Genomic DNA, 84906 nt, shown 5'->3' on the forward strand with positions numbered 1-84906 from the left:
GAAACCGCAAGCCTTGCCCCCCTGATCTTGCTAGCAGAAGATAACCAAGCCAATATCAGTACAGTTTCTAGCTACCTCGGTGCTAAGGGCTATCGCATTCTGTTAGCAACAAATGGTCAAGAAGCAATCGACCTGGCCACAACTCACCAGCCTGACTTGATTTTGATGGATATCCAAATGTCGGGAATGGACGGTCTAGAGGCAATGAGACAGATTCGCCTCAATCCTAACTTGATTGATATTCCCATCCTTGCGTTGACGGCGTTAGCGATGACGGGCGATCGCGATCGCTGTTTAGAAGCAGGAGCCAACGAGTACCTAACTAAACCCGTGAAACTCAAGCAACTGGCCACCACGATTCAACAGCTTTTAGTTGCAACAAAGGCTAACAAATGAATATGCCCTCTATTTTAGTAGTTGACGATCAACCCAATAACTTTGATGTGATTGAAACCCTCTTAAGTAAGCAAAATTATCTGCTGCACTACTCTGCCAGTGGTCAAGAGGCGATCGCATCCCTCAACTTATTTCAGCCAGATGTGATTTTGCTAGACCTAATGATGCCGGGAATGGATGGGATAGAAGTTTGCCAGCAAATTAAAGCTATGCCGCAATGGCAGCCAGTTCCGATCATCATGGTGACGGCTCTCACCGCCAAAGAAGACCTGGCTCGCTGCCTAAAATCAGGTGCAGACGACTTCATTAGTAAACCCGTCAATGCTGTCGAATTGCGGGCACGCATTCATTCAATGCTGAGGATTAAGCAACAGTACGACAACATCCAAACTTTAGCGAATATCCAAGTAAGTACCATCAAAGTCTTGGAAAGCACACTCAATGAACTGCGCGGCAACTTGGTTTCTAGTTTACCCCATGAACTCAATACACCACTAAATGGCATTGTCGGAACCATCAGCCTACTGATCGAAGATATTGACAACATGGATTCTGCCGAAATCCGTGAACTTTTAGGCATGGCAGATCAATCCGTCCGTCGCCTAGAAAAATTAACCAAACAATTCTTGATCTATTTAGAACTAGAGTTATCAACACACCAGCAGCAAAACATCGAACCTCAGTCAACTCACTTTTCAATGGCAGCGATTGAAGCGGCTTTGCAATCTCATACTCAAAGTGTTGATCGCAGCAACGATTTCATCTTTGCAATTGAAGAGGCTGATGTGTCAATATCGGATCGATATCTAGGGATTATCCTCCATGAATTAGTTAGTAATGCGCTCAAATTCTCCCAGACTGGGACAGCAATTAAGATCAGTAGTCAGGTGGTAGCAGGAATGCTAAATGTCTCCGTCCATGATTTCGGACGGGGCATGACAGAAGAACAGATATCTAAAATCGGTGCTTTCATGCAGTTTGAACGCAAAACCTACGAACAGCAGGGCACAGGCATGGGCTTAAAGCTTGTCCAAAAAATCGTTGAACGTTGTGGTGGGCAGTTCTCAATCTCAAGTGTCTATCAGCAGGAAACAACGGTACATATTGGAATGGCACGCTTAAAAAGCCGAAACACCTGTGATTTAAGCAGTTTGCAATTGCTAACATAATTCATACCGGGGTTTATTTCAGTATTAAAACGGAAACAACATAAATTCACTTTCTGAAATTCCGCAATTGCCACCAAGACAATTGTAAAAACACAGTGTAGCCTTTAACTAGAAAAACAGTATCAGGTAGTTCCTAGACAAAATGCCAACTATTGTCACTAAACTTTTATAATATTTTGTTGTTCTTATGGCTCCAAAACACACCAAAATTCAATTTCCCCTTTGGCAGTATCTCAACCAGCCTTTATTTAGTCACGATACTAAATTAGTATGGAATCCCCAACGCTTTGCATTGATCTGGCATCTTCAACTTCTAGAACGCTGCTGGAGTAAAGAATGTGATGCCAAAGGCTCTCAACAGCATTAGATATCTCAAAAGCTGCTGCACTCAACTAAAAGCTGGCAAACTAAGCTTCGTCTACAGACCGGGGCTTTTTGCCGTCAAGTAAAGCACTGACAGTCATATCTCCCATGACATTAATCGCAGTGCGGCAGCGATCCAAAAACCAGTCTACAGTAACTAGCAAAGCGATGTACTGGGTAGGTAAGCCTACAGAAGTAAACACCAGTGTCATCGTTACCAGTCCAGCATTAGGAATATTCGCCGCACCTACGGATGCAAAAATCGAGGTAAGGATGACAATTAACTGCTGTGTCAGACTTAGATGTTGCCCAATTAGTTGGGAAATATACAACGCAGACATTGCTTCATAGAGGGCAGTACCATCATTATTGAAATTTGCCCCTACTAATGCCCCCAAGGCAGCAGAAGATTCCCTTAAACCGACTTTTGTTTGCAAAACCTCAAAGGTTACGGGCATTGCCGCCGCAGAAGAAGAAGTTGAGAAAGCTGTCAAAAAAGCATCAGAACCGCCAGCAAGGAATTTTAGCGGGTGTACCCAAGAGCCAAATTTTACTCTGATCAGGTAGTAGCACGCTTGTAATGCCAGTGCTAACAGCACCGCCAGGATAAATGCACCCAAAGATTTAAATGGTGCAAAGCCCTGCATAGCAATAGTTTTAGCTACAATCCCAAAGACTGCCAAAGGCACTAACGCAATTACCCAGTTGAGGATGCGGACTACCGCCTCAAATAGAATCCCGATGATATCCTCTATCGGCTGGTATGCGTTCTTACCTTTGGCAATTTGTTCAGATTTTAATGCCCGCAGGACGATGCCAAAACTCAGGGCAATCACAATTAGTTGGATGACATTATTATCAACTAATGGCTTCAGGACAGCTTCCGGTACAGCATCTTTGAGTATTCCCCAAGGGTCAAGACTCTGAGGAGCTATTTCTGTACTTGTTGAGGTGGGTACATTGCCCCAAGTCCCCGGATGCAGCACATTTGCTACCAAAAGCCCGACTAAAATAGCTACGGTGGTGTTGGTTAAAAGTAGCACTGCCAGCCGCCGTCCGGCTGTACCAGGGATGTCGGTAGTCATCAAAGTATGCAGCACCGCTACCAGAATCAGGGGTGTAGCCAAGGCGCGGAGAGCTTTTAACACCAATTCAGCTGGAATTGCTAAATTGTTAATTAAGACGGCATTGCTGGGATTAGGATTCCCCGCACCAAGGGCAATTCCGACGCTGATTGCGGCTACTAAGGCGATGACAATTTGTAACGTGAGAGGGATACGCTGCCACCAAGGGCTAGCTTTGGTTGCAGGCGAAGTAGTGTTCTCTGTTTGACTCATGCTAAATGCTGGTAACTAATGTAACTATTAAAACTTCACTTTCGGAAGTGAAAATTTCGCAAACAAGTTAATCTAAGACTCCGTTGCTTTGCAAAATCTAGCTCGAAAGGGTATACCACAAGGTAAGCCCCTAATCAGCTGATTAGCATTGAAACTGTATACTATCAGTAGCTCTAATGCTTGCGGTAGCTGTATTTGTTTATTTTGAATTTTGAATTGCTTATGTCCTTTGTCCCTTTACATATTCACAGTGACTACAGTCTACTTGATGGGGCTAGTCAGCTACCAGAGTTGGTGGATCAAGCGATCGCACTGGGGATGAAAGCGATCGCCCTTACCGATCATGGTGTCATGTATGGCGCAGTTGAATTGATCAAAATCTGCCGTAGTCATAATATTAAGGCGATTATCGGCAATGAAATGTATATCATTAACGGCGATATTGAGAAACAAGAACGCCGCCCAAAATATCATCAAGTCGTTTTAGCTAAAAATACCAAAGGTTACAAAAATTTAGTCAAATTAACTACAATTTCTCACCTTAAAGGTGTTCAAGGCAAAGGAATTTTTTCTCGTCCTTGTATTAATAAAGATTTACTAAAACAATATCATGAAGGCTTGATTGTCACCAGTGCTTGCTTGGGTGGAGAAATTCCCCAAGCGATTCTCAGTAATAGACCAGATGCAGCCCGGAAAGTTGCCCAATGGTATAAAGATGTATTTGGTGATGATTATTATCTAGAAATTCAAGACCACGGTTCCCAAGAAGACCGAATTGTGAATGTTGAAATCGTCAAAATTGCGCGGGAGCTAGGTATTAAAATTGTTGCCACTAATGATTCGCATTTTATATCTTGTTTTGACGTTGAAGCCCACGATGCGTTGCTATGTATTCAAACTGGCAAATTAATTGTTGAAGATAAGCGGATGCGTTATAGCGGCACAGAGTATCTCAAATCTGGTGAGGAGATGCAGCAGCTATTTCGTGACCATTTACCGGATGATGTGATTGCAGATGCGATCGCCACTACTGAAGAAGTCTCTGATAAAGTCGAGCCTTACCATATTATGGGTGAGCCTCAGATTCCTACACCCCCGATTCCCTCCGGTCATACTGCTGACACTTACGCCGAAGATGTTGCATGGAGTGGACTTTTAGAACGATTAAATCGCAAATCTCGTCATGAAGTCGATTCCGTCTATAAAGAAAGATTGGAATACGAACTGAAAATGATTCAGCAGATGGGTTTTTCCAAATACTTTCTAGTTGTCTGGGACTACATCAAATTTGCTAGAGATAATAACATTCCTGTGGGGCCCGGTCGGGGTTCGGCGGCTGGTTCATTAGTTGCTTATGCAATGCGAATTACTAATATTGACCCTGTGCATCATGGGTTACTATTTGAACGTTTTCTGAACCCAGAACGTAAATCCATGCCTGATATTGATACAGATTTCTGTATTGAACAACGAGATAAAGTTATTGAATATGTCACTGAAAAATATGGTGCAGATAGAGTTGCCCAAATTATTACTTTTAACCGCCTAACTTCTAAAGCCGTTTTAAAAGATGTCGCCAGAGTATTAAACATTCCCTATGGGGAAGCTGACAAAATGGCGAAATTAATTCCTGTAGTGCGGGGGAAACCAACGAAACTCAAGGTGATGATTTCTAATGAAACCCCAGAACCAGAGTTTAAAAATAAATATGATAAAGAACCTCATGTTCGCCATTGGCTTGATATGGCAATGCGAATTGAAGGAACTAATAAAACCTTTGGTGTTCATGCAGCAGGTGTGGTAATTTCTGCCGATCCACTTGATGAAATTGTGCCGCTACAGAAGAATAATGACGGTTCCGTGATTACCCAGTATTTCATGGAAGACCTGGAATCAATGGGTTTGTTAAAAATGGATTTTCTGGGTTTACGGAACCTGACGCTGATTCAAAGAACCGTTGATTTAATTCAAGAAACTAAAGGATATCGAATTGATCCTGATGAAATTCCCCGCCAGGAAAGAAAAGCCCAGAAGATATTAGCGAAAGGTGAACATAGCACTCTACCAAAAGATGTCCAAAAAACTTATGAATTACTAGAAGCAGGCGAGTTAGAAGGGATATTTCAATTAGAATCTTCTGGGATGCGTCAGATAGTGCGAGATTTGAAGCCTTCTAATATAGAAGATATTTCTTCGATTTTGGCACTTTATCGACCGGGGCCATTAGATGCGGGACTGATTCCGAAATTTATTAACCGCAAACACGGGCGAGAAAAGATTGATTATCAGCACGCCATTCTAGAACCAATATTAGACGAAACTTATGGAATTATGGTCTATCAAGAGCAAATCATGAAAATTGCTCAGGATATGGCTGGATATTCTTTAGGACAAGCTGACTTGCTGCGTCGGGCGATGGGTAAAAAGAAAGTTTCTGAGATGCAAAAGCAGCGAGAAAAATTCGTGGATGGTGCAGCTAAAAATGGCGTTCAGAAAAAAGTTGCGGATGAATTATTTGAGCAAATGTTGAAGTTTGCTGAATATTGTTTAAGCTATGATACGGAAATATTGACAGTAGAATATGGATTGTTGCCGATTGGGAAAATTGTAGAAAAACGCATTGAATGTACTGTGTACAGCGTTGATAATAATGGAAATATTTACACGCAACCTGTGGCACAGTGGCACGATCGCGGACAACAAGAGGTGTTTGAGTATTGTTTGGAAGATGGTTCAATAATTCGGGCAACAAAAGACCATAAATTTATGACTGTTGATGGTCAAATGTTGCCAATTGATGAAATATTTGAACGGGAATTGGATTTGATGCGGGTTGAGGGTTTGCCGGAATGACAAATGACAGGGGCGATCGCTTAAGCGTTTTGCGAGAATTTGAGGCATTTGGGCGGAGTGTAGAAATTTGGCGATCGCGAAGAAAATAAGGTAGTCAGGAACGCTGACTTAGAACTCTATACCAGTGAATTGGTTGCGGAGTGCAACCCAATGACACATTGATTTTCTTTTTTATACCTATAGGCTAGAAGCATGGGGCTAGATTTAGTGAGATGATCAAAGCAGCTCATGTTTTTAATTACGAATTACGAATTACGAATTACGAATTATTTTAAGTTGTTATATGAAGATATTGGTGCTGAATGCCGGATCGAGCAGCCAAAAGAGTTGTCTGTATGAGATTGCAGATAATGCTCTCCCCACCCAAGCAGCCCAACCCATTTGGGAAGGGAAAATTAACTGGACTCAAGATCAGGGTGTGGCAGAAATTGAAGTAAAAACTGGTACGGGTGCAACACTGCAAGAATCAATCTCTGGTGATTCCCCACAAGCACACTTCACTTATATGCTCCATACACTTAGTGAAGGTGATACCAAGGTAATTGATCAGTTGTCAGAAATTGATGTGGTGGGACATCGGATAGTACATGGTGGAGAGGATTATCGAGATAGTGTGGTAATTACGGAGGATGTTAAAAAGGCGATCGCTCGTCTATCTAACCTAGCTCCAGCACATAATCCAGCCGCTTTGTCAGGCATAGAAGCGATTGAAAAAATCTTAAAAAATGTCACTCAAATAGCAGTATTTGATACCGGATTTCATGCCACCCTACCGGATGCAGCAGCAATCTATCCCGGCCCCTATGAGTGGGTGGAAGAAGGTATCCGTCGCTATGGGTTTCATGGTATCAGTCACCAATACTGTTCTGGTCGTGCTGCCCAAATTCTCGGTCAAGATGTTCCCCCTGAGCGCTTAATTACCTGTCATCTAGGCAATGGCTGCTCTTTGGCAGCGATTAAAAATGGCCGCAGTATTGATACCACTATGGGATTCACGCCTGTCGAAGGATTGATGATGGGCAGTCGTTCTGGTTCAGTTGATCCGGGGATTCTGATTTATCTGTTGCGATACTGCAATTACTCGGTCGAAAAGTTGGATCATATATTAAATAAAGCTTCTGGGTTAAAGGGAATTTCGGGTGTATCTAGCGATATGCGTGAGGTGAGAGAAGCGAGCGCTCAAGGTAATTCCCGCGCTCAACTGGCGTGGGATATCTACGTACATCGCCTACGTTCTGGTATCGGTGCAATGCTTACCAGTTTGGGCGGATTAGATGCTTTAGTGTTCACAGCAGGCGTAGGTGAACATTCTGCGGAAATTCGCCAAGCCGCCTGTGAAGCCTTTGGTTTTTTGGGATTAAAAATAGACCTTGAAAAAAATCAGCAGCAGCCTGTGGATGAGGATATTGCCACACCCGATTCAGCAGTACGTGTCTTAGTTATTCATACTCAAGAAGATTGGGCGATCGCCGGGCAATGTTGGCAGTTATTAAAAAAGAGCTATAAATAGTCATAAAGACAGAAACCCAATACGGTTCGGATAAGGTTTTTTAATGACACGTCTTAGTTCGCAAAGACGCGATAAATCGCCGTCTTTACAATAATCAGTCCTTTGTAGAGACGGCGATTTATCGCGTCTCTTGCCTTAACCGAACCGTATTGGACAGGAACCGACGGATGATAAGTCTCCAAACTCGCGGCCCGATAAAACTTAAAATGCACTCTGCAAGTTTTGGGGCGATAAGTGACAAAAGTGGCAATAATAAAGCAATAACATGACTAAAGCCACTAGTAGCAACAACAACAACGCTAGGGATGAGAGAAATAAGCGTCCATATCAACCTATTTATAAATTTAGAGTTGATGGAAGTACGCCTTTGAAGTTGATTAACAAGTGCATGGCGGATAGTAGCAAATAATACAGTTAACCCTAACCAAGCAAATATTAATAGCATCCAATTTGCTGGATAGAGATTAGAAACTAAAAAACCAGCAGGAAAGAGAGAAGCTATTTCCCAAACTAACAGATTTAGATTAGTCCGAAGATAGTTTAGTATTTGTTCAATCAGCCAATAATGCACATAAACAATATTTAAACACTCAGGATTTTGGATAAAATCACTCCTGATTTTGTGAATTATGTCGCCATAATATAAGATATTGCTTTGTAAAACAATATCTTGTTCTTTCCAAAAATATAAAGCTGATGTATCTTCTATATAATAAAAATTAAAAGTAAGCCCATGCTGTAACGTCGATTTTTTTTGTAATAATTTAGTTGATAATAATTTGATAAAATTTACTATAAAAGTATTGTCAAAAAATTTAAAGTTCTTTTTATTAATTACTAATTTATTGTATTGCACAGTATTATTACTAAAGCAAATGTTATCGCTAAAGCAGTTGTAGTACCAAAGATAAGCTAGTAATTTTGGCGGAATGTACAGAGAGCAGCCTATTTTTTGCGCTTGCTCAATTTGTTTTAAAACTGCCTTATTTAGATAAAAAGTATAGTGTCCTGGCTCAACCTTAATTTCAAGTTCAATAGGAGTGCCTTGAGGGATTTGCAGAAAGAAAGATAGTTGAACATCAACTGGAGGATCTGTGTGTGTTTTATAAGCGTTCATTTCGGGATAATTTTGCAATATTTTGTACAATATTAATCAAAAAATTTAGTGTTCCACGCCACTGTTTTTCTCCAGCAATTATCCCTTCATTATGTATTTTTATGATTAAATCTCTATCACCTTCAGGTAATTCAAATAGGTTTTTATGGTAACGACTGATAATATCCCCATCTAACTGCATAACAGTTTGAGCATAAATAACATCAATATCTACGCTGGTAATGTTGCCACCATCAAGTGCAGCTTTAAGTTCAGACATTTTCCGCAGTGTACGAATAAATTTATCATTATTCAAAAGTTCTTCAATCTCTTGCCACCTTTGCCGCAAATTATTTTGATTATTATCTTCTTTATCTGCAACAGGAGCTGGAGCAGGCAATATTGGTTGAGCTAGCTTTATGTATGCGGGATCATCTTGAACAATATTTGATTTATGTTCCACCTGATATTTAAGACGCTCCTGATATTGTATTATCCTGGGGTCTGGCTGATTAGTCTTAGTACTTTTTTCAAGGAGAATGTAAAAATATTCTCTTTCAATTTGTGAAAATAGACTTGTATAACGCTTGCGTAGCTGTTGAGCTTGAGTTTTTTCTGGTTCTGTTAAATTGTCTGGATTTGGAATTCCTTTGGCATCAAAGTAGTCTTTGTCATTTATTGAATAAATCTCTTCATATGCTTGCCAAGCATTAAACTTTGAGCCAGTAATTTGCTCCACAACCATCGTATTCACTTCTAAAGCTGTAATATCATCGACTAATCCATGTACAGATGAGACTAGTTTCTGTAGCAAATCTGTGGCTTGTTCTTGAATTTTATTAGACATAGTAATAATTTCCTTAATTTCTTTAAAGCAAATTAGCCTATAGGTTTCGACAGGTTCCTATGCTCTAGGTATTTCAGTATGACTATTAATAAATAACGACTACTATGGACGGGATGGCGATTGTTGTGAAGTTTTACGAGATTTCATAATTTCTAGAAAAAATCCATACAACTTCTGTAAACTTTCTATATTTTTTTGCATAATCTCCCGACTCTCTTTGACTTGACTTAGATGAAAGTCGCGAAGTTCTGTATATGATCCACTACCAACAAATTGACTACCAACTTCATTGTTTATATCACCATCAATTAGATTTATTATGGTATACATTCGATTACCTGGTTTAGCAATTTGTTCCGATTGTAGTTCTTCCAACTGAGTAGAGGAGTCTGGAACCCAAGTGGTGATTTCTAACTCGACAACTTCAACTATTGCTGTTTTAATAGCATCAATAACGTCATCAATATTGAATCCTTCCCCCTTAGCATTCAGCTTATTAACTTTTCTTTTAAATTCACTACTTGGCTTGCTAAGTTGACTATTGTTTTCCCCATTTTCGCTAGCTTGACCATTGCTTTCTGTGTTTTCGTTAACAATATTATTCACCATGACATTTTTGGGGTTAGAGTATAAACAAAATACAATTATAGGTTATGTCAAAACTTTCAATGCTTTTACTTAATAAAAGTAACTGAAGTTAAAAAAACTTAATAACTTAAGAAGTTTTTTATAAATAATCTCAAAGCCAAATTTATCTTAGACAAAGAATAATACCATTTTATATTTTGGAGCCACTGCGTTGCCGTAAGTCCAGCACTGCGTTAGGGGTTCCTTCCGTTGTCCGAAGTGGCATGATTCGGAAAGAATTATTTAATTAGCTTTTGCGCGCTTCGTTACAATAAGTATAAATTAGACCCTAATTTTACACAAAGACGCCTAAAGTATATCTCAGAGCCAAAACAGTATGCATGTATAAAAAATGCTAATTAATTCAATCAGTTTCTTTTAGCCAACCTGTTTTATATTTGACCTAGTAAGGCGTAAACGCGCAAGCGATCGCCGACTTTTTCCATATTACTATGTATACAATGATATAACTATGCGGATAAAGACAAGAAAAATATGTTGTTATCTCGTCAACCTTTTGCTACACCATTAGTAGCTTGTGTATGTATATTAGGAGTTGGCTTGATTCAATTTCCCCAATTGCAAAAACTTATAAATAGCAAACAATCTGCCTCTTTAGAAACTCTAGAAAAAGAAATAAAATCTGAAAATCTCCGTCTTAATTTTCTCCAAAAAATGCCTAGTTTTGGTTATGACAACTTCATCGCAGATTTGGTATATCTCAATTTTTCACAATATTTTGGAGATGATGAAGTTCGGGATAAAACAGGTTATAGTTTAAGTCCAGAATATTTTGAAGTCATTCTAGAACGTGATCCGCGATTTTTACCAGCGTATCGGAGTCTTTCTATCAGTACTTCATTGTATGCTGCCATGCCAGAACGCGCGATCGCATTATCAGAGAAAGGCTTAAAATCACTATCTCCCTCGCTTCCCGAAAAGTCTTATTACGTGTGGCGTTATAAAGGAACTGATGAGTTATTATTTTTAGGCAATGCTCAAGCTGCCCAACAATCTTTTGCAACGGCGGCAAACTGGGCTAGTAACTTTTCAGATGCAGAGAGTCAGCTTATCGCTAATAGTTCCCAAAGAACTGCTAAATTTTTGAGTCAAAATCCTCACAGTAAATATGCTCAGATTTCTAGTTGGGGAATGGTTTTAAATTATCAAGTTGATGAGAGAACTCGGAAACGAGCAATTAGGCAAATCGAAGCTTTGGGAGGAAAAGTAATTACAACTCCTGAAGGTACTCATAAAATTATATTTCCCCCAAAGGATTAAATGATATTCATATAGCGGTTCTCATCTGCATGAACTACATAACCTCACCCCCAACCCCTCTCCTTGCTAAGGAGAGGGGAGATAAAGCACAGCTTTATTGGAGTGAGGTTAAGCTGTACCTGACTCTGATGAGGAAACGCTATAGCATTTTGCTGCAAGATAAAGAAACTTTTACGAAATTGCGATCTTCTCGATAAGTTGAGAAAGTAATATGAGTACGCAGAATATTTTCAGGAGCAATATTAATGTCAATACAATTAGGAGAATCTGATTTTCAAATATTAAAGTGTTTTCCTGTTATGTCCCAGTTGCGCCTTCACCTTGAGCAGGCTAAGTTTATAGAACAAGTTCGATATCAAATGAAAGAAGGATATCAACTTGCATTCTTGGAAGTAGAGGAGCAAGCTGTGGCAGTGGCTGGATTTCGCATTTATACGTGTTTAGCGTTGGGAAAGTTTTTATACATTGATGACTTAGTTGTTGATGAGTTAAAGCGATCGCATAGCTATGGTAAACAGTTATTGCAGTGGCTAATTGAATATGCAAGAAATCATGGCTGTGAACACCTGAGTCTTGATTCTGGTGTTCAGCGATTTGCAGCTCACAGGTTTTATCTCATGCAGCGCATGAATATTACAAGTCATCACTTTTCAATAGAGTTGTAGCGACAAGCAATCTGGTTGTGAAAAATGACATTTTTTGGTATAACGGCAAATTAATTCACTCCCAAACTTTAGAATTAGACATTAATGATCCGGGGTTACTTTATGGAGCGACTGTTTTTACAACCTTGCGGGTTTATGAGAACTCGCTAGATAGTAATTTAACCAATTGGCTCTCACACTGCGATCGCCTACTTTTCTCAGTACAATCTTTTGGTTGGCAGCAACCCGATTGGAACCGTGTGCGTCAAGGTGCCCAAATTCTCTTGGCACACTTCCCGGTTCTCAGAATTACCCTTTTTCCTGATGGACGGGAATGGATAACTGGCAGATTCTTACCACAAAATTTGACAGAAAAACAAAATAATGGTGTTGTATGTGCCGTTGCTAGTTCGGAATTTTATCGCTCTCTCCCCTCTCATAAAACTGGAAACTATTTGAGTGCTTGGCTGGCAAGAACTAGCTTGGATGCTGAAGAAGCAATATTAGTCGATGCTCAAGGAAATTGGCTAGAAACCAGTACAGGCAACCTTTGGGGATGGTGTAACGGCAGTTGGTACACGCCGCCAAAAAAGGCAGGAATTTTGCCGGGAATTTTGCGATCGCAACTTGTAAACTGGTTGCAAAACCACCAGCAGCCAGTGCGGCAAGAAACTTGGAGCGTCGAGTTAGTCCAGAGATTTGAAGCGATCGCTTACACTAATAGTGTGGTAGAAATTATTCCGATTCATACCGTTCATCAGCCCACAGGGTCGCTACAATATAATCCCTACCATCCTAGTTTTCAGCAAATCAGGGAGCTTTTCTAGCATGAAAGCTACGCCACTTTGTTACACTTAAGATAAGTTAACATAATTCTTAATAATGACCTCTCCGAACAGAGACGCTACGCGACCGCGCGAAAAATACAGGAGGATAGACCTTAGTGAATAAAAGATGGAGAAATGCAGGGCTGTACGCGCTGCTGTTTATTGTCGTCATTGCGCTGGGAACAGCATTTTTTGACAAACAACCCCAAAGCAGAGAGACATGGCGATATAGTCGCTTTATTCAAGAAGTTCAAAAAGGCGGAGTAGAAAAAGTCAGTTTGAGTGCAGATCGCTCTACAGCACTGGTTACACCCAAATATGACCCAAATAAACGGATTGTGACCTTAGTCAACGATCCAGACCTAATCAATACTCTGACTTCAAAAGGCGTTGATATTTCTGTTTTGCCCCAAACCGATGAAGGATTTTGGTTTAAGGCACTAAGCAGCTTATTCTTCCCTGTATTGCTTTTGGTTGGCTTATTCTTCTTGCTACGCCGCGCTCAAAGTGGCCCAGGTAGCCAAGCGATGAACTTTGGCAAATCCAAAGCCAGAGTGCAAATGGAACCACAAACTCAGGTAACATTTGGCGATGTCGCTGGTATTGACCAAGCCAAGTTGGAATTAAACGAAGTCGTAGACTTTCTGAAAAACGCCGATCGCTTTACCGCCGTTGGTGCAAAAATTCCTAAAGGTGTGCTGTTAGTTGGCCCTCCTGGTACAGGTAAAACCCTCCTAGCTCGTGCCGTAGCAGGTGAAGCAGGTGTACCCTTCTTCTCAATCTCCGGTTCGGAATTTGTGGAAATGTTCGTAGGTGTGGGTGCATCCCGCGTCCGCGATTTATTTGAACAAGCTAAGACCAATGCTCCTTGTATCGTCTTCATCGATGAAATTGACGCCGTAGGTCGTCAACGGGGTGCAGGTTTAGGTGGTGGTAACGATGAGCGGGAACAAACCCTCAACCAGTTGCTCACAGAAATGGACGGCTTTGAAGGCAACACTGGCATCATCATTATTGCCGCTACCAACCGTCCTGATGTCCTAGATGCAGCGCTATTGCGTCCTGGTCGCTTTGACCGTCAAGTTGTGGTAGACCGTCCCGACTATGCCGGACGCAGCGAAATCCTCAAGGTACATGCCCGTGGCAAAACCTTGGCGAAAGATGTGGACTTGGATAAAATCGCCCGTCGTACCCCTGGATTTACTGGCGCAGATTTATCCAACCTGTTGAATGAAGCCGCAATTCTGGCAGCACGCCGGAATTTGACTGAAATTTCGATGGATGAAATTAACGACGCAATTGATCGCGTATTAGCTGGCCCAGAGAAGAAAGACCGGGTAATGAGCGAAAAGCGCAAAACCTTGGTAGCTTATCACGAAGCTGGTCACGCCTTGGTTGGTGCCTTGATGCCAGACTACGATCCTGTGCAGAAGATTAGCATCATTCCTCGCGGTCGCGCAGGTGGTTTAACTTGGTTTACCCCCAGCGAAGATCGGATGGACACTGGTTTGTACAGCCGCGCTTATCTGGAAAATCAGATGGCTGTGGCTTTGGGTGGTCGCATCGCTGAAGAATTAATCTTTGGTGAAGAAGAAGTAACCACTGGTGCTTCCAACGACTTACAACAAGTAGCACGGGTTGCGCGTCAAATGATCACCAGATTTGGGATGAGCGATCGCTTGGGCCCAGTCGCCCTTGGTCGCCAGCAAGGTAACATGTTCCTTGGACGGGATATCATGTCAGAGCGTGATTTCTCTGAAGAAACCGCCGCCGCCATTGATGAAGAAGTCCGTAAACTTGTGGATGTAGCCTATACACGCGCTAAAGAAGTGTTGGTGCGTAACCGCCACATTTTAGAGCAGATAGCGCAAATGTTGGTTGATAAAGAAACGGTAGACGCTGAAGAATTGCAAGAAATTCTATCGAATAACGATGTGACAACCGCCGCGTTTGCCTAATTTAATCAGTAGTTAGGAGTTAAGAACAATTCCTAACTCCTAAGTTTTAAAATTCGGGGTAATTCTGGGATTTTCCAGAGTTACCCCAATTTTTTTAAGTTCCTTGTCAAAAGCCAATACCCTTGGGTTAGGGCCAAAAACCTTAAACTGCGTAGGTTGGGGAGCCACTGCAACAGGTGTGGTTTCCCGACGAGCTTTGCAAGTGGCGTTTGAGGAACCAAACCCAACAAAGCTATTTTTCACAAAGCCAAGCGTATTGTGTCAAAAGCCCGGCCATGATGACCGGGCTTTTAATCTGAAATGGGGTTATATTCCCCGAAGGTTTGTTATAGAGTTTCAGTATAAATCCGTAGCCTGATAGAGACTACCACCTCAGCGTGACCAATTCCGGAAAATTAGAAAAATTTTTGTAGAACTATTGGAATGTGGCGAGTCGGTTACTCGAAATTAGGAAACTCCTTGCCATGCCCCGTAGCACTTGGATTACCTCCTCTAGGCGCAGCAGATATCGAACAACATAATCACCAGCCACCAGTTCACGGACATTCTCAACCTCCGAAAGGGGACGCGCGATCGGGGTCTCTTCGATCATCTGCTGTTTGTGCTCCTGAATATACTGGCGTAGGGCATCGTTGATTATCCAGCCCCTAAAATGCTGAAGGCGGGTAGCGGTGGTGTCAAGTTTCTCTTGCCATCATCCAGCCGAAAACTTGTGGTACTCATAACTACTCCTCAAATAATACACATTGCTACAATGTATTTTTAGAAAGTAACTGATGATTCATCAACGTACTCAACCAGTCGCCGATCTTAAACTTTAGATGTCGGTTTCAAAAATAGCCAAGCCACAAAGAACGTAGCTGCTGTGAATAGTTGCGTCAAATCCAAAGCAGATAGATAACCATCCGCAAATGAAGCAATACTGCGATCAGTAATGCCAAATACCCAAGATGACAGCCCAAACAGCCAAATCCCATTCTTGAGATTCCCGACGAATTGCTTAGAGTCTGATGGTTCTTGGTCTTTCATGATCTACTGTTCCGTTGGTGAAGAATTTGGTGATTGATGCGAAATACCTGTCATTAGGAATTTTTTCGGACTCCTGACGCTGAATTTACACTTCCTATTAATAATATTAATAAATATTTCAGCTACTTGACTTAATAAACCAAAGGTACATCTCCTAATGTTGACATTCCTCCTTTGGTTTTGTCACCTTGATAGACGGCAAGGCGTTGAGTGATCAGCATTACAGCGTCGGGTTTGAATGCTGAGATTACATAATCTTTAAATAACTATATAAATATTTATTTATAAAATTAAAAAATACTCTATAGGATAGATGCGTCTCAGAAAATGACTCATATTGAAATTACGTGGATAGATCGCAGTGGCGCACAGATGTGCGCCACTGCGCTATGAGCTAGATTTCTGGGTCAACCAAGCGGGTAGTGGGACGACTCTGATACAAATCTTGAACTACTTGGCCAGCAGAAACTACAGCGACAAGGGCAATGACTGCAACAGGTAACAAACCTTTGCCTAAGATGGCGATCGCTAGCAACACAACTGCACCCCCAAGTCGATACTGGGAACGGATTTTGCAATAACGGATCACCCCAAATCTGTGGAGAATGCTGACAGATAGAGAGCATAATGCTACTGAACCACAGATGAGCGATCGCTGGGAATCGGGTAGTGGTAAAGTTGGCTGACTCAATAAAATTTGTTCTACGCCGACTCCAGCAGCAGCAATCCCAATCACTAGCGGTAAATGGGTGTAAAGCCAGAGATTGACAACACCAATTTTTCCATGTGTTCGCGCCATCACAATCGGTGTGCCACCCAGATTATCAAAATAGACCCACCACCAGCTAAAGGCGATAATTAGACCAAACACGCCAGAAATCACAGTTAAAGTATCCCATTTCTGCTCAGAAACACCATTGACCACTGCAATGATTGCTTCCCCCAAAACAATAATGGTAAATAGCCCGAAACGTTCCGGTAAGTGGGAGGCGTGGGGGAGTAACCCGATCTGAAACTTACGTCCTATTAAGGGTGTGGCAAAGTCAATAATGATTCCCACTGTCCAAAATCCGAACCGCCAAGGAATGGGTATAGATGCTGATATTAACCAGAAGAAGGCTGCGATCGCAAAACCAATAGCATAGCGAGTGGTCAAAGGACGCGCTGAAGGAATATAGATTCCAGCACGGACGTACTCTATTACAAGCACAACCCGACCGAGAGCATAGGAAATGGCAAAACCAGGGGAACTCTCACCCAAACCGTGGTGGATATTAATAGCCATTGCTGCTGCTGTCAGCATTTGTATACCAATCAGCAGTCGATGTCCGACATCATCGCTGTCAAAGCGGTTGGCGTAGAATGTAGTGCCAATCCATGACCACCAAACTGGTATAAATAGAACTACAAACCCAAACAATCCTGATAGAGAGATATCTTCGTTGAGATTGTGGGCGAGTTGAGAAACTGCAACTACAAAAACCAAATCATAAAAAAGTTCTAGCCAAGTGGCGCGTCGTTCTTCTTCAGTGTCTTCACCAATGCGTAACCTTGGCGGTTGGAGAAAATTTGCCATAGTGCTAAAATTGCGAATCGCTAATTGTTTTTTACCATTAGCTGCGATCAATTAGCGAGTACCTAGATACTTGTGCATAAATTGTTAAAAAACTGCTGATAATATTAAATTGGGAGTCGTTAATCCTGCCGACCTCGAAAAAGCGATCGCAATTGCCTCGACAAAGTATGGTCTTGAATTTATTGTCGAAAATGTTTTAGTTTTTCCGTTCGCAGAAGTGGAGTTAAATATTGAATTTGTAAATAATCCTGATTGCGATCTAAAATTGTGGCGATCGCAGAAGATGATATAGTCACTGTACAGATTTTAAAGCGGGCGATGGGACTCGAACCCACGACGTTCACCATGGGAAGGTGACATTCTACCACTGAATTACACCCGCGAATTGCTGCCATAAACTTAGGGCTAAAATGAAGCATAGCACTATTTACAGCTGTTTTCAATTGGCTAGAACATAGACTGTTTTGGCAACTGCTGATGCATGAGTCATCTGGCTGTTCAGATTGGGATATCTTTTTAGCTAGCTGATGACGGCACTTACTACCATATTTAACTAAAGAACAATGTCCTCACCGCGCTCCGTGAAGCGAACCTCTTTAATATTCCATTGGGCATTACTTGTTAGGGTTTTGCGGAGACTGCCAAACAGAGCAAACTGTTCACAACTAGAAAGAGAAGCTATTTGCCGCTTTGACTCAGGAGATATTCGCAAATCAACTGTCGCAATGCCATTTTTGATGTTGACACGATACCCAGACAAGCTAAAGTCGCTTGTATCTCGTTTTTCTAAAATTTTACTCACTACATTTGTCACTGGTTTCTCGGCTGGTACTGAAACCTTTTCTGGAATTAGTTCTTGACATTGAGTATCACTCGTGTATATTGTAACGTTGGTAGTTTTGCTAGTGATAGCTTTAGGAGTTGATGAGGAAGGCGTATTTTCTTTAGGAGATTCTTGATAAGGAGATTTTTCTCTCAACTGAGCTACGCTAGGATTTTGGCTGGGAGTCTGAGACGATACGCTATTCGTCGGTGTTGTGTTGGGGGATGGCGTTCCACTGTCAATATTACGAGCCGTGGGGTTAGAACTGCAACTGCTGAGGCTGACAATCATTGTCACAAAAATAAGGGGTAAAAAATATATCTTGGTTGTGTTCATAATTTTGCTAATAAGTGATATTGCTGCTATCAACTTCCGTGTCGCTGGTATCAATTCCGCATAAATTTCTGAATATTGAGCCAGTCTATAAAGTGTCAACCCGAAATCTGCTAAAGTCGAAGGTTGTACTATAGACCGAAATTACAACATCTGCGCTTCAAGGAGCGATGTCTGACGACAAGCCCTACGGGTGACGCTCCTACGTCGCTACCGCTTCGCTAACGGGGGTGACGCTCGTTCGCCCTTGGCGTCTCCCCTTGGGAGAAGACTCGCTAACGCTTCGCTATCGCAAGACGCTCGGTCGCCCAAGGCGCGTGCCGTAGGCAAGACTCGTTCGCGAAGCGTCTCGTAGAGAAGAGGCTCCGCTAACGACCGGAACCGCCTTCGCCTCCGGTCTCGTAGAGAAGACTGCGACCCCCTCACCGCTTTGCGTCTACGCCAATCCCAAAAAGCTTGCACATCTTCTTATTAAACTAGAGACTCGCCAAGTATAACGGCATGTGTACCAGTTTCAGCTACAAAGAATAAATCAGCAGGTGTATACAAGCCAGACTCACTGACAACGATAATCCCCAAGCTTTGCAGTTGAATTCGCCTAGCCGCCAGTAGTTGCCCAGTTGCGCTAGTCAGATTAGTATCTATTGGTGAACGTATACACGTATTTATTTACAGAAGCTACTTCATCAAACTCAGATTTTATTAAAATTTCATATACTTTTTGCTTTACTTAGTTAAATATGCGAATTAAGAGTTGATTTTCCCTAAATCAGCTTTTTGAAAAAGTTCAGTAAGATTCCTCTTTTAGTAACAAGTTAAATCTAACTAAAATATTAATAGTTGTGCTGGCTTAGTTGATGAAAAAACGTCAATTATTCCAGGTGTATCTATTTGCCATCTCCCGATAAGACCGATTCAGTAGTCTTAAAATAACCGCTCTCTTTTTAAGAAAGAGAAGTTTAGCTTCCCCTTGCCTTATAGGAAAGGTGATTGGGGGAGGTTCGGTTGTTGTTAGCGAATTAATGTACTAAACGCTAGTAGTCTATTCATTTAGAAATCGCTGTGGTCAGTTTTTATTCGACACAGCGTCATGATTTATCTTGGGAAATTGCGGTTTTATTTTGAACGGTTTTATTCCTAACTGAGAACCAACCAACTTCTTTAAGCTTTGAAGATTTATCAACCCATTTTACCAATACCCATGCAACAATATATTTCTCATTTGCTCATACTAGTAGTAGGAACAAGCTCGACTTTCATCGTTACTCCATCTCAAGCGGAAACTCCGGTAAAAACCAACAGTCAAAATACTGATAATATTAGTTCCATATCTTCAAATTCACCTTCTGCTATCCAATTGAGTGATTTTGCCAATTCTACTAATAGCAAACCATCTATTCTCTCTGAAGTAGCTAATAACTCTTCTGCTGCTAATGCCAATATAACTGCAACTAAGCCTCAGCCAAGGATTCCTATATCCAGCAGAATTTTTCCCACACCTTCGATGCGGCAATAATTAGCGGCTCAACATTTAGTTTACTTGCTTGGGCTGATAGGAATCTGCATTAGTACATGATATACAACATTACCTAATGAAAATACTACTCCAAGCAGAGAGAACAATTAGAATCTCTCTTCTTGAGGTGGGACGAATATCATCTATAGCGGTTCTGATTTTTATGCAATATACTTTGACCTCTCTCCTTTTAGGAGAGAGGCTTTGAGTGTTACTCCCCAACGCTACAAGTGTTGGGGCTGTTTTTGTTAGGTCTATATTGGACTCAACAGAGAACCACTATATATATGAGACATAGCCTAATTTGCTTTATGCTTGCAGCTGACAGAGCAGTAAACCAAACCATTGATTTGCATCTGTCCACACATGAAGAGGTAATAAACCCTGTGCGGTGAGTTGCTGCTTGATAGTCTTAAGGTCAAATTTGCGAGAAATTTCGGTGAGGATAGTCTCACCTAGCGCAAAATTAACCTTGAGGTTAAGAGCGCGTAATTCTACAATTTGCGATCGCACGCTGCGTAAATGCATTTCTATTTGATGCTCACTTTCATTGTAAAACGCCCAGTGTTCAAACTGCGTGGTGTCGAAATTCCCCTCAAACTGCTGATTTAAATGCTCCAGCATATTGAGGTTAAATGCTGCTGTCACTCCTTGGCTGTCGTTATAAGCTGGTTCCAAAATCTGTTTCGGCTTTCGTAAATCTATCCCCAGCAAGAAATACTCACCTACTTGTAGGGCTTCTGTAATTTGAGAGAAGAACACATCACACTCATCAGGTCTAAGATTACCTAAAGTGCTACCAATAAAACAAATCATCCGACTGGGTAATTGCGTCGGTAGGAGTTGTGCAAGAGCTAATTCATAAGTTCCCGCTAGTGCATAAACTTGCAGTAAAGGATAATCTTCTAATAACTGCTTGGCGCTACTTTCCAACATACCTCCAGACACATCAATTGGTAGGTAGTGCAAGGGATAGCCTAGATTTTGGTAGGCATCTAGTAGAATGCGGGTTTTGCTAGAACTGCCACTACCAAGTTCTACCAATTCACAAGCGCCAGTTATCTTGGCAATTTCACTAGCAAACTGCTGTAAAATCGTTGTTTCTGTGCGTGTGAGGTAATATTCTGGTAAATCACAGATTTGCTCAAACAGATCAGAACCACGGTCATCATAAAAGTAACAGGGGGGTAGAGATTTAGGTGTTTGAGTCAATCCCTTAACCACATCACTTCCAGCACTAGGTGCAACTATTTGAGTTGCTCCTACCAAACGCTCTATCTGCAAGCGTTTTTCAACGCTGTTTTGAGAAGTAACATTGCTGTTAGCAGCTTTAGATATCGACATTAAACCTCCATTTGCTTGGCGTAATAGGCTATCTTTGATGGCAGAACTTTACCCCAATCAGTGAAACACATAGTCATAGCTAATAAAATCATGCCTGAGCAATATTGCTCAAGCTTTAGTGCTATTTGTAGGCATTTCCCCATTAAAATGACAGCAAGTAAGCGCTTAAGTACTATTGCTAACCTCTTTCACAGTAGATTTGCTCAATTTGGATCTCACAGTCTGCTCCCACACTAATGATGCTATTTTCTGGGCAAGCAATCCAATTACCTATAAATAGAGGTTCAGACGCAATAATTACAGATTTTGCGAAAGTCGGATTATTTCGTATGCAGTTAGGACTTACGCAAGAGTTACGGAATAACGTAGACGCGGAGCGGCTTGCCATAGGCTACCACAGAGGCGCAGAGAAGCCAGTGCGTTGGGCGGGTTCCCCGACTTGAAGCAACTGGCGCGACACAGAGAAATAGGAGTTTGAGAGATATTTTGCATAAGTCCTACCAGTAAAGAGATGCAGGCGGTCAGACAATGGTAGCAAAACGAGAAGCTATCAGGCGATGTCCGTCACTAAAAACTACCTTGACTGAGGCTTCTACTTGATAGCGTTTTGCCATCTCTAAAAGCGTTAATAATGTGCTGCGTAAAGCGTACTCTGGAGGTCGGAGTTTGTTAATTTCACCTTGTGAAAATAAAAACGCAAAAATGTGTTGCGAGTCAGTATTGCCATTAATTTTTTCATAAAAATTTTGGGTTAAAGTGCTGCGGATTTTTCTGTGTAATGTTTTGCGAAAATAATAATTTTACATAATCCATTAAAGATCAAATTAAATTTTCGTTACATACTTATAAATTTTCCCACACACCTGCTTAGTTTATGTAGAAACTAAGAATAAAGTATGTTGTATTTACCGTAAAAATACCCAATAAAGCCCTTTCGTAATATTCAGTTAAAACACCAATGACAAATTATGTACCTGTTTTCTATCCTGAAGTTGTAATAAATCGAACAAATGTTCACACACTTGTTGCAGATACCAAGTTGCCTTCTGTATCGGGTTTTCCCAACTGCTAATTCGCTGATGTCTCAAGGTAATGCCCAACTACCCGTTATAAATTTTCCCGCCCACCTACTTATGGAGTATGAAGTATGAAAGTAAAAAGTTTGAGCGATGTCAAAATAGAGATTACAGATAAAGGAAGAGGAGTCTTTGCCAACCGGAATTTCCGTGAAGGTGAGAAGGTAGTGATTGGACACCGAGTCCAGAACCTACCAGAAAGAACTAATCACTCCTTCCAAATAGACATTGATTTACATATAGAACTAGATGAACCAGGACGACTAATCAATCACTCTTGTAGTCCAAATACGGGAATTCGGAATAATGAATTTGGAGCATATGATTTTGTCGCCTTGATAGATATAAATGAAGGAAGTGAAATTACATGGGATTATGAAACAACAGAATACATTTCTATTGCTATTCCAGAATGTTGTTGTGGCGCTTCTAACTGTAGAGTTAAAACATTAGGATTTAAGTTTCGTTCTACTCAACTCAGGAAAAAGTATGGTATTTTTATTGCTGATTACTTAAAAGACTTCAGCATTTAGAGATAATCTAAGTTAATGATTTTTAAGGTGATATTAATGACTTCTTCCTATCCCATCCATCGCTAGCCACCTATAACAAGCTGAGAGAGACGCTAAATGAGGCTGGCATGACAGATGAACTTGATCAATACCCGATAATTCCCAATTAACCCCGTAGCGTCTCTTGTGACGACGGGGTTTTTGATTGGTGGCCTTTTGCGATCGCAGCTGATAACAGCATAGTTCCAATAATAACTACTCAAGTTTTATACCTAATATCTCTTCTAATGTGGTGCGAAAAACTCCATAATCTCGTTGCAAGTCTTTAATTCCAGTGACATCTGTAACTGCAAATTTGAGATTTTTTGGTGTAGTTATTCCCATCTGATCGGAGCTATTATTAGTATAATTTACTCCTGTTGTGCAACCAGCAGCAAACAGTAGCGAATACCAAATAAAGTTGCGCCGTTTCATAGGTCTGAATCATATTACAAATGTAAAATTTTTTAGCTGTTATTTAGTAATATCTCTATGCAGTTTATTGTTTTTTTGTATTGATGGCTTCTGTAAGATTACGGATATAAGTTTTATGAATTCCACAATCCTGTTTGTGGGAAAATATTCTTGTTGCTTAATTATTACTTTTTATACTTAATTTCCCCTTTCCCTTCTGAAAAAAGAGGGAATTGAGCTTCCAACAAATGGAGTTAGGAGTCAAGAGTTTTTAAGCAATGGACTCAAAAATACGGTAGGGCATACCGAAATCAACGCTTCTGGACAGAACGACCTCTGTAATGGTGGGGAAACTCCTCTAAATAAGTTGGCTGGTTGAAAGAAGAATCCCACACCTTTAAGGTGTGGGAGTGTCAAAACTTCAAATTCCAAGCAGCAAAAGCTAAAGCACCCCAACCAGCAAGAAAGGCTGCACCGCCTAGTGGCGCGATCGCTCCGAAGGATTTAATACCAGTTAAGCTAAGGGCGTACAAGCTTCCTGAGAAAATAGCAATGCCAATGATAAACAGCCATCCACTGGCTACGAGAGTGGGTTGAGGGAATTCGCTGCGACTAATTAGGAGTGCTACGAGAAAAAGTGCTAGCGCATGATACATTTGGTAACGAGCGCCAGTTTCAAAAATTTCTAGCGATCGCTTACTAATTTGTTCCCGCAAGGCATGGGTAGCAAAAGCACCAGCAGCAACTGACAAACCGCCTAAAATGGCAGCTACGCTCAAAAAAATTTGCGTCATTAGACCTAGCTGTAACTTGGTGTGGAATTTAACAGGCGATTAGATATCAATTAGACATCAAAATGATATGATACAGCCCCTTCTTCGTTCACCTTAAAGTTTGCATTGAATTCTTTAGCTTTTTGATCTAAATATTGTCTGGCGTTGGCTGCGGGTAGTTGTGACTGCATTGCAAAGCCTAAAACAGTTACGCGCCCCTGATTCTCTTGTAGCATCTCATAAAAAATTGATTGCAGGCGATCGCTAACTTGTTGATTAAGCGCTTTTTTCTCCTGTCGGCTTTGACGATACAATCCCAATGCTAACCATGTACCCAGTGTTAGGGTAGGAACGCCAAAAATTAGACCACCTACAGCACTATTATCTTCTTCATAAGTAGCATTTGGTGCGGTAAAAGTCTCCGCATCTTGCACTGGCATGTATACTTTACGTGCAGCAAATTTTTCCAATGTCGCTGTTGCTGATAGCGTTAAAAACATGAATCCGAGTGTCAGTAGCCAACCGGCAGCCAATTTTTCCGCAGTTTTCATAGTTCCACTTTAGATTTACACTTTGCTAGCGATTTTAACCTGACTTTCGCAAAGGTTCCAATATATCAATCTACTCCCAGCGACAGTTTTTTAGCTTTTGCATTAGACTTTTTTGCCTACCTTGCTTGAAGAAGCAGGGTTATTAATCGCGTCCAACGTACCCAGCAATCATGTAATATTTTAATATACTTACTTTCTTATAAAAATTCGGCGTTACACAATTTTAGGGTGGTTGTGAGACGGTAATTTTGCGTGCCCAATAATTAAAAGATGGGTAAGCGCACATTTTACAAAACCATCAATATCACCATCCTGCAAATATACAAAACTAAAAATTAAACGTCAAATACCGTACAACGTACAACTAGGGAAATCCGAATGTATCCAAACTCACAAAATCCTTTCGTTGTTGGAACTCCCATTGCACCAGAAAGATTTGTAGGGAGAAACTCCCTCATAGCAACAGCCTTTGATCTGATCCATACTCGCAGTCACTTGGCAGTATGGGGCGGATTGGGAACAGGGAAAACTTCCTTTTTAGCAAAATTGGCTAGCCCTGAGACTTGGATAGAGCAAGGATTAGATCCATCGATAGCAGTGATAGTCCGCTTTAGTTGTGAGGAAATTGAGCCTTTTACTCCCTCTGGCTTTTGGATAAAAGTACTCAGCTTACTGAAAGATAGTCTGCACACTGAACCAGAATTACAAGATCAGATTAAAACTGTTTTGGTAGAGAGTCGAGCATCTAGAGACAGCCTACGTCAATTCTTAGGGCAACTTGGGCAAAGAAAAAAATTTTTGGTGCTGCTAGTAGATGACTATGATGCAGCTGTTTTTCAAAACCAGGAATACTCTGAAGAAAATATGCAACTGTTCTTGAGTGAATGCCGTAACTTGGCTATTTACTCGGTGGAAGAAAAACGAAATCTTTCAATCATTGTAACTTCTAAAAAACGCCTCAATGACCTTAGCCCACCCCTCAATATTAACCAATCTCCCTGGTATAACCATTATTTATTTAAACAAATTAAACCATTTGACAAGACGGAAATTGAGCAACTACTGCAACCATTTAATAAACCAATCACAGCAGAATTACGGCAAGCAATAGAAGAAATTGCTGGAGGACATCCATATCTACTACAAATTGCCAGTTTTCTGTTATATCAAAATCTACGTAATGACAGGCCACCTCAGATAGAAGAATTTGTTCGGGAATTTGAAAGCAGTACTAAACAATTTTTTGATAATACTTGGCAAAGGTGTGACGACAAAGAGCGGAATTTATTGATGTTAATGGCTCTGGCAAAATTGAGAGGTCGTCTACATGAAAGAAGACGATATGACTTAAAAGATGTTGACCTGATTTTTACCCAAAGCGAAAGAAATTTGACTAACCTAGAGGAGCAGGGGGTGATTAAACGTGCAGCCAATAACGTGAATATTCCTTATCTTTTTACTTCATCACTGATGGAGGAGTGGGTAATTCAAGAGATTTGGAATTCTGATGAAGATTCCTTGAGAAACAGACAGAGAGAATTTCTCAATCTCATGAGTCATCAACAAACTGAGAACATGAGAAACGCTATTGTTTGGGTGGGAAATCATAAAAGTGATGTCCTCTCAGCCCTGAAATTTGTTTATCCTATAATAGATAAAATTCTGAAGTTTTTTGTTGTTTAGTGGAAGTAATGGCTGAAAAAAGAAATAAATGATATGGCATATAACACCAGAAACCCTTACATTATAGGCCCTCCGATTGAAAATAAAGACCAGCTTTTCGGGCGAGCAATTCTCTTAAGAACCATAGCAGATAGTTTACAACAGAATGCAAAATTTATTCTATTACACGGTCAAAGACGTATAGGCAAATCTTCTGTCCTCAAAAATATTCCCCTTTTTATATCTCAAGATGAATTTTTATTTGTGCATTGTGATCTGCAAGAACACGGTTCTTCAAGTCTAGGTGAAATTCTGTATGCGATCGCTAGTGCTATTTGTGAACACCTTAACGTAGACAGGAGTATACTGAATTCTCTGCAACCGAGAGATTTAGACAATAATCCCAGAATTTTTGCCCGGAGATTGCTACCGACGGTTTTGGACTCACTGGGCAATAAAAATCTGGTCTTATTGTTAGATGAGTTTGATGTTGTTACGCAAACTAATACAGAAACAGCTTTTGCATTCTTACGCTTTTTAGAAAATTTAGTCAGGCAATATGAAGAATTATTTCTCATTGCAGTAGTTGGGCGATACCTAGATTCTATGCCAAATTTGGTGCAATCATTTAGAGGTGGAATATATCAAGAAATAGGTTTACTTGATTACGAAAGTACTAAACAACAGATTACTCAACCTGCTGAAAATATTTTGCTATATCAACAAAAAACTATAGAAGAAATTCTGAAATTTTCCGCAGGACATCCCTATTATACCCAAGCCTTATGCCATGCAATTTTCAATCAAGCAAGGGATGAAAGTTGTTGGACGGTTATACCAGCCTGTGTAAGTGATGTTGTAAACCAAGCAATTGAACAAACTGAAGCCGGATTAGCTAGTATTTGGGTTGGGCTGAGTATCTCAGAAAAAGTGGTGATTTTAGCAGTCGCCGAGGCTCAAAAACAAAATACCTTAGAAAACCCTTTCAAGCTACTTGAAGCCTATGGACTGGTGCTAACAGATCCTTTGAAAGAAGCGATCCAACTCTTAATTAGTAAAGGTTTTTTGGATAGTAACCCCATTAAGGTGAAAGTAGAATTATTTCGTCTTTGGCTATTACAACGTCATCAATTACGCGATGAAGTTAGGACTTTGGAGACACTGGAGGAAGAAAATGTTGAGCAGCTATTGCCTGTAGCCCGTAATTGTTGGGGGGCAGATAGACATGAGAATGCATTAAATATTTACGAACAGGTTCTAAAGCTAAATCCTAATCACTTCAGCACTGTAGTGGAGTTAGCAGAAAAATACTTGTACCTAGCAAACTTTGATAAAGCTTTACAACTTTACGAGCGAGCTTACAAACTAGATCCAGTAAGCCATCAACAAAAAATTATACAGGTGTTAAATCAATATGGACATTTGTTGCTCACCCAAGAAAATTACGAAAGAGCAAAGCAGCAGTACAAAAGAATTTTAACGATTGATCCCGTAAATAGTTTAGCGAAACAGGATCTAGCAAGCATAAAAACTCTTCAAGATAAGAAAAATAATATTAGCACTAATAAACAAAAGCAAATTGTGAGGTTCCCAATACCACTCCTGATCCTAGTGTTGATTGGTATTGCTGGGAGTCTATTTGCTGGTGTTAAGTTATTTAATAGTTGCCCACCAATTTTCTGTAGAAATATTATTTTGCCTAGTCCAAGCAATAGTAACACTATAATTAGTAGGGGCGATCGCACTTTATTTCGCGACATCCAAAATAGCGATCGTGACAAAGGTATTGACAGCTTTAAAAATGGTAATTACACACAAGCTGAAAATTACTTTAAAAAAGCTTTCTCCGACAATAATCATCCTGACCCTGAAGTATTAATTTACCAAAACAATGCACTTGCCCGTCAAAATGGTAATCCTTTAACTTTGGCAGTTGTAGTACCAGCAACAAACGCAACAAACTCTGCTCAAGAAATGTTACGTGGCATAGCACAGGCACAAAATCAGTTTAACAAAAAAAACGGATTAAACGGTCGATTGCTAGAGATTGTAATTGCTGATGATAAGAACGACGAGGATACAGCAAAACTAGTAGCAGATGAATTAGTACATGATAAATCATTATTAGGAGTTATAGGGCATGGTTCTAGTAACGTTACTGATGTAGCCTTGCCGATATACACAAAAGCCAATTTAGCAGTAATCTCATCCACTAGCAGCAGTACAGAGTTTCAAAGCTCAGTTGTTTTTTTTAGAACCGTAAATTCAAATAAGGTGACTGGTGAAAACTTAGCTGAATATGCCTGGAAACTAAACTTAAAGAAAATAGCAATTTTTTGTAACCTTGGTGATCCATATAGTGGAACCATGAGAGAAGAGTTTAGGGTTAAATATGAAAAGTTAGGTGGTGAAATAGTGGGTGGTGGGCAATGTATTAACTTAAGCCAAGACCTTAATGTAGATAAGGAGGTTCAAAAGATTATTTTGGCTCCAAATCCAGCACAAGCGATCGCATTATTTCCAGATACGCGTCATCTCGAACTTGCTGGTGAAATTGCTAAAGTTCACAAAGAATTAATAGATAGCTTGCAACAAAACAGACCTAATATTCAAAGACTCAAGTTATTAGGAGGTGATGTTCTCTATAACGACACATTCTTGAAGAAATATAGTGATGCTTTAGAAGATTTAGTTTTATCTGTACCTTGGTTTCGCGAAGCAGAAAAATCCAAGGACTTTGCACAAACAGCTGAGAAACAATGGGGCGGTGATATTAGTTGGCGCACTGCAACCAGCTTTGACGCTACTAAGGCTTTTATTGAGTCTTTCAGACTATCCTTGAACTCCTCAAATCTATCTCAGGAAACAGTTTTAGCAAATTTACCGCAAGTCCACGTTTCATCAAATGACACCTCTGGAGAAGAGCTTATGTTTGACGAAAAGAGAGAAGTGAAAAGAGAAGAAATACTGATTATGGTTCACAATGGAAAGTTTATTGTTATACCAAAGCAAAATTAGGGAAAACTTAATAAAGTAACATGAACCAGTCAACTACTATAAGCCATAATGGAGATTATGGGTAAAAACGAAAGGAAAATTTTCCTCATTTTGTTGCGCTGTAACAGCTTACGGGGATCTAGCTAAAAATCACAGGCTGCCCAGTAAACCTATCGCAGATATTATTTATGATACCATTACAGTCTCAAAGAAATCCTTATATCATCGGTCGTCCCATTGGTGAACCAAATTTGTTTTTTGGACGACAAGAGCAATTAACGTTTATTGAGGAAAATCTAAGACGAGGCGAGAAAGTCATATTACTGCACGGACAACGACGTATTGGTATGTCATCCTTGCTGCATAATATTCCTCAACTCGTCAAACTGGATAAGTTTGCTTTTGTTACCTTTGATTTAGAGTATCATAGTCAAGAAAAACTTGAGTATCTATTAGAGAACTTAGCAGAAAATATTGTCGAACAATTGAGTTTAGATTTAGAGGTAGAAGTACCAACAGTCAAACAGATACAAGAACAAAAAGATATTTTTTGCAATAAGTTTTTACCTCAGGTTTATGAAAAATTAAACGAGAGTAATTTAGTACTGTTGTTAGATGAATTTGATGCTTTAAATAATAATTATATAGGTGCAACAATTGAATCGTTATTCAAGCAATTAAGAAATGTTATTTCTAAAAACCAAAGATTATTTGTGATTATATTTGCTGGGAGAAAATCAGCAGATATATCAAATTTACTAAAAATATTTCAGGATGTACCCATTGCAGAAGTTGGGCTACTAGATGAGGAGAGTGTTAAGCAGTTGATTATCCAACCTGCTGCGGATTCTTTGAAATACGAACCAAACGCCATAAAAGCAATCACTGACTTATCAGCAGGACATCCATATTTTATTCAAGTTTTATGTTTCGCGGTTTTCAGTAGAGCGCGGGAACTAGAAAAATGGAAAGTTACTGAAGAAGATGTAGAAATTATTGTAGATAAAGCTATTGAACTTGCCGAAGCTGGCTTTGCATGGTACTGGGAGGCTTTATCTGTACCAGAGAAAGTAGTTTTTTCTGCGGTTGCTGAGGCGCAAAAGATAGCTGTTGAAAAAAAAGACCAAAAACTACAAAAAGACCCATTGCTGGTGCTTAAAAGCCATGATGTTTTGCCAAGAGATTTGCTGGAAAAATTAACTAGAGAACTAGCATTCAAAGGCTTTTTAAACGAACAAGCCAATAAAGTGAAAATAGAATTAGTCCGCCGTTGGTTACTGCAACGTCATCCATTATGGCAAGAAATCAGGGAATTAGAGAAACTAGATAAACAAGAAATTGATTCTACCTCCGAAACGCTGAATCAAATACCTCAAATAAGTAAGAAAGGCATAAACGGATTAATAGATCAAAAAAAAACTAGTCAGATTCAAAGCCTTACTTTGAATCACCATCCTCAGAATTTTGATAACAATATATCCTCTATCAAAGCTTTAAGGAATAAAATTCATCTGCCGAAAGGTGAAATCTGGTTAGTTGGTGGAATAACTCTCTTGGGAGCAGCTGCGATCGCTTCCTTTATAATAATTGTTTATGCTCCCAATCAGAGCGCTCGCCAAGAGCAAAAACAGAACTTAGCGCCAACTGGAATACCTACCAGTGTTAAGCCTTGAGATTGTCAAATCGCAGCAAAGGTATAGTATAGTATTCATCTTGCTGCGATTTTAACCTCACTTACGTGTAGCTTCCAGTAGGCGGGAAAAATAAAAACGAGTCCGAGTCATAGACTGTCGTTGCAATGAAAAGCCATTACTTTCTAAAATTTTCACCACATCAGCCTCACGATGCAAATATGCACGAGTCGCTTTACTTGGGCCAGGAAAGAAACTGCCAATTTTCTTGAGTATACTCAGGGCGCAGGTCTTCGGTGCAAAACTGAGAATTATCCGCGACTGTGCCAAAGAACAAAGGTGAGAAATCATCTCATCGGCTTTTTCTTGGGGGTAGTGGATGAGAACATCCAAGCAAATAACAGTATGGTAACTACCACTCAACGATTCCAAATCCTGCACAGCAAAAGTGGGATTTTCGGCATTTGGCAAGGTTTGCTTGGCTCTATCCTTGCCTTCTTCCACCATTTTTTCAGAAATATCGGTGGCATAGACTTTGGCACCATCTACCGCTAGAGGGATGCTAAGACTACCGACACCACACCCAGCATCGCAGATTGATAGCTCTGATAAATTGTTATCAGCCTTCAGCCAGCCGAGAACTGTATCCACGGTTTGCTGGTGTCCATTGCGGATGTCTAGTTGGATTTTGTTGACTTCGCCATCGCCGTAGATTCGCTTCCAACGGTCAAATCCTGTGGAATTGAAATACTCGCGAACAATCGTTTTATCGTCGGCTACGTTCATAAACTTTGATTTTTAGGGGTTCCCAATGCTTCAAATTATCATTGATAGGAACCTATAAGAGCGGTCTTCTAGATTTTTACAGTTTATTTGCACTTTTAGTTTCCATCTTATGTTCTCCACGAACTTTACAAAGGTAAGTATTGAACACGATCGCTTAATTCTTCAGCATAGGCTGTTTTAGCAATAATTTCTAAATCACGAACACAATCGCCAACAGTAACTCTGAGTTTATGAGCGTAAATAACACCAGAAAACTTTATTTATTTGTCTTGACGATGGTTGGCTTTAGCTAGAAAATCGTCATCTTGGGAAAACAAAACACGCTCAAGTTCTGTCGCACGATCAAGTATAAGAGGATCAGGAAAGCTAGTTCGCCCATCTTCTTGTACTGTTAATACATCTACACCCCGAATCCGTAATCCATCTGTAATACCTCGATGGACATTTTCATCAATATAAAGACTAATACTCATTTAATTAATCCATCAGCACGGAGTCTTTTAGAAAATGGAGATTCTCCGGCTTCTAAACGTAATCTTTCCGCATAGTCAAAGCGTCGCTGCATATCAGCATCAATTTCTTCTTTATGTTCCCAATAATAAGCTAAAGCAGAATAAATCTGGCTCATGCTCAAATGTGGATATTGAAAATGTAATTCTTCTGGACTCCAACCATAAGCATGAACTGAAGTAATTAATTCCACAACTTTCATAGATGTTCCTTTAATGAAAGGAACATTACCTTCATTAATTAGGATATGTTTATATTCGGTGGTTGTAGTTTCGGTCATAATTGATTATTTGGATTTTGTAAAAGATTGCGAGCTAGACGATTCAGAAAACTCAGGTAATCATCAATTTCTTCGTAGCTATCTAGTTCTTGTTCTTCTTCTGGGTTGAGTGAAGAAATTTGTTGTTTCGCTAGTAAAGCTTCAATGCGATTCTGGACAATGCTAGAAGCTCTAAAAATTGGTATTCCCTCTTGCAACTCAATACTGATTACACCCTCTAAAGGTAAGTTAGCAGGTAGAGCGTTAAGCTTTGGCAGCAATGGAGTTGTCATAGTTGACTCTATTAAATGTTGTGAGTAATTATAGCTGACGATCAGAGAATGCGTAAATCCTAAAATTGCTCTTGAGACAATAATGGCTCAAATAACTGGTAAGCGTCATAATTTCGAAAATGTCGAGCATATAAATCAACAATATCCTCAGATGAATCAAAGTCATCATCCAAAACTGAATTTACGTCTACTACTTGCTGCAAAGACCAAGTAATAGTTTCTCCATTTTCATTTGTATAGCTGACGCTTTCATTTTTACCATGATTTAAAGCCTTTGCTTTTACTTCCTCTAAAGAAGTGGCTTTAATCAAAACAAAGCTTTCTTTGTACAAAGGTTGATAATCATCTTTATCTGAAGATGATTTATAGACAATTATAGCAATGTAGAAGGATTCTGCTTTATTTGCACTTTCAGTTTTCATCTCATGTTCTCCCCACCTACTTTTTGAATCTATTATCATTCAATAACTTCCAAGCTTTTTTACCACTAGCCGATTTGTGAGCTAAATTAAACCATACGATCGCAAATCACCCCCAAAATGATTTACCTGTGGGACTGAAAGATAAACGAGCTGCTATACGGGTATTTAAAATTACTGCTGGCGCTGGTTAATCTCTGCGATCGGTAATAGCAAAGTATTATTAATTTGCTCCCGCACTTTACGGCTGACATAACAATTACTATGTAGACACTCGACTAGTAATTCATTAGCTTCGTAATACTGCTTAAGCAATTCCTTTTGCTGTTTACTGAACTGCCAATTATGACCAATATTGCGATACTCAATAATCAAGCTTCTGAAATTTTTAGTCCATGCTGAAAGTTTCTCTTCTTGCCACTTATGAAACCAGATTTCATCTTTCCTATCTGGAATTTCCTTTTCGAGTTTTTGTAATGATTGTTGCAGATCAGAATCAATATCAATACCAGCAATAATAGGGACAATAAAATCAGAGTCAATACCGTCATCGAGAGCATGAGCAAGAGTGGTAGCAAAATAGAAATCGAGAGTCAAGTCAGCAGGGTTGAGTTCTAATTCTCCTTCAAAAATAAAAGTAGAATCAAGCTTAAAGGCAAGGATCGGATAAAAATCTAGATCAGGAGCATATTTGGAGGCAGAAGCAAGAGTAAGGTCAAAGTAAAAAGCTCGAATTGCTTCTAGCTTGTGGAGAACCTCAACTGAAAGAGATTTCTGGTTGACCCACTTTAGAAATCGCTGCAATTTCTCATCAGCAGCAAAAAGCGAATCAATTTTCTGTTTCATCAAAAGTAACAAACAGTCTGCACTTGGCGACATTCCAACCGCAAGTAAAAAGACTTCCCGCCAGCATTTCTCAGTAATATGGCTAACAAGATTTTGCAAGGCTTCCTCTGATGACTGTCTCACAACCACAAATTCTCTAGCTGTGAAATACTCATGAAATGTCAGGTGAGAAAATGAATAAATCCTTTTCGCTCTTGCGACAACTAGCCCATGATAATGCTCAATTGAACGCAAAACTTGCTCACTGTCAAGTTGCAATGCTTCTTCGTCAGTATTAGCATTGGGTAAATTACGGATGTATTCTGTAATGTATTGTTCTGCTACTTTCTGCTTGAAGAAATAGTCACTCTCCTCAAAAGTAGTCAACGCCATTTTGCTGAGTAAATCTTCTTTACGCTGGACTGATAGCTTTTTGTAAATCTGGTCGCGTTGAATTCCCCGCTTGGCATCCCATTTTTTCAATAACGCATCCAGCCCTTCTTTGTATAACTCAGAACGATTTGCAGGGAAATCTCCTGACTCTTCAAATGCTAAACAAAGCAATGTCAGCAGTAGCGGACTTGCAGCAAGTTCTTTGATGCGGTTATTTTCTTCGAGACCTTTGATAAAAGTCTCTGGTTTTACAGCTTTCTCCTTAAACCAGTTATTAGCAAAGTTGGAAATTTGGTCATCATCAAAATCAGCAACTTCTACGTCTGTGAACTTCTCAAAGGTATACTCCCGTGCTGCAATACGACAAGTCATCACAAACTGATTTTTTGGAAAACGATCAGAAAACTCACGAATTTCCTTTAAGATGCGATCGCTATCCTCTTCTCTAACCTCATCCAACCCATCGAGTAAAACTAATGCCTTGCCATAGGTTAATATATCTCGGATAGAAGAGATAGGATTTATCGTCTCTTCAGTGATGTGTTGCAATAATCCAGGTTTGTTTGCAACTTCCGCAAAGTTTTTGAGGGTAACAAAAATCGGTACACGTTCAGCCTGAAACTCACCTCCAATACACTGAATTGCTAAATACTTCAAAAACGTTGTTTTACCTGCCCCAGGCTTACCCAAAATCATCAGTTTGGGATGTTTCTCAACCGCTTCCAGTCCTGGGACTCGTTTTTCAGTAATTCTATTGAGTCCAAAGAGGTCAAAATCCTGGCTTTTACACTGTTGTAATAATTCATCAATTCCTAACCGTTGTCGCCCAGTTATTTTCTCCAAAATGTTAACGCTGGTGTAAATTTCATTCAACCCAATGGGTTGAGTCATATCTAGCACCCGCATTGTGCCGCAGCGTTCTTGAATGAGAGGTTTTATTTTTTCGCGTACCCCTTGCACGATCGCATTAATATCAATGCTGTTATCTTGATTTACCTCTGGTTCACTGGCTGGTTCAGCAACTATTTCTTCCCACTCTAAATCTAGCCTGTCGCAAATCTGGACAAACAGATTGCGGTCAACAGGTTTACCTGTAAAGAACTTTCCAATCGGCTGGCGAGTAATTCCTAAATCTTCAGCTAATACCTTTTGAGTTAAGGAATAACAAATTAAAGCTCTTTTTGCTTTTTGGATTCCTTCTGGAGAACAGGAAAGCGATCGCCCGGACATAAGCTAACCACTACACTTTTGCTGATTCTAACTGCCAATTTGGCAATTCATCCTCATCGCATACACAAGTCACTCATATCGCTAGCTTGTATTTAAGCTTACAACAAGCACTCGCCTGTAAATGTAGAGATGTAGAGATTAAAACGATTCAGGAGTGGGTCAATGTTATCCAAGAAATTCCCTTCAAGAGATGAAGTATTGGCTGTTGTAACGCTGATTATGGTGATTGGTTCTCTCACCCTTGCAGTTATAGATGAGAAGAGTCGCCCTCCATTTCTAGATTTAACCAAATTTGCTGTCGGTACGTATATTGGATTGTTGATACCTCGGTCAAGGCCAAGCGATGTCTAAGAGAATGTTTGAAAAGTCATGATTAATGTATCAAATATTTTTTTACCCCTCCCTAACCCTCCCCAATACATCGGGGAGGGAACCGGATTTTTCTTGTTTCCCCCCTTTATAAGGGGGAACTAAGGGGGGTAGCAACGCGATTAAACACAGCCAATCACTTTTCAAACAACCTCTAAGACGGGCTATTCGGCGACGCAATTAGCCAACTTATATCTTGCTTGCACCAGGCGACTGGAAGTCGCGCGCCAGGTGCTTCAAGTCGGCGGAGCCGCCCAACGCACTGGCTTGGCTACACAGGCGAAACCCAGCGACCTGGGTTAAAAACCTTTGATTTTCTCTTAGTCCACGGAGGTGGACTTCGTTTGTATAGCCGCGATTTCTAATCGCCAGGGCTAGCTGCAAGATGTGAGCCAATGACAAATTTTCTCTTGGCGACTATAGCAATCCTAAATACTTCGTAAGAGACAAGATCCCCGGCTTCTTTGAAAAGTCAGGGATCTGTAACTTTCAATTCTCACAAATCAAATAGGAATATTTTCATCTCAGTCAACACAAAGAAATAACTAAAAGCCTCCAGATGAGTTTCATTTTTCTCCGAAGATAGCAAAAGATTTTTATGCAACAATAAAAATTTACTCATAATATTGTTAAATTTTGTAAAATTGATGTCTTCAAGACTAGAAACCTGATATCTAGATAGCTAAACTAACAAACAGTGCATCTGTACTGTTAATTATTAAAAGTAGATGTGGCGCTATAGCCTGAATGATCCCAGTACAACTTGTTCTCAAAAACTTTCTTAGTTACCGTGATGCAACTTTAGATTTTGGCGGTTTGCATACGGCTTGTATTTGTGGTTCCAATGGTGCGGGTAAATCTTCCCTTCTGGAAGCAATCACTTGGGCAGTTTGGGGTGAAAGCCGCGCCACAGTTGAAGATGATGTCATCTATTCTGGGGCGAAAGAAGTTCGGGTTGATTTTACTTTCCAAAGTAACCAGCAAAAATATCGGGTGATTCGTACCCGAATTCGGGGAGGTACTAGCGTTCTTGAATTTCAAATCGAAATACCATCTGGGTTTCGCTCACTCACTGGCAAAGGGGTAAGAGCGACACAAGATTTGATTTTAGAACACATCAAGCTCGATTATGATACATTTATTAATTCTGCCTACTTACGTCAAGGTCGTGCAGATGAGTTCATGCTCAAACGCCCGACGGAACGCAAAGAAATTTTAGCGGAGTTGTTGAAACTTAATCAGTACGATGATTTGGAAGAACGGGCAAAGGAATCTTCTCGTCAGTTCAAAGCACAGGCGCTAGAGTTAGAGCGTTCTTTGGAGTCGATAAAAATTCAGCTGCAACAACGCCAGACAACCGAAGCGCAAAGAGTCGAGTTAGAAGCCGAACTCAACCAACTGCAACAAGTGCAAGCTTTTGATAATATTCAATTACAAAGTTTGCAAGTTCTCCAGCACCAGCGCCAAAATTGGGAACAACAACTCAACTTTGTGAAGCAGCAATACCAAAATCTTACCCAAGATTGCGATCGCCTCCAACAAGAACAATCAGCTATTGGCTCTCAGCTATCAGATTTAGAAAAAATATTACACCAAGAAGCTGAGATTAAAGCTGGATACGCCCAATATCAAAGTCTCCAATCTCAAGAAGAAGCTTTTGCTGCCAAATTTGAAGAATACACCCGCGCTGGGCAGACTCGCCAACAAAAGCAACAACAGCTTACCAAACAAATTCACGAAATCGAACGGCAACTACAACAAGCCCAAGCGCAGTTAGAAGCTTTACAGCAACAAGAGCGAGATATTCAGCAAACTCTCACCAAATCAGGTGAAGTAGAAGCAGCTTTGGCACAACTGGGCGCAGCCCGTCACCATGTTGCGCGTTTAGATCAATTGCAAATGCAAGTTACTCCTTTGTTGCAACAACGAGCAACTTTACAAAGCCAACTCGATCGCACTCATGCTGGTTTAGTAGCGCGACTCGAACAACTCCAAAGTACTGAGAACCAATTGCAACGCCAGCAGCGCCGCCAACCGCAACTGCAACAAGCAGTGATGGATGTGGGAATCCAGATTGAGGAACTGGAGAAAAAGCGAGTTTATTTGCAACGAGTCCAAGAAAAAGGGCAAGAAAGGCGGCACTTTATCGAACGTCTGCAAGCTCACCAACGGGACTATGAAAAACTGCTGGGAGAATTAGAGCAGAAATTGCAAATGCTCCAAAATCCTGAAGCTCTTTGTCCATTATGTGAGCGTCCATTGGATGAACATCACTGGAGTCGGGTGGTGGAAAAAACCCAGGCTGAGTTGGAAGATACTCAAGGGCAGTTTTGGGTAGTGCGGGAACAAATGGCTGTGTCTGACCGAGAAATTCAGGTACTTAGGCAGGAATATCGAGAAATTTCCCAACAGTTGGCGGGCTACGATGGTTTACGCGAACAACGGGGACAGTTGGCAGCACAGTTAGAAGCTACAACTGATGTGCAACAACAGTTACAACAAATTGCCGCCGAAAAACAGCATTTAGAGCGATCGCTCCAAGCTGGTGATTACGCTCCCGATAAACAAGCCGAACTCCGGCAGCTAGACCAATATCTGCAACAAGCTAATTATAATGAACAGGATCACGCCCTCGCCCGCAGCGAAGTTGAGCGGTGGCGATGGGCAGAAATTAAACAAGGGCAGATTAAAGATGCAACTAAGCGGCAAGCGCAACTATTAGCCCGAAAACCAGAACTTCAAGCCGCTATTGCTCAATTACAAACCAGAATCCAGCAGGATCAGACTGATTCGGAATGTGCTAAACAAATCGCGGCTCTTGAGCGTCACATTGCCGAAATTGGCTATAGTTCCGAGCAGCACAATAACCTCCGCATGGCTGCAAAGAAAGCTCAATCTTGGCATTTGCGGTATCAACAACTGCTGTCAGCCCAGCAGCAGTATCCCCAACTCCAGACGAGATTGCAAGAGTTAGAGGAGTCTAGAAGCGCCAGAGTAACGGAGCGGCAAAAACTCGGTGGACAAATCGAAAGCATTATCCAGCAACTACAAGCTACAGCTAACCCATCTGCCCAAATTCAAGCTTTAGAGCAGCAGCTAGCAATACGCAGACGGCAACTTGATGAGCAAATAACCAAATTGGGGCGTTTAGAACAGCTAGCGCATCAACTCCAAACGCTGCAAATTCAGTACGAACAACAGCAGCAGCAACTACAATCTTGCAAGCAGGAATATCGTGTTTATCAGGAATTAACGCAAGCTTTTGGTAAAAATGGTATCCAAGCACTGATGATTGAGAATGTGTTACCGCAACTGGAAGCCGAAACAAATCAACTACTTTCGCGGCTTAGTGGTAATCAGTTTCATGTACAATTTATTACTCAAAAAGCTGGGCGCGGTGCTAAATCAACCAAGAAAAATGCCAAGTTGATAGACACTCTAGATATTTTAATCGCCGATTCTAGAGGAACGCGAGCTTATGAAACTTACTCTGGTGGGGAAGCCTTTAGAATTAACTTTGCCATCCGTTTAGCCTTGGCGAAATTATTAGCGCAACGGGCGGGGGCGGCGTTGCAATTGTTGATTGTGGATGAAGGTTTTGGTACACAGGATGCTGAAGGATGCGATCGCTTGATTGCCGCGATTAATGCGATCGCCTCTGATTTTGCCTGCATTCTCACTGTCACCCATATGCCCCACCTCAAAGAAGCTTTCCAAGCCAGGATTGAAGTGAATAAAACTCAGGAAGGTTCGCAGTTGAGTTTGTCAATTTAATTGTATTTTACCCGTGCATCAAGACCATAGGAGCGGAGCTTTTTCGTTAGCGTTTCTGCTTGTGTGCGATCGCTAAATGCCCCAGCATTCACATAATCCCCTAGACCGGATTGCTCCGTGACAGCACTGGGTATATATTGTTGCACTTTAATCAGAGTATCATTACTGGAAATTGGCACTATTACCCTGTAGGGATTATTAGCAACTAATGTGTTGCCATTGGTAACAGGTACTACATAGTCACTAGTAGGAGGTAATACATAGCCATTAGTCTCAGCTAATACATAACCATTACCATTAGTCTCGGCAGAACTGCCCCCAGCTGAGTTATTCAACCCTAATGCTTGCCAAGTTTGCAAATCTACATTTCCAGTAGAATTAAGTCGAGAAGATTGCTGGAATGCAATCACAGATTGTCTGGTGTAATCGTTGAAAAAGCCATCAGGATTGGTATTAGAGAAGCCCAACTGCGACAAACGCTCTTGAACTAATCTGACATTTTCTCCGCGATCGCCTACAGTCAGAAAATTTCTGCCTGGTTGTTGAATTGTAGATCCAACTGTGGAGGCTCTACGCACTGACTCCAAAACTTGGGCATTGGCGATGCCATCAACAGGTAAGCGATAATTTCGCTGAAATTGGATGACAGCTTCTCTGGTCATTGGGCCAATCTTCCCAGTGGGATTAGTCTTAAAATAACCTAGCTGCCGCAAACGCACTTGTAGTTCTTTCACTTGTTGAGTAGACAGACTTGTTCTACCTGGAGTCGGAGAGGAACCCAGTAGTTTGTTCCAAGTTTGTCGATTCACAATCCCGTTAGCTGGTATGCGATAATTTCGCTGGAACGTAATTACAGCATCTCTAGTCATTGGGCCAAAATTCCCAGTCGGATTAGCATTCAAGTAGCCTAACTGCCGGAGACGCTGTTGCAAACTTCTGACGGCTGCACCAGTTTTGCCTTGAGAGAGAACAGGATATTGACCACTTGGCAATGCCTGGGTTGGGCTGCGCCTAACCGATGCGCCACTGGTATTTCTACTCGAAGTTCTACCTTGACATGCTCGTTGCAAGGCTCGTTGAGTACTTATACCTACAACTCCATCAGCAGATATTCTATTGGCTTGCTGGAATTTGATCACAGCATTTTGAGTCAAGGTAGCAAACTTGCCACTCACCGGGCCGTTAAAGTAGCCTAACTTTTTTAAGCACCTCTGGCTACTGCTAACTTCAGCCCCATTACTTCCGATTTTCTGAAGTGCTAAAGCTTGCCCAGCAATACTCAGAAGCCCCATAGTCAGTGCCACTGACAAAAGACGCATCGCCGCACCGCTAGATAATTTTTTCCAATTCAGAAATTTGAAATTAGTTACGGTAGGAACAACCTTGACGCTTTCGGATGCCTCGGAGACTGAGGCAAGCTTGGTTAAATAGCTATCTACCCCTGTTTTCACTTGCTTTTTTGAAGTTATGGCTACAAATAAATATACCAGGTTCTCTGTGTTATGTTTAGTTTTTGTATGATTCTTTACAAGCAATTTTCCCAGACTGATAATAATTGAGCCAGCATCATTGAATACCGTTGAGTTAATAATTTTTTGTGAAGATTTGACCTCTGTAGAAGTCAGAATGAACGGACTCTACCATCCCAACACGATTAAATTTTGACCAAACTGAATCTGGGTCAAGCTGCGACTGAATTCGAGATACTGTTTAGGGTTAGTAAGAGGGGCGATCGCATGGGAATACTTTATATATAGTAATTGCAACAAATAGGACTCCTATAGTATGAGCTACTGTATCAATATTGATTGCCTGCGTCCGCAAAATTCTGACATCTCTCATTTTTGTAATAGTTGTGGTCAGGAATTGTTACTCAAACAGCGATATCGCCCACTCGCTCTCATTGGACGTGGTGGCTTTGGCAGAACATTTTTAGCTATTGATGAACATCTCCCAGGTCAACCCAAATGTGCGATCAAACAGCTATGTTTCCAAGAGGAAAATACTGAGGTTTGGCACAAAGCAGTCAAACTATTTCACCAAGAAGCCCTTCGTCTCAATGAACTAGAACACTCTCAAATACCCAAATTACTAGCGCACTTTGAACAAAATCAAAAGTTTTATATCGTCGAGGAATTAGTAGATGGACAAACACTTGCCCAGGAATTACAACAACAAGGCGTTTTTAAAGAACCGCAAATTTGGGAGATATTAAAAAGTTTATTGATCACACTGCAATTTATCCATTCCCGACAAGTAATCCACCGAGATATTAAACCGGAAAATATTATGCGCCGTTCGGTTCGAGGAGACTTGGTTTTAATAGATTTCGGAATTGCTAAATTAGCCACTAATACGAGGCAACTTCGTACAGGCACAATAGTAGGTAGTCCAGAATATATTGCTCCCGAACAATTGCGAGGAAAGGCATTACCAGCCAGCGATCTTTACAGCTTGGGTGTAACATGTATTTACTTACTCACCGCTATTTCTCCCTTTGATTTGTTCGATATTGCTAACGATCGCTGGGTATGGCAGGAATATTTACCAGCAGGCAATACTGTTAGCATTCGCCTCTGTGAAATCTTAGATAAACTTTTAAAAAATGCCGTTTCGCAACGCTTCCAATCTGCAACAGAAGCGTTGCAGACACTGGAACAACAACCAAAAAAATTGCTAAATATTTCTAATTACCAGACATTAAGTACTATTGATTACACGCATTTGCATGATTTATTAGCAAAAAGAAAATGGCAATTAGCAGATCGAGAAACTTGGGATCTGATGTGTCAGGCACTAGCAAAGCCTAGAGGTAGCTATATATTTAGTAGTAATATTGATAAATTTACCTGTGAAGATTTACAGACCATTGACCATTTATGGGTGAATTACAGTCATGGACGCTTTGGTTTTAGCGTGCAAACACTTATTTACAAAAACGTGAGTGGAGACTATGGAATTTTTTGTAATCAAGTTGGTTGGCATGTATACAATTATAGTTATGCCAACTCGGAATTAAATTTTAGTCTCAAAGCACCAATCGGTCATTTACCATCACGCATTTGCATTGGTGGTTCTCAACCGTGGCGATACCCCAATGCTTTAGCTGTAAAACTAGCAGCCTGTGGTATTAGTTAGTTTTGTTGAAAATTACTATTAGGACTAGTATTTGATTTTTTAGGCTATTGTTTATCAACTTTTTCAGTATTACCTGCTTTTACCCAACCTTCTTGTTGGCTATCTTCCAAACGGATTTTCTGCCAGGATTTATCGTCGTTTTCTTCTAAAACAATAATTTTTTGATTAAAACCAACGCCACCAATTTTTTCAGCTTCTTGATTTGGTTGCGATCGCAAACTCAAGCCTTCACGCCAACTAACACGCCCTCGGTAAGCTCCCGATGGCAATGGTTTTGGTGATGGGGTAGCCTTTGGTGATTCTGTGGGAGCGGAGGTTGGAGACGATTGAGTTTGAGTCCCAGGTGTAAGGGCGGGCTTACCTCCTCCAGGCTGAGTTGTTTTTGGAGCTTTGGCTTTCACCGAGGGGCTATCGTTGGAAAAAATGGGTTTGGCAGGGGCTATACCAGTGCGATTCATGAAATAGAGTGCAACTGCACCGCCGCCACCTATTAGCACAGCGATCGCTAATAAAAAGCCAAGTATAAATTTTGTTAAGCCAGACAACATAGTTAAAACGTGATTATCAAGATTTAAGTGGCGTTCAAGGTGAGCCAGTCAAGTGCGTATTTCCCCCGTTGAGGAGCCACCCGCGTGCAGAGGTTTCCACCTTTGATAGGAGTGGGGTTGAACTGGCTTTCAATAACTCATTATTGTAGCTACTACTGAATAGACTTCTCCAGAAATTAAATATGCGTTATCCAGAACCCTTGTAGAGAGGTAGCACTGCTACGTCTCTACATTCATTTTTCATTCCTATGTCTAATGCGTTCACGTAGTGCGCCGGAGGCGATCGCTCAAAGGATTGTGTTTCGATGCTAAACGCGCTCTCCCCGCAGCAGCCCATTCTTGGAGTTGCTGAATTTGCTCTACAGCAGTTCGCGCCAAGGGGATGATCTGACTGGCTGCTTCTAAAATGTCGTCGGTAGCAAAGTCGCGGTTTTGGCTAAATCCAATATGCATCGCTTCAATTAAAGTTTGCTCAATCTCTGCCCCAGAAAAATCAGGCGTTTCGTATGCTAGCCTATCGATGTCATAACTTTTCAAGTTATGGGGGCGCAATCGGGATAAATGAACATCATAAATTGCTTTTCTCTCTTCTTGGGTGGGCAAACCCACAAAGAAAATTTCATCAAATCGCCCCTTACGAAGCATTTCCGGCGGTAAGGCTTGGATGTCGTTAGCGGTGGCGACGACAAACACGGGTGAGGTTTTTTCGGCTAGCCAGTTAATAAAAGTGCCAAACACACGGCTGGCTGTTCCGGCATCACCTTTGCTACCAACTCCGGCAAAGGCTTTATCTATTTCATCAATCCACAAAATACAAGGAGCGAGGGCTTCAGCTACTTGGATCATTTGGCGAGTCCGAGATTCTGATTCACCCACTAAACCACCAAATAACCTTCCTACATCCAGGCGTAGCAAGGGTAAATGCCAGTGATGAGCGATCGCTTTTGCGGTTAACGATTTACCAGTTCCCTGAATACCCACCAACATTAAACCACGGGGGTGCGGTAATCCGTACTGTCGCGCCTTATCAGTAAACGAGCCTCCCCGACGAATCAGCCAGTCTTTCAAGTTATCGAGTCCGCCAATATCAGAAATTTGCTCAGTGGCGGGGTAGAAGTCCAGGATTTGGGTTTGGCGGATAGTTTGGCGCTTTTCTTCCAAAACGAGATCCACGTCTTCTGGTTGCAATTCTCCGTGGGTAGCGATCGCCTTTGCTAAAACCCGGCGAATCCGTTCCATCGAAAGTCCTTGACAAGAGCGCACCAAGTCATCTAAAACTTTGCCAGAAAGGGAATTACCAGTACTTTGTAGCAAGCGATCTATCTCAGTTTTAATTTCTGGGGCGGCGGGTAAAGGGAACTCGACGACTGTCAGCGCTTCCGTTAAGTCGTCAGGAATGGCGATGCGGGGCGACAATAGGACAATATTTTTTGGTTGCGATTTGAGGAGTCTGGACAGATTGCGGAGTTTGCGGGCGATCGCAACATCATCTAAAAAGCGATGATAATCTCGGAAAATCAATACCGCAGGTGCCGAAGCTGGTAATTTTTCGATAAATTCTAAAGCTTGCAACGGGTTACGTCGCCCAAACCCAGCATCATTGGGGTTTCCCTGGTAGCCATCGACAAAATCCCAAGTATAGACTGGGCGATTACCCTGGTTGGTTGCTTCTTCCCGGATAGCTGCTTCTACCCGCTCCTCTTCATAGGTGGGAATATAAATTAAGGGGTAGCGGGCGCGTAGCAGCAGTTTAAACTCTTCACGAAAGTTCATATATAGCTGTGGTTATTAGTTATTCTCTCATTGTTCAGCGAAATATTAGGCGAATAGAATTCACTGCTACACAAACAAAGTCCACACTTCGACCCTTCTCTACGAGACGCTACGCGAACGACAAAGCTCAGGGCAACGCAAGCTCAGTGACCGCCTCCGTGGACTAACGAAAAATCAAGATTTTTATAATACACTTAGACGTAAACATTTCTGAATTACCTTTTTCGTTCATATCTCGGCTCAATGCCTATTTGCATCAGGTATTTGAGTTTTGATTAAGGCATAATTATGGGGAAAGTGAATCTAGTATCGCTGTCTATGAATCTTCAAAGAGTCACAAGTTTGAATAGGCTGTCTCTTCATGTTCTGGTTGAACAGGCATCCGAGGGGCATTTTATCGCATCAGTGCCAGAGTTGCCTGATTGTGTAGCCGAAGCTGAAACCCGTTCGGATGCGATCGCGGCTGTACAAGAGCAAGTTAGAGTTAGACTGGCAAATATTGAGGTACTGACGCTAGAAGTTGCAAATAATCCTTGGACAGATTTTATTGGGATGTTTGAAGGAGATGATGAGTTTGCAACTCTTGCTCAGGAACTCCGTACTGAGCGCGAATTAGATATAAATAGCACTGTATGAGCCTTTGGGTGTTAGATACAGATCATGTGTCGCTTCTATTAGAGCGACATCCATTCGTGAGCCGTCGGGTGTCAGAGGTGGGAGCAGAGGTAGCGATTTCTATTGTGACGGTTCAGGAATTGTTTAATGGTTGGGTGGTGAGAATCAATAGTGCGCGAAAAGTTGAGGATGTTGTGCGACTGTATGGAAAGTTGAGCCGGACAGTTGCTCTATTTGGACGGGTGAGGGTGTTGGATTTTGATGATTTTGCTGCTTGTACGTTTGTGCGATTGCGATTAGAAAATCCCACGTTATCGAAACAGCGATTACAGAAGGATATGCGAATTGCGGCAATTGCCTTGGTGAATGATGCAGTTGTAGTGACGCGAAACTATCGAGATTTTTCTCAAGTACCTTCTTTAAAGATTGAGGATTGGTCACGACAGGATGGATGATCATTGTTGACACAGCACCAAAGGGTACAGCAACGGTGGTGAGTAAATAAAATATCATCTATATAGATAACAGCCGCTTTTTAACGGAGATTATACCTGTATTTGGTCAAAATGCTGCAAGCATAAGCAGGTTTTATCAGCCAACGAAAGAATAGGGGTTGTAGCGTTCGTGGTGTTGGGCTGAGTTAATATATAACTCATCTGAGGGCTTAAATATTACTATATTGATTAGCCCTATTTCTGATATAGCAAAAAGTTTACTGGGTAATATACAGGATGACAGTATTTCTTTAAAAATTAGTGGTTTGAATATAACACAACAAGATAAAACTATTAGCTATCTTGAAAAATACGCAAATTCTATATTTTTTCAGATTGATTTGGTTTTAGGGTTGCCTTTAACTGTTCAACGTATTCAAACTCAAGAAGAAAATATTTTACAACACGATGCTCAAACTACTTTAAATATTAAGTACCCAGTATGCCAGTATGATAAGGAAGCTCTGTCCCTTTATTGGTATGCCCGAAGTGCTAATGAAATGCCTTTGTTACAGTACCTAGCCTACTATCAGGTAATAGAGTTTTATTTCTCCACTTATTCACAAATCAAAGCTACACGCACAATTCAAAATTTAATGAAAACGCCTGGATTTAACATTTATAACGATAACGATATAATAAAAGTGCTAAGTATAGCGAAATCCAGTTTTGGTAGAGGTTTTATAACTGAAATTTCCCAATTAGAAGCAACACTCAAGGAATGTATTCAAATCTCATTACTTAAAGAATTTTTTGAAAAAAATGAAAGACTCAAATCTTTTTTAACAACAAAAAAGGATAAAATGTTGGATTTAGAGCCATTGGCTTTAAATGATAATGATGAAATGTTAATAAACAGCATAGCAAAACGAATCTATGATGTTAGATGTAGAATAGTCCACACTAAAAATGAGAATGATTTTGACAATGCAAAATCGATATATCCTTTTACTAAAGAAGCTAATTTACTAAACTGCGAAATTGAACTAATCCATTACCTTGCAAAGCGAGTTTTAATAGCTAGTAGTAGTGAGTTTCAGTTGTAAGAGTGAAAAGGGTATGGGGTGAAATGAGCAGTGATACCGAAAGTTACGCTAAGGAATTGATGATCTGCTCTCAATACTGCGATCGCCAGGAATAAAACTGTACAGATTGAAGTCTCTGAAATTTAGGAGATTCAAAGCCTTGCTAGATTGTTTAGTATTTATAACTAAATATGAAAACCTTTATTTAGATTTTAGACTAAAGCACCAATTAAGTATGTCATATATACCTAGTACAAAAATCACAAATATATATACTATAAATAATGGTCGCACCATGAAATATAAAGGAATACCGCCCATTACCAAACGATAAAAAGAAAAACGTTTAAGAAATCTCTGGTTACAGTGACCTGGGGACGTTGCAGGGCTATCTAGAGGTCACGCTAGAGCAGAAGCGAAAAGCTGTTTCTGTGATTGGGTTTTAGATTTAGTAAGGTAGAATGTATATACTCAAGTAAGGAATCCTTACATTTGATAGCAAAGGCTAGGAGGCAAGTCATGCTCGCCAAGTTAACTTCTAAAAATCAACTAACGCTGCCTAAAAGTATTACTCGTGAAATCGGTGAGGCTGAGTATTTTGAGGTAAAGGTGGAGGGAGGGCAAATTATTCTGACTCCTGTAAAAATTCAGCGGGCTGATGCGGTTCGATCTAAGCTGGCGGATTTAGGACTGAGTGAGCAGGATGTGGCTGATGCAGTGGCTTGGGCGCGTCAATCGTAATGGCTTGTCCACGGGTGGTAATTGATACTAATATCATCATCTCGGCGCTGATATTTGGGGGCAGAGTATCTAGGCTTCGTTTGGCATGGCAGGACGATCTCTTCACTCCGCTGGTTTCTAAAGCGACAACAACTGAGTTAATCCGAGTGCTGGCTTATCCAAAGTTTAAGCTCACGCCAACTGAGCAAGAAGATTTACTATCGGATTACATACTCTTTTGTGAAGCTGTAGCTATGCCCGGCCGCTTGCCTGTAATTCCTGAATGTCGTGATCCGTTTGATGTGCCTTTTTTACTTTTGGCTGTGGTCAGTGAGGCTGATTATCTCGTGACGGGCGATCGCGATTTACTCAGTCTAAAAGATAATTTTTCTTGCCCGATTATCACGGCTGAAGATTTTCTAAATGTTATTGATGGTCAGTCACCCTAATTTTTCCGGTGATGCCTTGTAAAAGTGGTATTTGTTGCCATAAGTTTTCCCACTGCTTACAGAAGTCATCTACATCACAGAATATTTGTGTAATGTCGAGCCGAGATACAATAGTAGTCATAAACTTTCCGATCGCATCTTACAAGCCTCATATATTTACCACCCATGCTGTCTCTGTCGAGTTAATATTCTCAAAAGCGATGCCTAGGGCGGTAAACTACGCACGGGCGGGAAATCACAGAATTTGAGCCATCAGCAATAAGCTATTAGCCCGAAAGTTGCTTTTTCAGTGCTTTCAGAGAAGCCCAACGGTTATCAACTGGAGTTTCAGGACTATCAGAACTATCAACACTACTACTTACAGGAATACCTGGACAATTGCGATCGCACAGCTGACGCTGGGGTATTGCCAAGCACATCTGCTCATACAGCCATTCGTTGGGATAAAAATAACCATCGGGCGGTAGGGTTTCAAGCAAATCTTCCATAACTACTTCCCTTTCTAAAGGCAAGTCATTTAGCTGATTTGCAGTTTCGTCTAACCAGATGATTTCTTTAGTATCAAGCCCTAAACGGCGATTGTATTGCTGCAAGCAGCGGTTGCAGGTACAAGTAATAATTGTTTCTGCCTGACTGGACACTTCCAAGTAATTGCCATGATGCTGCACGCGCACATGACCGCGAACTGGTGTCAACGTTTCCAGACCAGGCAGAAATTCGTTAACTTGAACTTCCTCTGTCCGCTCCGGGGCTTGAGTTAGCTGCGGAATATAAATTGCGTCCATAGGATTTGTGAGACATCCTCACTAAAATTAATGGTCATTATCAGCAATTTTACTGATATTACATCTTTAGTTTATCTCTTAACAACAAGAGAAATTTTGAAATTATATGGTTATGAGTTTTCAATTAACTCCTAACTTTGCCAATTTTAGATTTTCAATTGAAGGAAAAATCTAAAATCTAAAATCCTTGCATTGAATGGCTTCTAACTCGTAACTCCTTCCAACGAAACTGGACGCACAACCAAATGACGATGCGGCTCTTTACCGCGACTGAATGTTTCCAAATCTCCAAATTCCTTCAAGAAGGTATGAACTTGACGCCGTTCAGCAGAACTGAGGGATTTTATTTCCACTTCTCTACCAGAAAAGCGCACTTCATCAGCTGCTGCTTCTGCTAATGCGCGAATTTCGGCTTCTCTTTTGACCCGGTAGCCATTCAACTCAATGGTATAAGAGGCTTGTTCCTCTGGGGGTTGGCTTAGGTTAAGAACCGAATTTGCTAGATACTGAATCGCATCTAGCACAGAACCATCAGCACCAATTAATACCTGAATTTGTTCTGACGTAAAGTTGGTTTGGTCAATTGTCAACCAGTAGTTATCTGGTTCTGGGGAATCGCCGTCTTGAGATTGGGCAGTTTCTAAATGACCTTGAATCTCAGCAGGTATCCCCGTGAGTTCCAGCAGTGTTTTTAACCATTGCTGACCTCGCTGCATCGGAATGTTGCTCATGATCCCCCTGCCGCCTTTTTCTTACCACTTTTCGGTTCAAAGGGCAATGCCTTTTGTTCTGTAACTGCTACTTCTTTCTCCTGGGTTTCTACGATTTTTTGCAGTTCTTCTGGTAGGGGTTCGCGGGAGAGAAAATAAGTTTGTGCGGTTTGAAAAATATTACCAATCACCATATACATCAGCACCCCAGCTGGTAAGGGGAAGAACAAAAACATTCCAGAAAAGATGACTGGGGTGATTTTGTTAACTGTATCCTGCTGTGGATTGCCACCACTGGAATTTTGCCCAGAAAGCATTTGGCTAACATAAAGGCTGATTCCAAAAAAGACAATCATGGCCACAATATCCCAGTGGATTGTGCCATCTGGATCATTTGCGCCAACCCTACCTAAAGCATCAATGAATAAAAAACCTTTGTCTGCTGCTAGTCCAGGAATAGTTCCTTGAATGGTAACTTCTCCTGGTTGCAAGGCTTCTACATTGCCTTGGGCATCAATTTTTATCCTATCTTCACCTTTGGTAACTTTCCAATCAGGAATCAGCTTATTTTCTGGGTGTTCTGCTAAGAGCACCTGAAATGGTTTGCCATCAACGGTCTGATATTGTATCTTGGTTTGTTCTCCCACCGCTAGTTTGTTACCACTGGGAAGGATTGCAGCTACTTTAACGTGTTCACCATCCGCAACGTAAATATTTTGAGGAGCAGTGGCAAAGGCTTGCGGTTGAATTTGTTCGATTTGTTCTGCAGGAAAGATTTGCAGGTTAACGCTGTAGTTTGCACCTGCAAAAGGCGAACCCCGCAAAGTGGCGAACAGCGCTAATAAGACTGGCATTTGCACTAGTAATGGAAAACAGCCTGCCAAGGGGTTGCCAAATTCTTTTTGGACATTGACCATTTCCTCGTTCTGCTTTTGCTGATCATCCTTATAGCGCTCTTTGATTTCTGCCATCCGCTTTTGCATTAGAGGTTGTACAATTCGCATTTTCCGCATGTTGCGAATTGAGCCAGCACTCAGGGGATAGAGCGCAAAGCGGACTATCAGTGTCAAAGCAACGATCGCTAATCCGTAGCTAGGCACAATACCATAGAAAAAATCTATGATTGGCAGCATCACGTTGTTCGAGAGAAAGCCGATACCAAAATCCATTATTCTGAATTCAACCTGAGGTACTGTAAACTGAATCTAATTTATCTAAATCATAATTTGTCGGCGACTATCTTTCGCTACGGATAGCCGCACATTCAAATGGGGCAAGCAGGGCAAACAGGGCATTGGTTCTTCTCCCCCTGCTTCTCCTGCTTGGATCAATTATTGGCAGCGCCGCTATATTCGGGATTTTTCGCAGCAATTCTTTCGTTGATGTAGTCATAGACTTCCCGAAACTTGGGAATAGCACGCAATTCGAGACGACTGCCGTTTTTTAGGGTTATCGCCATATCTCCCCAAAAGCCAATGCCACGGGGAACTTTGACGATTTTGACAATTTCTGAGTAAATTACGTCAGTGCGATCGCGCCCTTGCCAACCTCCGATTACGGTAATTCGGCGATCGGTGATCCGGAAACGCAGCCACAATGCCCTGACAATTGCCCCGACTGTTAATGGTATGCCGACAATGGTTAGCCCAATCAGCAGGTTGATAATTAAATCCCCAAGATGGGGGCCACCTTCATAATAAACGTCTTCACGAATTCCCATCGAACACCTCAGCTTGTGCCAACAACTGCTCTAATTCTTGCAGAAATTGTGGGCTTACGCACTTAGATTCTGCTGCTGTGGGTTTGACAATCACCACTAGCCGCCATCCTGGTGATAATTTCGGTAGCAAGTTGTGTAAAGCAGCTGTAATTTGCCGTTTGATTCGGTTGCGAACCACTGCCCTTTTGCTGACTTTTGTGCTTATGGAAATGCCAATCCGCGTGCTGGCAACATGTGCTGAGTCAGTTGCTGGTGTTGTCTGGGTGGCAGTGTCCAAACAAGGTTTTGTTGAACATAACGGCTTTAAGGCTCTCAATGTTAAATAAGAGCCATGACGCCGAATTCCTTCCCGGAAAACTGCCTGGAAATCCTTGCGGGATTTTAGCCGATTTGCTTTGGGCAAAGCCACAGATGCTCTTTTAGCTTGATGTGCCCTAAACGCTCAGACGGTGACGTCCCTTTCTTCTCCTGGCACTAATCACGTTTCTGCCGTCTGGTGTCCGCATTCTGGCGCGAAAACCAGAGGTTCTTTTTCTCTTACGGCTAGTGCCGCCCAGTGTTCTTTTCATACTAGTCTCCTCTTAGGTGATTTTTATAAAAACTCACAATCTCTAATTTTATCACTTTATTAGGGAATTGCGAATTGCGCCAAACAGTTCCTATTTTCCTCTTTTGGGAGTGCTCAGTAAAGAAGTCAGATTTCCCACTTAGCACTCCCCACTCTTAATTGATGCTCAAAATCCATGTTCCCATGTAGCGTAGTAGTGGCACATCGCCAGGGGAGAGAACTTGACAGTTAAAATAGTAAACTCCGCCGAAGGCTGGGTTTTGTACGTTAGATAAGACTAACTCAACTGGGCTAGCTGCTGGCACCGGCTCTTGGGGAAAAATATTAATCAGCTTACCTTCTTTGTCCCACTTCACCTCAGAAAGCGGAACTGCTTTGCCTTTGACTCGGACTTCAATATTTTTGGGGTCAAAAGTTCCTTTGTAATAATCAGGGTAGTTAATGGAAAATTGACCAACTGCCAATTTCATTTTTTTGGCTGGAATCCTCAATATGTATCGATCCCAACCATTAGCTTGTCCACCAAAATCTAACCTAAAGGGCAGCTGATTTTCGCCTTTGATGCCGCTAAACAGCGTCAATCCAGGTAAGCTTTGCGCCCAAGTCAGGGCTGGTAATCCAGCAACCAAAAGACTAGTCACGGCTAAAGCAGAAAGTAAACGTCGCATAATTGGGCTTCCTCTACCAAAATGTAAATCTGTTATCTAAAAAAAATAACTGTGTGTTAGTATTCTTTACTAAACTTTACTACTGACTTCCTAACAATGGACGTTTAATAACAACAAAAAGTGCCATCTTCCCTGAGCTTTGGGCGACGGCAGTATTGCTTAGTATTAAATAATACATACATTATATTTAGTTCATTACCCTTGTAGAGTCCTGATTTGATTACTAAGTTGGTCAAATTTGAACTAGATAGAAACACCGTTAGGATTAGATTGTGTTTCCAAATATGTATAAGTGTATCTAAATTTGAGAATTTTGTTATAAAAATTGAGGCGCGTCATCAGCGATCGCTAGTTAACTTGGGCTAAATTGATTAAAAGTAAGTTGGAATCAAAGTCGTAATCATTAAAATTTGATTGGGAAATTATAAAGCTTTCAAAATCTGGTCAATATTACTCTATAAGAAAGGAATACCAAAATTTCTCAATCCCGAAAACAAGCTGAAGATAAAGATGCAAAATTTGGGAATCAATTTAGGATGTGCAATACGTAACCCTGTTTGCAACTATCTGAAAATATGACATCTGCGAGCGGTAAAGTGAAGCTTTGGCTGGAGAGCTAAAACTGCCAGAGGAAAGATTCAAGGTTCAATCTAGTAGTAAAATTCATGGCTGATGTTCCTGCCTAAGTACTATGAGCGAGGGACACCCCTTATCTGGGCAATCGCTTACTTAGCAGAGATTAGGTATTTATCTTCAGGAGATTTCATGAGAATAGCAGTTGCTAAAGAAATTGAAGTTTGTGAACGTCGTGTGGCATTAATTCCTGACACCGTTGCGCGATTGGTAAAACAAGGTTTGGAAGTGTGGGTAGAAACAGGTGCGGGAGAAGGAGCTTTTTTCAGCGATTCTGCCTATGAAGCAGTAGGAGCCACAATTATCAGCGATACTGCCAAATTATGGGGCGAAACAGATATTCTGCTCAAAGTCAGCCCACCGCAAGAACGAGAAGATGGACGCTCAGAAATTGACTTGTTAAAGGAAGGTGCTGTTTTAATCAGTTTCCTCAATCCCTTGGGAAATCCGGTTATAGCAGAGCAACTGGCAAATCGGAAAATCACAGCCTTGAGTATGGAAATGATTCCCCGTAGCACCAGGGCGCAAAGTATGGATGCTTTGTCCTCGCAAGCTTCATTAGCAGGTTACAAAGCGGTGTTAATTGCCGCAGCTGCATTACCGAAATATTTCCCGATGTTAACCACAGCCGCAGGTACGATCGCTCCAGCGAAAGTATTTATTATGGGCGCTGGTGTAGCCGGATTGCAAGCGATCGCTACCGCTAGACGCTTGGGAGCAGTCGTAGAAGCCTTTGATATTCGTCCCGCCGTTAAAGAAGAAGTGCAAAGCTTAGGGGCAAAATTCGTTGAAGTCAAATTAGACGAAGAAACAGTCGCTGCTGGCGGTTACGCCAAGGAAATCTCTGAAGCTAGTAAACAACGTACCCAAGAAGTTGTCGCCGAACACATCAAAAATTCTGATGTGGTGATTACCACCGCTCAAGTGCCTGGGAGACAAGCACCACGGCTAGTTACAGAAGAAATGGTGGCACAAATGAAACCCGGTTCAGTGATTGTAGATTTGGCTGCTGAACAGGGTGGTAACTGCGCCTGCACCGAACCCGGCAAAGATATTGTGTGGAACGGTGTGACAATTATCGGCCCCATCAATCTCCCATCATCGATGCCAATTCACGCCAGCCAATTGTATGCCAAGAACGTAACTTCATTGATGCAACTGCTAATTAAAGACAAAGCTTTGCAGGTAGACTTTGGCGACGACATCGTTGATGCAGCTTGCGTTACTCACGCAGGTGAAATTCGCAATCAACGAGTGCGGGATGCGCTACAAGCTTTGAGCGGAGTTGGAGCAGGTTAGTAGGGGCATAACATGTTCATAAGTGTCAACTTAGAGCCAGGGCGAATGGAATTCGCGGCTACACAAACCAAGCCCACCTCCGTGGGCTAATGAAAAATCAAGAGTTTGAAACCTACGGAGGTAGGTTTTGCCTGTGTAGACAAGCCAGTGCGTTGGGCGGCTTTGCCGACTTGTTCGCGTAGCGTCTCCGACAGGAGAAGCAACTGGCGCGCGGTTTCTAACCGCCCTTTTAACTAGGAGTTTTTCAAGCATGACAGAGGCATTACTTGCTGCTTTGTTTGTATTTGTTTTGGCATCTTTTATCGGCTTTGAAGTCATCAACAAAATCCCACCGACTTTACACACGCCCTTAATGTCAGGCTCAAACGCGATTTCTGGGATTGCGGTACTTGGAGCAATAGTTGCTGCTGGTGCGAGAGACACGAGTGTGTCAGTAATTCTCGGTTTGATTGCTGTGGTATTGGCAACAGTCAACGTTGTGGGTGGTTTTTTAGTGACAGACAGAATGTTGCAAATGTTCAAGAAGAAGGAGATTAAAGCGTGAGCGACTTTTTACCAACTGGCATTCAGCTGACGTACTTAGTCGCTGCATCGTTATTTATTCTGGGCTTGAAAAAGCTGGGATCACCTGCTACAGCGAGGAACGGTAATCTCGTAGCGGCTGTGGGGATGCTGCTAGCGATCGCAGCGACAATGCTGGATCAACATGTGTTGAACTACGAGATGATATTGTTGGGCTTGGCGATTGGATCGGGAATTGGTGCGATCGTTGCCTACAAAGTCCAAATGACCGAAATGCCCCAAATGGTGGGTTTACTCAACGGTTTGGGCGGTGCAGCTTCGGCATTAGTAGCCGTTGCCGAATTCTGGCGGTTATTAGATAGTTCTCAGCCGATACCCCTAGATGTCAACATTTCCATCCTATTGGACGTGTTAATCGGTGGTATTACCTTCACGGGTAGTTTTTTAGCCTTTGCCAAATTGCAAGGTTTAATCAGCGGTTCCCCGATTACATTTCCATTCCAGCAACCATTTAACCTTTTGCTTCTGGGTGCTTATATAGTAGGTAGTGCTTACTTAATCATCACACCAGATAGCTTACCCATATTCTTGGGAGTAGTTGGCGTTTCTTTAGTGTTGGGTGTGATGTTCGTCATCCCCATTGGTGGCGGCGATATGCCAGTAGTAATCTCGCTGTTGAACTCGTTGTCAGGTGTGGCGGCGGCGGCGGCTGGGTTCGTGGTGATGAACAATATGTTAATCATCGCTGGGGCTTTGGTAGGTGCATCTGGCTTAATCCTCACCGAGATTATGTGTAAGGCGATGAACCGCTCCTTATTTAGTGTGCTGTTCAGCGCTTTTGGTACAGGTTCTAGTTCTGGTGGTGGTGCTGCTAGTGGTGGTGCAACTGATCAAAGCGTCCGTAGCATCGATGCCGAAGAAGGGGCGATGATGTTAGGTTATGCCCGTTCTGTGGTAATTGTACCTGGTTATGGTATGGCAGTTGCCCAAGCGCAACATAGCGTCCGGGAATTGTCAGATCAGTTAGAAAAAATGGGCGTTGATGTCAAGTATGCGATTCACCCCGTTGCTGGGAGAATGCCGGGGCACATGAATGTGTTGCTAGCGGAGGCAAATGTGCCTTATACGCAGTTGTACGACATGGATGATATTAATCCCCAGTTTGATCAAGCAGATGTGGCTTTAGTAATTGGGGCAAATGATGTGGTAAATCCGGCGGCGCGGAGTGATACAAATAGTCCGATTTATGGTATGCCGATTTTGGAAGTAGATCGGGCGAAGCAGACGATTGTGATTAAGCGCGGGATGAGTACGGGTTTTGCCGGTGTAGATAATGAGTTGTTCTACAAGGAGAAAACGACGATGCTTTTTGGTGGCGCTAAGGATATGGTGTCGAAGTTGGTTTCGGAAGTGAAGCAACTTTAAGAGAAACGAACCGCGTTCGCGTAGCGTCTCGCAGAGAAGGGCGCGAAGGGCGCGAAGTAAAGAAAGAATTAGAGAGTTGGCTTGCCTTGGCAGTGTGATATTCCCAGGGCAAGTTTTTTTGTTGGGGAATTACCTCATGCAAAGAATAGAAAGGTTATTTATTATAGATTTGATAATTTAGGAAAATTTTCAGTTTTGTTATTTTACTTGACATTCTATGTATACTCAATTACTTTTGACTAACAAATTTTAATTTTAGAAGTAAAATTACAGAGTTATGTTAGATCAAGATTTTTTTAATGATGAGCTTCTTAAAAAACGAGTCGATGTATTTTATGGATATGGTAATTATAAAGGAAATTATTGGTTTATTGGTATGGAAGAAAGAGGAGAAGACTTTCAAGATATTAATAAAAGAATAAATATATGGTCAAACAGGGGCAAATATGAAATAGATGATGTTGCAGAATATCATATAGATATGGGAACATGGGACGAAAGAATACAACCAACATGGAATAAATTGATTCGCATTGTCTTAAGTGCTAAAGGAACAGGGAATATTGATATAGAAGATGTCCGTAAATATCAAATAAACGAATTAGCTAGAAAAGATAAAGAGACTTGTTTATTAGAATTATTACCTTTACCTTCACCATCTCTTAAACATTGGATATATGGTGAATATTCTAAGCTTACTTTTTTATCTAACAGAGATACTTATGAAAATTATTGTCTTGAAAAGCGAATAAATTATATTAGTCAAAGAATAAAAGAATATCAACCTAAAGCTGTTGTTTTCTATGGTATAGGATGTGAATATTCTTGGAGAAGAATAACTGAAAAAATAACTGATGTTGAGTTTTCACCAACTTCAGAAGGTTTCTTAATTTGTAGAAATAGTCAGACTGTGTTTGTTATAGCTAAACATCCTGTAGCTAGAGGTGTAACAAGTGAATATTTCCATAATATTGGTAAATCAATCGCTGCTAAAATAGCGGAAAAATAATTATTTGCTTAGTTTGTGGTTCGTTTAAAAAAGTGATCGCCAAAACTCCACCGTGCGATCGCCTCTTCTCTTCTGATTCTCTGTTCTCTGCGCCTGGAGTGGTTCGTTAAAAAAAGCGTAGGCGTTCGCGTAGCGTCTCGTAGAGAAGGCATCGCCAAAACTCGACAGTGCGTAGGCAAAGCCCGCCGCAGGCATCGCTCGGTTTATTTTCTAAATTTCTTGCCATTCTCTAGCATCAATAAAAATAGATAGATGTTTTTTATTGCTTGTGGCAATAATAACCTCATGCCCATAATTAGCAACTAAAATAGATTGAGATGCCAAAATTACATCGCCATCTAAAGCTTTATTATCTGCTGTAGATTTACCTTGATTTCGGACTTCAGCCCATAACTCTGCTGCTTTCAACATCACTTCTGTTGTAATAGGAAGATAAATAATTTCTGACTTGAGTTGATTAAGTTTTCTAATTCCTGATAATTTATTTGCCCTTAATAATTCCCGTCTAATTTCATAATCTATAATTTCTGGTAAAATTACTTCATATCCTCTCTCAAAGAGCATATAAAACCATTCTTGACATTGCACAGCTAGAGGCGTTGCTTTTGGATTAGTAATTAATCCCACAGGTGCAGAATCTAAGATAATAACCTTACTCATCCTATTTTAAATAGAAATCCCTTTCATAGATTCAATAATTTCTAAGATGTTTTGTTGTTCTTCTTCTTCATCTAACTCATTCCATGACTCAAATATTTTTTTGATGTTTGTTTTCCTTTCTTGTTGTTTTACGGCATCACTATGATTAATTTCATTAAGAGCATTTTCCCAGTTATTTAATGATGTCTGTTTCATCGTCACACTTTGACGAAATAGACGTACAATTTGTAGTAATTCTGGTAGATATTGTTCTGGAGTTTGTTGAATTTCTAATAATAGTTCAGCGCGTGGTGTAGTTGATGATTGTGCTGTGAGCGGTTGATTATTGTTCATAAATACCTTGCAAGTAGATAATTTCAAAACACGAGTAGATATTAATCAGTTTTAGCACTGGTAGTTATATTATATTTTAGCGTGAATGGCTATTAGCGAATTGGTGTAATTACTACTGACAGAAATAATTGCCCCTACTTCTAAATCTGTCTGACATTCCCTTAAAACTTCCGTCAAACGCTCATTAATTGCGTTGTAATTTTCATTTCCTAATCTAAACAAAATTACACTGGGTAAATTATCCCCACTAGTGGCTAAAAGTTGGGCAAAATCCAAGTCTACAGTTAATAAAATCCTCCCTTCTGTACGAGCTTTCACTAAAATCTGCTCATCTGGTAGTCTTTGCAACCCTTCATCGCGCAAATGTACCACATCATAACCAGCACTACGCAACCAAGACACAGTGCGTAGAGAAATTCCCATATCAGCTAAAAATTTCATTTTACTTAATTAAGCCGTTTTGAAGGGATAAACCCGTTCTTGAGTTAACCAAGCTGCGTAAAGTAAAGATTGACGAATATCCTCTGGTTCTAAATCAGGATATTCTTCTAAAATCTCCTCTACAGGTTTGCCATTAGCTACCAAATTAACCACCGATGAAACTGGAATCCGCATCCCGCGAATGCACGCTTGTCTCGCCATCATGTGAGGATTAAATGTAATTCTTTCCAGACCTAACATAAATTATTTTTTTGTAATATCTTCTAGTGTCCATAAATTGCCTGAGCATAGAGGCGATAACTACAGTAGGCTAGGCAGTTCCAAAACTCTGCGTAGGCGTTCGCGTAGCGTTCCGCAGGAAAGCCCGCCAAAGGCATCGCCCTCTTTTTCCTCTGTGTCCTCTGCACCTGGAGTGGTTCGTTAAAAAGAGCGTAGGCATTCGCGTAGCGTTCCGCAGGAAAGCCCACCGACCTACTAACAGTGCGTCTGGTAGAGTTGGCATCGCAGTTGCCCGCCAAAATCTCGATTGTGCGTAGGCGTTCGCGTAGCCTCTCCAAGAGTTGGCATGACCTGTTTTATTCTTAACTAACTATCCGTTTTATCGGGATTTCTATCCAGAACTCACAGCCTTTGCCAGGTTCAGAAACACACTTGATATTACCGCCGTGTTTTTCCACAATAATTTGGTAGCTAATAGATAACCCCAAACCAGTACCTTGTCCAGGTTGTTTGGTGGTAAAGAAAGGTTCAAAAATGCGCGATCGCATCATCTCTGGAATCCCACAACCATTGTCAGCAATCCAAATCAGAATAGTATTCCCTTCTATGACTTCTGTACGAATCCAAACTTTAGGATTATCAATTATTTTTCCAGCTTTCTCTGAGTTTTCCAGTGCATCGATCGCATTGTTGAGAATATTCATAAATACCTGATTCATCTGGGCTGCATAGCAGACTACCAGGGGCAATTCACTATATTGCTTAACTACCTCAATAGCAAAAGAATTAGTCTTTGGTTGCAGTCGATGTTGTAAAATTAGCAAAGTACTTTCGATGCCTTCATGAAGGTCAACTGGCTTCATTCCTGTTTCGTCAAGTCGAGAAAAACTTCGCAACGACAAAACTAATTGAGAGATCCGCTCTGCCCCTATCTGCATAGAAGCAAGAATTTTGGGCAAGTCATCACTAATGAAATCTAAATCCATTGCTGCTGCTTGCTTTTTAATTTCTCCTGTTGCCTTAGTAGGATACTCTTTTTGATAGAGGCGCAGTAATTTAAATAAATTTTCGGCATGTTCCGTAACATAAGTGATGTTGCCATAAATAAAACTAATCGGGTTGTTAATTTCATGTGCTACACCAGCAACTAACTGCCCTAAGCCTGCCATTTTTTCACTTTGAATTAGCTGACTCTGAGTGTTTTGTAATTCTTTAAGAGTCTGGGTCAGCTCTTCTTTTTGACGTTGAGTTTGTTCGAGTAATTCTGCTTGCTGAAGTCCTACCCCTAACTGAGTACCAATCTGCATCAGCAAATCTACCTCATCTTCTTGCCAATCACGGGGTTTGAGATTTTGATAAGCTGCTAGTAATCCCCAGAGTTTCTCACCCTGAAAAATCGGCACAATTATATATGCCCTAGCCTCCATTAGTTCGAGTAGGGCAATATCACAGATAGAATAATTGGCGTTGTAAATATCTTTAATGGCAATACTTTTACTATTAGCAAAATCTCCGGCTTGGGTTTCTTGCAAGTAATTACTTGCTCCGGCGTAGCCCGTCGTAGACATCGCAGGTACAATTTCCTTTACTGGTGTCCAACCTTGGGCTAAAGACTCAGCAACAAATTCGCCACTCCAATCAGCCCGGAATCGATAGATTGTCACTCGATCAACTTCCAATAGCCGCCGGACTTCTTCTGTACTGGTGGCAAAGATGGTGTCAATATCAAGAGACTGGCGAATTCTCTCCACCGTTACAGCTAACGCCTTCTCCCTTTGGGCTGCTTTCCGTTCTCGTTCGGCGGCTTTAGCCAGTCTTTGAGCTTGCACCTGCACCTGTCTCAATGACTCAGCTTGCTGTAATGCTACCCCCAACTGGACGCCAACTTGTGCCAACAAGTTGATTTCCTCATCTTGCCAATAACGGGGCTGGGAGTTTTGATCAGCTACTAACAATCCCCACGGCTTTTCGCCCTGAGAAATTGGCACAAAAACTTCATTATCTGCATATTCCTTCTTACCCGCTTGCTTTCCTTGCACAAGAAAGCGTTCGATCACAGGCTGCGACTTAACTACTGGTATCCAGCCATCAACAATGGAATCAACGACAAATTCGCCACTCCCATCAGGATAGAAGCGATAAATTGCGACTCGTTCCACTTCTAATAGCCGTCGAACTTCTTGAGTAGTTGTATTAAAGATAGTGTCAATGTCCAGAGACTGACGAATTTTTTCTACGGTGTTTGCCAAAGCCCTCTGTCGTTCTGCGGCTTTGCTAATCTCTGCGGCTTGAATTTGTGTTTGTCGTAAGAATTCCGCTTGCTGCAAGGCTACGCCTAGTTGAATACCAACTTGGGTAAGCAAGTAGATTTCATCTTCTTGCCAATCACGGGTTTTCTTGTTCTGGTATACTGCTAGCAAGCCCCAAAGCTTTTGACCGTGGTAAATAGCCAGGATCACATAAGCTTTTGCCTGATAGCTCTCTAATACCTTAATGTAGCAGTCGCTAAAACCTGCACTGTAAATATCATTACAAACACGGTATAATTCACAGTTGCTGAAGCGACCACCCTGTTTATCTTGTAAGTAAGTATCAGCTAATGGGGGTTTAGCTAAATCTTTGGCGCTACATTCGCTGATGTTTTCCTTCAATTCTGGTCGCAGCAACTGCTCTTGCATTAGGTAAGACCAACCTTCTGCCACTGATTCAAACACAAATTCACCACTCCAATCTGCATTGAAGCGATAAATAGCCACGCGGTCAGCATTCAGCACTTGTCTAAGTTCTGTGGTACTTGTGTAGAAAATCTTTTCCAAGTCTAGAGACTGACGAACTTTCTCAATGGTTATGGCTATGGTTTTCTGCCATTGTGCTGCTTTTTCTGCGGCTTTTGCTTGTGCTAGTTGTGCTGATTGTAATTTCACTTGTTCGAGGTAATCTGCTTGCTGCAAGGCAACTCCCAGATGTTCGGCGATTAATTGCACAAACTCAATTTCTGATGCTTCCCATTGGCGAGGACTACTACACTGATGAATACACAGCAATCCCCATAAATCTTTACCTTTGATCAAGGGGGCGGTTATATTGGCACGTACCTGGAATCTTTCTAGCATTTGGACGTGACAATCACTGATACTAGCTTGATATATATCAGCCATTGCTTTAATCCGACCTTGCTGATATAGTGTTGCAAACTCCGCAGCAAAGCAGTGGTCGCTCAGTTTGACTGCTAGTGCCGAACCCCATTCTGCTCCCACATCTTCATAAATAAATTCCCCTTCCCATCCCAATTCGGGATAAAAACGAAACACACTAACCCGATCAGTTTTCAGAAGCTGGCGTACTTCAGTGACTGTAATTTTGAAGATGGCTTCTATGTCTAGAGACTCGCGAATGCGGGCAATAACTCCAGACAAGGCTTTTTGTTGCTCATTCTGAGGCAGAGAGAATGCCATATCTGAATCAGATTCTTGCTGCTCTGAATTGGGTTGTATAGGTTGAATATTAGAGGCGTTTTCCATTCCCAGTCGGATTTTAAATATTGAAAGTCTTCTATCTCATAATTCCCCTAGACAGTAGAAAGGTAACAATTATTTCTTTTAAATACCAGAAAAACATTGTAGGGACACGATAATATCGTGTCCCTACAATGTTTTTCAATCACGAGAAAATTATCGCCGCTTAGGAGTGGCGCTGCGGGTGGTGCGTTTCTCTTCATCTCGACGACGGCGATCGCGCCAATCTGCCAGTGTTAAATAACCAATACCACCAGTGACTACTACGAGCAGCACTACAGCAAATAAAGCCAAAATACTCAAGAATGGACTTTCCACCATGCCTCTACAGTCCGTTACGTCCCCAGACTACCATTGCAATTGACCAAGTGAACACAACTAACAGTGATACCCAACCTAGTGTCAAAATCTCCATAGTCCCACTTTTCAAATAATTACAAAAGGTTTCTAATATTTATCATACAGGGATTGGGCAGGCTGAGATTTTTTTTATCAATAACATTGGAACTTTGGCGGGCGATGTCTACGACGAGCGTAGCTGCCGCAAAGGACACACATCTTTTCTTGGTACGGTAGTACTTTACCTGATAATGAAGACGAATGTAAAAAAGTAGCGATCGCGGTTTTCCACTTGATGCTTTGGGAATACTAGGCTTATGGATATATATTTCAAATCCAGCAACCCCTAATATTATGCCGACATTTTTCAATTATCCTTTTCAATCTAACGGTTTTATTCCCCACGGACATTGTTATCTCTGGCAAACTGGATTAGTTTGGCTCCACATTATTTCTGATGCGACGATCGCTCTTGCCTATTATTCTATTCCCTTCCTACTAATTTACTTTATTTCCAAGCGCAAAGACGTTCCTTTCAATGGAGTCTTTCTATTATTTGGTGCTTTTATCATTGTCTGCGGTACTGGACACTTGATGGAAATTTGGACGCTTTGGCATCCAGACTATTGGATTGCAGGTGGTTTAAAAGCTGTAACTGCGATTATTTCGATCTACACAGCATTTGCGTTATTTTATCTCATGCCTCAAGCTCTGACGCTACCCAGCCCAGCCCAGTTAGAAGTTATCAATCGAGCGCTTTCAACTGAAATTGTAGAGCGCAAGCGCATCGAGAAAGAACTACGCCTTGCAGAAGAAATCGCTCAAAACTCCAGCCAAGCCAAGAGTGAATTTCTCGCCAATATGAGTCATGAACTACGCACACCCCTCAACGGTATTTTGGGCTTTACACAAATCCTCCAACGCACAGAATCTTTGAGTGAGAAAGGACGCAAAGGAGTCGGCATCATTTACCAATGTGGTTCCCATCTTTTAACCCTGATTAATGATATTTTGGATCTCTCCAAGATAGAAGCTCGGAAACTAGAATTGCATCCTGTTGATTTCTACTTGCCTGCCTTTATAGATAGCGTGACTGAAATTTCCCGCATCCGGGCAGAACAAAAGGTGATCGCATTTCACGTCCAACTCGATCCTGATTTGCCAACGGGCATTCATGCTGATGAAAAACGCTTGCGGCAAGTACTGATTAACTTGCTTGGTAATGCGATTAAATTTACTTATCAAGGCAGTGTCACCTTCAAAGTTCAGGTGATTGCTCAAGAATCAAATGCCAATGGACAGACTAACCACAAAATTCGCTTTGAAGTAATAGATACTGGCACGGGTATAATCCCTGAAGAAGCCGAGAAAATCTTCCAGCCCTTTGAGCAAGTGGGAAATCAGAAACGACAATCTGAAGGTACAGGCTTGGGATTAGCAATCAGCCAAAAAATTGTATTGTTGATGGGTGGTCAAATTCAGGTGCAAAGTACCTTATCCAAAGGTAGCACTTTCTGGTTTGAGGCAAAATTGCCAGAATCTAAAGATTGGGCAAAAGTTTCTAGAGTGGTTGAGCAAGGAACCATTATTGGTTATCAAGGACAAAGGCGCACCATTTTGATTGCGGATGATAGATGGGAAAACCGAGCGGTAATTGTAAATTTATTAGAGCCAGTTGGGTTTACTGTTGTAGAAGCTAGTCAGGGTCAGGAAGCATGGGAACAGGCTCTAGTACACAAACCAGACTTGATTATCACTGACCTAGTAATGCCTATATTGGATGGATTTGAGTTAATCAATCGTTTGCGTCAGTCTGAGCAATTTCCAGAGATTGCGATTATCGCTTCGTCAGCCAGTGTGTTTGCAGCCGACCAGTACAAGAGTATTGATGTAGGTGCAGATGTATTTCTACCAAAGCCTGTAGAAGCTGAAACGTTACTGGAAATGTTACGGCAATTTTTGCAACTGGAATGGATTTTTGACGGGAAGGTAGATGCAATCAAAAAAAATCAAGCAGGTGGTTTGGATCAACCAAATGAGATGATTTCTCCTGCCAACGAGGTTTTACAACAGTTACTCGAACTCGCACAAGACGGCGATATTCAAAAAGTTTTGGAACTGGCTCAACAACTTTCTGCATCTGATCAGCAGCTAAATGTTTTTACCGAGCAGCTTGTCCAGCTTGCTAGTAATTTCCAACTTAAACGTTTGGAAAGTTTTATTGTAAGTATTCAGGAGTCAGAATTCAGGAGTCAGAAGAAATGAGACAACCTGCAAAAACATTTCAAGACTTGATAGTTTGGCAGAAAGCACATCTGTTTGTTTTATTGGTCTACCAATTTACTAGTCAATTTTCTAAATTGGAAATATATGGGCTTACATCGCAATTTAGAAGAGCAGCAATCTCTATTCCAGCTATAGCAGTTCGCGGAGCGTCCCGTAGGGAAGGATTTCAGAAAAAGGGAACAGCAGATAAAGCACGATTTATGAACATATCACAAGGTTCTTTAGAAGAGTGTCGTTACTATCTAATTTTTTCAAATCACCTTGGATATGGTGATACATCAGAATTAATGCTTAAGCTTGAAGAAGTTAGTAAATTACTAACTAGCTATGCTAATTCCATTCTGAATCCTGACTCCTGACTCATTTTATTCAACAATACATTAATTAATTGGAGTTGAATTTTACTTTTAAATCCATTATGAACAAGAACTCAAATACCGGATTTATTTTGATTGTGGATGATAATCCGACAAATTTATCTGTTCTGTGTGAAGCGCTCAATAGTGAGGGTTTTCGTTTCCGTGTTGCAGTCGATGGAGAAAGCGCGATCGCTCAAGTCGAACGCAATCAACCAGAGTTGATTTTGCTGGATGTACAAATGCCAGGTATTGACGGATTTGAAACTTGTCGTCGCCTGAAAGCCAATCCTGTTACCCAAAACATTCCGATTATTTTCACGACTGCTTTATCAGATACGGAGAACAAAACGAAGGGATTTTCCCTTGGTGCAGTAGACTATATCCCGAAACCGTTTGCCCAAGAGGAAGTCATTGCTAGAGTGCGCGTGCATTTACAACTCAAACATTTGACTGAATCTTTGGAACAACAAGTCAGCGATCGCACCAAGGCTTTGCAAAAAGCCCAAGTCCAACTAGTGCAGCAAGAGAAACTATCAACACTCGGAGAGTTAATCGCTGGTATTGGTCATGAAATCAATAACCCCATCAACTTTATTTCCAGCAATATTCCACCCTTGCAAGAATACATTGTAGGTGTAACCGAGTTGCTCCTACTGTATGAACAAGAGTATCCAAACCCAACAGCCAAAATTACCATTGCTATTGAGAAGTTGGATCTGAACTTTGTTCTCGAAGATATGCCAAAAATCTTGAACTCACTACACCTAGGAAGTGAACGAATTAAGAACCTTTCTGATTCACTCCGCAACTTCTCTCGCTCGGATAGTGATGCCAAAATATCTGCTGATTTGCACCAAGGACTAGATAGTACACTAATGATTTTGCAACATCGCCTCAATGCTAATGGCGATCGTCCCCGTATTGAAGTTATTAAAAATTATGGAGTATTACCACAGGTTAGCTGCTATCTAGGGCAGATGAATCAAGTATTTATGAACATTCTGGCAAACGCAATTGATGCCCTTGATGAAGCTATTATGCAAGGCAAAATGAGCAATCTAATTCCTCAGATTAAAATTGCAACAGAAATAGATTCTGAACAATTGGTTGTAATTCGGATTGCTGACAATGGAGTTGGTATTCCTGAACGGCTTAAAAAACGCTTGTTTGAGCCGTTGTTTACCACAAAAAGCGTTGGGAAAGGCACTGGACTCGGCTTGTCGATAGCCTATGAAATAGTTGTAGAGAAACACAAAGGTGTATTAGAAGTCAATTCTCAACCAGGTGTGGGAACGGAGTTTATCATCAAAATTCCCACATGAGAACAGCATTTAATTAATTACAAAACTGCTCTAGCATTTATCATACTGGAGACTGGGGAAAAATTTTCCCAATACCCAATCCCTAATTTCTATATACAGTGAACGTAACTTTAGATCCTCAATTAATGGCAGAACGCCTAGAATCCCTCAAAGCTGGAATAATTGGGGGTTTATCTGTGTGTTTCGCTTTTGCGTAGGCGTAGCCCGTCGTAGACATCGCTAGTCTGTTGAATACTTTTGTATTGGCAAAGTATTTTCAGACACTCGCAAGTCTGCAAAGTGATGTTAATTGGCATTGGTGGCTGAGTGGTGCAGTTGCAACTTTTACTGGTTTGCTATTTGGTGTCACCTACCGCTATATCATCCGCTCAGATCAAAATCCTCAACTCAAAGCCGGTGGTGTGCTGGCCTTTGGCTTGGTGCGGGGATTAACTCAGATAGAACTTGGGTGGAATTCTCATAGCACAATTTTGCCTTTTCTGGTGTTGGCTTTTGAAAGTATATTATGGTTTGGAATCGCTGCGATCGCTCTTGATATTGCTATTCAATTCCGTTGGGTTAAACCTTTTTCATCAATCTCTATTACCTAATATGAAAACTCAAAGATCCCACTATTATCTGATAGTCGATCTGGAGGCTACGTGCTGTGACAGTGGGACTATTGCCCGTCATGAAATGGAAATCATCGAAATTGGTGCCGTGATACTCAATAGAGCAACGTGGGAAATTGATTCAGAGTTTCAGCAATTCATCCAACCTGTGAGACATCCACAACTGACAGGTTTTTGCACCGAATTGACTAGTATTAGGCAGCAAGATGTTGACGAAGCACCAAAATTTTTAGAGGCAATTTCTCGCTTCAAAGAATGGATTTATTCATTTTCCAATCATATTTTTTGTTCTTGGGGTAATTACGACAAAAAGCAATTTATTCAAGATTGCGCCTTTCATAATTCCCCTTATCCTTTTATTTCAGAACACATAAATATTAAAGAGGAATTTTCAGAATATCTTGGCGTGTCTAAAAAATTTAGCATGGCACAAGCTCTCAATGAGTTGGGGATAGAATTAAAAGGCACACACCATCGTGGCATTGATGATGCCCGCAACATTGCAGCTATCTACAGACAGATTAAAACTAAAAAACTAAGCTGAGTAATGGGAAAGTTGCCCGTTCAACAGACCAAGTTTGATGTGTAAATCTTTGTAGTTAGGGCTTTAGCCCTTTGATAATTATTATTCTTAGCCAAAAGGGTTTTCGGATGATTTTTTTTTATTACTGGGTGAGTATTCAGAGCAATTCATCGCTTCTTCGGTGAGAACAATAGAAGGGTTTACTGCACATTTTAGATAATGATTATGCGAATAAAAGCGACAATTTTTACAGGGAACTTTGTGTAAAGCTTTGATGGGAAAAACCGTTTTTGCATCTAAAAATGCCTGAAATTTTCGCAAGATTAGGAAAAAACCTACCCAACCAATTAGAAAGCCAACAGGAGATAAATATATCGCTATATCATCGATAGTTAATTCATGCGTTTGTGTTTGCTCCTTTTTTGCTTCACTCAAGGTTACTTGATGTAAATTACTATTGGCTGCTACAGTTTTTTGCAAGATTTGATCATGATACATATTATTTACTTTTTCCTATATGTCTTTACTGCCTTGATTTTTGATGGCCGGGTAACTAACTAGTAATTTGGAAAAAGTTCCAACCTATTACTGTTTTATCAAAATTAGGCTGATAACACTCTTTCCTTTGGAATATATAGATGTTTTTTGAACAACAAAATTCAGCAAAACTTTAGAGACAAGACTAAATTTTACGTTAATCATGAAAATTTAAAAATCGCCCATATTGGAGATGTAGATATCACAAAATGTGGTAAAATAAGGGTGTTTAGGGATTAGGTTGATCATTTGTATTTTATTTAACTAAAAATAACTTCACAGTTTTCAGTAGCTAGCTCAAATTTTAATGTTGGCAAGGTTTTAATTATAGGTTTAGCAAAATAAAACTTCAGCTATATCTGTCAAGAGTTTTGCTTATTATTTTAAGTTATATATCCAAGGGAAGAAATTAGATAATAGACTTATAAGTAGATATCTTTATGTTAAAATACCTTGAAAAATATTCTTAAAAGTTTATAGTTAAATTAGATTACTAAGTATAAAATTTACGATTTAGCTAGCTGTTGTTCCCACAGACCTTATAAGCGTCTAAAGCTGAGATTTCCGATTTCTCTAAGTGTTATTCACAAATGACTAACTAGGACTAGATATTGCCACGACGAAAGAGTATGTCTTTAAAATTGCTCTGTAGATAGAGAAATATCTTGAGCAAAGCTGGTATATTTCCAAAATGGAGTAGTATTTTTGACTAAAATTAAGAGATTAACTTGGTATTTTTACAAGCCTTGCCAGTATGAATGTGGAATTTTTTAACAGGATTCCTTTGATGCCTTTAGTATTACTCTTATTGGCTTACACTCTCCTGGGATGGTATCTTGCTGCTCATCATATTATTTGGTTAGTGGGGGCTTTTGTCGCTGCTATGGTTATAGCTGTAGTGCGAAAGAGTAATTCTTGGTTAGAGCGTTTAGTTGAATTTGGCTCTCAAACCTTGATTGTCATATTATTTTTAAGTATATCAATTGCTTTTGTAGCAACTTGGTCATTATTATTCAGCCTTTTTGTCATACCCTTAGCAACTACGCTTTTAGGTGATTTGGAAATGCGTTTTTCTGGCTTCAACAAGCTAGATTCCTTTTGGATTTTAACAGTCATAGCGGTATTGGGTTTGGTAGTGGGCGAAGTAATAGATATTCTACTTTTTCCCAGTAGCAGATACTAATTTAGGAGGCAGGAGGAACCCACGTTTAAAAACGTGCGACTGTGCCAATTTGAGATTTTGAATTATTCTTTCAATTCAAAATCTCAAATCGTCCGACTGACCGTCTTTGCACTGAGCTTTTGCCCTGAGCAGTTCGGCAGAGCTACCTGTGACACTTGCCGACCTAACACAGTGCGTCTCCAAGATTTGGATCGAAGTGTCACGCCGTTCGCGTAGCGTTCCGCAGGAAAGTCTAAAATCCAAAATTGTTGAGTGTAAATTCAAGCAAAGGCAGCTTCGGGAGGAAATATGATAGGCTTAGAGATAGGCTTAAAATGAAAGAATGCCTTAATTAGAGGTGCAACGTCAGGTTATCGGTGAGGCGATCGCCATCAGACTCGCTCAACAAGGGTGCAACATCAGGTATCGGTGAGGCGATCGCCATCAGACTCGCTCAACAACGGTGCAACATCGCCATCAATTACCGCTCATACCCTGAAGCTGCGGCAGACACGGAAGAGATGGCATTGCAAAGAGCCTGGGTAAATATCGAAAATTGTGGTATCTCCCAAGAATCAGACATTGTTGAGATGGTCAACACGCTAGTAAAGGAATTTGGCAGTGTAGATATTTTAGTCAACAATGCTGGCATTCAAACAGAAAGTCCATCCGGTCAAAGTTACCACAGCAGACTTTGACCGGGTAATTACAGTCAATCTCCGGGGTGCTTATCTCTGCGACTGTAAAACTATTAAACACCTCCTGTCTCTTAATCGTTCGGGGGTGATTATTAATATTTCCAGCGTTCACGAAATTATTCCTCGACCGATGTATATCAGTTGTTCCATTAAGCAAAGGCGGTATGGAAAACCTGACCAAAACCGATTCATTGGAATATGCCAACCGAGGTATTCGTGTCAACGCCATTGCCCCCGGAGCAACGATGTCTACGACGGGCGTAGCTGCCGCACCAATGAATCAAGCCTGGAAAGATGAAGATAGAAAAAAGGCGATGTCTAGTCTACGACGGGCTACGCCTACGTGGAAAGTCAGATCCCAATGGGCGTGCTGGTTTCTCTGAGGAGATGGCAGTCGCAGTAGCTTTTTTAGCTTCGGATGAAGCCGCTTAGATCACCGGACAAACGCTGTTTGTAGATGGTCGATTGACTCTGTATGCTGACTTTTGGGAATCTTGGTCAGCTTAAGGTTAGGCTTGCTTACTTTTCACAATTGAGCCGATACATACCACTAGTGGAATTAAACGCCCATGACTAGCGCGATCGATAAGAACAGTCTGCTGTCAGCAGAAGCCTGGGAATTGTTGGAAGAGTCCGTAATTTATTACCAGGGAAAACCCATTGGTACTGTAGCAGCCCACGATCCGGAGTCAGATGCACTCAATTATGACCAGTGCTTCCTCCGCGATTTTGTCCCTTCTGCCTTGGTGTTTCTCATGCACGGCAAACCAGAGATTGTGCGTAACTTCTTAGTAGAAACACTGAAATTACAAAGTCATGAAAAGCAAATAGACTGCTTTGAACCGGGAGCGGGATTAATGCCTGCAAGTTTCAAAGTACATTCCAAGGGGAATGAGGAATTTTTGGTCGCTGATTTTGGTGAACTGGCGATCGCTCGTGTTCCCCCAATTGATTCCTGTATGTGGTGGATTCTCCTGCTACGGGCTTATGAAAAAGTTACAGGCGATTTAACCCTAGCGCGTCAGCCAGATTTTCAAGCCGGAATCAAGTTAATTTTGGATCTTTGCTTGGTACATCGCTTTTCCATGTACCCAACAATGTTAGTTCCCGATGGCGCGTTTATGATTGACCGTCGCATGGGAGTCTACGAACATCCTCTAGAAATTCAAGTATTATTCTATGCATCCCTCAGGGCTGCTAATGAATTGCTTTTACCAGATGGGGATGGCGATGCCTACGTTGGCAAAGTCAATAGGCGATTGGGATCTTTGAAATATCATATCCGCAACTATTACTGGCTAGACCTGAAGCGATTGGGGGAAATCTATCGTTACAAGGATAACGAATTTGGTAAAGAAATTGTTAATAAATTCAACATCAATTCAGAATCAATCCCCACTTGGTTGACCGAGTGGTTGCCCGAAACTGGAGGATATTTAGCCGGAAATCTGGGGCCGGGACGGATAGATTTTCGCTTTTTTGCTCTGGGAAATCTGATGGCAATCTTAGCTTCCTTAGCAAGCGAAAAAGAATCTCAAAGCATTATGAATTTATTTGCCCAACGTTGGCAAGACTTGATCGGCTATATGCCTGTTAAAATCTGCTTTCCAGCTTTGGAAGGTTTAGAGTGGAGAATTGTTACAGGATGTGATTCTAAGAACAGGGCTTGGTCTTATCACAACGGCGGTAACTGGCCTGTTTTACTGTGGTTATTTACCGCCGCCGCCCTGAAAGCAGGTCGAACAGAACTTGCCCAAGCAGCGATCGCCATTGCCGAAAGGCGTTTATTTAAGGATAAATTCCCAGAATACTACGATGGCAACAATGGCCGTTTGATTGGTAAAGAAGCCAGAATTTATCAAACTTGGAGTATTGCCGGATTGCTGGCTGCTAAACAGTTCGTGGAAAATCCAGAGTACTTGGAATTAATCAGCTTTACAGAGGGTCTTGAAGTCCCAGGCTGTAGCTTGTAGGTACTGATTGCCCCACAAGGCTCTAAAGAGAAGATGATTTAGCGGTGTAATGTTATACAGGGTGTCTCCGCTAACTAGTACAGAGGGCGCGTAAATCCAGCTACCATCTCAGTTAACCAGGCAAGTTGCTCTAAGCCCCTTGCTAAAGGTAGGCAAACTTCCGCCTGTACTAGCTACACTCAGATAAATAGCAGACTTGTGCTAGGTAAAATACTGATCAACAGGTCGCAGCGATCGCCCAGCTACTTCTCTTCTTAGGCTGCGCCAACGAGTTACCCTACGTCCGAATCCCCGGATCAAATACCCGATAGCTGATACACTATATAGTAAGAGGTATCTCAAGTGTCATACTTAGTAATATCATCAGATAGTCTTTGTATCATTAACACGTTTTAACGTGCCTAACCCATGAAAATTTCTTCAGATTTAATTCCAGAATTTGAAAAACTATTTAGACAAAAATTACAACTAAACAATTGTAAACTCAGAAAAAAAAGACAAGAGAATAATTATGAAATTATTACTCCAGCTAAAGACATTTTTTTGATGTATTGGTCTGAATTCCCAGAAATTAGCTTAATATATCAGGCTGTAGGGGTACGCACTCAACAAACTGGAGTTTATGAGCGAGCTATCCGCTCCCATATTAGTTTTTGTGTAAGTAGTATCAAGGAGAATCCTCACTCGGAATCACCATTATTGGTAAAATAACCAATAGTTAGATAACACAGAGAATATTTATTGGACTCTCGCCAGTTTTCTCATATAACTGACGAGAGCTGATCACCAAAAATCTGTTGATCAAGAGATAAAAATGCAATCTGAAAAAAATCAAGATCAGCTAGATTATAAAACCTTGTTAGCCAATGCAAAGCAAGCCTTAAAAGTTGAATACCATAAATCATCTGCTTTAGCGTCCCAACTCCAAGCCATAAAAACTCAGTTAGAGCAAGTTCAGGCTGAAAATAAAACTCTCAGAGAGAGTGCTTATGAAGATGTAATTAAGCACTTTGAGGCGCGTACCCAAGCAGCAGAAGCACTAGCACTAAAAACAGAAGTACGCCAAAAGTTCCTTGAAGCCAATGGTTGCAACGATGATCAGAGCTTCGATACTCTATGGGATAGTATTAAAAATAAGATTCAGATCCAAGACGGTGAAGTGAGAATCGTTGCTCAAAATGGCACTCCCAAATTCACCTTAACGGGCAGCATGATGACTTTGAGGGATTTCATTCAATCCCTCAAACAAGACCCAATCTTGGGAAAATCTTTCTTGAACTAGAGAGCCAAATTAATGAAAGCGTCTCCCTAGAATCGGACTAAGAATTGTAGTAGAAAGTTATTCATCTTCATCTCCTGGCGGTCGTTCGCTCTCGCTTTGTTGGGCATTCCACTCCAAAACAATGCGTTCCAACATCTCAGATTGCGTACAGTTATTAACATCGGCGTAAGTTTTAATCAGCCCCCTCACTTTCGGACTAACGTGGCGAATCTCTAGTTGGTTATCTTGTACCATGTCTATTAACTTTTAGTGTCCATTACATATGTTGAAGCATTAAACTATGGCTTTTGCAATAAATTTCATTAACGTGAGTTCGACAAACCTCTTTCTCCCTTAAACTAAATAAGTCTGTCCCTCTGGGAGTTATAGAGGGAAGGTTTAGCGATAGTAAAACCTCTTAATGGTTTTTTGATTGGGCTAATTAGGCGGACACTATATGAGCCGTCGAATTCACGTTTTGTTAATGGCCATGTCTGACGATAAGCCCAGAGCGGAGCGTCTACACTCATTGTCGCCTGTTATCTAATTATTTAGTTTTACAATCGCTTAACCTGGCGGGGGTGCTTCTTCAAAGGGACGGATAATCGCCGGGGCTGGTGTAACTTCTGGTTTAAAAATTCCCTGCAAGGCTTGTTCTAAGGTTTGTGCCATGACAATCCGGTTTTCGTAAGCTACGACTACCCGCACCAAAGTTGGCAGACTATTCTGTGTGGCTTCTAGATAGATTGGCTCGACATACAGCAGCGATTGCTCAATCGGAATTACTAGTAGATTGCCTTGAATGGCTCTCGACCCCTGGCGATTCCACAGGGAAATTTGCTGGGAAATTACTGGGTCTTGGTTAATCCGCGCCTCGATTTGCTCTGGCCCGTAAACCAGGCGTTCCTTAGGAAAGACATATAGTACCAGCCTACCGTAGTTCTTGCCATCCGATCGCGCCGCTAACCAAGCGATTAAATTAGTCCGTTGTTTGGGAATATAGGGTAAAAGCAGGATAAATTCTTCTCTACGAGAGGCTGCGCCAACAAAGGGCACAGTGGGTAGACTAGTAATCAAATAGTACGGCTCTACAGGACGGGTTTCACTGCCATAAATTTCGTTGGGGATTTGCCACTGGTCTTCCCGATTGTAAAATACCTGGGAGTCAGTCATGTGGTAGGTCATCAACCGCTCAGATTGAATTTTGAAAAAGTCCACCGGATACCGAGTATGACTGCGGAGATTTACTGGCATTGTACTGAGCGGTTTGAACATTTTGGGAAATATCGCTGACCAAGTGGCAATTATCGGATCGTTTGGATCAGCAATATAAAAATTAACACTGCCGTTGTAGGCATCAATCACTACCTTGATCGAGTTACGAATGTAGTTGATCCCCTCCCTACCAGTGTCTGAGTAAGGATAGCGATCGCTCGTCGTGTAGGCATCAACAATCCAGTAAAGATAACTGGGATTACTTGGGAAATCTTGATTAGCAGCAGCTACTAAATAGGGATCGCTGTCGAATTTGAGAAAAGGTGCGATCGCTTGAATTCTTTGCTTTATATTCCGCCGCAGTAGCACCTTTGTCTCTGGCAAAAAGTCTCGCGTCAGCACCATCTGCCAATCTTTCAAATACATCGCAAACAACCAGCGTCGCCATGCTGAACCGATTCCAACGCCGCCTAGACCATCGTAAGAGTTGTAAACATTGTCACTACCACTAGGGTAGTCTAGCTCTCTAACTTTTGTGCCAGTCATCACATAAGCATTAGTTATTTCCCCGTAATAAATTCGTGGTTGTCCAATCGGAATGCTTTCACGAATCGCTTCATTGGAAGTTGTGAGGGCGCTACTATCACCGCTAATATCTTTGACAAAATATTCTGGTAGCCCACCCGGCCCAACTGTATTAACTGGGCTAACAGTAAACCCAAAACCGTGGGTATAAATTAAATGGCGGTTAACCCATGTTTGAGCTTCCTGTGGTACGCCAGTGTAGTCTAATTCTCGTGCGGCAATCAGTACCTGCCGGCGTTCTGTTGGTTCAACTAGTTTCTGCTTAGGTTCTGGCGGCTTTTGGGTGGCTGATCGCCGTACATCTGTTACTAGAGTATATCGGTCAATATCGGCATCGGGGAACCGATAATACGGGCGAATTTGTTGCAGTTGACGATTAGTTTCTAATAGTGGTCGCTGATCCCAAAGGCGAATATTCCGAATTGTCAAGTCATTCTTTTGAATATCAGCTTCAGTCAATGTTCCTTGCGGGTTGAAAGTTCTAGCATCGATCGCATCTAAATCAAATGCTTGGCGAGTCAAGGCGATAGTACGCTGAATGTAGGGTTGCTCTCGTTGCAACTCATTAGGTTGGACAATTAAATATTGCACCACAGTAGGTAGAACCACAGAAGCTGCTGCAACTAATACTAGATAAACCCCCAACCCGTAAAATACCAATCGGCGATCCTGAGATTTAGATCGCCAGAAAAATGTTCGCCAAAGTAGGTAAAAGGCGATCGCTACTGCCAGGATGCACAAGAGGGTGTAAGCTGGCAACTGGGCTGTCACATCCGTATAGCTGGCACCATAACTTACTCCACGGGTAGAATACACCAGTTCATAGCGACTTTGCCAATAACTCAGAGCCACTACCAGCATCAATAAACCACCCATAGCGTATAAATGACGCAGCTGCTGGGGCGAAAAACCAGGGAAAATTCCCTGACTCAAACTGTCCCCTGACAACAGATAAGTGAGAGTAACGGCGACGAAGCCATACAAACATAATCCCATCAGCCAGAGTTCTAGCAGTTCCCAAAAGGGTAAGGAAAATACGTAAAAGCTGATATCTCGACCAAATAAAGGCTCAGTGCTGTTGAAAAGGGTGGGGTGGAAATATTGCAGCACCTTTGGCCAGTGTTGGAATATGATGAACGCAAAAATCGGACTGAAGAGAATTGCGATCGCACTTAGTAAAAATTGGGGATAAATTAAGATAGCGATCGCACCTCCCACAATTAAGCCAAGATCCCAAACATGAGAGACAATCTGCCTCAAGAATTGCCAGATTGTCTCAGGTCGGAATAGGGCCCCAATGGGTAAAATACCCTGATTAACTGGAGAATGCCAGTATAAAAGAGCAATTTGACCATAGTGAGCCAGCATCAACCCAATCAACAAGCTCAGTACTAGAGTTAGAGGTAATAACCAGCGCAATCTTAATGTTTGAAATCGTTGCGGCGCGAGTATCCGGGTTTCGTTGCGTCTGGGATAATCAGGAGTGAGAAAATTTGTTAATTCACGGCTTTGTTCTGCTGACTCAATTTTCAGAGACTGGGGATATTTTAGCCGTTGTGCTAGAGCCAGGTTTAGCAGTAGATAGGCAGCAGTTATCCCAGCTACCACCACCCACAAAACACCACAAGTCACTATTCTCAACAGAAATACTTGGAGGTAGCCGACTTCCTGGAACCAAAAAATCTCTGCTCCCACGCCAGAACCCAGATCCAGGAGTAGCAACAGCCCCAAGAATACAATTAATAGTCTAAAGCCCCATTTCCAATACATTGATATCTAATTTAATAAGAACGCCAATTCTCTATTTGCAAGCTGGGTACTCTTTGAAATTCTCGAACATTAGATGTTACAACAATATGATTGTGAGTTAGTGCTGTTGCTGCGATCGGCACATCATAAGAACCGATAGGAGTACCTGCTGTTTTCAAAATACTTCTAATTTCGGCAGCAAGTTCTGCTTCTTCCACACCAAAAGGTAAAATTGTAATCGAACCTAATAAAGCTTCAATCAATGATTGAGTTTTCAAGGCACGTTGGGGATTAATTGATAATCCCTACTTTACCTCCATTACTGTTAAGGAGGAAATAAAAATTTCAGTGGGAGTAGTAGACTTTAATAGCTTGAGAGTATTTTCTTCTCCCTTGACAAAATCACTAATTACGCAGGTATCCAGTAAATAACCCATGATTACAACTCGAATTTGTTAGGTGGTAGCAGTTCGTCTCGGCAGGACTGAAAAGTAATACTTACTACTACACCTTGATGTTGCATAATCGTTTCTGGCCAAGTCATGGGTTTTGTTTCTAAGAAACTAACAAAGACTCTGCTTTCAGTAATACCTTGTGGTGTTTCACCTAGTTCAATTTGGCCATTTTTATAAATTCCTTCAATGGTTCGTAGCATTATTGTTTACCTCCTCTCTAATTTTTAAATGTAGTTTCAGTTTAGAACATCCGAGTTCTCAGGGTAAGCTTAGATGCACCATTAAACTACAAGCGATGTCTACGAAGGGCTACGCCAACGCATTTTTGATCGTTAAAGCGATCTTCTACTCACGATCATTCACTCTTGGATCTCGGTTGTTGCAGTTTTGAGCATGAAATTTCGTGTTCAAAGGGGTTTGTCGTTATACATCACTCTTCACTCACCGAATTTTATTAAATGACTTGCCCCTGACTTGATTGCTCTTTTCAATTCTTTAATCTAAAATCCAAAATCCTTGCATTGTCTGACTGACCATAATTCACCCTTGAATCTCGAATGTTGCTGTTTAAAGCATGAAGTTTTGAGTTCAAAGAGTAAGCGATGTCTCCGACGGGCTACGCCTACCCTTTGACTGACCATAATTCATCCTTGAATCTCGGATGTTGCAGTTCAAAGCATGAAGTATTGAGTTCAAAGGGTAAGCGATGTCTCCGACGGGTTACGCCTAAGCAATTGAATGGAGTACAGACCCTGGTAGAGGCATGGCAATGCCGTGCCCTTGCTTACCCGCGTACTTGACTCCAAACATATTTACGGCAGACTTCGCAAGCGGCTTTTGCTTCCTCTGTTTGCGGATTGGTGAAGATGGGATGGTAACGTAACCTGTCACAACAGACTTGTAACCATGCACGCCAGTCACCGCGCCACAACCGCACTGTGCCGTCTTCACCGCCACTAACAATTGTCTGCCCATCGGCGCTGATAGCGACAGAATAGACCCGACCCTGATGACCACGCAATGGTTCAGCTAAGGGAAGACCTTGGTGGTTCCACAACCGCACCGTGCCGTCATCACCGCCACTAACAATCGTCTGTCCATCTTGGCTAATGGCGACAGACCTAACATAACCCTCATGACCACGCAATGGTTCAACTAAGGGAAGACCTTGATGGTTCCACAACCGCACCGTGCCGTCAGTACCACCACTGACAATCGTCTGTCCATCTTGGCTAATGGCGACAGAATACACCCAACCCTGATGACCACGCAATGGTTCAGCTAAAGAAAGACCTTGGTGGTTCCACAACCGCACCGTGCCGTCAGCACCGCCACTGACAATCGTCTGTTTATCGGCGCTGTTGCGATCGCGTTGCCCAGCAATGGCGACAGACCAGACATCACCCTGATGACCACGGAAGGGTTCAGCTAAGGGAAGACCTTGGAGGTTCCACAATCTCACCGTACCGTCACTACCGCCACTGACAATCGTCTGCCCATCGGCGCTGCTAGCGACACAATAGACCCAACCCTCATGACCACCCAATGGTTCTGTTAAGCGAAGACCTTGGTGGTTCCACAACCACACCTTGCCGTCAGTACCGCCACTGACAATCGTCTGCCCATCGGCACTGTTGCGATCGCATTGAGGAGCAATGGCGACACAATAGACCCAACCCTGATGACCACGCAATGGTTCAGCTAAAGGAAGACCTTGACGGTTCCACAACCGCAGCGTGCCGTCAGTACCACCACTGAGAATCGTCTGTCCATCGGCACTGATGGCAACAGACCTGACATTACCCTGATGACCACGCAATGGTTCAACTAAAAGAAGACCTTGGCGGTTCCACAACCGCACAGTGTCGTCACTACCGCCACTGACAATCGTCAGCCCATCGGCGCTGATGGCGACACAATAGACCCAACCCTCATGACCATGCAATGGTTCAGCCAAGGGAAGACCTTGGCGGTTCCACAACTGCACTATGTGGTCATCACCGCCACTGACAATCGTCTGTCCATCGGCACTGATCGCCACAGATAAGACAACACCCTGATGACCACGCAATGGTTCAGCTAAGGGAAGACCTTGGTAGTTCCACAACCGCACCGTGCCGTCACCACCGCCACTGACAATCGTCTGCCCATCGGCACTGACCGCCACAGATAAGACAACACCCTGATGACCACGCAATGGTTTAACTAAGGGAAGACCTTGGTAGTTCCATAACCGCACCGTGCCGTCACCACCGCCACTGACAATCGTCTGCCCATCGGCGCTGATCGCCACAGAATTGACATAACCCTGATGACCACGCAATGGTTCAGCTAAGGGAAGACCTTGGTAGTTCCACAACCGCACCGTGCCGTCAGCACCGCCACTGACAATCGTCTGCCCATCGGCACTGATCGCCACAGATAAGACAACACCCTGATGACCACTCAATGGTTCAACCAAGGGAAGACCTTGGTAGTTCCACAACCGCACCGTACCGTCACCACCACCACTGACAATCGTCTGCCCATCGGCGCTGATCGCCACAGAATTGACATTATCTTCATGACCACGCAATGGTTCAGCTAAGGGAAGACCTTGGAGGTTCCACAACCGCACCGTACCATCAGTACCGCCACTGACAATCGTCTGCCCATCGGCGCTGATCGCCACAGAATTGACATCATCCTCATGACCACGGAAGGGAATGGAGACTCTTGCTTTATTCACCACCCGATTCAAACTGTTCTGAACTGGTGCGAGAATCTGCTGCGGTAGTTTCTCTTGATTCTCACCCATAGCTTGAATTGCCAAAACTAGACTATCTAGGGGTTGGAAAGACAATAAATTCTCTACCCTTGCCGCCTTTTCTCGCAACTGGGATTCAGTGAGTGCCCTTTCCAGTTCGGTAATGCGGTCTTTTTCATAAGCATCACTGCGCTGGTAAAAAGCTTCATCTTCCTGGGGTGATTGTAAATGGGGCTGCAATTGTTGCCAGCTATCCCTCACTTTTGCCAGCAGTCCCCCTTGCATCAAATATTTGTCATCCGGCTTTTTGTTCAACCATTCCCGCCGGGTATGTTCTAACTTATCACTCAACTGCCGCAAGTCTCGGTCTTGTTGTCGCCACTGAGCAAACTGCTGCCAACTTTCAATTAAGGCTTCATGGGCTAAATCAATCCAGTCTTCTCCTTTTTCATCTTTCGCTGTAACCAACAAGCGTCCCTTAACCAATCCCGCTTCCCCATCTAGCAACTCAGTGAGTTGTTGCTGTTGATTGAGATCATTACCTGCAATATTCAATAGTGTGGCTTTTGGTTGGCGCTGTCGGGTATCCTTTTCTCCCTCTCCTGTTCGCACCAACCGCAGAAAAATCTGCTTAATCCATTCTTTTTCCTGCTGAGTGCGTTCTTGGGTTGGGGATTCCTCCTCATAATCTTGGTAGTGATAAACCTTTTCTGCATAAAGATTTAACGCCCCAGTTAATCCTCCCAACTTCTCATACTCTTCTAGGGTGAGTAGAGCTTTCTTTTGATGGCGTTTCTCCCAGAGTTTAGTTAAGGCAAACTCCAACAAAGGCAAGAACTTTGGTTCTTGTTTAGGATTTTGGAAAATTTTTAATAGTAATGCTTTTTCAACACTATCACCCTGAAGCTTGGCAGGTTCGGTGATTGTTTCCTTTAAATTAACTCCGGTTAAAGGCGGCATAAAAACTGCCTGGGTTTGAATCAGATGAGTCACAGAGGGATAATCTAAACGGGGTTCAAGAAAATCCGTTCGCATCGTAATCACAACTGCTAACCGGGAATCATGAATCTCTACTACCTGAGTCAGTAGTTCAATGAATCTCTGCCGTTCTTCCTGATCTGCACAAACTGTAAATACTTCCTCAAACTGATCTACCACCAGCAAAAATTTTTCTGTGCCAGGAAGATTTTCGAGATCATTAGTAGGTTTAGTCAGACTGTCTAAACTGTTGTCATACTGAGCAATTTCAACGACAAGGGCGTATTGTGTCATCTTATTTTGTTAAAACTATTGGGAAACCGCCTATGTCTACTAAAGTACTCGAATATCCAAGTAATTTCCTCAGTATAGTTAACAACTCTAGATTCAACATTCTACTAGCATGTAAGCAACATGCCGTAGGAGCACAATATTAAAATCTTAGTGATTGGGATAAGCTCTATACCTTGCACTTCCTAGTAATTACGGAAGCGATCGCTCCGACGGGCTACGCCTACGCCCTTCACTCACCATCATTCACCCTTGGATCTCGGAGTTCCGAGTTCAAAGGTCGAAGTTCCGAGTTCAGAGGTCAAAGTTCTGAGTTCAGAGGTGGAAGTTCCGAGTTGAAAGGTCGAAGTTCCAAGTTAAGAGGTGGAAGTTCCGAGTTGAAAGGTCAAAGTTCCAAGTTCAGAGGTCAAAGTTCCAAGTTCTGAAGGTGAAAACTGGAGTTCTGAGCCTCAACATTGGAGATTAGAGGTTTATTTCTCCTGTTTTCTTCTCATTAGGGACTTCCAGAGAATAAAATATACAGCCAATTAAAATGATAATCATAATTCTTTAATTCCTTTACACGGTTTCACCCTAACTCTTGCTCTGGTAATGCCAGATTTTATACAATTTTGCTAGAGACCACTGAGAAAAGCCCTAGACAGCTTTAATGGCTGCTAGGGCTATGGGGAACAGCAGAATTGTGATATTACGTTAATGAATTGTTCTGATGTGACATTTAGCTGTAGCAAACTGCAAATCAGCCAAAATTGTCACCTGAACCAATATTTTTTAGCTCTCAACAAAATTACCTGCTTTCTTAACTGCTTCCTTTAACTCTTCAAAGGTAATACTACCGTTTTCGTCTAAACCATACTGTACTAGTAACTCCTGGGGGCTATTGGTATTTGTTTCTGATGAGATGATTGCACTTAAGCCAGGACTTAAAAAAAGCTCATTAATGGACACTTTGCCGTCTTGATCGCGATCTAAGTTCTTAAAAAGAGATTGAAGGTCTTGCTCGGTTGCCATAAGTTTCTATCTGAATTGATTTTTCAATTTAATATCTCATTAATATCTCAAAATTAAACAAACTTATATCCTTAGACGTAGAAAGGGGTATCGCTGGGGCTTAGATCAGGTGTAGGCTGTGATACAGGGTCTACAGTTGGGGCAATGAAAATCAATCGGCACGGTCGAGCCAAAGTTCTAACTCAACAAGAGATACAGCTAATTTTTAGTCATGGCTTGGAAAATGACCGCGATCGCTCCAATGGGCTACCCTACGCCCTTCACTCACCATCATTCACCCTTGGATCTCGAAGTTCCGAGTTCAAAGGTCGGAGTTCCGAGTTCAGAGGTCGAAGTTCTGAGTTCAAAGGTCAGAGTTTTGAGTTCAAAGGTGGAAGTTCCAAGTTCAAAGGTGGAAGTTCCAAGTTCAGAGGTCGAAGTTCCAAGTTCAGAGGTCGAAGTTCCGAGTTCAGAGGTCGAAGTTCCGAGTTCTGAAGGGGAAAACTGGAGTTCTGAGCCTAAATGGTGGAGATAATAAGTACAGACCATTGTAAGGGCACGGCATTGCCCATTGGTGTCAACTTAAGCCTTGGCGAATGGAATTCGCGGCTACACAAACAAAGTCCACCTTCGTGGACTAATACAAAATCAAAGATTCTTAACCCACGAAGGTGGGTTTTGTCTGTGTAGACGCGGTTTCTAACCGCCCTTTTAACGTTAAGTTGACTGGGCATTGCCGTGCCCCTACCCATGTTCTTTACTCCAAACATATTTACGGCAGACTTCACAAGCGGCTTTTGCTTCCTCAGTTTGCGGATTGGTGAAGATGGGATGGTAGCGTAGGCGATTGCAACAGACTTGCAACCATGCACGCCAACCACCCCGCCACAACCGCACAGTGCCGTCACCACCGCCACTGACAATGGTCTGCCCATCGGCGCTGATGGCGACAGAATAAACCCAACCTTCATGACCACGCAAAGGTTCAGCTAAGAGAAGACCTTGGAGGTTCCACAACCGCACTGTGCCGTCACCACCGCCACTGACGATCGTCTGCCCATCGGCGCTGATCGCCACAGAATTGACATAACCCTGATGACCACGCAAAGGTTCAGCTAAGGTCTGACCTTGCAGGTTCCACAACCGCACTGTGCCGTCACCACCGCCACTGACAATGGTCTGCCCATCGGCGCTGATGGCGACAGACCTGACATCACCTTCATGACCACGCAAAGGTTCAGCTAAGGTCTGACCTTGGAGGTTCCACAACCGCACTGTGCCGTTACCACCGCCACTGACGATCGTCTGCCCATCGGCGCTGATGGCGACAGACCTGACATAACCTTTATGACCACGCAAAGGTTCAGCTAAGGTCTGACCTTGCAGGTTCCACAACCGCACTGTGCCGTCAACACCGCCACTGACAATCGTCTGCCCATCGGCGCTGAAGGCGACAGAATTGACATAACCTTTATGACCACGCAAAGGTTCAGCTAAGGTCTGACCTTGCAGGTT

At 41.7% G+C, this 84906-nt stretch carries 84 protein-coding genes, 1 tRNA gene and 4 pseudogenes (1 of these 89 only partly in view); 39 read left to right on the top strand and 50 right to left on the bottom strand.

What is annotated here, in order from left to right; all coding sequences use genetic code 11:
* From HWQ23_RS09520 to HWQ23_RS09530, 3 genes are all read left to right on the top strand, one after another.
* Positions 1-396, top strand: the 3' end of a protein-coding gene (locus tag HWQ23_RS09520) for a GAF domain-containing protein (RefSeq protein WP_292826896.1). 3582 nt of this gene lie to the left of the window's left edge; the window shows 396 of its 3978 coding nt (coding positions 3583-3978); its start codon lies off the left edge, out of view; it ends in the stop codon at positions 394-396.
* A complete protein-coding gene (locus tag HWQ23_RS09525) occupies positions 393-1565 on the top strand; it encodes a hybrid sensor histidine kinase/response regulator (RefSeq protein WP_375466470.1) in 1173 nt (390 codons plus the stop codon). Before HWQ23_RS09520 ends, HWQ23_RS09525 begins: the two co-directional genes overlap by 4 nt.
* Before the next feature lie 187 nt (positions 1566-1752).
* Positions 1753-1932, top strand: a complete 180-nt coding sequence (locus HWQ23_RS09530) for a hypothetical protein (RefSeq protein WP_292826902.1) — start codon at positions 1753-1755, stop codon at positions 1930-1932.
* Positions 1933-1972: 40 nt separating this feature from the next.
* Here HWQ23_RS09530 and HWQ23_RS09535 read toward each other — a convergent pair whose 3' ends face one another.
* The gene (locus HWQ23_RS09535) at positions 1973-3265 is read right to left on the bottom strand and encodes a dicarboxylate/amino acid:cation symporter (protein ID WP_292826905.1); all 1293 of its coding nucleotides are present in this window, start codon (positions 3263-3265) and stop codon (positions 1973-1975) included.
* Between the two features lie 222 nt (positions 3266-3487).
* Here HWQ23_RS09535 and HWQ23_RS09540 point away from each other — a divergent pair, with 222 nt between their 5' ends.
* A complete protein-coding gene (locus HWQ23_RS09540; protein WP_292826908.1) occupies positions 3488-6118 on the top strand; it encodes a DNA polymerase III subunit alpha in 2631 nt (876 codons plus the stop codon).
* Between the two features lie 283 nt (positions 6119-6401).
* Positions 6402-7628, top strand: coding sequence for an acetate kinase (locus HWQ23_RS09545; protein WP_292826910.1), 1227 nt, complete (start codon positions 6402-6404; stop codon positions 7626-7628).
* Positions 7629-7746: 118 nt separating this feature from the next.
* Here HWQ23_RS09545 and HWQ23_RS09550 read toward each other — a convergent pair whose 3' ends face one another.
* The 3 genes from HWQ23_RS09550 to HWQ23_RS09560 form a co-directional block, all read right to left on the bottom strand.
* Complete coding sequence (locus HWQ23_RS09550; RefSeq protein ID WP_292826913.1) at positions 7747-8745, bottom strand: hypothetical protein; 999 nt, start codon at positions 8743-8745, stop codon at positions 7747-7749.
* Positions 8732-9571, bottom strand: coding sequence for a hypothetical protein (locus HWQ23_RS09555; RefSeq protein ID WP_292826916.1), 840 nt, complete (start codon positions 9569-9571; stop codon positions 8732-8734). The genes HWQ23_RS09550 and HWQ23_RS09555 overlap by 14 nt, the downstream gene beginning before the upstream one ends.
* 102 nt (positions 9572-9673) lie before the next feature.
* Positions 9674-10180 (bottom strand): hypothetical protein, encoded by a 507-nt coding sequence (locus HWQ23_RS09560; protein WP_292826919.1) that lies wholly within the window; start codon positions 10178-10180, stop codon positions 9674-9676.
* 513 nt (positions 10181-10693) lie between these two features.
* Here HWQ23_RS09560 and HWQ23_RS09565 point away from each other — a divergent pair.
* From HWQ23_RS09565 to ftsH3, 4 genes are all read left to right on the top strand, one after another.
* On the top strand, positions 10694-11479 hold the full coding sequence (locus HWQ23_RS09565) for a hypothetical protein (RefSeq protein WP_292826922.1): 786 nt from the start codon (positions 10694-10696) through the stop codon (positions 11477-11479).
* Between the two features lie 245 nt (positions 11480-11724).
* Positions 11725-12144 (top strand): GNAT family N-acetyltransferase, encoded by a 420-nt coding sequence (locus tag HWQ23_RS09570; protein WP_292826925.1) that lies wholly within the window; start codon positions 11725-11727, stop codon positions 12142-12144.
* Between the two features lie 17 nt (positions 12145-12161).
* Positions 12162-12950: an aminotransferase class IV gene (locus HWQ23_RS09575; protein WP_292826928.1), complete on the top strand. Its 789-nt coding sequence runs from the start codon at positions 12162-12164 to the stop codon at positions 12948-12950.
* Positions 12951-13066: 116 nt separating this feature from the next.
* Entirely contained in the window at positions 13067-14908 is a 1842-nt protein-coding gene (gene ftsH3, locus HWQ23_RS09580; protein WP_292826931.1) for an ATP-dependent zinc metalloprotease FtsH3, read from the top strand.
* Positions 14909-14947: 39 nt separating this feature from the next.
* Here the strand turns inward: ftsH3 and HWQ23_RS09585 are convergent, their stop codons facing one another.
* The 4 genes from HWQ23_RS09585 to HWQ23_RS09600 all read right to left on the bottom strand — a co-directional run bounded on the left by HWQ23_RS09585 (position 14948) and on the right by HWQ23_RS09600 (position 17513).
* Positions 14948-15151 carry a hypothetical protein gene (locus HWQ23_RS09585; protein ID WP_292826934.1) on the bottom strand — a complete coding sequence of 68 codons (204 nt, stop codon included), beginning with the start codon at positions 15149-15151 and terminating at the stop codon, positions 14948-14950.
* 172 nt (positions 15152-15323) lie between these two features.
* Positions 15324-15500 carry a hypothetical protein gene (locus tag HWQ23_RS09590; protein WP_292826937.1) on the bottom strand — a complete coding sequence of 59 codons (177 nt, stop codon included), beginning with the start codon at positions 15498-15500 and terminating at the stop codon, positions 15324-15326.
* 218 nt (positions 15501-15718) lie between these two features.
* Entirely contained in the window at positions 15719-15937 is a 219-nt protein-coding gene (locus HWQ23_RS09595) for a hypothetical protein (protein WP_292826940.1), read from the bottom strand.
* A gap of 394 nt (positions 15938-16331) precedes the next feature.
* A complete protein-coding gene (locus tag HWQ23_RS09600) occupies positions 16332-17513 on the bottom strand; it encodes a low temperature requirement protein A (RefSeq protein WP_292826943.1) in 1182 nt (393 codons plus the stop codon).
* Between the two features lie 109 nt (positions 17514-17622).
* On the opposite strand from HWQ23_RS09600, the gene HWQ23_RS09605 reads away from it, so the two are divergent.
* Positions 17623-17805 (top strand): hypothetical protein, encoded by a 183-nt coding sequence (locus tag HWQ23_RS09605; protein ID WP_292826946.1) that lies wholly within the window; start codon positions 17623-17625, stop codon positions 17803-17805.
* 18 nt (positions 17806-17823) lie between these two features.
* On the opposite strand, the gene HWQ23_RS09610 is transcribed toward HWQ23_RS09605, so the two are convergent.
* The 3 genes and pseudogenes from HWQ23_RS09610 to HWQ23_RS33630 all read right to left on the bottom strand — a co-directional run.
* Positions 17824-17895, bottom strand: a tRNA-Gly gene (locus HWQ23_RS09610).
* Between the two features lie 171 nt (positions 17896-18066).
* Entirely contained in the window at positions 18067-18672 is a 606-nt protein-coding gene (locus HWQ23_RS09615; RefSeq protein WP_292826949.1) for a GerMN domain-containing protein, read from the bottom strand.
* Positions 18673-19140: 468 nt separating this feature from the next.
* Positions 19141-19290, bottom strand: a pseudogene (locus HWQ23_RS33630) (indole-3-glycerol phosphate synthase TrpC); the annotation flags it as partial.
* 547 nt (positions 19291-19837) lie between these two features.
* Here HWQ23_RS33630 and HWQ23_RS09625 point away from each other — a divergent pair.
* Positions 19838-20185 (top strand): hypothetical protein, encoded by a 348-nt coding sequence (locus HWQ23_RS09625; protein ID WP_292826952.1) that lies wholly within the window; start codon positions 19838-19840, stop codon positions 20183-20185.
* Positions 20186-20494: 309 nt separating this feature from the next.
* On the opposite strand, the gene egtD is transcribed toward HWQ23_RS09625, so the two are convergent.
* On the bottom strand, positions 20495-21529 hold the full coding sequence (gene egtD / locus HWQ23_RS09630) for an L-histidine N(alpha)-methyltransferase (RefSeq protein WP_292826955.1): 1035 nt from the start codon (positions 21527-21529) through the stop codon (positions 20495-20497).
* Positions 21530-21871: 342 nt separating this feature from the next.
* Entirely contained in the window at positions 21872-22021 is a 150-nt protein-coding gene (locus HWQ23_RS33635) for a hypothetical protein (RefSeq protein ID WP_472850392.1), read from the bottom strand.
* Positions 22022-22676: 655 nt separating this feature from the next.
* Here HWQ23_RS33635 and HWQ23_RS09640 point away from each other — a divergent pair.
* A complete protein-coding gene (locus HWQ23_RS09640; RefSeq protein ID WP_292826958.1) occupies positions 22677-23138 on the top strand; it encodes an SET domain-containing protein-lysine N-methyltransferase in 462 nt (153 codons plus the stop codon).
* A 234-nt stretch (positions 23139-23372) separates the two neighbouring features.
* Here the strand turns inward: HWQ23_RS09640 and HWQ23_RS09645 are convergent, their stop codons facing one another.
* From HWQ23_RS09645 to HWQ23_RS09655, 3 genes are all read right to left on the bottom strand, one after another.
* The gene (locus tag HWQ23_RS09645) at positions 23373-23591 is read right to left on the bottom strand and encodes a hypothetical protein (RefSeq protein WP_292826961.1); all 219 of its coding nucleotides are present in this window, start codon (positions 23589-23591) and stop codon (positions 23373-23375) included.
* A gap of 392 nt (positions 23592-23983) precedes the next feature.
* Complete coding sequence (locus tag HWQ23_RS09650) at positions 23984-24364, bottom strand: DUF423 domain-containing protein (protein WP_292826964.1); 381 nt, start codon at positions 24362-24364, stop codon at positions 23984-23986.
* 50 nt (positions 24365-24414) lie between these two features.
* On the bottom strand, positions 24415-24894 hold the full coding sequence (locus HWQ23_RS09655) for a hypothetical protein (protein ID WP_292826967.1): 480 nt from the start codon (positions 24892-24894) through the stop codon (positions 24415-24417).
* Between the two features lie 378 nt (positions 24895-25272).
* Between HWQ23_RS09655 and HWQ23_RS09660 the strand changes: the two genes are divergently transcribed.
* From HWQ23_RS09660 to HWQ23_RS09670, 3 genes are all read left to right on the top strand, one after another.
* Complete coding sequence (locus HWQ23_RS09660; RefSeq protein ID WP_292826970.1) at positions 25273-26577, top strand: AAA-like domain-containing protein; 1305 nt, start codon at positions 25273-25275, stop codon at positions 26575-26577.
* A 33-nt stretch (positions 26578-26610) separates the two neighbouring features.
* Complete coding sequence (locus tag HWQ23_RS09665) at positions 26611-29574, top strand: ABC transporter substrate-binding protein (RefSeq protein WP_292826973.1); 2964 nt, start codon at positions 26611-26613, stop codon at positions 29572-29574.
* A gap of 167 nt (positions 29575-29741) precedes the next feature.
* Entirely contained in the window at positions 29742-31226 is a 1485-nt protein-coding gene (locus tag HWQ23_RS09670) for an AAA-like domain-containing protein (protein WP_292826976.1), read from the top strand.
* A 57-nt stretch (positions 31227-31283) separates the two neighbouring features.
* On the opposite strand, the gene bchM is transcribed toward HWQ23_RS09670, so the two are convergent.
* The 6 genes from bchM to HWQ23_RS09700 all read right to left on the bottom strand — a co-directional run bounded on the left by bchM (position 31284) and on the right by HWQ23_RS09700 (position 35899).
* Positions 31284-31970, bottom strand: coding sequence for a magnesium protoporphyrin IX methyltransferase (gene bchM / locus HWQ23_RS09675; protein ID WP_292826978.1), 687 nt, complete (start codon positions 31968-31970; stop codon positions 31284-31286).
* Positions 31971-32230: 260 nt separating this feature from the next.
* On the bottom strand, positions 32231-32443 hold the full coding sequence (locus tag HWQ23_RS09680; RefSeq protein WP_292826981.1) for a DUF5615 family PIN-like protein: 213 nt from the start codon (positions 32441-32443) through the stop codon (positions 32231-32233).
* Positions 32440-32760 carry a DUF433 domain-containing protein gene (locus tag HWQ23_RS09685; protein WP_292826984.1) on the bottom strand — a complete coding sequence of 107 codons (321 nt, stop codon included), beginning with the start codon at positions 32758-32760 and terminating at the stop codon, positions 32440-32442. The genes HWQ23_RS09680 and HWQ23_RS09685 overlap by 4 nt, the downstream gene beginning before the upstream one ends.
* Complete coding sequence (locus HWQ23_RS09690) at positions 32757-33032, bottom strand: hypothetical protein (RefSeq protein ID WP_292826987.1); 276 nt, start codon at positions 33030-33032, stop codon at positions 32757-32759. Before HWQ23_RS09690 ends, HWQ23_RS09685 begins: the two co-directional genes overlap by 4 nt.
* A gap of 59 nt (positions 33033-33091) precedes the next feature.
* Complete coding sequence (locus HWQ23_RS09695; RefSeq protein ID WP_292826990.1) at positions 33092-33454, bottom strand: DUF4288 domain-containing protein; 363 nt, start codon at positions 33452-33454, stop codon at positions 33092-33094.
* A gap of 171 nt (positions 33455-33625) precedes the next feature.
* Positions 33626-35899, bottom strand: coding sequence for an NACHT domain-containing protein (locus tag HWQ23_RS09700; RefSeq protein WP_292826992.1), 2274 nt, complete (start codon positions 35897-35899; stop codon positions 33626-33628).
* Positions 35900-36061: 162 nt separating this feature from the next.
* On the opposite strand from HWQ23_RS09700, the gene HWQ23_RS09705 reads away from it, so the two are divergent.
* Entirely contained in the window at positions 36062-36250 is a 189-nt protein-coding gene (locus HWQ23_RS09705; RefSeq protein ID WP_292826995.1) for a hypothetical protein, read from the top strand.
* 765 nt (positions 36251-37015) lie between these two features.
* Positions 37016-40042 carry an exonuclease subunit SbcC gene (gene sbcC / locus HWQ23_RS09710; RefSeq protein WP_292826998.1) on the top strand — a complete coding sequence of 1009 codons (3027 nt, stop codon included), beginning with the start codon at positions 37016-37018 and terminating at the stop codon, positions 40040-40042.
* On the opposite strand, the gene HWQ23_RS09715 is transcribed toward sbcC, so the two are convergent.
* On the bottom strand, positions 40039-41493 hold the full coding sequence (locus HWQ23_RS09715) for a peptidoglycan-binding domain-containing protein (protein WP_292827001.1): 1455 nt from the start codon (positions 41491-41493) through the stop codon (positions 40039-40041). The genes sbcC and HWQ23_RS09715 overlap by 4 nt on opposite strands.
* A gap of 334 nt (positions 41494-41827) precedes the next feature.
* Between HWQ23_RS09715 and HWQ23_RS09720 the strand changes: the two genes are divergently transcribed.
* Complete coding sequence (locus tag HWQ23_RS09720) at positions 41828-43180, top strand: serine/threonine-protein kinase (protein WP_292827004.1); 1353 nt, start codon at positions 41828-41830, stop codon at positions 43178-43180.
* Between the two features lie 44 nt (positions 43181-43224).
* On the opposite strand, the gene HWQ23_RS09725 is transcribed toward HWQ23_RS09720, so the two are convergent.
* Both HWQ23_RS09725 and HWQ23_RS09730 read right to left on the bottom strand, forming a co-directional pair.
* Entirely contained in the window at positions 43225-43728 is a 504-nt protein-coding gene (locus tag HWQ23_RS09725) for an SH3 domain-containing protein (RefSeq protein ID WP_292827007.1), read from the bottom strand.
* Positions 43729-43989: 261 nt separating this feature from the next.
* Entirely contained in the window at positions 43990-45501 is a 1512-nt protein-coding gene (locus tag HWQ23_RS09730) for an AAA family ATPase (RefSeq protein ID WP_292827010.1), read from the bottom strand.
* Between the two features lie 342 nt (positions 45502-45843).
* On the opposite strand from HWQ23_RS09730, the gene HWQ23_RS09735 reads away from it, so the two are divergent.
* The 5 genes from HWQ23_RS09735 (at position 45844) to HWQ23_RS09755 (ending at position 48804) form a co-directional block, all read left to right on the top strand.
* Positions 45844-46137, top strand: coding sequence for a type II toxin-antitoxin system HicB family antitoxin (locus tag HWQ23_RS09735; RefSeq protein WP_257236113.1), 294 nt, complete (start codon positions 45844-45846; stop codon positions 46135-46137).
* Positions 46134-46571 (top strand): type II toxin-antitoxin system VapC family toxin, encoded by a 438-nt coding sequence (locus HWQ23_RS09740; RefSeq protein ID WP_292827013.1) that lies wholly within the window; start codon positions 46134-46136, stop codon positions 46569-46571. Before HWQ23_RS09735 ends, HWQ23_RS09740 begins: the two co-directional genes overlap by 4 nt.
* A gap of 224 nt (positions 46572-46795) precedes the next feature.
* Positions 46796-47656: a hypothetical protein gene (locus HWQ23_RS09745; RefSeq protein WP_292827016.1), complete on the top strand. Its 861-nt coding sequence runs from the start codon at positions 46796-46798 to the stop codon at positions 47654-47656.
* A gap of 498 nt (positions 47657-48154) precedes the next feature.
* Positions 48155-48376 carry an AbrB/MazE/SpoVT family DNA-binding domain-containing protein gene (locus HWQ23_RS09750; protein WP_029637898.1) on the top strand — a complete coding sequence of 74 codons (222 nt, stop codon included), beginning with the start codon at positions 48155-48157 and terminating at the stop codon, positions 48374-48376.
* Positions 48376-48804 carry a putative toxin-antitoxin system toxin component, PIN family gene (locus tag HWQ23_RS09755; protein WP_414515286.1) on the top strand — a complete coding sequence of 143 codons (429 nt, stop codon included), beginning with the start codon at positions 48376-48378 and terminating at the stop codon, positions 48802-48804. The genes HWQ23_RS09750 and HWQ23_RS09755 overlap by 1 nt, the downstream gene beginning before the upstream one ends.
* Here the strand turns inward: HWQ23_RS09755 and HWQ23_RS09760 are convergent.
* The 8 genes and pseudogenes from HWQ23_RS09760 to HWQ23_RS09795 all read right to left on the bottom strand — a co-directional run.
* A pseudogene (locus tag HWQ23_RS09760) lies at positions 48794-48925 on the bottom strand (IS982 family transposase); the annotation flags it as partial. The gene HWQ23_RS09755 and the pseudogene HWQ23_RS09760 overlap by 11 nt on opposite strands.
* A 145-nt stretch (positions 48926-49070) precedes the next feature.
* Complete coding sequence (locus HWQ23_RS09765; RefSeq protein ID WP_292827028.1) at positions 49071-49589, bottom strand: YceD family protein; 519 nt, start codon at positions 49587-49589, stop codon at positions 49071-49073.
* Positions 49590-49792: 203 nt separating this feature from the next.
* Complete coding sequence (locus tag HWQ23_RS09770; protein WP_292827031.1) at positions 49793-50320, bottom strand: Jag family protein; 528 nt, start codon at positions 50318-50320, stop codon at positions 49793-49795.
* A complete protein-coding gene (gene yidC, locus HWQ23_RS09775; protein ID WP_292827034.1) occupies positions 50317-51468 on the bottom strand; it encodes a membrane protein insertase YidC in 1152 nt (383 codons plus the stop codon). The genes HWQ23_RS09770 and yidC overlap by 4 nt, the downstream gene beginning before the upstream one ends.
* Positions 51469-51626: 158 nt before the next feature.
* Positions 51627-52019, bottom strand: coding sequence for a PH domain-containing protein (locus tag HWQ23_RS09780; protein WP_292827037.1), 393 nt, complete (start codon positions 52017-52019; stop codon positions 51627-51629).
* Complete coding sequence (rnpA, locus tag HWQ23_RS09785; RefSeq protein ID WP_292827040.1) at positions 52006-52428, bottom strand: ribonuclease P protein component; 423 nt, start codon at positions 52426-52428, stop codon at positions 52006-52008. The genes HWQ23_RS09780 and rnpA overlap by 14 nt, the downstream gene beginning before the upstream one ends.
* A 25-nt stretch (positions 52429-52453) precedes the next feature.
* Complete coding sequence (gene rpmH, locus HWQ23_RS09790) at positions 52454-52588, bottom strand: 50S ribosomal protein L34 (RefSeq protein WP_094327629.1); 135 nt, start codon at positions 52586-52588, stop codon at positions 52454-52456.
* Between the two features lie 154 nt (positions 52589-52742).
* A complete protein-coding gene (locus HWQ23_RS09795) occupies positions 52743-53255 on the bottom strand; it encodes a DUF2808 domain-containing protein (protein ID WP_292827043.1) in 513 nt (170 codons plus the stop codon).
* A 765-nt stretch (positions 53256-54020) separates the two neighbouring features.
* On the opposite strand from HWQ23_RS09795, the gene HWQ23_RS09800 reads away from it, so the two are divergent.
* The 4 genes from HWQ23_RS09800 (at position 54021) to HWQ23_RS09815 (ending at position 58143) form a co-directional block, all read left to right on the top strand.
* Positions 54021-55187, top strand: coding sequence for a Re/Si-specific NAD(P)(+) transhydrogenase subunit alpha (locus HWQ23_RS09800; RefSeq protein ID WP_292827046.1), 1167 nt, complete (start codon positions 54021-54023; stop codon positions 55185-55187).
* A 250-nt stretch (positions 55188-55437) separates the two neighbouring features.
* Positions 55438-55731, top strand: coding sequence for an NAD(P) transhydrogenase subunit alpha part 2 (locus HWQ23_RS09805; protein WP_100900811.1), 294 nt, complete (start codon positions 55438-55440; stop codon positions 55729-55731).
* Positions 55728-57134, top strand: coding sequence for an NAD(P)(+) transhydrogenase (Re/Si-specific) subunit beta (locus HWQ23_RS09810; RefSeq protein WP_292827049.1), 1407 nt, complete (start codon positions 55728-55730; stop codon positions 57132-57134). The genes HWQ23_RS09805 and HWQ23_RS09810 overlap by 4 nt, the downstream gene beginning before the upstream one ends.
* A gap of 277 nt (positions 57135-57411) precedes the next feature.
* A complete protein-coding gene (locus HWQ23_RS09815) occupies positions 57412-58143 on the top strand; it encodes a hypothetical protein (RefSeq protein WP_292827052.1) in 732 nt (243 codons plus the stop codon).
* A gap of 24 nt (positions 58144-58167) precedes the next feature.
* Here the strand turns inward: HWQ23_RS09815 and HWQ23_RS09820 are convergent, their stop codons facing one another.
* The 9 genes from HWQ23_RS09820 to petN all read right to left on the bottom strand — a co-directional run bounded on the left by HWQ23_RS09820 (position 58168) and on the right by petN (position 63726).
* A complete protein-coding gene (locus HWQ23_RS09820) occupies positions 58168-58338 on the bottom strand; it encodes a hypothetical protein (RefSeq protein ID WP_292827055.1) in 171 nt (56 codons plus the stop codon).
* 15 nt (positions 58339-58353) lie between these two features.
* A complete protein-coding gene (locus HWQ23_RS09825; protein WP_292827058.1) occupies positions 58354-58803 on the bottom strand; it encodes a type II toxin-antitoxin system VapC family toxin in 450 nt (149 codons plus the stop codon).
* A 6-nt stretch (positions 58804-58809) separates the two neighbouring features.
* On the bottom strand, positions 58810-59136 hold the full coding sequence (locus tag HWQ23_RS09830; protein WP_292827060.1) for a hypothetical protein: 327 nt from the start codon (positions 59134-59136) through the stop codon (positions 58810-58812).
* A gap of 69 nt (positions 59137-59205) precedes the next feature.
* Entirely contained in the window at positions 59206-59577 is a 372-nt protein-coding gene (locus HWQ23_RS09835) for a DUF5615 family PIN-like protein (protein ID WP_292827062.1), read from the bottom strand.
* A 9-nt stretch (positions 59578-59586) separates the two neighbouring features.
* Positions 59587-59817 (bottom strand): DUF433 domain-containing protein, encoded by a 231-nt coding sequence (locus HWQ23_RS09840; RefSeq protein WP_292827064.1) that lies wholly within the window; start codon positions 59815-59817, stop codon positions 59587-59589.
* A 23-nt stretch (positions 59818-59840) separates the two neighbouring features.
* Positions 59841-60134, bottom strand: coding sequence for a hypothetical protein (locus tag HWQ23_RS09845; RefSeq protein WP_292827066.1), 294 nt, complete (start codon positions 60132-60134; stop codon positions 59841-59843).
* A 24-nt stretch (positions 60135-60158) separates the two neighbouring features.
* Complete coding sequence (locus HWQ23_RS09850; protein ID WP_292827069.1) at positions 60159-63317, bottom strand: GAF domain-containing protein; 3159 nt, start codon at positions 63315-63317, stop codon at positions 60159-60161.
* A gap of 150 nt (positions 63318-63467) precedes the next feature.
* Positions 63468-63632, bottom strand: a complete 165-nt coding sequence (locus HWQ23_RS09855) for a hypothetical protein (protein WP_292718964.1) — start codon at positions 63630-63632, stop codon at positions 63468-63470.
* A gap of 4 nt (positions 63633-63636) precedes the next feature.
* Positions 63637-63726, bottom strand: a complete 90-nt coding sequence (gene petN, locus HWQ23_RS09860; protein ID WP_012408302.1) for a cytochrome b6-f complex subunit PetN — start codon at positions 63724-63726, stop codon at positions 63637-63639.
* Between the two features lie 278 nt (positions 63727-64004).
* Here petN and HWQ23_RS09865 point away from each other — a divergent pair, with 278 nt between their 5' ends.
* The 5 genes and pseudogenes from HWQ23_RS09865 to HWQ23_RS09885 all read left to right on the top strand — a co-directional run bounded on the left by HWQ23_RS09865 (position 64005) and on the right by HWQ23_RS09885 (position 68772).
* Positions 64005-65915, top strand: a complete 1911-nt coding sequence (locus HWQ23_RS09865; protein WP_292827072.1) for an ATP-binding protein — start codon at positions 64005-64007, stop codon at positions 65913-65915.
* Entirely contained in the window at positions 65912-66295 is a 384-nt protein-coding gene (locus HWQ23_RS09870; RefSeq protein ID WP_292827075.1) for a four helix bundle protein, read from the top strand. The genes HWQ23_RS09865 and HWQ23_RS09870 overlap by 4 nt, the downstream gene beginning before the upstream one ends.
* 59 nt (positions 66296-66354) lie before the next feature.
* Positions 66355-67617 carry a sensor histidine kinase gene (locus HWQ23_RS09875; protein WP_292827077.1) on the top strand — a complete coding sequence of 421 codons (1263 nt, stop codon included), beginning with the start codon at positions 66355-66357 and terminating at the stop codon, positions 67615-67617.
* 125 nt (positions 67618-67742) lie between these two features.
* Positions 67743-68207, top strand: a pseudogene (locus tag HWQ23_RS09880) (hypothetical protein).
* Between the two features lies 1 nt (position 68208).
* Positions 68209-68772 (top strand): 3'-5' exonuclease, encoded by a 564-nt coding sequence (locus HWQ23_RS09885; protein WP_292827080.1) that lies wholly within the window; start codon positions 68209-68211, stop codon positions 68770-68772.
* Between the two features lie 87 nt (positions 68773-68859).
* Here HWQ23_RS09885 and HWQ23_RS09890 read toward each other — a convergent pair whose 3' ends face one another.
* Positions 68860-69249 carry a hypothetical protein gene (locus HWQ23_RS09890; protein WP_292827083.1) on the bottom strand — a complete coding sequence of 130 codons (390 nt, stop codon included), beginning with the start codon at positions 69247-69249 and terminating at the stop codon, positions 68860-68862.
* Between the two features lie 793 nt (positions 69250-70042).
* Between HWQ23_RS09890 and HWQ23_RS09895 the strand changes: the two genes are divergently transcribed.
* The 5 genes and pseudogenes from HWQ23_RS09895 to HWQ23_RS09915 all read left to right on the top strand — a co-directional run bounded on the left by HWQ23_RS09895 (position 70043) and on the right by HWQ23_RS09915 (position 74403).
* Positions 70043-70471: a hypothetical protein gene (locus tag HWQ23_RS09895; RefSeq protein ID WP_292827086.1), complete on the top strand. Its 429-nt coding sequence runs from the start codon at positions 70043-70045 to the stop codon at positions 70469-70471.
* Between the two features lie 356 nt (positions 70472-70827).
* Positions 70828-71655: pseudogene (locus HWQ23_RS09900) on the top strand (SDR family oxidoreductase).
* Between the two features lie 62 nt (positions 71656-71717).
* Positions 71718-73121, top strand: a complete 1404-nt coding sequence (locus tag HWQ23_RS09905; protein WP_292827089.1) for a glycoside hydrolase 100 family protein — start codon at positions 71718-71720, stop codon at positions 73119-73121.
* A 408-nt stretch (positions 73122-73529) separates the two neighbouring features.
* The gene (locus HWQ23_RS09910) at positions 73530-73832 is read left to right on the top strand and encodes a hypothetical protein (protein WP_292827092.1); all 303 of its coding nucleotides are present in this window, start codon (positions 73530-73532) and stop codon (positions 73830-73832) included.
* 103 nt (positions 73833-73935) lie between these two features.
* Positions 73936-74403, top strand: a complete 468-nt coding sequence (locus tag HWQ23_RS09915) for a hypothetical protein (protein ID WP_292827095.1) — start codon at positions 73936-73938, stop codon at positions 74401-74403.
* A 57-nt stretch (positions 74404-74460) separates the two neighbouring features.
* On the opposite strand, the gene HWQ23_RS09920 is transcribed toward HWQ23_RS09915, so the two are convergent.
* The 5 genes from HWQ23_RS09920 to HWQ23_RS09940 all read right to left on the bottom strand — a co-directional run bounded on the left by HWQ23_RS09920 (position 74461) and on the right by HWQ23_RS09940 (position 82404).
* A complete protein-coding gene (locus HWQ23_RS09920) occupies positions 74461-74637 on the bottom strand; it encodes a hypothetical protein (protein WP_375466472.1) in 177 nt (58 codons plus the stop codon).
* 312 nt (positions 74638-74949) lie between these two features.
* The gene (locus HWQ23_RS09925; protein ID WP_292827098.1) at positions 74950-77952 is read right to left on the bottom strand and encodes a UPF0182 family protein; all 3003 of its coding nucleotides are present in this window, start codon (positions 77950-77952) and stop codon (positions 74950-74952) included.
* Between the two features lie 11 nt (positions 77953-77963).
* On the bottom strand, positions 77964-78209 hold the full coding sequence (locus tag HWQ23_RS09930) for a PIN domain-containing protein (protein ID WP_292827101.1): 246 nt from the start codon (positions 78207-78209) through the stop codon (positions 77964-77966).
* Positions 78210-78370: 161 nt separating this feature from the next.
* Positions 78371-78586: a hypothetical protein gene (locus tag HWQ23_RS09935; RefSeq protein WP_292827103.1), complete on the bottom strand. Its 216-nt coding sequence runs from the start codon at positions 78584-78586 to the stop codon at positions 78371-78373.
* A 584-nt stretch (positions 78587-79170) separates the two neighbouring features.
* Positions 79171-82404, bottom strand: a complete 3234-nt coding sequence (locus HWQ23_RS09940) for an nSTAND1 domain-containing NTPase (protein ID WP_292827106.1) — start codon at positions 82402-82404, stop codon at positions 79171-79173.
* Positions 82405-82577: 173 nt separating this feature from the next.
* On the opposite strand from HWQ23_RS09940, the gene HWQ23_RS09945 reads away from it, so the two are divergent.
* On the top strand, positions 82578-82826 hold the full coding sequence (locus HWQ23_RS09945; protein WP_292827109.1) for a hypothetical protein: 249 nt from the start codon (positions 82578-82580) through the stop codon (positions 82824-82826).
* A 346-nt stretch (positions 82827-83172) separates the two neighbouring features.
* Here the strand turns inward: HWQ23_RS09945 and HWQ23_RS09950 are convergent, their stop codons facing one another.
* Positions 83173-83412 (bottom strand): EF-hand domain-containing protein, encoded by a 240-nt coding sequence (locus HWQ23_RS09950; RefSeq protein WP_292827112.1) that lies wholly within the window; start codon positions 83410-83412, stop codon positions 83173-83175.
* A 144-nt stretch (positions 83413-83556) separates the two neighbouring features.
* On the opposite strand from HWQ23_RS09950, the gene HWQ23_RS33640 reads away from it, so the two are divergent.
* Entirely contained in the window at positions 83557-83886 is a 330-nt protein-coding gene (locus HWQ23_RS33640) for a hypothetical protein (protein WP_292827115.1), read from the top strand.
* A gap of 249 nt (positions 83887-84135) precedes the next feature.
* Here HWQ23_RS33640 and HWQ23_RS09960 read toward each other — a convergent pair.
* On the bottom strand, positions 84136-84906 hold a 771-nt coding region (locus tag HWQ23_RS09960; protein WP_292827118.1), incomplete at its 5' end, for a WD40 repeat domain-containing protein.

Origin of the sequence: Nostoc sp. JL33 (assembly GCF_017114985.1) — a bacterium.
Taxonomy (GTDB): Bacteria; Cyanobacteriota; Cyanobacteriia; order Cyanobacteriales; family Nostocaceae; genus Nostoc.

Excerpts from the sequence above, each read along its gene's own strand:
- HWQ23_RS09825 (WP_292827058.1), bottom strand. The coding sequence starts at position 58,803 with ATGAGTAAGGTTATTATCTTAGATTCTGCACCTGTGGGATTAATTACT.
- HWQ23_RS09525 (WP_375466470.1), top strand. The coding sequence starts at position 393 with ATGAATATGCCCTCTATTTTAGTAGTTGACGATCAACCCAATAACTTT.
- HWQ23_RS09660 (WP_292826970.1), top strand. The coding sequence starts at position 25,273 with ATGTATCCAAACTCACAAAATCCTTTCGTTGTTGGAACTCCCATTGCA.
- HWQ23_RS09940 (WP_292827106.1), bottom strand. The coding sequence starts at position 82,404 with ATGACACAATACGCCCTTGTCGTTGAAATTGCTCAGTATGACAACAGT.
- HWQ23_RS09560 (WP_292826919.1), bottom strand. The coding sequence starts at position 10,180 with ATGGTGAATAATATTGTTAACGAAAACACAGAAAGCAATGGTCAAGCT.
- HWQ23_RS09595 (WP_292826940.1), bottom strand. The coding sequence starts at position 15,937 with ATGAAAGACCAAGAACCATCAGACTCTAAGCAATTCGTCGGGAATCTC.
- HWQ23_RS09885 (WP_292827080.1), top strand. The coding sequence starts at position 68,209 with ATGAAAACTCAAAGATCCCACTATTATCTGATAGTCGATCTGGAGGCT.
- HWQ23_RS09915 (WP_292827095.1), top strand. The coding sequence starts at position 73,936 with ATGCAATCTGAAAAAAATCAAGATCAGCTAGATTATAAAACCTTGTTA.
- HWQ23_RS09835 (WP_292827062.1), bottom strand. The coding sequence starts at position 59,577 with ATGAAATTTTTAGCTGATATGGGAATTTCTCTACGCACTGTGTCTTGG.
- HWQ23_RS09890 (WP_292827083.1), bottom strand. The coding sequence starts at position 69,249 with ATGTATCATGATCAAATCTTGCAAAAAACTGTAGCAGCCAATAGTAAT.
- HWQ23_RS09555 (WP_292826916.1), bottom strand. The coding sequence starts at position 9,571 with ATGTCTAATAAAATTCAAGAACAAGCCACAGATTTGCTACAGAAACTA.
- HWQ23_RS09705 (WP_292826995.1), top strand. The coding sequence starts at position 36,062 with ATGTTATCCAAGAAATTCCCTTCAAGAGATGAAGTATTGGCTGTTGTA.
- petN (WP_012408302.1), bottom strand. The coding sequence starts at position 63,726 with ATGGAGATTTTGACACTAGGTTGGGTATCACTGTTAGTTGTGTTCACT.
- HWQ23_RS09910 (WP_292827092.1), top strand. The coding sequence starts at position 73,530 with ATGAAAATTTCTTCAGATTTAATTCCAGAATTTGAAAAACTATTTAGA.
- HWQ23_RS09740 (WP_292827013.1), top strand. The coding sequence starts at position 46,134 with ATGAGCCTTTGGGTGTTAGATACAGATCATGTGTCGCTTCTATTAGAG.
- egtD (WP_292826955.1), bottom strand. The coding sequence starts at position 21,529 with ATGTCGATATCTAAAGCTGCTAACAGCAATGTTACTTCTCAAAACAGC.
- HWQ23_RS09730 (WP_292827010.1), bottom strand. The coding sequence starts at position 45,501 with ATGAACTTTCGTGAAGAGTTTAAACTGCTGCTACGCGCCCGCTACCCC.
- HWQ23_RS09530 (WP_292826902.1), top strand. The coding sequence starts at position 1,753 with ATGGCTCCAAAACACACCAAAATTCAATTTCCCCTTTGGCAGTATCTC.
- HWQ23_RS09670 (WP_292826976.1), top strand. The coding sequence starts at position 29,742 with ATGATACCATTACAGTCTCAAAGAAATCCTTATATCATCGGTCGTCCC.
- HWQ23_RS09695 (WP_292826990.1), bottom strand. The coding sequence starts at position 33,454 with ATGAAAACTGAAAGTGCAAATAAAGCAGAATCCTTCTACATTGCTATA.
- HWQ23_RS09870 (WP_292827075.1), top strand. The coding sequence starts at position 65,912 with ATGAGACAACCTGCAAAAACATTTCAAGACTTGATAGTTTGGCAGAAA.
- HWQ23_RS09840 (WP_292827064.1), bottom strand. The coding sequence starts at position 59,817 with ATGTTAGGTCTGGAAAGAATTACATTTAATCCTCACATGATGGCGAGA.
- HWQ23_RS09815 (WP_292827052.1), top strand. The coding sequence starts at position 57,412 with ATGTTAGATCAAGATTTTTTTAATGATGAGCTTCTTAAAAAACGAGTC.
- HWQ23_RS09855 (WP_292718964.1), bottom strand. The coding sequence starts at position 63,632 with ATGGTGGAAAGTCCATTCTTGAGTATTTTGGCTTTATTTGCTGTAGTG.
- HWQ23_RS09780 (WP_292827037.1), bottom strand. The coding sequence starts at position 52,019 with ATGGGAATTCGTGAAGACGTTTATTATGAAGGTGGCCCCCATCTTGGG.
- HWQ23_RS09645 (WP_292826961.1), bottom strand. The coding sequence starts at position 23,591 with ATGAAACGGCGCAACTTTATTTGGTATTCGCTACTGTTTGCTGCTGGT.
- HWQ23_RS09570 (WP_292826925.1), top strand. The coding sequence starts at position 11,725 with ATGTCAATACAATTAGGAGAATCTGATTTTCAAATATTAAAGTGTTTT.
- HWQ23_RS09830 (WP_292827060.1), bottom strand. The coding sequence starts at position 59,136 with ATGAACAATAATCAACCGCTCACAGCACAATCATCAACTACACCACGC.
- HWQ23_RS09640 (WP_292826958.1), top strand. The coding sequence starts at position 22,677 with ATGAAAGTAAAAAGTTTGAGCGATGTCAAAATAGAGATTACAGATAAA.
- HWQ23_RS09755 (WP_414515286.1), top strand. The coding sequence starts at position 48,376 with ATGGCTTGTCCACGGGTGGTAATTGATACTAATATCATCATCTCGGCG.
- HWQ23_RS09600 (WP_292826943.1), bottom strand. The coding sequence starts at position 17,513 with ATGGCAAATTTTCTCCAACCGCCAAGGTTACGCATTGGTGAAGACACT.
- HWQ23_RS09665 (WP_292826973.1), top strand. The coding sequence starts at position 26,611 with ATGGCATATAACACCAGAAACCCTTACATTATAGGCCCTCCGATTGAA.
- rpmH (WP_094327629.1), bottom strand. The coding sequence starts at position 52,588 with ATGAAAAGAACACTGGGCGGCACTAGCCGTAAGAGAAAAAGAACCTCT.
- HWQ23_RS09820 (WP_292827055.1), bottom strand. The coding sequence starts at position 58,338 with ATGCCTGCGGCGGGCTTTGCCTACGCACTGTCGAGTTTTGGCGATGCC.
- HWQ23_RS09615 (WP_292826949.1), bottom strand. The coding sequence starts at position 18,672 with ATGAACACAACCAAGATATATTTTTTACCCCTTATTTTTGTGACAATG.
- HWQ23_RS09920 (WP_375466472.1), bottom strand. The coding sequence starts at position 74,637 with ATGGTACAAGATAACCAACTAGAGATTCGCCACGTTAGTCCGAAAGTG.
- HWQ23_RS09935 (WP_292827103.1), bottom strand. The coding sequence starts at position 78,586 with ATGCTACGAACCATTGAAGGAATTTATAAAAATGGCCAAATTGAACTA.
- HWQ23_RS09850 (WP_292827069.1), bottom strand. The coding sequence starts at position 63,317 with ATGGAAAACGCCTCTAATATTCAACCTATACAACCCAATTCAGAGCAG.
- HWQ23_RS09725 (WP_292827007.1), bottom strand. The coding sequence starts at position 43,728 with ATGTTGTCTGGCTTAACAAAATTTATACTTGGCTTTTTATTAGCGATC.
- HWQ23_RS09680 (WP_292826981.1), bottom strand. The coding sequence starts at position 32,443 with ATGAGTATTAGTCTTTATATTGATGAAAATGTCCATCGAGGTATTACA.
- HWQ23_RS09590 (WP_292826937.1), bottom strand. The coding sequence starts at position 15,500 with ATGATCGAAGAGACCCCGATCGCGCGTCCCCTTTCGGAGGTTGAGAAT.
- HWQ23_RS09800 (WP_292827046.1), top strand. The coding sequence starts at position 54,021 with ATGAGAATAGCAGTTGCTAAAGAAATTGAAGTTTGTGAACGTCGTGTG.
- HWQ23_RS09950 (WP_292827112.1), bottom strand. The coding sequence starts at position 83,412 with ATGGCAACCGAGCAAGACCTTCAATCTCTTTTTAAGAACTTAGATCGC.
- HWQ23_RS09655 (WP_292826967.1), bottom strand. The coding sequence starts at position 24,894 with ATGAAAACTGCGGAAAAATTGGCTGCCGGTTGGCTACTGACACTCGGA.
- HWQ23_RS09540 (WP_292826908.1), top strand. The coding sequence starts at position 3,488 with ATGTCCTTTGTCCCTTTACATATTCACAGTGACTACAGTCTACTTGAT.
- HWQ23_RS09865 (WP_292827072.1), top strand. The coding sequence starts at position 64,005 with ATGCCGACATTTTTCAATTATCCTTTTCAATCTAACGGTTTTATTCCC.
- sbcC (WP_292826998.1), top strand. The coding sequence starts at position 37,016 with ATGATCCCAGTACAACTTGTTCTCAAAAACTTTCTTAGTTACCGTGAT.
- HWQ23_RS09875 (WP_292827077.1), top strand. The coding sequence starts at position 66,355 with ATGAACAAGAACTCAAATACCGGATTTATTTTGATTGTGGATGATAAT.
- HWQ23_RS09650 (WP_292826964.1), bottom strand. The coding sequence starts at position 24,364 with ATGACGCAAATTTTTTTGAGCGTAGCTGCCATTTTAGGCGGTTTGTCA.
- HWQ23_RS09805 (WP_100900811.1), top strand. The coding sequence starts at position 55,438 with ATGACAGAGGCATTACTTGCTGCTTTGTTTGTATTTGTTTTGGCATCT.
- HWQ23_RS09795 (WP_292827043.1), bottom strand. The coding sequence starts at position 53,255 with ATGCGACGTTTACTTTCTGCTTTAGCCGTGACTAGTCTTTTGGTTGCT.
- HWQ23_RS09690 (WP_292826987.1), bottom strand. The coding sequence starts at position 33,032 with ATGACAACTCCATTGCTGCCAAAGCTTAACGCTCTACCTGCTAACTTA.
- HWQ23_RS09550 (WP_292826913.1), bottom strand. The coding sequence starts at position 8,745 with ATGAACGCTTATAAAACACACACAGATCCTCCAGTTGATGTTCAACTA.
- HWQ23_RS09750 (WP_029637898.1), top strand. The coding sequence starts at position 48,155 with ATGCTCGCCAAGTTAACTTCTAAAAATCAACTAACGCTGCCTAAAAGT.
- HWQ23_RS33635 (WP_472850392.1), bottom strand. The coding sequence starts at position 22,021 with ATGCAAAATATCTCTCAAACTCCTATTTCTCTGTGTCGCGCCAGTTGC.
- HWQ23_RS09895 (WP_292827086.1), top strand. The coding sequence starts at position 70,043 with ATGAATGTGGAATTTTTTAACAGGATTCCTTTGATGCCTTTAGTATTA.
- HWQ23_RS09565 (WP_292826922.1), top strand. The coding sequence starts at position 10,694 with ATGTTGTTATCTCGTCAACCTTTTGCTACACCATTAGTAGCTTGTGTA.
- HWQ23_RS09700 (WP_292826992.1), bottom strand. The coding sequence starts at position 35,899 with ATGTCCGGGCGATCGCTTTCCTGTTCTCCAGAAGGAATCCAAAAAGCA.
- bchM (WP_292826978.1), bottom strand. The coding sequence starts at position 31,970 with ATGAACGTAGCCGACGATAAAACGATTGTTCGCGAGTATTTCAATTCC.
- HWQ23_RS09535 (WP_292826905.1), bottom strand. The coding sequence starts at position 3,265 with ATGAGTCAAACAGAGAACACTACTTCGCCTGCAACCAAAGCTAGCCCT.
- HWQ23_RS09720 (WP_292827004.1), top strand. The coding sequence starts at position 41,828 with ATGAGCTACTGTATCAATATTGATTGCCTGCGTCCGCAAAATTCTGAC.
- HWQ23_RS09545 (WP_292826910.1), top strand. The coding sequence starts at position 6,402 with ATGAAGATATTGGTGCTGAATGCCGGATCGAGCAGCCAAAAGAGTTGT.
- HWQ23_RS33640 (WP_292827115.1), top strand. The coding sequence starts at position 83,557 with ATGAAAATCAATCGGCACGGTCGAGCCAAAGTTCTAACTCAACAAGAG.
- HWQ23_RS09770 (WP_292827031.1), bottom strand. The coding sequence starts at position 50,320 with ATGAGCAACATTCCGATGCAGCGAGGTCAGCAATGGTTAAAAACACTG.
- yidC (WP_292827034.1), bottom strand. The coding sequence starts at position 51,468 with ATGGATTTTGGTATCGGCTTTCTCTCGAACAACGTGATGCTGCCAATC.
- HWQ23_RS09685 (WP_292826984.1), bottom strand. The coding sequence starts at position 32,760 with ATGACCGAAACTACAACCACCGAATATAAACATATCCTAATTAATGAA.
- HWQ23_RS09905 (WP_292827089.1), top strand. The coding sequence starts at position 71,718 with ATGACTAGCGCGATCGATAAGAACAGTCTGCTGTCAGCAGAAGCCTGG.
- HWQ23_RS09925 (WP_292827098.1), bottom strand. The coding sequence starts at position 77,952 with ATGTATTGGAAATGGGGCTTTAGACTATTAATTGTATTCTTGGGGCTG.
- HWQ23_RS09765 (WP_292827028.1), bottom strand. The coding sequence starts at position 49,589 with ATGGACGCAATTTATATTCCGCAGCTAACTCAAGCCCCGGAGCGGACA.